This window comes from Paraburkholderia agricolaris, assembly GCF_009455635.1.
Taxonomy (GTDB): Bacteria; Pseudomonadota; Gammaproteobacteria; order Burkholderiales; family Burkholderiaceae; genus Paraburkholderia; species Paraburkholderia agricolaris.
In genome coordinates, this window is sequence record NZ_QPER01000001.1 from 1,948,906 (window position 1) to 2,064,248 (window position 115,343).

The 115,343-nt window shown below is 61.9% G+C and carries 94 protein-coding genes and 6 pseudogenes (2 of these 100 only partly in view); 61 read left to right on the forward strand and 39 right to left on the reverse strand.

All coding sequences use genetic code 11. The features are described 5' to 3' along the window. Together GH665_RS08820 and GH665_RS08825 are read left to right on the forward strand one after the other, a co-directional pair. Positions 1–27, forward strand: the end of a protein-coding gene (locus tag GH665_RS08820) for an ABC transporter permease (protein ID WP_153135533.1). The gene continues 903 nt to the left of window position 1, outside the view; only the last 27 of its 930 coding nucleotides appear in the window; the start codon falls outside the window, past its left edge; the stop codon is at positions 25–27. A 67-nt stretch (positions 28–94) separates the two neighbouring features. After that, positions 95–1,189, forward strand: a complete 1,095-nt coding sequence (locus GH665_RS08825; RefSeq protein ID WP_153135534.1) for a BMP family ABC transporter substrate-binding protein — start codon at positions 95–97, stop codon at positions 1,187–1,189. Between the two features lie 214 nt (positions 1,190–1,403). On the opposite strand, the gene GH665_RS08830 is transcribed toward GH665_RS08825, so the two are convergent. Then, positions 1,404–1,610, reverse strand: a complete 207-nt coding sequence (locus tag GH665_RS08830; RefSeq protein WP_028199281.1) for a dodecin — start codon at positions 1,608–1,610, stop codon at positions 1,404–1,406. Between the two features lie 172 nt (positions 1,611–1,782). On the opposite strand from GH665_RS08830, the gene GH665_RS08835 reads away from it, so the two are divergent. Together GH665_RS08835 and GH665_RS08840 are read left to right on the forward strand one after the other, a co-directional pair. After that, positions 1,783–2,751: an NAD(P)-dependent oxidoreductase gene (locus GH665_RS08835; protein ID WP_153135535.1), complete on the forward strand. Its 969-nt coding sequence runs from the start codon at positions 1,783–1,785 to the stop codon at positions 2,749–2,751. A 145-nt stretch (positions 2,752–2,896) separates the two neighbouring features. Then, on the forward strand, positions 2,897–4,489 hold the full coding sequence (locus GH665_RS08840) for an ABC-F family ATPase (protein ID WP_153135536.1): 1,593 nt from the start codon (positions 2,897–2,899) through the stop codon (positions 4,487–4,489). Positions 4,490–4,624: 135 nt separating this feature from the next. Here GH665_RS08840 and GH665_RS08845 read toward each other — a convergent pair whose 3' ends face one another. Next, positions 4,625–4,783 (reverse strand): hypothetical protein, encoded by a 159-nt coding sequence (locus GH665_RS08845; RefSeq protein WP_153135537.1) that lies wholly within the window; start codon positions 4,781–4,783, stop codon positions 4,625–4,627. Positions 4,784–5,244: 461 nt separating this feature from the next. On the opposite strand from GH665_RS08845, the gene GH665_RS08850 reads away from it, so the two are divergent. The 6 genes from GH665_RS08850 to GH665_RS08875 all read left to right on the forward strand — a co-directional run bounded on the left by GH665_RS08850 (position 5,245) and on the right by GH665_RS08875 (position 12,069). Continuing rightward, positions 5,245–5,760 (forward strand): hypothetical protein, encoded by a 516-nt coding sequence (locus GH665_RS08850; RefSeq protein ID WP_153135538.1) that lies wholly within the window; start codon positions 5,245–5,247, stop codon positions 5,758–5,760. 467 nt (positions 5,761–6,227) lie between these two features. After that, a complete protein-coding gene (locus GH665_RS08855) occupies positions 6,228–7,232 on the forward strand; it encodes an SEL1-like repeat protein (RefSeq protein ID WP_153135539.1) in 1,005 nt (334 codons plus the stop codon). Positions 7,233–7,329: 97 nt separating this feature from the next. Next, on the forward strand, positions 7,330–7,950 hold the full coding sequence (locus GH665_RS08860; protein WP_153135540.1) for a hypothetical protein: 621 nt from the start codon (positions 7,330–7,332) through the stop codon (positions 7,948–7,950). Positions 7,951–8,239: 289 nt separating this feature from the next. Continuing rightward, a complete protein-coding gene (locus GH665_RS08865) occupies positions 8,240–9,433 on the forward strand; it encodes a GGDEF domain-containing protein (RefSeq protein ID WP_153135541.1) in 1,194 nt (397 codons plus the stop codon). Between the two features lie 712 nt (positions 9,434–10,145). Further along, a complete protein-coding gene (locus GH665_RS08870; protein WP_153135542.1) occupies positions 10,146–11,336 on the forward strand; it encodes an NAD(P)H-dependent flavin oxidoreductase in 1,191 nt (396 codons plus the stop codon). Between the two features lie 70 nt (positions 11,337–11,406). Continuing rightward, positions 11,407–12,069: an OmpW/AlkL family protein gene (locus tag GH665_RS08875; RefSeq protein WP_153135543.1), complete on the forward strand. Its 663-nt coding sequence runs from the start codon at positions 11,407–11,409 to the stop codon at positions 12,067–12,069. A 140-nt stretch (positions 12,070–12,209) separates the two neighbouring features. Here the strand turns inward: GH665_RS08875 and GH665_RS08880 are convergent, their stop codons facing one another. Both GH665_RS08880 and GH665_RS08885 read right to left on the reverse strand, forming a co-directional pair. Further along, a complete protein-coding gene (locus GH665_RS08880; protein ID WP_030103029.1) occupies positions 12,210–12,413 on the reverse strand; it encodes a DUF1289 domain-containing protein in 204 nt (67 codons plus the stop codon). Positions 12,414–12,557: 144 nt separating this feature from the next. Continuing rightward, positions 12,558–13,886 carry a phospholipase A gene (locus tag GH665_RS08885; protein WP_153135544.1) on the reverse strand — a complete coding sequence of 443 codons (1,329 nt, stop codon included), beginning with the start codon at positions 13,884–13,886 and terminating at the stop codon, positions 12,558–12,560. Between the two features lie 608 nt (positions 13,887–14,494). Between GH665_RS08885 and GH665_RS08890 the strand changes: the two genes are divergently transcribed. The 4 genes from GH665_RS08890 (at position 14,495) to GH665_RS08905 (ending at position 18,598) form a co-directional block, all read left to right on the forward strand. Continuing rightward, positions 14,495–15,595 carry a polyamine ABC transporter substrate-binding protein gene (locus GH665_RS08890; protein WP_153135545.1) on the forward strand — a complete coding sequence of 367 codons (1,101 nt, stop codon included), beginning with the start codon at positions 14,495–14,497 and terminating at the stop codon, positions 15,593–15,595. Positions 15,596–15,687: 92 nt separating this feature from the next. Further along, positions 15,688–16,854 (forward strand): ABC transporter ATP-binding protein, encoded by a 1,167-nt coding sequence (locus tag GH665_RS08895; protein WP_167530932.1) that lies wholly within the window; start codon positions 15,688–15,690, stop codon positions 16,852–16,854. Further along, positions 16,851–17,780, forward strand: a complete 930-nt coding sequence (locus tag GH665_RS08900; protein ID WP_028199272.1) for an ABC transporter permease subunit — start codon at positions 16,851–16,853, stop codon at positions 17,778–17,780. The genes GH665_RS08895 and GH665_RS08900 overlap by 4 nt, the downstream gene beginning before the upstream one ends. Next, entirely contained in the window at positions 17,780–18,598 is an 819-nt protein-coding gene (locus GH665_RS08905) for an ABC transporter permease subunit (RefSeq protein WP_153138323.1), read from the forward strand. The genes GH665_RS08900 and GH665_RS08905 overlap by 1 nt, the downstream gene beginning before the upstream one ends. A 724-nt stretch (positions 18,599–19,322) precedes the next feature. On the opposite strand, the gene GH665_RS08910 is transcribed toward GH665_RS08905, so the two are convergent. The 3 genes from GH665_RS08910 to GH665_RS08920 form a co-directional block, all read right to left on the reverse strand. Next, positions 19,323–20,726, reverse strand: a complete 1,404-nt coding sequence (locus tag GH665_RS08910; protein ID WP_153135546.1) for a methyl-accepting chemotaxis protein — start codon at positions 20,724–20,726, stop codon at positions 19,323–19,325. Positions 20,727–21,048: 322 nt separating this feature from the next. Continuing rightward, positions 21,049–22,047: an alpha/beta fold hydrolase gene (locus tag GH665_RS08915; protein ID WP_153135547.1), complete on the reverse strand. Its 999-nt coding sequence runs from the start codon at positions 22,045–22,047 to the stop codon at positions 21,049–21,051. An 83-nt stretch (positions 22,048–22,130) separates the two neighbouring features. Then, positions 22,131–23,621 (reverse strand): flavin-containing monooxygenase, encoded by a 1,491-nt coding sequence (locus GH665_RS08920; protein ID WP_153135548.1) that lies wholly within the window; start codon positions 23,619–23,621, stop codon positions 22,131–22,133. A gap of 146 nt (positions 23,622–23,767) precedes the next feature. Here GH665_RS08920 and GH665_RS08925 point away from each other — a divergent pair, with 146 nt between their 5' ends. Then, complete coding sequence (locus GH665_RS08925; protein WP_153135549.1) at positions 23,768–24,457, forward strand: TetR family transcriptional regulator; 690 nt, start codon at positions 23,768–23,770, stop codon at positions 24,455–24,457. A gap of 98 nt (positions 24,458–24,555) precedes the next feature. On the opposite strand, the gene GH665_RS08930 is transcribed toward GH665_RS08925, so the two are convergent. The 3 genes from GH665_RS08930 to GH665_RS08940 all read right to left on the reverse strand — a co-directional run bounded on the left by GH665_RS08930 (position 24,556) and on the right by GH665_RS08940 (position 27,604). Beyond that, positions 24,556–25,734: a tetratricopeptide repeat protein gene (locus tag GH665_RS08930; RefSeq protein WP_153135550.1), complete on the reverse strand. Its 1,179-nt coding sequence runs from the start codon at positions 25,732–25,734 to the stop codon at positions 24,556–24,558. Between the two features lie 127 nt (positions 25,735–25,861). After that, entirely contained in the window at positions 25,862–26,542 is a 681-nt protein-coding gene (locus GH665_RS08935; protein ID WP_153135551.1) for a PspA/IM30 family protein, read from the reverse strand. Positions 26,543–26,989: 447 nt separating this feature from the next. Beyond that, positions 26,990–27,604, reverse strand: coding sequence for a hypothetical protein (locus GH665_RS08940; RefSeq protein WP_153135552.1), 615 nt, complete (start codon positions 27,602–27,604; stop codon positions 26,990–26,992). Positions 27,605–28,054: 450 nt separating this feature from the next. Between GH665_RS08940 and GH665_RS08945 the strand changes: the two genes are divergently transcribed. Both GH665_RS08945 and GH665_RS08950 read left to right on the forward strand, forming a co-directional pair. Beyond that, on the forward strand, positions 28,055–30,556 hold the full coding sequence (locus GH665_RS08945) for a penicillin-binding protein 1A (protein WP_153135553.1): 2,502 nt from the start codon (positions 28,055–28,057) through the stop codon (positions 30,554–30,556). 407 nt (positions 30,557–30,963) lie between these two features. Further along, the gene (locus GH665_RS08950) at positions 30,964–31,842 is read left to right on the forward strand and encodes a lipid A biosynthesis lauroyl acyltransferase (RefSeq protein WP_153138325.1); all 879 of its coding nucleotides are present in this window, start codon (positions 30,964–30,966) and stop codon (positions 31,840–31,842) included. Positions 31,843–32,104: 262 nt separating this feature from the next. On the opposite strand, the gene GH665_RS08955 is transcribed toward GH665_RS08950, so the two are convergent. From GH665_RS08955 to GH665_RS08970, 4 genes are all read right to left on the reverse strand, one after another. Next, positions 32,105–33,049, reverse strand: coding sequence for an IS110 family RNA-guided transposase (locus tag GH665_RS08955; RefSeq protein WP_174771707.1), 945 nt, complete (start codon positions 33,047–33,049; stop codon positions 32,105–32,107). Between the two features lie 811 nt (positions 33,050–33,860). Then, entirely contained in the window at positions 33,861–35,375 is a 1,515-nt protein-coding gene (locus tag GH665_RS08960) for an efflux transporter outer membrane subunit (protein ID WP_153135555.1), read from the reverse strand. 4 nt (positions 35,376–35,379) lie between these two features. Beyond that, entirely contained in the window at positions 35,380–38,502 is a 3,123-nt protein-coding gene (locus GH665_RS08965) for an efflux RND transporter permease subunit (protein ID WP_153135556.1), read from the reverse strand. Beyond that, complete coding sequence (locus GH665_RS08970; RefSeq protein WP_153135557.1) at positions 38,499–39,686, reverse strand: efflux RND transporter periplasmic adaptor subunit; 1,188 nt, start codon at positions 39,684–39,686, stop codon at positions 38,499–38,501. The genes GH665_RS08965 and GH665_RS08970 overlap by 4 nt, the downstream gene beginning before the upstream one ends. A gap of 228 nt (positions 39,687–39,914) precedes the next feature. Between GH665_RS08970 and GH665_RS08975 the strand changes: the two genes are divergently transcribed. Then, a complete protein-coding gene (locus tag GH665_RS08975; RefSeq protein WP_153135558.1) occupies positions 39,915–40,532 on the forward strand; it encodes a TetR/AcrR family transcriptional regulator in 618 nt (205 codons plus the stop codon). A gap of 80 nt (positions 40,533–40,612) precedes the next feature. Here GH665_RS08975 and GH665_RS08980 read toward each other — a convergent pair whose 3' ends face one another. After that, positions 40,613–40,825 (reverse strand): hypothetical protein, encoded by a 213-nt coding sequence (locus GH665_RS08980; RefSeq protein ID WP_153135559.1) that lies wholly within the window; start codon positions 40,823–40,825, stop codon positions 40,613–40,615. Positions 40,826–41,080: 255 nt separating this feature from the next. Between GH665_RS08980 and GH665_RS08985 the strand changes: the two genes are divergently transcribed. Further along, entirely contained in the window at positions 41,081–42,130 is a 1,050-nt protein-coding gene (locus GH665_RS08985) for a LysR family transcriptional regulator (RefSeq protein WP_153135560.1), read from the forward strand. Between the two features lie 61 nt (positions 42,131–42,191). On the opposite strand, the gene GH665_RS08990 is transcribed toward GH665_RS08985, so the two are convergent. From GH665_RS08990 to GH665_RS09025, 8 genes are all read right to left on the reverse strand, one after another. Further along, positions 42,192–42,581: a cupin domain-containing protein gene (locus GH665_RS08990; RefSeq protein ID WP_153135561.1), complete on the reverse strand. Its 390-nt coding sequence runs from the start codon at positions 42,579–42,581 to the stop codon at positions 42,192–42,194. Positions 42,582–42,750: 169 nt separating this feature from the next. Further along, positions 42,751–43,638 carry an AraC family transcriptional regulator gene (locus GH665_RS08995; RefSeq protein WP_153135562.1) on the reverse strand — a complete coding sequence of 296 codons (888 nt, stop codon included), beginning with the start codon at positions 43,636–43,638 and terminating at the stop codon, positions 42,751–42,753. 17 nt (positions 43,639–43,655) lie between these two features. After that, a complete protein-coding gene (locus tag GH665_RS09000; protein WP_153135563.1) occupies positions 43,656–43,886 on the reverse strand; it encodes a DUF2795 domain-containing protein in 231 nt (76 codons plus the stop codon). Between the two features lie 24 nt (positions 43,887–43,910). Further along, a complete protein-coding gene (locus tag GH665_RS09005) occupies positions 43,911–44,165 on the reverse strand; it encodes a hypothetical protein (protein WP_153135564.1) in 255 nt (84 codons plus the stop codon). A 306-nt stretch (positions 44,166–44,471) separates the two neighbouring features. Beyond that, positions 44,472–45,809, reverse strand: coding sequence for a C45 family autoproteolytic acyltransferase/hydrolase (locus GH665_RS09010; protein WP_153135565.1), 1,338 nt, complete (start codon positions 45,807–45,809; stop codon positions 44,472–44,474). Positions 45,810–45,952: 143 nt separating this feature from the next. Further along, complete coding sequence (locus GH665_RS09015) at positions 45,953–47,686, reverse strand: ClcB-like voltage-gated chloride channel protein (RefSeq protein WP_153135566.1); 1,734 nt, start codon at positions 47,684–47,686, stop codon at positions 45,953–45,955. Positions 47,687–47,798: 112 nt separating this feature from the next. Next, positions 47,799–48,536, reverse strand: a complete 738-nt coding sequence (locus tag GH665_RS09020) for a glutathione S-transferase (protein WP_153135567.1) — start codon at positions 48,534–48,536, stop codon at positions 47,799–47,801. 144 nt (positions 48,537–48,680) lie between these two features. Continuing rightward, positions 48,681–49,775, reverse strand: a complete 1,095-nt coding sequence (locus tag GH665_RS09025) for a YeiH family protein (protein ID WP_153135568.1) — start codon at positions 49,773–49,775, stop codon at positions 48,681–48,683. A 120-nt stretch (positions 49,776–49,895) separates the two neighbouring features. Between GH665_RS09025 and GH665_RS09030 the strand changes: the two genes are divergently transcribed. From GH665_RS09030 to GH665_RS09065, 8 genes are all read left to right on the forward strand, one after another. After that, positions 49,896–50,816 carry a LysR family transcriptional regulator gene (locus tag GH665_RS09030; protein ID WP_153135569.1) on the forward strand — a complete coding sequence of 307 codons (921 nt, stop codon included), beginning with the start codon at positions 49,896–49,898 and terminating at the stop codon, positions 50,814–50,816. A 159-nt stretch (positions 50,817–50,975) separates the two neighbouring features. Beyond that, on the forward strand, positions 50,976–51,749 hold the full coding sequence (locus GH665_RS09035) for a sugar phosphate isomerase/epimerase family protein (protein ID WP_153135570.1): 774 nt from the start codon (positions 50,976–50,978) through the stop codon (positions 51,747–51,749). 193 nt (positions 51,750–51,942) lie between these two features. After that, the gene (locus GH665_RS09040; protein ID WP_153135571.1) at positions 51,943–52,926 is read left to right on the forward strand and encodes a sugar kinase; all 984 of its coding nucleotides are present in this window, start codon (positions 51,943–51,945) and stop codon (positions 52,924–52,926) included. 73 nt (positions 52,927–52,999) lie between these two features. Next, the gene (locus tag GH665_RS09045) at positions 53,000–54,298 is read left to right on the forward strand and encodes an MFS transporter (RefSeq protein WP_153135572.1); all 1,299 of its coding nucleotides are present in this window, start codon (positions 53,000–53,002) and stop codon (positions 54,296–54,298) included. Positions 54,299–54,302: 4 nt separating this feature from the next. After that, positions 54,303–55,265: a 2-hydroxyacid dehydrogenase gene (locus GH665_RS09050; protein ID WP_153135573.1), complete on the forward strand. Its 963-nt coding sequence runs from the start codon at positions 54,303–54,305 to the stop codon at positions 55,263–55,265. Beyond that, entirely contained in the window at positions 55,265–56,398 is a 1,134-nt protein-coding gene (locus GH665_RS09055; protein WP_153135574.1) for a LacI family DNA-binding transcriptional regulator, read from the forward strand. Before GH665_RS09050 ends, GH665_RS09055 begins: the two co-directional genes overlap by 1 nt. 60 nt (positions 56,399–56,458) lie before the next feature. Continuing rightward, complete coding sequence (locus GH665_RS09060; protein WP_153135575.1) at positions 56,459–57,268, forward strand: YhfC family intramembrane metalloprotease; 810 nt, start codon at positions 56,459–56,461, stop codon at positions 57,266–57,268. Between the two features lie 103 nt (positions 57,269–57,371). Then, entirely contained in the window at positions 57,372–57,740 is a 369-nt protein-coding gene (locus GH665_RS09065; protein WP_153135576.1) for a DUF3022 domain-containing protein, read from the forward strand. Positions 57,741–57,824: 84 nt separating this feature from the next. On the opposite strand, the gene GH665_RS09070 is transcribed toward GH665_RS09065, so the two are convergent. Together GH665_RS09070 and GH665_RS09075 are read right to left on the reverse strand one after the other, a co-directional pair. Further along, positions 57,825–58,262 (reverse strand): PGDYG domain-containing protein, encoded by a 438-nt coding sequence (locus tag GH665_RS09070; protein ID WP_153135577.1) that lies wholly within the window; start codon positions 58,260–58,262, stop codon positions 57,825–57,827. Between the two features lie 214 nt (positions 58,263–58,476). Beyond that, positions 58,477–59,026, reverse strand: a pseudogene (locus GH665_RS09075) (Spy/CpxP family protein refolding chaperone). 187 nt (positions 59,027–59,213) lie between these two features. Here GH665_RS09075 and GH665_RS09080 point away from each other — a divergent pair. From GH665_RS09080 to GH665_RS09090, 3 genes are all read left to right on the forward strand, one after another. Beyond that, positions 59,214–60,098 (forward strand): LysR family transcriptional regulator, encoded by an 885-nt coding sequence (locus GH665_RS09080; RefSeq protein WP_153135578.1) that lies wholly within the window; start codon positions 59,214–59,216, stop codon positions 60,096–60,098. 91 nt (positions 60,099–60,189) lie between these two features. After that, positions 60,190–60,648: an Lrp/AsnC family transcriptional regulator gene (locus GH665_RS09085; RefSeq protein WP_046569023.1), complete on the forward strand. Its 459-nt coding sequence runs from the start codon at positions 60,190–60,192 to the stop codon at positions 60,646–60,648. Between the two features lie 224 nt (positions 60,649–60,872). Then, positions 60,873–61,970, forward strand: a complete 1,098-nt coding sequence (locus GH665_RS09090; protein ID WP_153135579.1) for a saccharopine dehydrogenase family protein — start codon at positions 60,873–60,875, stop codon at positions 61,968–61,970. Between the two features lie 214 nt (positions 61,971–62,184). Here the strand turns inward: GH665_RS09090 and GH665_RS09095 are convergent, their stop codons facing one another. Next, complete coding sequence (locus GH665_RS09095; protein WP_153135580.1) at positions 62,185–62,802, reverse strand: P-loop nucleotide/nucleoside kinase family protein; 618 nt, start codon at positions 62,800–62,802, stop codon at positions 62,185–62,187. Next, complete coding sequence (gene cydX / locus GH665_RS09100; protein ID WP_153135581.1) at positions 62,799–62,948, reverse strand: cytochrome bd-I oxidase subunit CydX; 150 nt, start codon at positions 62,946–62,948, stop codon at positions 62,799–62,801. Before cydX ends, GH665_RS09095 begins: the two co-directional genes overlap by 4 nt. A gap of 333 nt (positions 62,949–63,281) precedes the next feature. On the opposite strand from cydX, the gene GH665_RS09105 reads away from it, so the two are divergent. From GH665_RS09105 to GH665_RS09160, 11 genes and pseudogenes are all read left to right on the forward strand, one after another. Next, on the forward strand, positions 63,282–63,722 hold the full coding sequence (locus GH665_RS09105) for a hypothetical protein (protein WP_028196714.1): 441 nt from the start codon (positions 63,282–63,284) through the stop codon (positions 63,720–63,722). A 223-nt stretch (positions 63,723–63,945) separates the two neighbouring features. Beyond that, the gene (corA, locus tag GH665_RS09110) at positions 63,946–64,923 is read left to right on the forward strand and encodes a magnesium/cobalt transporter CorA (protein ID WP_153135582.1); all 978 of its coding nucleotides are present in this window, start codon (positions 63,946–63,948) and stop codon (positions 64,921–64,923) included. A 214-nt stretch (positions 64,924–65,137) separates the two neighbouring features. Continuing rightward, positions 65,138–66,100 (forward strand): sugar ABC transporter substrate-binding protein, encoded by a 963-nt coding sequence (locus GH665_RS09115; protein ID WP_153135583.1) that lies wholly within the window; start codon positions 65,138–65,140, stop codon positions 66,098–66,100. Positions 66,101–66,469: 369 nt separating this feature from the next. Next, positions 66,470–68,064: pseudogene (locus GH665_RS09120) on the forward strand (sugar ABC transporter ATP-binding protein). Further along, a complete protein-coding gene (locus GH665_RS09125; RefSeq protein ID WP_153135584.1) occupies positions 68,061–69,152 on the forward strand; it encodes an ABC transporter permease in 1,092 nt (363 codons plus the stop codon). The pseudogene GH665_RS09120 and the gene GH665_RS09125 overlap by 4 nt, the downstream one beginning before the upstream one ends. A gap of 203 nt (positions 69,153–69,355) precedes the next feature. Then, the gene (locus GH665_RS09130) at positions 69,356–70,399 is read left to right on the forward strand and encodes a LacI family DNA-binding transcriptional regulator (RefSeq protein WP_153135585.1); all 1,044 of its coding nucleotides are present in this window, start codon (positions 69,356–69,358) and stop codon (positions 70,397–70,399) included. A 432-nt stretch (positions 70,400–70,831) separates the two neighbouring features. Further along, positions 70,832–72,619 carry a methyl-accepting chemotaxis protein gene (locus GH665_RS09135; RefSeq protein WP_153135586.1) on the forward strand — a complete coding sequence of 596 codons (1,788 nt, stop codon included), beginning with the start codon at positions 70,832–70,834 and terminating at the stop codon, positions 72,617–72,619. Positions 72,620–72,947: 328 nt separating this feature from the next. Next, positions 72,948–73,709 carry a hydratase gene (locus GH665_RS09140; protein WP_153135587.1) on the forward strand — a complete coding sequence of 254 codons (762 nt, stop codon included), beginning with the start codon at positions 72,948–72,950 and terminating at the stop codon, positions 73,707–73,709. A gap of 851 nt (positions 73,710–74,560) precedes the next feature. After that, positions 74,561–76,483 carry a PrkA family serine protein kinase gene (locus tag GH665_RS09150; RefSeq protein WP_153135589.1) on the forward strand — a complete coding sequence of 641 codons (1,923 nt, stop codon included), beginning with the start codon at positions 74,561–74,563 and terminating at the stop codon, positions 76,481–76,483. Between the two features lie 155 nt (positions 76,484–76,638). After that, positions 76,639–77,910: a YeaH/YhbH family protein gene (locus GH665_RS09155; RefSeq protein ID WP_025496686.1), complete on the forward strand. Its 1,272-nt coding sequence runs from the start codon at positions 76,639–76,641 to the stop codon at positions 77,908–77,910. Then, positions 77,907–79,622 (forward strand): SpoVR family protein, encoded by a 1,716-nt coding sequence (locus GH665_RS09160; protein WP_174771708.1) that lies wholly within the window; start codon positions 77,907–77,909, stop codon positions 79,620–79,622. Before GH665_RS09155 ends, GH665_RS09160 begins: the two co-directional genes overlap by 4 nt. 639 nt (positions 79,623–80,261) lie before the next feature. Here GH665_RS09160 and GH665_RS09165 read toward each other — a convergent pair. Beyond that, entirely contained in the window at positions 80,262–81,512 is a 1,251-nt protein-coding gene (locus tag GH665_RS09165) for an IS256 family transposase (protein ID WP_153135590.1), read from the reverse strand. A gap of 425 nt (positions 81,513–81,937) precedes the next feature. Here GH665_RS09165 and GH665_RS09170 point away from each other — a divergent pair, with 425 nt between their 5' ends. Beyond that, positions 81,938–83,251, forward strand: a complete 1,314-nt coding sequence (locus tag GH665_RS09170) for an MFS family transporter (protein WP_153135591.1) — start codon at positions 81,938–81,940, stop codon at positions 83,249–83,251. Between the two features lie 126 nt (positions 83,252–83,377). On the opposite strand, the gene GH665_RS09175 is transcribed toward GH665_RS09170, so the two are convergent. After that, positions 83,378–83,599: a hypothetical protein gene (locus GH665_RS09175; RefSeq protein ID WP_025496301.1), complete on the reverse strand. Its 222-nt coding sequence runs from the start codon at positions 83,597–83,599 to the stop codon at positions 83,378–83,380. 314 nt (positions 83,600–83,913) lie between these two features. Here GH665_RS09175 and GH665_RS09180 point away from each other — a divergent pair, with 314 nt between their 5' ends. From GH665_RS09180 to GH665_RS09190, 3 genes are all read left to right on the forward strand, one after another. Beyond that, complete coding sequence (locus GH665_RS09180; protein ID WP_153135592.1) at positions 83,914–84,735, forward strand: ABC transporter substrate-binding protein; 822 nt, start codon at positions 83,914–83,916, stop codon at positions 84,733–84,735. A gap of 97 nt (positions 84,736–84,832) precedes the next feature. Next, positions 84,833–85,558, forward strand: coding sequence for an amino acid ABC transporter permease (locus GH665_RS09185; protein WP_153135593.1), 726 nt, complete (start codon positions 84,833–84,835; stop codon positions 85,556–85,558). 2 nt (positions 85,559–85,560) lie between these two features. Beyond that, entirely contained in the window at positions 85,561–86,286 is a 726-nt protein-coding gene (locus GH665_RS09190; RefSeq protein ID WP_153135594.1) for an amino acid ABC transporter permease, read from the forward strand. A gap of 28 nt (positions 86,287–86,314) precedes the next feature. On the opposite strand, the gene GH665_RS09195 is transcribed toward GH665_RS09190, so the two are convergent. After that, entirely contained in the window at positions 86,315–87,442 is a 1,128-nt protein-coding gene (locus GH665_RS09195) for a glycosyltransferase family 2 protein (RefSeq protein WP_153135595.1), read from the reverse strand. Positions 87,443–88,291: 849 nt separating this feature from the next. On the opposite strand from GH665_RS09195, the gene GH665_RS09200 reads away from it, so the two are divergent. From GH665_RS09200 to GH665_RS09225, 6 genes are all read left to right on the forward strand, one after another. Next, positions 88,292–89,323, forward strand: a complete 1,032-nt coding sequence (locus tag GH665_RS09200) for an ABC transporter substrate-binding protein (RefSeq protein WP_153135596.1) — start codon at positions 88,292–88,294, stop codon at positions 89,321–89,323. 59 nt (positions 89,324–89,382) lie between these two features. Next, on the forward strand, positions 89,383–90,429 hold the full coding sequence (locus GH665_RS09205) for an aromatic ring-hydroxylating dioxygenase subunit alpha (RefSeq protein ID WP_153135597.1): 1,047 nt from the start codon (positions 89,383–89,385) through the stop codon (positions 90,427–90,429). Positions 90,430–90,431: 2 nt separating this feature from the next. Then, positions 90,432–91,265 carry an ABC transporter ATP-binding protein gene (locus GH665_RS09210; protein ID WP_153135598.1) on the forward strand — a complete coding sequence of 278 codons (834 nt, stop codon included), beginning with the start codon at positions 90,432–90,434 and terminating at the stop codon, positions 91,263–91,265. A 107-nt stretch (positions 91,266–91,372) separates the two neighbouring features. Further along, positions 91,373–92,125 (forward strand): ABC transporter permease, encoded by a 753-nt coding sequence (locus GH665_RS09215; RefSeq protein WP_153138329.1) that lies wholly within the window; start codon positions 91,373–91,375, stop codon positions 92,123–92,125. A gap of 17 nt (positions 92,126–92,142) precedes the next feature. Beyond that, a complete protein-coding gene (locus tag GH665_RS09220; protein ID WP_153135599.1) occupies positions 92,143–93,591 on the forward strand; it encodes an isoxanthopterin deaminase in 1,449 nt (482 codons plus the stop codon). Positions 93,592–94,331: 740 nt separating this feature from the next. Beyond that, the gene (locus GH665_RS09225; RefSeq protein ID WP_153134964.1) at positions 94,332–95,582 is read left to right on the forward strand and encodes an IS256 family transposase; all 1,251 of its coding nucleotides are present in this window, start codon (positions 94,332–94,334) and stop codon (positions 95,580–95,582) included. A 258-nt stretch (positions 95,583–95,840) separates the two neighbouring features. Here the strand turns inward: GH665_RS09225 and GH665_RS09230 are convergent, their stop codons facing one another. Next, positions 95,841–96,767: a LysR family transcriptional regulator gene (locus GH665_RS09230; RefSeq protein WP_153135600.1), complete on the reverse strand. Its 927-nt coding sequence runs from the start codon at positions 96,765–96,767 to the stop codon at positions 95,841–95,843. A 383-nt stretch (positions 96,768–97,150) separates the two neighbouring features. Further along, a complete protein-coding gene (locus tag GH665_RS09235) occupies positions 97,151–98,566 on the reverse strand; it encodes a DHA2 family efflux MFS transporter permease subunit (protein ID WP_281357274.1) in 1,416 nt (471 codons plus the stop codon). A 149-nt stretch (positions 98,567–98,715) separates the two neighbouring features. Between GH665_RS09235 and GH665_RS09240 the strand changes: the two genes are divergently transcribed. Next, positions 98,716–99,576: a LysR family transcriptional regulator gene (locus GH665_RS09240; RefSeq protein ID WP_028198612.1), complete on the forward strand. Its 861-nt coding sequence runs from the start codon at positions 98,716–98,718 to the stop codon at positions 99,574–99,576. A gap of 64 nt (positions 99,577–99,640) precedes the next feature. Here GH665_RS09240 and add read toward each other — a convergent pair whose 3' ends face one another. Both add and GH665_RS39535 read right to left on the reverse strand, forming a co-directional pair. Further along, positions 99,641–100,738 carry an adenosine deaminase gene (add, locus tag GH665_RS09245; RefSeq protein ID WP_153135602.1) on the reverse strand — a complete coding sequence of 366 codons (1,098 nt, stop codon included), beginning with the start codon at positions 100,736–100,738 and terminating at the stop codon, positions 99,641–99,643. A gap of 22 nt (positions 100,739–100,760) precedes the next feature. After that, a pseudogene (locus GH665_RS39535) lies at positions 100,761–102,108 on the reverse strand (NCS2 family permease). Positions 102,109–102,190: 82 nt separating this feature from the next. On the opposite strand from GH665_RS39535, the gene GH665_RS09255 reads away from it, so the two are divergent. Then, positions 102,191–103,117 carry a LysR family transcriptional regulator gene (locus GH665_RS09255; RefSeq protein ID WP_153135603.1) on the forward strand — a complete coding sequence of 309 codons (927 nt, stop codon included), beginning with the start codon at positions 102,191–102,193 and terminating at the stop codon, positions 103,115–103,117. Positions 103,118–103,215: 98 nt separating this feature from the next. Here the strand turns inward: GH665_RS09255 and GH665_RS09260 are convergent, their stop codons facing one another. Both GH665_RS09260 and GH665_RS09265 read right to left on the reverse strand, forming a co-directional pair. After that, positions 103,216–104,253 (reverse strand): nucleoside hydrolase, encoded by a 1,038-nt coding sequence (locus GH665_RS09260; RefSeq protein ID WP_153138331.1) that lies wholly within the window; start codon positions 104,251–104,253, stop codon positions 103,216–103,218. Between the two features lie 89 nt (positions 104,254–104,342). Then, positions 104,343–105,455, reverse strand: coding sequence for a porin (locus GH665_RS09265; RefSeq protein WP_153135604.1), 1,113 nt, complete (start codon positions 105,453–105,455; stop codon positions 104,343–104,345). A 259-nt stretch (positions 105,456–105,714) separates the two neighbouring features. On the opposite strand from GH665_RS09265, the gene GH665_RS09270 reads away from it, so the two are divergent. From GH665_RS09270 to GH665_RS09290, 6 genes and pseudogenes are all read left to right on the forward strand, one after another. After that, complete coding sequence (locus GH665_RS09270; protein WP_153135605.1) at positions 105,715–106,764, forward strand: NAD(P)/FAD-dependent oxidoreductase; 1,050 nt, start codon at positions 105,715–105,717, stop codon at positions 106,762–106,764. Between the two features lie 96 nt (positions 106,765–106,860). Then, a pseudogene (locus GH665_RS39080) lies at positions 106,861–107,054 on the forward strand (DHA2 family efflux MFS transporter permease subunit); the annotation flags it as partial. A gap of 153 nt (positions 107,055–107,207) precedes the next feature. Beyond that, positions 107,208–109,166, forward strand: a complete 1,959-nt coding sequence (locus tag GH665_RS09275; RefSeq protein WP_153135606.1) for a PAS domain-containing hybrid sensor histidine kinase/response regulator — start codon at positions 107,208–107,210, stop codon at positions 109,164–109,166. A 198-nt stretch (positions 109,167–109,364) separates the two neighbouring features. Then, positions 109,365–110,528 (forward strand): acyl-CoA dehydrogenase family protein, encoded by a 1,164-nt coding sequence (locus tag GH665_RS09280; protein WP_153135607.1) that lies wholly within the window; start codon positions 109,365–109,367, stop codon positions 110,526–110,528. Positions 110,529–110,552: 24 nt separating this feature from the next. Next, positions 110,553–111,158 (forward strand): class I SAM-dependent methyltransferase, encoded by a 606-nt coding sequence (locus GH665_RS09285; RefSeq protein ID WP_153135608.1) that lies wholly within the window; start codon positions 110,553–110,555, stop codon positions 111,156–111,158. After that, positions 111,155–111,809, forward strand: a pseudogene (locus GH665_RS09290) (glycosyltransferase family 2 protein). The gene GH665_RS09285 and the pseudogene GH665_RS09290 overlap by 4 nt, the downstream one beginning before the upstream one ends. Positions 111,810–111,892: 83 nt before the next feature. Here GH665_RS09290 and GH665_RS09295 read toward each other — a convergent pair. Beyond that, entirely contained in the window at positions 111,893–113,290 is a 1,398-nt protein-coding gene (locus GH665_RS09295) for an MFS transporter (protein ID WP_030102858.1), read from the reverse strand. 246 nt (positions 113,291–113,536) lie between these two features. Here GH665_RS09295 and GH665_RS38720 point away from each other — a divergent pair, with 246 nt between their 5' ends. Further along, positions 113,537–113,689 carry a hypothetical protein gene (locus tag GH665_RS38720; protein WP_167530933.1) on the forward strand — a complete coding sequence of 51 codons (153 nt, stop codon included), beginning with the start codon at positions 113,537–113,539 and terminating at the stop codon, positions 113,687–113,689. Positions 113,690–113,727: 38 nt separating this feature from the next. On the opposite strand, the pseudogene GH665_RS39085 reads toward GH665_RS38720, so the two are convergent. Together GH665_RS39085 and GH665_RS39415 are read right to left on the reverse strand one after the other, a co-directional pair. Next, positions 113,728–113,862 (reverse strand): annotated as a pseudogene (locus tag GH665_RS39085) (aromatic compound catabolic protein); the annotation flags it as partial. Between the two features lie 73 nt (positions 113,863–113,935). After that, positions 113,936–114,064: a hypothetical protein gene (locus GH665_RS39415; RefSeq protein ID WP_281357279.1), complete on the reverse strand. Its 129-nt coding sequence runs from the start codon at positions 114,062–114,064 to the stop codon at positions 113,936–113,938. Positions 114,065–114,570: 506 nt separating this feature from the next. Between GH665_RS39415 and mprF the strand changes: the two genes are divergently transcribed. Then, positions 114,571–115,343, forward strand: partial view of a bifunctional lysylphosphatidylglycerol flippase/synthetase MprF gene (gene mprF / locus GH665_RS09305; protein WP_246216175.1) — the 5' portion only. 1,780 nt of this gene lie beyond the right edge of the window; the window shows 773 of its 2,553 coding nt (coding positions 1–773); the start codon lies at positions 114,571–114,573; its stop codon lies off the right edge, out of view.

Sequence of the window (115,343 nt, forward strand, 5' to 3'; positions counted from 1 at the left end):
GGCAAGCCGTTTTTCTCGGCGAGTTGATGCGGTTGCCGTTTCATATGACCGACCACACGTTTCAAATCGATCGACAAACACGACAGGAGAAAACATGAAGAGAAGAAATCTGCTGACCGCCTTCGCCTGGGGCGCTGCCTCGCTGGCGCTGGCCGCGCCGCTCGCGCAAACCGCGCAGGCGGCCGATGCGCCGGGCGTCGCGTTCGTCTACCTCGGCAATCCTGGCGATGCCGGCTGGACGTATGCACACGACCAGGGTTCGAAGGAAGTCGAGGCGAAATTCGGCAACAAGATCAAGATCACCCGCATCGAGAACGTGCCGGAATCGGCCGACTCGGAACGTGTGTTCCGCGATCTGGCGAACAAGGGCAACAAGATCATCATCGGCTCGAGCTTCGGCTATCAGGACTTCGAACTGAAAGTCGCGAAAGATTTTCCGGACACGGTGTTCCTGCACGCGACCGGCTACAAGAAGGCGCCGAACTTTGGCACCTATGACGTGCGCATGTATCAAGGCGCGTATTTGGCCGGCGTCGCCGCGGGCTATGTGACGAAGACCAACACGCTCGGTTTCGTGGCTTCGGTGCCGATTCCTGAAGTGGTTCGCAACATCAACGCGTACACGCTCGGCGCGCGTTCGGTGAATCCGAAGATTCATACCAAGGTCATCTGGATCAACAGCTGGTTCGATCCGGGCAAGGAAAAGCAGGCCGCTGAAACGCTGATCGGCCAGGGCGCCGACGTGTTGCTGCAAAACACCGATTCGAGCGCGACGCTCGCGACCGCGTCGGAAAAGCACGTGCATGCGTTTGGCTGGGATTCGGACATGAAGAAGTTCGGTCCGGATGCGCACCTTGGATCGGTGGTCGCGCACTGGGGCGTGTATTACAACGCGGCGATCCAGCAGGTGCTGGACGGCAAGTGGAAGAACGATCCGGTGTGGTGGGGTATTCCGCAGAAGGCCGTCAATCTTGAAGACCTGAACACGTCGGCGATTTCAGCTGATGCGCAGAAGCAGGTCGCGGCGAAGCGCGATGAACTGGCCAGCGGCAAGTGGGACGTATTCAGCGGTCCGATCAAGGATCAGTCCGGTGCGGTGAAGGTGCCGGCAGGCAAGACGCTGACCGATCCCGAACTGCAACGCCTGAACTGGTATGTGGAAGGCGTGGACGGCTCGTTGCCGAAGTAATCCGGCTTACGCGGGTATCGCCTGCGGGTCGCGTGATTGTGGGCCGGGTCGCGATCTGGCGCGTAACGCGTGACGAGTAACGATCGACAGGATCGTGATCGACCAGGCGGCGGTTTCAGCAACCGCTGCTTTAAGGCGCTGCGTCCACTGCGGACGCAGCTTTTTTTGCTTCGGATTATCTGTTGAGGGTCGTTTCAGACGCCCGGGCTAAGCGCTAGTCGATGCGCAGACCGACCTTGATAGTTACCTGCCAGTAGGCGACCTTGTCGTTTTCGATCTGGCCCCGGGTTTCCGTCACTTCGAACCAGTGCAGGTTGCGCAGCGTCTTCGACGCTTTTGCAATCGCGGTGCTGATTGCGTCGTCGATCGATTTGGTCGATGAGCCGGTCAGTTCGATTTGTTTGTAGACGTGATCTGACATGAACTTCCTCCTTTGATCTTCGTTGGTGTGAAAAAAAGTATAGGCAATGGATGACGGCCGGTGCCTTCGTATGGGCGAGTCATCCCGCACATCGCGTGCCAGATATGCCGCGGCGCGGTGAGGCCGTTATGATGTCCGCGCAACTTCATCTGAAATCTGACGAGGCTTGAAAGTGGAAATTGGTTTTTGCGGTCCCGGTCTGATGGGCGCGCCGATGATCCGGCATCTGCTGCGCGCGGGGCATACCGTGCATGTCTGGAATCGCACGCGGGCCAAGGCGGAAGCGTTATTGGCGGACGGCGCCAACGTGGTCGACACGCCGCGCGAACTGGCCTCGCGATGCGAGGTGGTGCTGCTGTGCGTTGCGGATGCGGCGGCGGTTGAGGAAACGGTATTCGGTGCAGAAGGGCTGCTGAGCGCGGATGCCGCGGCGCCGGCACGGGTGCGCTGGATCGTCGATCACTCGAGCATTCCACCGGCCGCGACGAGGGCGTTCGCGCAGCGTGCGGCGACGGTTGCCGGCGTGACCGGGGCAGGTATGGCAGCGGCGGGCGCGGGCGGCGGCAAGGCTGGGCAAGCGCTCGAGAGTGGGCGCACGGCAAGCATCGGCTGGATCGACGCGCCTGTATCAGGCGGCGTCGCGGGCGCGACGGCAGGCACGCTGGCGATCATGGCGGGTGGCGCTGCAGCGGACGTCGAGGCGGTGACGCCACTGCTCGGCGCTTATTCGGCCCGCGTCACCCACATGGGCGACGTCGGGGCGGGGCAAACCACCAAGCTCTGCAATCAGGCCATCGTCACCGCGACTGTTGCGGCGATTGCCGAGGCAGTGAGCCTTGCGCAGCGCAGCGGTATCGATGCCGCCAAACTCACGCAGGGCCTCGCCGGCGGCTGGGCCGATTCGGTGTTGCTGCAGATTTTCGTGCCGCGTATGACGCAAAGCGGCCTCGCGCCGATCGGCGCATTTCGCACGTTCCAGAAGGACGTCGACACAGTTGCCGCGACTGCGTATGAAACCGGCACGCCGATGCCGGTTTCATCGACAGTCCAGCAACTGTTGCGGCTTGGCGCGGCGATGGGGCTTGCCGAGGCCGATCTGTCGGCCTTCATCGACGTTTTGCAGACGCCGCGTGGCGGCTAGAAGGGCGGTGGGCCGTGTGAACGTGGCGTGAACGTAACGTGAACACGGCGTCAAAACACGCGAACGCGGTGCGCGTGTGGGTCGATTTCTCGATAACCTGCTAAAATATTGGGTTGTTCGCCGATATCACCTTTAAGGACGCGCCGTGCTGTCTACCGCCAATATCACCATGCAATTCGGGCCAAAGCCCCTCTTCGAGAACATCTCGGTCAAATTCGGGGAAGGGAACCGGTATGGCCTGATCGGTGCGAACGGCTGCGGAAAATCCACCTTCATGAAGATCCTGGGTAGCGATCTGGAACCGAGCTCCGGCAACGTGATGCTCGAACCGAACGTCCGCCTCGGCAAGCTGCGTCAGGATCAGTTCGCGTACGAAGACGTGCGCGTGCTCGACGTCGTGATGATGGGCCACACGGAAATGTGGGCCGCCATGACCGAGCGCGACGCGATCTACGCAAACCCGGACGCGACTGACGACGACTACATGCACGCCGCCGAACTCGAGGCGAAGTTCGCCGAGTACGACGGTTACACCGCCGAAGCGCGCGCGGGCGAGCTGCTGCTCGGCATCGGCATCGCGATCGAAGATCACAACGGCCCGATGAGCAATGTCGCGCCGGGCTGGAAACTGCGCGTTCTGCTCGCACAGGCGCTGTTCTCGAAGCCGGACGTGCTGCTGCTGGACGAACCGACCAATAACCTGGATATCAACTCGATCCGTTGGCTGGAAGACGTGCTCAACCAGTACAACTCGACGATGATCATCATCTCGCACGATCGTCACTTTTTGAACCAGGTCTGCACGCACATGGCCGACATGGACTTCGGCACGCTGAAGGTCTATCCGGGCAATTACGACGACTACATGCTGGCCAGCACGCAGGCGCGCGAGCGTCAGCAGAACGCCAACGCCAAGGCGAAGGAGCGTGTTGCCGACCTGCAGGACTTCGTGCGCCGCTTCTCGGCCAACAAGTCGAAGGCGCGTCAGGCTACCAGCCGTCTGAAGATGATCGACAAGATCAAGATCGAGGAATTCAAGCCGTCGTCGCGGCAGAACCCGTTCATCCGCTTCGAGTACGAGAAGAAGCTGCACAACATCGCGGTGGTGGCGGACAAGATCTCGAAGAAGTACGAGCGCACGATCTTCAACGATTTCAGCATTAGCGTGCAGCCGGGCGAGCGTATCGCGATCATCGGCGAGAACGGCGCGGGTAAGACCACGCTGCTGCGCTCGCTGCTCGGCAGGCTCACGCTGGATCACGGCACGGTGAAGTGGGCTGAAAACGCGAACGTCGGTTACATGCCGCAGGATACGTACGAAGAATTCCCGGACGACGTCACGCTGATGGAGTGGATCGACGGTTATCGCCAGGAAGGCGACGACGAGCAGATGGTGCGTGGCACGCTTGGCCGTCTGCTGTTCAATGCCGACGACATCCGCAAGTCGGTCAAGGTGCTCTCCGGTGGTGAGAAGGGCCGCATGATCTGGGGCAAGCTGATGCTGGGCCGCCACAATGTGATGCTGATGGACGAGCCGACCAACCACATGGACATGGAGTCGATCGAATCGCTGCAGATCGCGTTGGACAAGTACGAAGGCACGTTGATTTTCGTGTCGCACGACCGTGAGTTCGTTAGCGGTCTGGCGAACCGGATCATCGAAGTGCGCACCGACGGCACGCTGAACGACTTCGGCGGCAACTATGAGGACTTCCTGCTGAGCCAGGGCGTGCAGTAACTGTCCTGAAACACTCTTTCGTGTGACGCCATTGTCCCATTGGGACAATGGTGGCATGGCAGGCCGCGCTGGGCGCGGCATGTCGACTATCGGTCAACCGCTCATTGCGGAATATCGAAGCCTGTTTTGCGCACATCACGGATAACAAGATCGCGCATCCATTCCGAAGTCGTCGTGCATCCCTGCCATGTGATGCATCTCCGAATCCACATCGAAATTCACCCGTTTTAATTCCTTGCCGGCACCGCTAGCCAGTGTGCGTTTCTCTGTCGGCGTGGATTTTCCTGTCGTCATTCCCCCTGCTTCGGTGCGGCCATCTACTCAGACGAGCATTTGAGTAAGTCACATCTGAATCGATGAGTATCTGAGCAAATCCAACAGAGCTTATTCAGATTATTACTTCGCGGCGGCCGATTTTTTCAGTTCGAATGCAATGAGGTTATTGATTGCTGCGCCTGAGGGATCGTCGATCCATCGGACATATTCGCAATCCAGGGGATTTGTGTCTGCTGCAGAAACCTCGGTCTGTCATCTCTATTCCAGCATCGGTTCATTCTGACGGTAACGTTTGGGGAACGTTCGCGGTTTATGGTGGGGCCGCAATACAGTCGTCCAGGTACCCAAGATGTCAAAGGTTGTCGTCGACGCCTACCCACTTCCGTCGGGACGAAAGACGTCATGAACTGACTGCCTCGGCTGACCAATGGTGCTCGGACATTCTTCAATTGTTGTATTGAATACCGGGTGGTTCAAATATGGCTGCTGTTCCTGCTGTCCAGCGATTGCCAACCCTGCAACGTGCGCGAACTCTTGAGATTTACAAGCTTGTTAGCGATTGGTCGGGTAATAGCGGGGAGATTCTGTATGTTGCCCATGCGATTACGGTAAACGGCGCATTCTGTCTTGGCGACCCTCCTGAGCAAGACACAAGGAAGGGCGCGAAATTTCATCCAGACCAACGGTATTGGGACAAGAAGGTGCAGGCAAGAATCGACGCGGCGGGAGGTGTGCGCGCAATCGTTCGCATTGAGATCGATTGCACGCTGATGCCATGTGCTGGCCTCGGTGGCTGTTTCTGGACGGTTCCATCTCTTGTGCAAAAGACGACGGGTCTAAGTGTCGATCTCCGCATCTTCTCGCATCGTGACGAAAGCATGGGGAAGAATGACAATATGCCCAAGCGGTACTTTGAATGCCGGTCTAGCGACACACATGTCGATCTTGAGCCGAAATACGACAGGAACGGTGGCTGGGATTGGGCGGCGCTGTGATTACGCTGATTGATTGCTTGGGCTCGCGTATATCGGAGCAGATTGTGAAAACTCTCTTGCTCTATTGTTTCTCGCCACTTCCGCACGCGGTGGCCAGGCGGATGGGCCTGCTTGAAACTATCCGTATTAGGGGAGGCGACGAATAACTTGTGGTGCGGCACATTGAAAGCTCCATGAAATAAGTATTTTCGGATCGCTATTTATCGAATTCATTCTGCATAAGTTTTTCATCTATTTTGCAACTTCTAATACCCGCCCGATTGCCTTCATACTATCGTCATACGTAAAATCGCGCGAACCGGCGGGGACGATGAAAGGCGGGATGTTTCACGCGTAGCCGACGACGCTGTCATTGAGTGCTCAGCATGTCGCACACGAAGGCGACGACGTAGCGTGTCCGGTCTGCAATTCGACAGGCAAGATTGATTAATCCGGACAAAGGTAGGAGCTGAATTTTGCGAACTTTAATGTCGCTGCTGCTTGTGGTTGTTGCATTCACAGGTTGTACTGATCGAAGCGGTACGTCATCGCAGCAAGGCAATACGAATACATCATCGCAGGAACTGGCCCGCTTCAACCAGTCGGCGCCGTGGGATGACGTAAGCGCTGAGGAAAGGGATGAGACGCTCATCGCGCAGTTCAAGGGCAGGTCGTTCGTATGCCGTCAGGCAAAAGACCACACGCCGGAAGATACGGGCAACGCAGCGCGGGCTTTCGGCGAATTTGTCCAGTACACCACACACGGCGACCACATTCCTGATTTCTGGAGCAGCGAGGCCACACGCAAGAAACGTCTTGACCTGATACGCGCCGCGATCAAGGCGGGGAGCTGGAAGGCCGAATATGTCGACAGCATTTGGGCTTTCAGGGAAGGAGGCGACGCTGCGACACATCAGGATGCGGTGCGACGGCTTGAGAAGTTGGTGTCTCAAGGTATTCCGCTTGCGGCATACACCTACGCGACCTATCTCGAGGATGCACCGGGGGAGCAGGAACGGATGATGTCTGAAGCAATCGACCGCGGAAGCCCCGACGCAATGGCATGGGTGGGAGGCAATATTGTCGTTCGATCAAAACAGTTACGACAGACCGGCAAGGCGATGCTGGACTGCGCCGCGGCGCAGGGAAATGGAGACGCTTACGAGAGCCTTGGTTTGCTCGCAGACATGGAAGGACGAGAGGTGGATGCCTATCGCATTTGGGAAAAGGGCGTAAACCATGGATGCCAGGCGTGCATCCGGCGCATGGAGCAATTCGTGAAAATACGCGCCGATTACGATCCGTCCATGGGGACTACCGATGCGACGCCTGCATTGAAACAGATCGGATACTTTTATTCGGATAATTTTCTGTTCGAATGGACCCAACTGCCGGATTTTTATGAACCGCTCCCTGCCAACCTGGCGTTCCACGTCAGCGATGGCGATATCCTGAAGCTGCTGAAATTGCAGGCATCCGCGCGCGAATCCTGATCTGCATGCAAGGGCTCTGATGACGCGATTCGTCCGGCGTTTTCATGAGGAAATGCGTATGCAACTGTGCGTGAACGAACAACAAATGTGACCGGCAATGAACCGACGACTATTCTTGATTTCTGGCATCGCTGCCGCGTGTGTCACGCTGAGCGCGTGCGTAACGCCCAAACTTTTCAATGACAAGGAATACACCGAAAAAATAATGAGCTTCATGATTACAGCGGATGGCAAAAAACTGGTTGTGATCGGGGAGCGCTACCACTACATCTTCGACATGCCCGACGGATTGCTACCTGTACTCAAAGCGGACTATCGAAAAATCCTGAATTCGTCGTTCTACAACTTCCATGTGCACGATTCCGCAGTAGATGGACGCTACGACCTCACTCTGCCGCAAAGCGCATCAGCTGAGGACAAGCAACAGGCGATTGCTGACGGCTTCAAGGTCGATCCGTTTGGCAATATCAGGTTCGAAGGGGAGATCCAGGGAACGCGTTACAGTGCAGCCGATTTTGAACAGAAACTGACGGCTCAACCGTTTAATCAAAACTATACGGTTGGGGTGACCGAGACGTTATCCACGATTGACAAAGGTGTACGGATGCTTGCTACGCCGGTTACCGTAGCCGCTGACGGCGTGTTGATGCTCGGCGGCGTGCTCCTGATCCCGGTTGTGTTGGTATCTCTACATCGTCACGGGTTGCCTCTGTTCTAGGTTGATCGGATCGCTAGCGTCCTGCGGATTTCCCGCGGCGACTGGCCCGGGCAAAGACGGAAGGAAAAATCGCCGGTATATTTAGTATGCTGCGCTGCCAGGATCTTCGACGTTCATAGCCTGTAGCCGTAATATCCGCAAAAGTTCGGGCGGCACTTAAGGCACGTGGCAGCAATGCAGTCGGCAAGGACAGCTCGGCCTTGAAGGCAACGTGGTGGGAACCTCGGGCAGAGGAGTTCCACATAACATGACCGGTGATTCACGGGGTCGGTTTTCGGAATCTGGAAGCATGTCGTTCGCACTTAACGCTACGCAGATTGTCCAGTTGGTCGTTCCCGGCGTTGCCGTTGTTTTCGCGTTCAGTTTTCTGTGCGTCTGGATTTATGAAAGACAACGTTTTTTTCTTATTGCACTTTCGGCTTCGTTTCTGGCCTTCGCTTCAGGTTCAGCGTCACAGATTCTCCATCTGCCAGACGCATGGAGACCAAATGCACTCATCTCAGCGACTTTCTATGCCGCCAGCATCCTGTTGATGAGCGAGGGCGTTTTGCGCCGCCGGGGAAAGCCTTTTCATTGGTCAACAGGTGCGTTTATCTTCACCGCAGTTATTGTTGGTATCTATTATTTTTCCTACGTCGCACCGGATTTACTGGCTCGCATCTATGTCCTGAATTACTGCTTCGGCGCTGTGCTGGTGGCGACGGCGTTGCAGAGTCGCTCGAAAGTTCGTACCCGCCTGGATGATCGGGCATTGTTCTGGATGCTGCTCGCGTTTGGTGTCAGCTTTTTCGTCCGGACAGCACTAACGACCGGTAAGTCGCTTCCCCATGTCACCGCACAGTTTGCGCAAACCGCCTTTTGGCTTGCGTTGCAGTTATCGCTCGCGCTACTTGGGGCAGTTCTCGCGCTGCTGCTGCTGACGACAGCGATAGTAGATCTGATAGAACGCATCATTGAGGAACGTGATCGGGACTTTCTTACACAGGCGTTAAACCGGCGCGCATTCGAACGGCGCGGTGCCCGCTTTGTGGGTGACCTGAAGCGTCATCCTGTGACAATGGTCGCGTACGATCTGGACCACTTCAAATCCATCAACGATAGCTTTGGACATGCCGCAGGTGATACGGTTTTGCGCGCATTTTGCCAGATTGTGGTCACGACAATTCGCGCAAACGACATCGTCGCTCGTATTGGCGGCGAGGAATTTGTGATCCTGCTAGGCAACACAGGTCTGAGCGATGCGCATGTGATTGCTGAGCGCATTCGTCTTGCTCTGACGAACGTGCGGTTCGAGAAAATCGCTGAGTCCCTGCACGTTACGGTTAGCGCCGGAGTAGTGCAGTTTCAGGAGGGTGAATCACTTCCGGTCATGCTGGCTCGCGCGGACCGCCTTCTCTATGCAGCCAAGCGCTCCGGCCGAAATTGCACAGTTAGTGAGCGTCTAGCCGAAGAGATTGACGCTCCCGAGGACCGCATCGCGTGACAGTTTTCGGTGGCTGTGTGCGTGGAAGCCGTGACGTTGAGAAAGGCTGACCATGGAAGTTGCCGTCCGTTGAGAGTGGGGCGAGGCTGTGCCTGTGCTGAAGCCGCATCAACGGCCAGGCTACCCTCGGCAGCAACGGTAACCGATAGTCCATCGGCTGCCGAAAGGCCGGCCTGCATGTCCAAAATGCACCGCTCTACTTCCCGCCGGACACGCTCCACGCCCTGTACGGCGCAGCAGATGCTGACAATCAAGCCGGCGGCGACTGGGGCGCAAAATTCCCGTCCAACGGACGCCTGTGGTCCGCGCGTTCACGACTGCTCCAATCCGTTTCCGACGGAGCACCACAACTGAGTGTGGAGAGCCACACGATCAGCCTGATAAGACTTCTGATAAAAGAGCAAGGTCAGCGTTCCATAGCGAACTTCGCGGTGTTCCGGTTGGCATTGAACGCGCGGGACAAGCAATTGACGACGATCCTGCGATTTGGCAGACGGCGGAAGTTGCGTCCAGTTAGTGACCAACGGTGCTTCCCAACACCGCTGTTGCAGGCGTTGCAACGGAAGATCCATAGACCTCACCGTGAAGTGACCAACATCAACTAATCGGACGTAAAACCAGACAGCTAACCAGGTTCATTGATCCAGCGCAACGCACGCCGCGCCCGACGACCGATTATCAGCGTTTCGATAGTTCATCCATCGGGTCGTCAATGCTTACCTCTCACTCGTTCCCCCCGCTTGTTATCCGCGGCCGCTCGCTGCTTCCGATCGTACAAGGCGGCATGGGCGTCGGCATCTCGGCTCACCGTCTGGCAGGCAGCGTCGCCCGTGAGGGCGCACTCGGTACCATCGCAAGCATCGACCTGCGCCATCACCATCCCGACCTGGTCGAACTTTGCCGGCAGTCGCCTGATCGGGCCACGCTCGAACAGGCAAACCTCACCGCGCTGGCTCGTGAAATCCACGCCGCCAAAGCGCTCGCCGAAGGTCGCGGCATGGTTGCCGTCAATGTGATGAAGGCAGTCAATGCGCAAGCAGACTATGTGCGCGTCGCCTGCGAGAACGGCGCTGACGCGATCGTCATGGGCGCGGGCCTGCCGCTCGACTTGCCGGACATGACCCAGGCCCACGATATCGCACTGATCCCGATTCTGTCTGATAGCCGCGGCGTCGCGCTGGTGCTGAAGAAGTGGATGAAAAAAGGCCGTTTGCCCGACGCCGTCGTGATCGAACATCCGGCCCACGCGGGTGGTCATCTCGGTGTGGCCAATCTCGCCGATCTGCAAGACCCGCGCTTCGACTTCCTGCGTGTGCTCGAGGAACTCGAGACGGTGTTCACTTCGCTCGGCCTGAGTCGGCAGGACGTGCCTTTGATCGTCGCGGGTGGCATCAATAGTCACGAAGCCGTGCGCGAGCTACTGAGCGCCGGCGCCAGCGGCGTGCAGCTCGGCACGCCATTCGCCGTGACCGAGGAAGGCGACGCGCATCCGAACTTCAAGCGCGTGCTGGCCGAAGCAACACCGGACGACATTGTCGAATTTGTCAGTGTGACGGGGTTGCCCGCGCGCGCCGTGAAAACGCCGTGGCTGATGCGCTATCTGCGCCACGAAACAAAAATTCGCGACAAGCTCGGTGCGCTCAAACACGTTTGTCCAACCGCGCTTGAATGCCTAAGCGTCTGTGGCTGGCGTGACGGTGTCGAGAAGTTCGGCCACTTCTGCATCGACACGCGGCTCGCTGCGGCATTGCGCGGCGACGTGGCCAACGGTCTGTTCTTTCGCGGCCGCGAAGCCTTGCCGTTCGGCACGGCCATTCGCAGCGTCCACGACCTGATCGAACTGCTGCTGACCGGTGCGACGCGACCCGCTGTCGCAGGGCGATGGGCGTTTTCGCTGGGTTGATGCGGGTCAACGCGAAGCCTGGCGGGACCTTCGACAATCCCCGCACGCACACAAACACTCGGGGAAGCACATGAAGCACTTGCTCAGGAACAGAATCAAGGCCGCTGCCATCGCATCATGCCTGTTAGGCGCGGGCGCGTTGGCGCAGCAGGCGCACGCACAGGTTGCCGGCGGCGATCAGATGAACGGCATCCATGCCGGCGACGTACTGGTGAGGTTGCGCGCAATCAGCATCATGCCGGACGTGAAGACCAACCAGTCTCTGTCGGCACTCAATGTGGGCGTCAACAACGCCATCGTGCCGGAGCTGGATCTCACCTACATGATTCGCGACTACCTGGGCGTCGAACTGATTCTCGGCACGTCGCGTCATCAGTTGACCTCGAGTCTCGGCAATCTCGGCGGTGTGAATGTGTTGCCGCCCACGCTGTTGCTGCAGTATCACTTCAACCACGCGGGGCGTATTCGTCCGTACGTCGGTGCGGGTCTGAACTACACGTTGTTCTATAACAACGGCCTCAACGCAGGCGGTCAGTCGATCTCGATCAACAACCATAGTTTCGGCCCTGCATTGCAGGCCGGTGTAGACGTGCAGGTGACCAAATCGCTATTTGTCAACGCGGACATCAAGAAGATCTGGATGCACACCGACGCAACGCTTGGCGGGCAGTCGCTCGGCCGGCTGAATATCGATCCGTTGGTGGTGGGCCTGGGTGTCGGTATGCGGTTCTGATCACCGTTCGCGCTTGAGAAGTCGCGCTCGTCGTGTAAAGACGCCGGAGTTTCCGGCGTTTTTTATTGCAATCTCAATCCGAATCGGGAGACGAATTCGCCGACGGGCAAAGCCAATGCGGGCGGCCGCGGCGCCAAGGGCTATAGCTTGTCGTTCTTGAAACGCATTGCCGTGCCGTCCTGCTCGATGCGTACCCAAACGGCGTGCTTTTCCTCGTCGCTTAAGAATACCCAGTTGGACACTTCGGTTGCGGTGCGGCCGCAGCCTTTGCAGACTTCGTCGAAAAGCGTGGAACAGACGCCGATGCACGGGCTGTCGGGAAGATCGTGGAGATTCGAAGCCATCGGAAACCTTGGGGCGGAAAAGCGGAGTTCCGCTATGTTAACCGATGCGGCGAACACACTCCGGCGTGACCCTGGTCGTGGCACGGATACACGCACGGTTGGCGGGATCGACAGCCGTGTTCGCCGGGATTCGAATCACGCCCGTCAGCGCGAAATGCTGTACCCGATCCGCGCCATCCAGTGCTGGCGGTTGTTGTAGTCGAGCAGGTCCTCGCCGTATCCGTTGAAATACCCCACCCAGATATAGCCGCCCCACGCACTGCCCAGCAGTTTGGCCAGCGGATAGGTGAATTGCGAATCGATGCTGCCGTACCAGTGTTTGGTGCCTTTGCGCAACGTGGTCGCGAGTTGCCAGCCGTCGGCGCTGCCGTATTTGACCAGCAGATCGACGTAGCCGCGATAGTCGGCGATATCGGGGTTGTTGCTCGTGCCGAGGTAGTAATAGATTTTCGGCGAAACGGTCAGATGGTTGCCGTCGAGATTGCCGAATTCCCATGTCGGACGGATGAAGGGCATGTTGATGCTGCGCGAGTCCGAACCTGCCTTGCCGTTCGATTCGTGCGCGAAGCCTGCGGCAAAACCCATGCGCGTGAAGAACGGGCTGCGCCATCCGGTGTCCGGCACGTAGTAGAACAGCTGCGGGGAGTAGGTTGTGTCGCGAAACGGCCGCGAATCGGCGGACAGATCCCAGATCGAGGTCTGCGTGTAGGCGAAATACAGGTTGTCGCGCAGGGCCTTTGAGCGCAAATCGTCCGGCATCAGGATGCGGTATTTGAAACTCAACTGCAGCCTCGCGTTCGTATCGCCGTTGTGGCCGACGGCGAAATACATCGGTTCGTAGTAGGAGATGTGCGAGAGGATGCCGCGTCCGGCGGTGGCCAGTGAGTCGCCGGGCGGGGACATCGCGTCGCCCGTCGGCCCGTCTACGACGGCGGCCTGTTCGGCGACCTGGGCAGGTGTGGTTGCCCGGCTCTCGGCACGCTCCGCCTGGGCAACCGCGTTCTGCTGCGGCCCGCCGTTGATCGCGACAATCGCCGGCGATGCGTCGAATCCCACCGGGTCGATCCGGACTTCGCCGCGCGCGGACTGCGGCCAGGGCGCCGAAAACCTTACTTTGCAAAACTGGCCGGGCCGCAAGTTCAAGGTGTCGGGCACACCGGGTTCTCGCTTGAGCTCGAGCGGTTGCGGCGCCTGTTCCGCGCTGCTCAAGTTCACACTGAGCGTCGGCGGGACGGCGACAGTGAGGGCCTTCGCGTCGTCGGCGGAATAGAGCAGGGTGAGTTGCAGCGGTTCGTCGGCGGCGACGACGCGCGCCGGCTGCAGCATGGCGACCGTCGCATGAGCCTCACCGGAGAGTGCGGCGATTGCAATGAGGGAGGACAGGAAGGTGGCGCGTGAAATGCGCGGCATGGCGTGGCGAGCTTGAGGCGGCGTGCTGGGGCCGAGGTGACCGAATAAAGCGCGAAAACGCATGGGCTGTCGTCCTGATAGCAAGGCAGCGAGCCAAAGGGCGAGGGTTGTGCGTCAAACGACGACACGCCGACACACCGGACTGGCCGCGCAGGGCGCTAGAAAAAAGCGCGAAAGTGGCTCAAAAACGGCAGCCGAACGAATGCCGACGGCTGCCGCCAACCGGGCAGCATGACCCGTGCGGTGCCGCCGCGGGCAGCAGTACAGGGCACGATGAGATATTCGGAGAATACTTACAAAATCACTTCATCTGCAAATGGTTCGAGCAAAACCCGTCTTGTTTGCCGAACGCCAACAGCCACAACAGCGGCCGTTGACGGCAGCCCCGATGCAAACCGGGCGCGGCGCCGTCGCCACAACGGGACAGCGGCGCAATACCGAGGCTGTCACTGGTGTTTTTTTCGGGTAGACACGCGCCGATAACCCGCTAAAATTGCGCCCATTTTGTAGCGGCACGGCTTGCGCTGTACCGTTTGCGCGACATCTCAGCATTTTTTTTGGTGCGCGCAATAATTAATGGTAGTTTTCGGGTTTTTCAGGGGAGCCGCGAGCGGTGTGCCGCGGCGTGGACGAAGATGGCCGGCTCGGGCCGGTCAGGATCGGAGAACGGAATGAAAAGACGGGTAGTGGTGCAGGTGGCGGCGCTGGTCTTGTGCGCGACGCCGTGGTTGACGGCCGCTGCGAAAGATACGCAGTTGAACGTGTATAACTGGTCCGATTACATTGCCAAGGACACCATTCCGAACTTCACCAAGCAGACCGGCGTCCAGGTCAAATACGACAACTACGACAGCGACGACACGCTGCAAGCCAAGCTCCTCACAGGTAATTCGGGCTACGACATCGTCGTGCCGACCAGCAATTACGCCGGCAAGCAGATTGCCGCCGGCATCTTCGCGCCGCTCGACAAATCGAAGCTGCCGAACCTCAAATACCTCGACCCGTCGCTGATGGCCCTCGTGGCCGGCGCCGACCCGGGCAACAAGTACACGGTACCCTGGGCATACGGCACGACCGGCCTTGCCTACAACGTCACCAAGGCGCAGCAGCTGCTCGGCAAGAATGTGCCGCTCGACAGCTGGGACGTGCTCTTCAAGCCGGAAAACATTTCCAGGCTGAAGGCCTGTGGCGTGTCCGTGCTCGATGCCCCGGATCAGATGTTCGCCGCCGCGCTGCACTACATCGGCCGCGATCCGATGAGCACGAATCCGGCTGACTACCGTGCCGCGCTCGAGATGATGAAGAAGATCCGCCCGTACATCACGCAGTTCAACTCGTCGGGTTACATCAACGATCTGGTCGGCGGTGATGTGTGCTTCGCGTATGGCTGGTCGGGCGACGTCGTGATCGCCAAGCATCGTGCGATCGAGGCGAAGAAGGCCTACAAGATCGAGTACTACATTCCTAAGGGCGGCGCCCCGGTGTGGTTCGACGTGATGGCGATTCCGAAGGACGCGAAGAACAAGGAAGCCGCGCTCGAGTGGATCAACTACATCGAAACGCCGCAGGTCCATGCCGCGATCACCAACGCCGTCTACTATCCGAGCGCCAACCTCGAAGCGCGCAAGTACGTGGACAAGGACGTGGCGAACGACCCGGCTGTGTATCCGTCGCCTGAAGTCATCAAGACGCTGTTCCTGTTGAAGCCGCTGCCGCCGGAAATCCAGCGCCTGCAAACGCGGCTGTGGACTGAATTCAAGTCCGGCCGCTGACTCGCAGCGGGAGTGAACGGGTAAGTATCATCATGAAGCCCTCGGTGTCCACCGGGGGCTTTGTTCGTCAAAAGCCGGAGTAAAGCATTGTGATGAGTAGTGACCAGTCGGGCGCGCTGGCAGGGACCGCCGCGCCGTTTCCGGGCCTGAACGCCCAAGCGGGCGACGCAGCGGAGAATTTCATCCAGATCGTCGACATCGTGAAGAAGTTCGGCGAGACCGCGGCGGTGAAAGGGGTCAACCTGTCGGTGAAAAAGGGCGAGCTGTTTGCGTTGCTCGGCAGTTCCGGCTGTGGCAAATCGACCTTGTTGCGCATGCTGGCCGGGCTTGAATCGATCACGTCGGGCAAGATTCTGATCGACGGGGAAGACCTGGCGCAATTGCCGCCTTATCGCCGGCCGGTCAATATGATGTTCCAGTCGTATGCGCTGTTTCCCCACATGACGGTCGAGGCCAACGTCGCGTTCGGGCTGAAACAGGAGGGCGTGCCGAAAGCCGAACTGAAGGACCGCGTGCAGAATGCACTCGATCTCGTGCAGATGGGCCGCTTTGCGAAGCGTAAGCCGCATCAGCTCTCCGGTGGTCAGCAGCAGCGGGTGGCGCTCGCGCGCTCGCTCGTCAAGCGGCCAAAGCTGCTGTTGCTCGACGAACCGATGTCGGCACTCGACAAGCAGATCCGTCAGCGCACGCAGATCGAACTGGTGAACATCCTTGACAAGGTCGGCGTGACTTGCATGATGGTCACGCACGACCAGGAAGAGGCGATGACGATGGCCGATCGTCTTGCGGTGATGAGCGAGGGGGAGATCATCCAGCTTGGCACGCCGCACGAAGTGTACGAGTATCCGAACAGCCGTTTTTCGGCCGAGTTCATCGGCTCGACCAATCTGTTCGACGGCAATGTCGTCGAAGATGAACCCGATCACGTGTTCATCGAAACCCCCGATCTGCCGGTCCGTCTCTACGTGAGTCACGGCATTACCGGGCCGCTCGGCATGCCGGTGACGATCTCGGTACGGCCTGAGCGCATCGCGCTCACGCGCAAGCCGCCCGAAGGCACCTACAACTGGGGCAAGGGCGTGGTGACGAACGTCGCCTACATGGGCGGCTATTCGTTGTATCACGTGAAGCTCGACGCCGGCAAAACGGTGATCGCCAACGTGACGAGCCTTGCCTTGACGGAGATCGATCCGCCCACCTGGGGCGACGAAGTCTATGTGCGCTGGAGCGCGTCGGCCGGTGTGGTGCTGACGTCATGAAGCGCTCGATCAGTTCTCTCGCATCGTGGCCGGTGCGCCGTTTCAATCTGACCGGCCGCACCGCGGTGGTGGCCGGGCCGTTCATCTGGCTGCTGCTGTTTTTCCTCGTGCCGTTCCTGCTGGTCGTGAAGATCAGTTTTGCCGATTTGCAGCTTGGCATTCCACCTTATACGGAACTCACGACGTATACGGATGGCGTGATTCACGTCGCGCTGGATCTGTCGCACTATGCGTTTCTGCTGACCGACAGCCTCTATTTCGCGACCTATGTGAATTCGGTGGTAGTCGCGGCGGTGTCCACGCTGCTGTGTTTGCTGATCGGTTATCCGATGGCGTACTACATTGCGCGATCGAATCCGGCGAGCCGAAATTTGCTGATGATGGCGGTGATGCTGCCGTTCTGGACCTCGTTTCTGATTCGCGTGTATGCATGGATCGGTATCCTGAAGAATAATGGTTTGCTGAATAACTTCCTGATGTCGACCGGGCTGATCCATACGCCGATCGAGCTGTATCACACGAACACGGCGGTTTATATCGGCATGGTGTATTCGTACCTGCCGTTTCTCGTGATGCCGCTTTACGCGCATCTGGTGAAGATGGACATGACCTTGCTGGAAGCCGCCTACGATCTCGGCGCGAAGCCATGGCGCGCGTTCTGGCAGATCACCTTGCCGTTGTCGAAGAACGGCATCATTGCCGGTTGTTTGCTGGTGTTCATTCCGGCGGTCGGCGAGTATGTGATTCCGGAGTTGCTGGGCGGCGCGAACACGTTGATGATTGGCCGCGTGATGTGGAATGAGTTCTTCGACAATGCCGATTGGCCGATGGCGTCTGCCGTGACGTGCGCGATGGTGTTGTTGTTATTGGTGCCGATGGCGTTTTTCCAGTACGCGCAGGCGAAGGCGATGGAGGAAAGGCGCTGATGAAGCCGAACCGGATTTTGCAGTTCATTGCCTTGGGGATCGGGTTTCTGTTTCTCTACATACCGATCGTGAGTCTGATTGTGTATTCGTTCAACGAATCGCAACTGGTCACGGTGTGGACGCGGTTTTCCACGCGCTGGTATGCGGCGTTGTTGCAGGACGACGAGTTGATTGCGGCGGCGTGGTTGTCGTTGCGTGTGGCGTTGCTGACGGCGTTTGCGTCGGTGATTATCGGCACGTGGGCCGGGTTTGTTCTGGCCCGCATGGGGCGGTTTCGTGGTTTTACGCTCTACACCGGGATGATCAATGCGCCGCTCGTGATTCCCGAGGTGATTCAGGGGATTTCGCTGCTGCTGCTGTTCATCGAAATGGCCAAGTGGTTGGGGTGGCCTGCCGGGCGCGGCATTTTCACGATCTGGATCGGGCACGTGATGTTGTGTATTTCCTATGTGGCCATCATCGTGCAGTCGCGTGTGAAGGAGTTGAATCCTTCTCTCGAAGAAGCCGCGCTTGATCTTGGGGCGACGCCGCTTAAGGTGTTTTTCTTCATTACGTTGCCGTTGATTTCGCAGGCTCTGGTTTCTGGGTGGCTGTTGTCGTTCACTTTGTCGATTGACGATCTGGTTCTGTCGGCGTTTTTGTCGGGACCTGGGTCGACGACCCTGCCGCTGGTTGTGTTCTCTCGCGTTCGGCTTGGATTGAATCCGGAGATGAATGCGTTGGCTACGTTGTTTATTGTTGTTGTTACTGTTGGGGTGGTGTTGGCTAACTATTTTATGCAGCGGGCTGAGAGGAAGAGGGCTGTTATGGCGGTTTAGGTTTTTTTTGCCTGTTCGGCGGTTTGCTTGTTGATCTGGTCTTTTGGCCTTTCCTTGCTGTGTTAGTGGTCTATTAGCGTTGCCCCTGTGCGGGGCGGCACCTACTTTTCTTTGCCTGCCGCAAAGAAAAGTAGGCAAAAGAAAGCGGCTCACCCCGCTAGCTCATAAGCGGGTCCCCCGCGCAGCCACGGTAGTGGTGCATCTGGAATCTGTCTCCTCGCACATTCGGCCCTGGTGACAAGGGCGTCATACCTCCGGCGGCGCTGCGCGCACCGATACCCCGTTCACAAAAACGTTGGTCGCGTTTCGTGGTCCAGCCGAAATTGACGCGGGGGCGACCTCAAAACCCAAGATATTGGCGCATTCGGCGCCTCGCCGAGGCGAAGCCGATGGCCCCCGCTGCGCGAAGCAACCCCGCTGGTTTCCCTGGCAGACCCGTCCGCGACGCACGTAGTGCGGAGTGGGAGCTGATGAGCGCCTTGTCGCTAACGCGGAGTGCGCGGGAACACGGATTCCAGATGCACCACTACCGCATCTGTGCGGGGGACCCGCTTAAGAATTAGCGGTTTGAGCCGCTTTCTCTTGCCTACTTCTCTTTGCGGCCGGCAAAGAGAAGTAGGTGCCGCCCCGCACAGGGGCAACGCTAATAGACCACTAACAAAACAAGGAAAGGCCAAAGCGCGAAATCAACAACAACAAACCCGCCGAACAGGCAAAAAAACCATCAAACCTTATACCCAACCCGAACCCCACCCCAATGCCGCCCGGCAACAAACACAGGCGCCGACGCATCCTTCATCAGAACAAACTGCCCACCACCCATATCGCGCCGATACGTCTGCAGCAAAAACTTCTTAACATGCGACGCAGCCGCAATCCCGGTACGATCATCGAACATCCGTCGATTCCGGCAATTCGCCATATTCCAGACCACGTCCTCGCGCTGCGGCAAGGAAAACTTCAGATTATGCGTAGGCAAATACCCGCGCACGTCCACAGCGGCGCAAAACGCAACACGTGGATCAAGCCCGAGTAAAGGCTCCTGAATAGCAGGCAAAACCCGATCGGTAAAAGCAGTAAACCGCGTAACAAACTGAGCCGGATTGCTCCCGGCAACAGGCACATACTGCCGATCGAACAGATCCTCAATCGACACTTCACCGCGAGCGACAGCCGTCTCAAACACCTTGCCCACCGCGGCCGCGGCTCGCTGCACGGCTTCGATAAACGGCGTATCCGTCGTCTCCACCCCGGTGGCCGCAGTCAGTTCGATCAACGTCTCGGATACGCCGAGCAAATTCCCCAGCCGGTCCTTCGCCTGGACGAAGTTCTCGCTCGAATCCTCGACCCCGCTCGCCATCTCCAGCACCTGAGCCTCAAGCCCGTTGCATTGCGTCTCGATCTCGCCAGTCAGCGCGGCGATTTGCCCAGCTTCGTCGTTGAGCTGCGTAATCGCATCGCCCGTCGCATGCACGACGTCGCCTATCTTGCGGGTGCCTTCACGAACCCGGTGCGCACGGGCCGTATTCACCGAGCCTTCGCTGATCAACTGCTCGGTCTGCTGAGTGAGCTGTGCCAGCGTCGTTTCGATCTGGCCGGTCGCCTGCGCGGTCTTCGCCGACAGGTTCTTCACCTCGGCTGCCACCACCGCGAAACTCTTGCCGGAGTCGCCGGCGCGCGCAGCTTCGATCGCGGCGTTGAGCGCCAGCAAATGCGTCTGGCGGGCGATCAGCGAGATCTCCTCAGAGACGCGGCTCACGTGTGCCAACGCACTGCGCAGCGCGCCAATCTGGCTCTCGATGACCGTCACGCCTTCCACCAGCCCGTGAATGTCGGCGAGCGATGCCTCCAGCGTCTGCTGCGATTCCTGCACACCCGTTGCGGCGCCGGCCGACACGCTGCGCATGGCGCGCGCGGCGGTGGCAATGCGATGATTGCCCGCGAGCGTTTGCGCGGCGGATTCGCGCAGGGCGCGGCATACCTGCGCCTGATGCTGCACGCGGGCGGCCACTTCTTCGACGTGGCCCGATACGTCGCAGATCTCGATTCCCAGTTTGCCCGCTTGCGCGGCAATATCGCCGACGACCGTTTGTGAACGGCCGGCCCGGCGAAAGCTGAAACGCGTCATGCTGGTCTCCTTGATGGCGCGGTTGGGTAGGGTCGGTTAGCGCGGTCGCCGGTTGCGGATGCCGCGTCTTCTCCGTGTGTTTACGGCGCGCTTTCTGTCGACTTGATGCGGGGTATCCCGCAGTCGTTATGATGTGCACTCGCCGTACCAACCCGCCGCCACTCATTTCTCACCAGCCAACCATGATCGACTCTTTCGCACGCGTTTCCGGCTGGCAGCAGTTCTATCACCTGTGGGAACTGATCGTGATGCTCTGCAAATTCCTTTGGGGACTGCTGCGCCTGCTCGGGGGCGGTTGAGCGCGCAGCATGCAAGCGAAGGGTCAGACCGGCGCGCGGCGGATGCCCCCAGTGACCGGAGCCGTGCCGGCGCTCGTGTCGAGAAACGCGCGCAGATCGGTCATTACGCGCTCGGGCGCCTCTTCCATCGGAATGTGACCGAGCCCTGGATACATCACCGATTTCGCACCGGGAATGCGGCTCGCAAACTCGGCCGCGTGCGCAGGAGGGATCCAGCGATCCTTCGCTCCCCACAGCACTAGTGACGGCACCTTCAGCGTCTTCAGCACGTCAGTGTCGACGTCCTTGAAATCGAGCGTCGGCACCATCTTGCCGATCGCCGCGCGCGTGCCTTCGCCGTGGAAGAATTCGACGTAACGCCGCAGCGTCACCGCATCGATCTTGCGCGGATCGCCGTACACGTTGCGCACCGCGCTCTTGATAATGGCTTCGGGCAACCACCACGGCGAACTGACCCGCACCAGCGCGCTATTGAAGAGGCCGATGTAGATCGGCAGTTTCATCGGAAATCCGGCCGAGTCGATCAGGACGAGCCGCTCGACGGCCTCGCGGTGGCGCACCGCGTAATCCCACGAAATCAGGCCGCCGAGCGAGTTGCCGATCAGCGTCGCGCGCGAGATGCCGAGTGCCTGCATGAACGTGTCGATGAAACGCCGGTACGTGGGCAGGTTCATCGTTTCGATCTCGCCGGTGTTCGAGCGCAGCGGTCCGGTCACGCCGAACGGCGGCAAATCGAGGCGGATCACGCGATGCTCGCGCTTGAGTTCGTCAGCGACACGATTCCACGTATGCAACGAAGAGGCGAAGCCATGGACCATCACGATCGTATCGCCGCTGCCTTCGTCGACGTAGTGCACGTCGGCGCCCATGATCTTGACGAACTTCGAGCCGCTTTGCGTATAGCGCCGCTGCAGTTCGGCGCGCGGCACACTGGTGATGCCGAGGCGTGCGGCGAGCGAGCGGGGCGGCAGTGGCGCGGTTGATGCTGGTGTTCCGGGCGTTGCGGATTCGATGCTTGCCATGATTGTTGTCTCCCTTTAGTTTGAAGCAGATCGTCCCAGCGTCATCGGTCTCGCGAGCAGCCTCTCAGCCCCCGCACGCCGCTTTAAGGCGCGAAGCGATAATCGTGCGGCCGCACACGCCGCGTGCGTTTGCGAAAACTGAATGTGAAGCCCGGCCACAACGCCGTGACCTTGCCGCTCTTCGTCTGATACCAGCTATGGCAGCCGCTAACCCACACGGAGCGCTGCATCTGCTCTTGCAGACGTTCATTGAATTCGCGCTGCACGTCCGCCCGCAGGTTCATGGTGCGAGCCTTGCGTCGGCGCAGCACGCGCAGGCAATCGGCGATGTACTGCACCTGCGACTCGATCATGTAGATCATCGAGTTGTGACCAAGCCCGGTGTTCGGGCCGACAATCATGAAGAAGTTCGGGAAGTTGGCGACACTGGTGCCTAGATATGCCTCCGGTCCGTCGCGCAGCCACGTCGCGCCAAGATCCGCGCCGTCGAGACCGCTCACCTCGAATGGCGCGCCCACGTCGTTGACCTGGAAACCGGTGCCGCAGATGATCGCGTCGGCCGGGTGGTGCGTTCCGTCGTCGGTCACGATGCCGTCGGCGACGATTTCGCGGATGCCGGTCGTCACCACGTCGACGTTCGGCTGGCCGAGCGCCGGATAGTAGTCACTCGACAACAGCACGCGCTTGCAGCCGAGCCGGTAGTTCGGCGTTACCTTGGCGCGCAGCGCGGGGTCTTTGACGCGCCGCTCCAGATAGCTCATGCCGAACTTCATCGGCAACTTCATCAGTTTCGGATTGACGACGAACGCCACCGCGCGCGATTCGAGTTGCCAGTAGATCGCGTTGCGCACGAAGCGCTGCGTGAACGGCAGATGGCGGAACAACCAACGCGCGCGCGGACCGACCGGTTTGTCCGGCTTGGGCATGATCCACGGCGCGGTGCGCTGGAACAGTTCGAGCCGGGCGACGCGTGGCTGGATCTGCGGCACGAACTGGATCGCGCTGGCGCCGGTGCCGATCACCGCAACGCGCTTGCCTTCGAGCGGATAGTGGTGGTCCCAGCGCGCCGAATGAAACAGTTTGCCTTCGAAACGTTCGAGCCCCGCGATTTGCGGCATGGCCGGCCGCGATAATGGGCCGCTCGCGGCGATCACTACATCGGTTTCGATGTTTTCGCGTGTGCCGTGCGAGTCGATCTCGACTTGCCAGGTTTGCCGCGCTTCGTCGAAACGGGCCGAGACCACGCCCGCATTGCAACGCACATAGCGGTCGACGCCATATTTGCGCACGCAATGCTTGAGGTAGGCGAAGATTTCCGCCTGGCCGCCGAACGCGCGCGACCATGCCGGATTCGGCTCGAACGAAAACGAATACAGATGTGACGGCACATCGCAAGCTGCACCGGGGTAGGTGTTGTCGCGCCAGGTGCCGCCAATATCGCCGGCTGCCTCGTAAATCGTGAACGACGTGATGCCCATCTGCAGAAGGCGGATCGCCATGCCGATGCCCGCAAATCCGCTGCCGACTATGGCAATGCGTGGCGCGGCGGGTTGGGCAGATGAAGCAGGCGTCACGGCGGGTCTCCAGGGTAGACAGAATCAGGGGTGTCTACATATGTCTACACCCGCATAACGCGCAGGGTAGACAACTGTACACTTCGCGTCAAGATCGTTTAGAGTACGACTATTAAACGCGTGAAGCACGCTTTGACTGAAAGCTCATGAACTCCGTACCCGAAACGGCGCCCGCCGCCGACCATGGTTCTGCTGCCGGGCAGGATCTTGCGCCCGGCAAGCGCAAGCTGATCGAAGCCGCGCTGCGTCTGACCGCGGGCGGACGCAGCTTTGCAAGCTTGGGTCTGCGCGAACTGGCGCGCGAGGCGGGGCTGAATCCCAATACGTTTTATCGCCACTTCGACACGCTCGACGACCTGGCACGCGAGGCGGTCGAATCCGTGAGCCGCCGCTTGCGGCCGATGCTGCGGCGCGAGCGCTGGCTGGCTGCGCACGACGAGCCGCAAAGCGTGCCGCGTCGTGCGTGTGCGGCGTTCTTTGCGTTTGCACTGGAGAATCGGGAGGCGTTTCTGAGCGCGCTGGTCGAGTATCACGGCACCTCGCCGGCGCTGCGGGAAGCGGTGCGGGCGAATCTCCATGAGGTGTCGGCGGAAATGGCGGACGACGTCGTGCAACTGGAGCTGATGCCGACGCTCGCGCGCGTCACCGTCGACGAAGTCTGTACGCAGATCGTGTTGCAACTGTTCCATCTGTCAGCGGAGTACATCGACGGCAACGGTGCGCGCCGGGAAGCGCTGGTCGCGTATGCGGAGCGTTTCATCGTCCGGCTGTTCGCGGGTTCGGTGCTGCTGGCGCAGCATGAGCCGGTGAGGGCGTCTGCGTCAGTGCGGGCGTGACGCGCCTGAGGAAAGAATCAACATAAAAAAACAGGCTCCGTGCAGGAGCCTGTTTTCATGGCAGCTTGAGGGCTGCATTTCGAGCAGTGTTCAGTTGCTCAGGTATCGCTCCAGCTGCCGGAATCGTCGTTACTGCCCAGGTCGACGCCACCGCCGCTGTTGTCGTTCCAGTCGTTCGAGCCCTGCCCGAAGTCGAGGCCGCCGCCATTGCCACCGGCGCCACCGCGGCGGCGCGTTTCGTCGTCGACGATCACGTCACGTTCCACGACGCGATCACGCCCGGAATTCAGCGCCTCACCAAGCAGTACGCCGGTCAGCAAACCACCCATGCCGCCGCCGAAACCGCCGCCGCCTTGTTGCACGATGACCTGCGGCTGCTGCTGATACGGTCCTTGCTGCGGATAGGGCTGCGGCGGGTTGCCGAAACGCTCGGCTTCCTGTGCATACGGCGACTGTTGTGTGCTGGCGGCCGGTGCGGCATAGGGATCGGGCCGCCCGTCGGCGCGGGCGCGCATGCTGCCGATGCGCTGCTCCAGTTCGTCGAGCTGATACGGCGGCACCGGATTCTTGCCGTTCGACAGCGTTTCGACGAGACCGCGCAACTGTTCTTCGGTCGATTCGACTTCTTTCTCCAGTGCCTCGTGACCTTGCACGGTGGAAAGCTTCACGTCGAGCTTCAACGAGCGCACGGCGTTGAGCATCTCGGTCGCACGCTTGAGCTGCACGCGACGATCGTCGTCGGCACGCGAATCGTCTTGCGAGCGGGCGCGGCGCAAGGTCCAGCGCAGCACCAGTGTGATCACGCCGATCAGCAGAATGATGCCGACCCACATGCCGATGCCGGGGCCATGCCGTTGCGGCGCTTGCGGCACCATCGCCGACTGCTGCACGGCCGGCGAATTCTGCTGCACGAACGGGTTGGCTGCGCGGTTCGTGGTGTTGCCACCGGCCTGTTCAGCGTTTTTGCGAATCCGCGCTTCGGTTTGCGCGAAGCGGGTCGGATCGGTGAAGCGGATTTGTGGGTCGAGTGTCTTGGCCTGTTGCACCTGGGCGAGGGCGTCGGCATAGCGGCCTTCGCGATCGAGCACCTGGCTGTACAGGTAGTGCGCGCGGGCATTGTTCGGATGCGCCTGCAACACTTCGCTCAAACCGGCATCGGCTTGCTGCCAGTTGCCTTGCGACATGGCGGATTCGATCTGCTGGACCGTCGGCACAGCAAACGCCGCAGCCGATACGAACAGCAGCGACGCGAACACGCTTGTGAGAAATTTTTTCATTTGCGGACCGGGTGTGATGCACCCGTCTCCTTCAGTCGATACCGGTGGCCGGCATACCGGCGGCCGGCGTATCCGGCGGCCGGTGTACCGGCTGCGTGACAGCAGCCGGTATTTACTGCTGATGCAATTACTGCGCCGGCGTGTTGATCTGCTTCTTCAACGCTTCGAGACGATCTTCAACGGACGGACCGCGGTTCAGATCCGCGAGCTTGTCGTCGAGCGCCTTGCCGCTCTTCACGTCAGCCGAATTCAGGCGCGCGTCGGAACGGGCATTCGACAACGCAACCTTGTCTTCCAGCTTCTGGAAATCTTCAGACAGATTCTTGCCGCCAATGCCACCCAGCGCGGTGGCCGCAACATCTTTGGCCTGAGCGATCTGCTGCTTGGCTTGCAGAATGTTCGAGCGCGCGTTCAGGTCGTTACGACGGCCACGCATGTCGTCGATCTGGCTCTTCAGCTGCGCAACCGACGGCTCCAGCGTAGTCAGTTCCTTCGCCAGCGCATCGCGCTCGGCTTCGGCCGTGGCCTGCGCGCCGAGGGCTTCGCGCGCGAGCGTTTCGTCGCCGGATTGCAGCGCGCGCTTCGCGCCGTCTTCGTACTTCTTCGCCTTGTCCGCGGCAACATCGCGCTTGCTTTGTTGCGTGGCGACTTGCGCCTGAATCTCGATCAGCGAGTTCTCGGCTTTAGCGATGCTCTCGTCGAGTTCGCGCACGATCTGGCGTGAATCACGCGACGGATCCTGCACGGAATCGGCTGCGTCGTTCAGGAGACCTTTAAGCGTGCGCGAAATGCTGTCAAAAAGCGACATGAAAACCTCCAAAGAATGAAATCGGCGCTGAATAATTCCCACGCGCTTTAACTGCTTTCCAATACTACTTTACGCCGCTACGCGAGAAGCTGCGCAACGTTCGGACCGGATTTCGGGGCGCACTCGCCGATTACAATAGCGGCGCGATAAATTTACGTTTTGAAACGGATTTACACATTGCGTCAGCGGTTAAAACGCGCGGCGGATCATTCAGCCGCTCGCGGATATTACACCACGCATTCTCTTAAAACCCCCTTAAAGGGCGCGATGAGACCGGCGCTTCCCTTTTTGTGCGGCGGGCATCCGTGCGGCGGGCACCGTGCCGTGAGTGTCCGTGCGGCGAGTGTCGCGGATGTGAACCCGCGTGGCATGGGCGGCTTGCCTGCGCTCGAGCGGTAACGTGTCGATGCGCGGTGGATCAGGTCATTCGATCGCGAACTTTTCCCTTTATGCGAAGCGGCCGCCTTCCGTGCTGGGATCGCCCTGGGGATCGTCTTCGTCGCGCACGGGCCTGACACGCGGGCGTTTGAGCGCGTTGCGCACCTGCGCCTGCACGTTGTCCGGTTTCTGCGCCGAGTCCGCAACGGACGCCGCTTTGGCCGCGGTGACGCGCGCCACCGCTTCGGCGGCCGCGGCGGCTTCGACTTCCTCGGCGGTGGCGGTGAGCGCGGCCAGTACACCGGCCGGCAGTAACGGCCCGGGGCTTCCACCCGCGGGCGTACCTAATAATTCATTCGCCTGCGCTGCCGCCGCGCCGTCCGCCGGTACGGCAGGTTCGTTGTCACCACGGGTTTGCAGGGCAGGCGGGAGCGCCGCCCGTGCGTTGCGCGTGCTGTGCGCGACGCGCTGCAGCGCCGCGTCGAGCGCGTCTGGCGCGCGCGGTGCGCGCAGCCGGTCGACGATGCCGGCCGCTTTCACCTGCTCGCTGGTCGCGCCAAAGCTCAACACCGCGCGCCGCATCAGTTCGCTGACGCTAATGCCCAGATCTTCGGCGATGGCGGCGATCGCGCGTTTCTGGGCGGTGGTGACGAATACGACGATGCGTTCGCTGGGCTTGTTCATGGTCGGCTCGCATACTTGTTGGCATTGGCGATTCAAGGCGTGTATCTGGCGTACGCCGTCGCGCGCGCCGTTGACGACCCGCGCGCCGAGTCCATCATATGACGAGTTGCGCCGATGCGGAACGGGCGCAACATGAAAATCCCGTGACATCAACGAGTTGTAGCGTTTCCGGCGGGCTTGTCCACAGGCCTTTCAACAATTTCTGTTGATAACCCTGGTGGGCCGGGCCGGGCGCCTGTCCGCTCGCTCCGGACACCCGCTGTTGCGCCGCGCGAAGGGAATTCTTACAAAAAAACTGTCTTGGACGGCGCCTGATTTCTTTAAAATGCGCTGTTACGTTGCGCCGGACAAGTCCCAGGCGTGCCGTGCGGCCGCCCGGGGGCGTAGGGCCGCGCGGTGTTTTGCGCCTCATGCAGAAAGGCGTTGAGTTGCGCGCCTAACATTCCAGTCATGCCAATCATCAAACGACCGCATTCTTCAAACTCTCCGGCTGGTGAAGACCGGGACGCCTACCACCGCACTCCAGGACGCAACGCTGCTTCGCGCGACGCTGAGGCCGGTCGCCGGTCGCTCGGCGCAACCATCGTCATCTGGCTCTTCAGTCTGCTGGCGACGCTCGCCGTGGTGGGCGCGCTGATCGTCGGTTACGCGCTCGTGGTGATGGGGCCGCAACTGCCGTCGCTCGACGCACTGACCGACTATCGCCCGAAAGTGCCGCTGCGGGTGTACACCGCGGACCACGTGCTGATCGGCGAGTTCGGCGAGGAGCGCCGCAGCATCGTGCGCTTCCAGGATATTCCGGACCAGATGAAAAAGGCCGTGCTCGCGATCGAAGACTATCGCTTCTACGAGCACGGTGGCGTCGACTTCGTCGGCATCCTGCGCGCGGGTGTTTCCGACCTGATGCATGGCGGCGCCTCCCAGGGGGCGAGCACGATCACGATGCAGGTGGCGCGCAACTTCTTCCTCTCGAGCGAGAAGACCTACACCCGCAAGATTTACGAAATGATGCTCGCGTACAAGATCGAGCGCGCGATGACCAAGGACCAGATCCTTGAGGTCTACATGAACCAGATTTATCTGGGCGAGCGCTCGTACGGTTTTGCCGCGGCCGCGCGCGTGTATTTCGGCAAGGATCTGAAAGACATCACGCTGGCTGAAGCCGCGATGCTGGCGGGCCTGCCGAAGGCGCCGTCCGCGTATAACCCGGTGGTCAACCCGAAGCGCGCGAAGATCCGTCAGGAATACATTCTGAAGCGCATGCTCGAGCTGAAATACATCACTCAGGATCAGTACGACCAGGCCGTCAAGGAAGAGATTCATACCCGGAATCCGGGCAACGAATACAGCGTGCATGCTGAGTACATCGCCGAAATGGTTCGCCAGATGATGTACGCGCAGTACAAGGACGAAACCTATACGCGCGGCCTGAACGTCACCACCACGATCGACTCCGCCGACCAGGACGCCGCCTATCGCGCGGTGCGCAAGGGCGTGATGGATTACGAGCGGCGTCACGGCTACCGTGGGCCGGAAGGCTTCGTGCAATTGCCCGCACCGGGCGACGACCGCGACCAGACGATCGACGACGCGCTCACCGATCACCCCGACAACGGCGAAATCATCGCCGCCGTGGTGACGGACGCGAATTCGAAGCAGGTGAAGGCGCAACTGGTCGACGGCACCGAAGTGACGATCAGCGGCGACGGCCTGCGCTTTGCAGCCGGCGGGCTCTCCGCACGCGCGACAGCCGCTACGAAGATCAAGCCGGGCTCGATCGTGCGCCTTGTCGCTGACGACAAGGGCAACTGGCAAATCACTCAGCTTCCGCAAGTGGAAGGCGCACTGGTTTCGCTCACGCCGCAGGACGGCGCGATTCGCGCGCTGGTGGGCGGCTTCGACTTCAATAAGAACAAGTTCAACCACGTCACGCAGGCGTGGCGTCAGCCGGGTTCGAGCTTCAAGCCGTTCATCTATTCGGCGGCGCTCGACAAGGGGCTCGGACCGGCCACGATCATCAACGACGCGCCGTTGTACTTCCCGCCCAGCACGCCGGGTGGCGACGCGTGGGAGCCGAAGGACGACGACCAGCCGGACGGTCCGATGCCGTTGCGCCTCGCGCTGCAGAAATCGAAGAACCTGGTGTCGATCCGCATCCTGTCGTTCATCGGCACCAAGTACGCGCAAGATTTTGTCACGCAGCGTTTTGGTTTCGACGCCGATAAGACTCCGCCGTATCTGCCGATGGCGCTCGGCGCGGGCCTCGTCACGCCGCTGCAATCGGCGGGCGCATACTCGGTGTTCGCGAACGGTGGCTACCGTATCAATCCGTATCTGATCAGCGAGGTAACGGATGCACGTGGCGAGCCGCTCTCGAAAGCGCAACCGCTAACCGCCGGCCGCGATGCGCCGCGCACGCTTGAACCGCGTAACGCGTACATCATGAACAGCCTGCTGCATTCGGTGGCCACGGCCGGCACGGGTTCGGGCACCAACGTGCTGCATCGTTCGGACTTGCAGGGCAAGACCGGTACGACCAACGACGCGAAGGACGGTTGGTTCGCCGGTTATCAGCAGTCGCTGGTGGCGGTGGCGTGGATGGGTTACGACCAGCCGAAGAGCCTCGGCAGCCGCGAGTTTGGTGCACAACTCGCGTTGCCGATCTGGGTCGAGTACATGCAGCGCGCGCTGCGCGGCGTGCCGCAAGGCGAACCGGCGCAACCGGACGGCGTGACCTCGGTCGACGGCGAACTGTTCTATACGGACATGACGCCGGGTAACGGGTTCGTGGCCAGCATCGGCCTCGATTCGGCGAATCCGACCGCTGGCGCGAGCGACGCGGTGGGCGGCGTGGGCCCGGCGGGCATGACACCACCGGCGGTGCCGGTGCCGAGCGTCTCGTCGAATGAAAAGAAACAGATCATGGATCTGTTCGAGACGAACAAGCCTTGAGATCCCCTGGAGCTTCTTTTCGGGGGCTCGGCTGAGCGTGTAGCGGGTCTGTGCGGCTTACCCGGAGCCGCACAGGCTAATTTTTGAAAGGGCGGGGCATCGCGGCCTGGCGCGGATCAGTGGCGCTATACGGGTGAACCCCTTCCGCAGATTTTGTTCCCGCCCCTGTCCAGTGTGTTTTAATCACGCTTGCGGTGTTTTCAGACTGGTCCTATACGGATGCTTGATTCCTAAGCGGTTTTAGCCTCCTGCACTGCTATGTCTCGCCGCGAGCGAGGCGTCCATCTTCGAAAGTCGTGCCGCGCGAGCCCCGTTTTACGCGCGCACATGCCACTTCGCCCGTGGGCGACCGTCAGGTTGCTGCGGCTGGGGTGATTGTCATCCAGCATCTACCGGGCAGTTGCCTCTTGAAAAGTCGAATACTCATCTGTCTGATGACAGGTCTGCTGCGCGCGTTTGCTCTGCTGCCGTACGGCATTGTTGCGCGTATCGGAACGGGCATTGGTGCGTTGCTGTACCGGATTCCGAGCGCGCGCCGGCGCGTCGTGCATACCAATCTGAGGCTGTGTTTCCCCGACATGAGCGACGAAGCGCGCGAACGCCTCGCGCGCGCGCATTTCTGCCATGTCATCCGCAGTTATGTCGAGCGCGGCCCGCAGTGGTTCGGCAATGCGCGATCGCTGGCGCGTCTTGTCGAAGTGGAGAGCGCGATTGATCTCACTGACATGCAAGGCAAGCCGACGATTTTTGTCGGTTTCCATTTTGTCGGGATCGAGGCGGGCTGCATGATGTATTCAACGCGGCATCCGGTTGCGTCGCTGTATACCCCGATGTCGAATCTTTTGCTCGACGCGATGGCCAAGCGGCAGCGTGGGCGTTTTGGTACGGAGATGATTCCGCGCAGCGATAGTGTACGGCGTGCCTTGCGCGTGCTGCGGGAGGGTAAGCCCATTATGCTGGCTGCCGATATGGATTTTGGGCTGCGGGATTCGGTGTTTGTGCCGTTTTTTGGTGTGCCGGCTTGTACGCTCACTTCCGTTTCGCGGATGGCGCGGGCCGGGAATGCGCGGGTGGTGCCGTTTGTTACTGAAGTCTTGCCCGGCTATCGCGGGTACAAGCTGACCATTTTTGATGCGCTAAGTGACTTTCCGTCGGATGATGTTTCTGTTGATGCCCGGCGGATTACTGAGTTTCTTGAGACGCAGGTGCGTCGGATTCCTGATCAGTATTATTGGGTGCATAAGCGGTTTAAGAATCGGCCTGTTGGGGAGGCAGGGGTTTATTAGCGCTGGTTTGTTGGTGTGTTGTTTTAGGGTGTTGGCCTTTCCTTGGTTTGTTCGTGGTCTATTAGCGTTGCCCCTGTGCGGGGCGGCACCTACTTTTCTTTGCCTGCCGCAAAGAAAAGCAACCGTATTGGAAGTCAAGCGACGGCTAGCTGGCGGATGACTGATGCCCGGCACGGTAGTCAGCGATGCACAGGCGAGCGCATGCAGCACGATTGATGATCGCGCCCGGACTGCCCGCCATCAGGGCAACGCGTGACGAAGCTCAGTTAGTCGGCGAACTCCAGGGCGTGGCGTTACGGACCATCGCATTGAGCGTGACGACGAGCTTGCGGATACAGGCCGTGATAGCAACCTTGAACGGTTTGCCGGCCTTGCGTAGCCGGTCATAGAAAGCCCGGATGGTCGGGTTAAAACGCAGCGCCGGCACGCAGGCCATATAGAGCGCTCGCCGCACGACGGCGCGCCCACCCTGAATGCGGCGTTTGCCGATGTGCCTGCCGCTGTCGCTATTGAAGGGAGCGACGCCGGTGAGCGCAGCGATCTCCCGGCGGTTCAGCGAGCCAAGTTGCGGCATAAAGGCGATCAGCGTCGCGGCGGCGCCGGGACCGATGCCTGGCACGGAGCGCAGCAGGTCTTCCTTCTGACGCCACGCGGGCGAGGAGCGCAGGAATGAATCGATGTCGTTGTCAGCGAGCTTGATCTGCTGCTTGAGCCATTTGATGTGCTCGTTCAGACTGTCCCGTGCAGCGGCATGGGCGCGCTCAAGCCGTGCTTTCTCGGCCACGAGCATATCGATGAGCTGGGCACGGCGCAGCAGCAGGGCCTGCAACTGCTCGGTCTGCACATCGGTGAGCGGGCGCACGACGGGCTTGAGGACCGCGGCGAAATGGGCGATGGCGAAGGCGTCGATGCGGTCGGTTTTGGCACGCGAGCCGGTTGCGCGGGCGAAGTCGCGTACCTGCCGGGGATTGACCGCGACGGCGGGCAAGCCGGCCTCGCAGAGGGCCCTGAGCACAGCGAGTTCAAGCTTGCCGGTGGCCTCCATGACGATCAGTGTGGGGCTCAACGCGATCAGACGTTGCACCAGCTGTTCGATGGCGACCGGCTCATTGTCGACACGGAAATGTTCGGTGGTGTCGTGAATGGCAATATCGAGCGCGCTGCCGCTGACGTCGATGCCGATATAAACGGAAGAAGATTGATTCATCACGGTACCCATACTTGCAGGAAAATACGAGCTCAAGGCTCAGTCAACTGTTCGGGTTAGAAGGATGAAAAAGGATAGTCGCTCAAGCTTCTCTGCGGGCTCGAAACCCGGTAGGCAGACGAACTGACTGTCCCTGTGACGACAACTGATCGGGTCGGCGTCACAGAAGGGAATATACAAGTAGGCAAAAGAAAGCGGCTTTACACCGCTAGCTCATAAGCGGGTCCCCCGCGCAGCCACGGTAGTGGTGCATCTGGAATCTGTGCTTCCCGCACACTCCGCCTTAGTGACAAGGCCGTCATACCTCCGGCGGCGCTACGCGCGCCGACGCGGTACTTCAAAACCATTCGCCCCCTCTCCGGGGATCCCGCAATGTCTGCGCCTGATTTCGTTGCGCACTCAAGCACTTATCCCGGATGTCCAGGCGTTATCAACAAGCCTTTCAACAAAATCTGTGGATAAGGCCTTGCCTCACAAAAAACCCCTCCGTGTGAGACGGGTGGCCGATCAGCCCTGCATCTGGTCGCGCCGTGGGTGACAAACCGATTTGCATCAAGCACTTAAGCGGGTAGCCCCATAGTTATCAACAGCCCTGTCAACATAAACTGGGGATAACGTTGCAGCATGTTGAGGCCTCCCAACGGCCTCTGCCGTAAGCAAATGGCTCATTTCGCAGCCCCTGGTTCATTCCGCACCGCAATCAGAAAACCCCGCGCGCTCAAGGTGTTAGCCCGCTTGTCAGAAAGTTTTCAACAGCCTCATCAACATAAACTGGGGATAAGTCCGCTGGCGTCAGTACGGAATCCCAGGTTTAATTGGAAACACCCACGTTCGTTGCAGGAACCGCCGGGACAGATGCCGCGGCAGAGGGAGTTGATTCGACCGGCGGATTGCCCATCGCCTGGAACAAGGCCGCAGTGTCCGTGAGCCGCGCACTGGTGTAGCGGATCTCATCAAGCTGTGCGTTGCGGAACTGCTGTTCGCTCGAACGCGTCGAGGCGACCGGCAACGCTCCCAACCGGTAACGTCCCGATGTTTCGTCGAAAATTCCTTGCGCGGAGCGCGCAGCAATGTTCGCCGCATCTAGAGCCTGCGTGTCGTGCTGTAGCGCTGCAAGCGTATCGGCCACGTTCTGGAAGGCGGTCAGCACGGTCTGCTTATATTGCGAGACCGTGGCGTCGTACGTGTCAACTGCCGCGCGGCGCTGGGCGAATAGGGCGCCGCCGTGAAACAGCGGCTGCGACAATGACGCGCCAATGCTCCAGATCGCCCCCGCGCCGGATAAGGCCACCGGCCAGCTAAAGCCGCCTTGTCCCATCGATGCACTCAGCGAAAGACTTGGGAACATCTGCGCCGTCGCAACGCCGACGTCGGCCGCAGCAGCCTTCAGGGCGGCGTCCGCTGCCTGAATGTCAGGCCGGCTGCGCAGCAGTTCGGAGGGCACCACGACCGGTACCTGTTCGGGCACGTGCAGTTGCGCAAGGGCGAGGTCGTCCGGCGCCGCGTCCGGCGTGCGGCCTAGCAACACCGCCAGAGCATGGCGCGTCGTCAGCCATTGCTGCTTCAAACCCGGCAAGCTTGCCGACAGGCTCGCCGCGCTTTGTTGCGCGCTCAACTGATCGGCGTGCGAGACCGCGCCCAATGCGTAGCGCCGTTGCGTATCGCGCGCCTGGTCGTTGGCTAGCGTCACGAGCCGCTCGGTCGTGTCGATCTGCGCACGCAACGCCGCACTCGTGATCGCCGCCGTCACAATGTTGGCGGCCAGCGCGCGGCGCGCGGCATCGAACTGATAGGCCTGCACATTTACGCGAGCCGCGAGCGCGGCATCGGCAAGACGCGCCGCGCCGAACAGGTCGAACGTGTAGTGCGCCTGCAGTTGACCGACGAAGATGTTGTACAGGAACGTGTTCGGACCGGCTTCGGGGATCGCCAGCGCGCGGTTACGGGTGGCCTGGCCGCCCGCGTCGATGGTCGGCAGCATCGAACTGCCGATCTGTGCGCGCAGTTGCTCACGCGCGGCGGCGAGGCTCTTGTCGGTCGCGGCAAGCGTCGGGCTGTTACGCAAGCCTTCGTCGACCAGTGCGTTTAGCCCCTCCGATTGATAAAGCTTCCACCATTCGGGCACAGGCTTCGCGCCGACCACGAATTGCTGGGTGATGCCCTGTGCGGGCACGGTTTGCGTCGGCTGTGCTTCGGCGCCGTAGTGGGCCGGCTGCGGCATTGCGGGCGGCTCGCCGTTCGGGCCGAATGAGCAGGCGGCGAGGGCTAGCGTGGCGCCGCTGAGAAGCGTGAGGCGCAAGTGTCGAGGAAGTGCGAAGGTAGCCATGATCTCAGTTCCCCGTATGCGTCGTGCCAGACGGCGCCGGCGGCTCGCGCTCGTCGCTGCGCACTCTGAACGACATGGCGTACAGGGCCGGCAGATAGAACAGCGTAAGGATGGTCGCGCTCGTAATGCCGCCCATCAGCGCGGTGGCCATCGGGCCGAAGAAGTTGGAGCGCAACAGCGGAATCAGCGCGAGCACGGCGGCTGCCGCGGTGAGCGTAATCGGCCGGAAACGCCGTACGGTCGCGCCGACGATCGCGTCGAAGCGCTTGTGTCCCGCCGCAATATCCTGCTCGATCTGATCGACCAGAATCACCGAGTTGCGCATGATGATGCCGAACATCGCGATCACCCCGAGCATCGCGACGAAGCCGAATGGCTGACCGAACAGCAGCAGCGTAGCGACCACGCCGATCAGACCGAGCGGTGCGGTCAGCACGACCATCAGCACGCGCGCGAAACTTTGCAGCTGGATCATCAGGAGCGTCAGCACGGCGATGATCATGATCGGCATCTGTGCGTTGATCGATGTTTGCCCCTTGCCGCTTTCCTCGACCGAGCCGCCGATTTCGATCCGGTAGCCGACCGGCAGCGTGGCGCGAATCGGGCCCAGTGCCTTATCGACCGCGTGGGTGACGTCGATCCCTTGCGCGCCCGGAGCGACGTCGGACTGCACCGTGATGGTGGGTTGCCGGTCGCGTTCCCAGATCACCCCGTATTCGAGGTCGTTGCGCAGATGACCGAGCGTGCCGAGCGGCACCGGGCCGTTGGGCGTCGGCATTGCCAGCGTGACGAGCTCCGACGGGTCGACGCGTTCCGCTTTCGGCGCGCGCAGATCGACGCTGATCAGCTTGTCGCGCTCGCGATACTGCGTAACGGTGTAGCCGGACAGCGTCATGGCGAGGAAGCTCGAGATGTCTTCCGAGCTCACGCCGAGTTCACGGGCCTTCTTCTGATCGACTTCGAAGCGCACTGAGCGCTCGGCAGGCTCGTCCCAGTCGAACTGGACGTTGCGGGTGCCGCCGTCGGCGCGCAGGGTTGCGGCAACACGCTCGGCGATCGAGCGTACCGTGGCGATATCGTCGCCGCTCACGCGGAATTGCACGGGATAGCCAACCGGAGGCCCATTCTCGAGGCGCGACAGGCGGGTGCGGATTGCCGGAAAATTGTTGCGCAATTCCGGTTCGAGCCATTGCGCGAGCTTCTCGCGATCCTTCACGGATTTCGCCGTGATCACGAATTGCGCGAAATTCGGCTGCGGCAACTGCTGATCGAGCGGCAGATAGAAACGCGGCGCGCCGGTGCCGACGAAGTCCACCGTATGATCGATTTCCGGACGACCCACCAGCGTTTTCTCCAGACGCTCTGCCTGGCGCAACGTTGCTTCGAAAGACGCGCCTTCGGGCAAGCGCACGTCCACCAGCAACTCGGGACGGTCCGAGCTCGGGAAGAACTGCTGCGGCACTAGCGTGAAGCCTGCCATTGCCAGAACGAACAGCACGACGGTAATGGCGAGGACGACGAAGCGCCGCTCGATGCACCAGCCGATCCAGCCACGCAGCCGCGTATAGAAACGCGTGTCGTAGATGTCGTGCTCGTGGTCCTCCGCTTCGTGTGCCTGGCGCTTGCGTTCCGGCAGCATGTGATAGCCGAGCAGCGGAATCAGCACCACGGCCGCGAGCCACGATGCGATCAGTGCGATCGCCGACACCTCGAAAATCGAACGGGTGTATTCACCGGTGCTCGACTTTGCTAACGCGATCGGCAGGAAACCGGACACGGTCACGAGCGTCCCGGTCAGCATCGGAAAGGCGGTGCTGGTGTACGCAAAAGCGGCGGCGCGCGTGCGGGTCCAGCCTTGCTCGAGCTTCACCGACATCATCTCGACCGCGATGATCGCGTCGTCCACCAATAGCCCCAGGGCAAGCACCAGGGTGCCCAGCGACACCTTGTGCAGCCCGATGTCGAACAGATACATGCATAGCGCCGTGACGGCGAGCACGACCGGTATCGAGATCACGACCACCATGCCGGTGCGCACGCCCAACGACAGCAGGCTGACCACCAGCACGATCGCAATCGCCTCGGCGACGGCTTCGAGAAAATCGTCGACGGAATGGGCGACCGCGTTCGGCATGCTCGACACTTCGACCAGATGCAAGCCGGCAGGCAGGTAGCCGCGCAGATTGCCCATCTGCTGGTCGAGCGCTTTGCCCAGACGGATCACGTCGCCGCCCGGCTGCATCGTCACACCGATGCCGAGCACCGCTTTGCCGCCGGAGCGCATTTGCGTGGCGACCGGATCGTCGTAACCGCGTTTGATGGTCGCGATGTCGCCGAGACGGAACGAGCGGTTGTTGATGCGGATCAGCGTGTCGGCGAGCGCATTGACGTCCTTGAACTGGCCGGTGGGGCGCACGAACACGCGGTCGTCGGTGGTGGTCAGCGTGCCCGCCGGCGAGATGCTGTTTTGCGAATTGATTGCCTGCCCCAGTTGCTGCGGCGAGATGCCGAGGCGCGTGAGTTGCGTATTGGTGATCTCGATGTAGATGTGCTGATCCGGATCGCCGAAATAGTCGACCTTGCCGACGCCCGGCACGCGCAGCAGCACCGTGCGTAACTGGTCGGCGTAATCGTGCAGTTGCGCGGCGGAAAAACCGTCGCCTTCGAGGGTATAGATGTTGGTGTAGACGTCGCCGAATTCGTCGTTGAAAAACGGACCCTGAATACCGGGCGGCAAGGTCGCCGCGATATCGCCGACTTTCTTGCGCACCTGATACCAGGTTTCGGGCACGTCCTTGACCGGCGCCGAGTCTTTCATCGAGAAAAACATCAGCGATTCGCCGGGGCGCGAGTAACTGCGCACGAAATCGATGGCAGGCGTTTCCTGCAGTTTGCGGCCGATGCGGTCGGTGACCTGTTCCTGGACCTGGCGCGCGGTCGCGCCGGGCCAGAAGGTGCGGATCACCATAACGCGGAACGTGAAGGGCGGGTCTTCGGATTGGGCGAGACGGGTATAGGCGAGAACGCCGAACGCGGTCGCGAGCGCGATCAGGAAGACAACTAGCGCCTGATGGCGCAGCGCCCATGCGGACAGGTTGAAGCGTCCTTCTTCATGCGGGGTGCTCATGAAGCGAAGTCCTCGGGATGCAATGGCGGGATCACGTGGACTTTTTCGCCGGCGGTCACGGTATGCACGCCTTGCAGGACGACGCGTTCGCCTTCCTTGAGGCCCTGGCCGATCACGATGGTGCGTTCGTTATAGCGGGTGACCGTCACGCGGCGCAGTTCCAGCGTACCGACGCCCGGCGTACCGTCACCCGATGCGTTAGCCGCGGGACGCACGACCCACACGGCCGGCTGCGTGCCGTCGTGGAACAGGGCGGTGGCAGCCACGGTAAAGGAAGTGTTCTGGGTTGCGGCTGCCTCCGAAGACGAAGGTGCGGCGAGCGCGATGTCGGCGGTCATGCCGAGGCGCACGTCCGGGCCGGGATTCTCGAGCGTGAGCTTGGCGCGGTAGGTACGGCTTTGCGGATCGGCGGCGGGCGACAGTTCGCGCACGCGCGCGGTAAAGCTGCGTCCCGGCAGCGCGGCCAGCGTGATCTTCGCGGTTTGCCCGATCGAGAGCGCGGCTAGCGCGCTTTCCGGCACGTCGCAGACCACATCGATGTCGCCGCTCCATGCGAGGTTGTAGACGGCCTGACCCGCGGACACATTCTGGCCGGTGTCGGCCTGTTCTGCGGTGATCACGCCGGCGTGATCGGCAATGAGCGTGGTGTACTGCAACTGATCTTTCGACAACGCCGCCTGTTGCGCGGCCTGGTCGCGCTGTGCGGCGGCAGACGCGTAGGCGTTGGTGGTCTGTTCAAGCTGCGCGGGCGCGATCAGGTTTTCTTTCGCCTGAGCCTGGTCGCGATCGAGTTGCTGCTTTGCATACACAAGGCTGTGTTGAGCGGCTTCCAGTTGGGCTTGCGCGCTGGCGGCATTCTTCTGGGCATCCGCCGGATCGAGCCGGGCGAGGATCTGCCCGTTCTTCACTACGTCGCCCAAACGAACGCGCCGCTCGATGATTTTGCCGCCGACGCGAAACGACAGCGGGGTGGAGTAGCGCGCCTGCACTTCGCCAGGCAGCGATGCGGCAGCCATCGCGCTGCCGTCCGTATGTACCGCGACGGCGACCACGGGGCGGGGCACGGGCGCGGCTGCTTCTTTCTTCGAGCACGCGGCGAGCGTGACGATACCGGCGAGCGCGAGCGCGAATGCCGCGCGGCGCAAACGCGCGGGACGGGCAGGCCGATGGAACTGCTGGCGCATCGCAGGCGATGCGGGAAGACCGGGACGCTTCACAATTACCCCAACTGGAGACAGCGAACGAACACGGCAAGCCGCAGCGGCCCGCCAGCGAAGACGCGCGGCCCGGAGCATGTGAATCATGCAACTGGCATACGCATCTGACTTCGAATGGATGAGTGCATTCTAATACACACCTGTATTTGAATGTTGAGGTGAATTGGAATTCTTTTCGGTGCTAGACTTGCGACCATGAAACGGCAACGACTTACACGCGAGCAGAGCAAAGACCAGACGCGCCAGCGTCTGCTCGACGCTGGGCAGGCGATTTTTATGAAGAAAGGCTTTGTCGCGGCGAGTGTCGAAGACATCGCCGGGGCGGCGGGTTATACACGCGGCGCGTTCTATTCGAACTTCCGCAGCAAGAACGAGTTGTTCCTCGAACTACTGCGGCGCGACCACGAGACCATGCAGGCGGGTTTGCATGCCATCTTTGAGGACGCGGCCTCGCGCGAGGAGATGGAAGCGCGCGTGCTGCGCTACTACAGCAGCCTGCATCGCGAGAACAAGTGCTTCCTGATGTGGGTGGAGGCGAAGCTGCTCGCCGTGCGCGACGGCCGCTTCCGGATACGTTTTAACGCGTTCATGCACGAGAAACTCGAGCAGTTGAGCGCGTACATCCGCGAATTCTCGGCGCGAGTCGGCACGCCGCTACCGCTGCCGGCGGAGACGCTGGCGATGGGCTTGATGGGGTTGTGCGACGGCGTGCAGTTCTTCTACACGGTCGACCCGCAGAATGTGTCGGCGGAGATGGCCGAAACGGTGCTGGCGGGATTTTTCGCGCGCGTGGTGTTCGGGCGCGACGCTTGATCGGCGTTAGATCGGCGCCTGATCGATACCCCGATCAGTCTGACGAATGACGGACCGGGAGTGCGAGGAGTGCCGGCGAATCAGCTCGCCGGCAATTGCGCGCAGGCGTCCGCAACCGGTGTGGCGCAGACGAACGAATACTGCCCGCTGTAGCGCAGGACTTCTTCACCAACGTGCAGGACGACCTTGATCTGCGGGCACCGCTCGTAGGCGATAAACGCCGAACAGGCCGCTGCTGACCAGCAAACCAGTGAAAACGCGATTTTTTCGAGAAGCTGAAAACGATGTGGCATAGCGATAAATTCCTTTCGGGCGCTATGTTACCAGTATCTAAGGGTTTATACCTACCTTATCTTCACAATAAGCCTCGCAATAGTGTCGCGAGCGCATCAGAAACCTGACCGAATTGTCATGTTCGGGTCAGGGTTGGGACATGGTCCGATCGATACAATCGAATCGTTGGGCAAATCCGCGCGCGCCTTGTCGTGCGGGTCGACACAGGCGGCAGTATTGCGCCGGCCCGGCTCTACCGAGGCAGGAGTCGTCTCATGAATCAATTGCAGTCGATGCGCGTATTCGTCAAGGTCGCGGACCTTGGCAGTTTCGTCGGCGCGGCTGGCGCGCTGGATCTTTCCACCGCCGTCGTCACGCGCCACGTCGCGGATCTGGAAGCGCGTCTCGGCACGCGGCTGCTCAATCGCACGACGCGCCGTCTCTCGCTGACCGAGTCCGGCAGGACCTATCTGGAGCGGGTGCGCCACATTCTCGACGACCTGGAAGGCGTCGAGCAGATGGTGGTGGCGCGCAATCACGAACCGGTCGGAACCTTGCGCATTGTCGCGCCGGTGGTGTTCGGGCTGCATAGCCTCGCGCCGGTGGTGCAGTCGTACGCCCAGCGTTATCCGGACGTGGTGCCCGACGTGACGCTGGCGGATCGCAACGTCGATCTGGTGGAAGAGGGCTTCGATGTCGGGATCATGGTGGCGCGGCAGATGCGCAGCGCGAGCATCGTCACGCGGCGTCTGACCACGGGTTACATGACGGTCTGCGCGACGCCCGCTTATCTCGAGCAGCACGGCACACCGGTGCGCCCGGAGGATCTGTTGACGCACCCTTGTCTGAGCCGGCCTGCCGAGCAGGGCGGTGACGAGAAGGTATTTACCGGACCGCAGGGCGAAGTGCGGGTCAGGCCCACCAACGCGATTGCTGCGAACAACACCGAGATGCTGCGGCAGTTCGCGCTGCTGGGTATGGGCGTGGCGATTTTGCCGAGCTATCTGATTGGCCGGGATCTGGCATCCGGGCGTCTGGTGCCGTTGCTTGGCGATTACCGGCTGCCGCAAATCGAAATCACGATCGCGTACCCCAGCCGCCTTCATTTGCCGGCGAAAGTGCGCACCTTTATCGACCACCTGGTCGCGCATTTCCAGCAGACCGACGAGCACACACGCGATTCGCGCGCCGCGCTGCCGCGGCGTGTCGTGACCAGTTCGCCGGTCTATGCCGATGATCTGCCGGTGTCGGCCCTGCCGGGCGATACGGCCCGGCCGAAGCGCCAGACTTCGCGCGGGGGAATCGCGGCGGCGTCGCCGCTTTGATGCGCGAGCGGTACGCGGGCGCCTGAAGCACGCCTACCCCCGGTGGGAGGCGCCCGCCTGCCTAGATCCACACGTCGTTCGCCGCCGTGCGTTCGTTGCTTTCTTCACCGGTGTTCTTCACGCCGCGCGGCTCGATCAGCAGCAGCTTGACCTCGCGTTCGGCGTACGGTTTGTGCTCGGTGCCTTTGGGCACCACGAACATTTCTCCTGCCGAGAGCAGCACGGATCCATCGCGCATGTCGATGCGCAACTGCCCATCGACCACGATAAACGTTTCGTCCGTGTCGGCATGCTCGTGCCAGATAAAGTCGCCTTCGATGCGCACCAGCTTGAACTGGTAGTCGTTCATTTCCGCGACGACACGCGGTTGCCATTGGTCGTCGATGAGCCGCAGCTTTTCAGCAAAATTGATGGCGCGGTGAGGCGATTGAATCGTTGAATGACTGGACATCGAAGTGTTCCTCCTGAACGGTAGGTGTCAGACAGGAGCGTAGGGCGGGCGGCGCTATCGGGTCTTGTACGTTTGTGCGCGCGGCTGCGGCGCGGAGGGAGCGGCACCGAACTGCCGCCCAACGCCCAACACCCAAACCCCAGCGCCTCGATGTTGCTCGAACGCCGTCTTAACGCGTTCCGCGCGCCGAAGGTCCCAGCATCCTGAGCCAATGTGCCGGCGCAACGCCCCATGCGCGCTTGAAGTGCCGGGTCATATGGCTCTGGTCGGTAAAGCCGGCCGCCGCCGCTGCAGCGGCAAGCGGCACGCCCTGAACCGCCAGACGGCGCACGAGATCGAGGCGGCGCATGCTCAGATAACGGTGCGGACTCGTGCCGAACAGGGCGCGAAAATCTCGCGACAAACTCCAGCGGTCACGGCCAGCAGCGGCCGCCAGTTCGTCGAGCGTCACTGCGCTGTCGAGCGAGCCGAGCATATACTCGCGCGCCCGCTCCGCCGCGCGGTAATCCACCGGCCGGCGCGTGGGCGCCGCACCGGCCACGGCGTCGAGCGCGATCGCCAGATCGTAGAGCGCATCGTCCTGTTCGAGCGAATCGATAGCGCAATCCATGGTGCGCAACAGGCTCTCGGTCGCAGCAAACAGACGCGGGTCGTGCGACAAGCCGCCTTTGACGAAGGGCAGAGGCTTGCCGCCGAGCGCCTGCTGGAACAGCGCCGGGTCGACGTAGATCATCCGGTAATGAAAACCGTCGCCCGTGCCGGCCTGGCCGTCGTGCGGCTCATCGGGATGCAGCACCATCGTGCCGCCCGGCAGACTGTTGCAAGTGCTGCCGCGGTAGTGAAAGCTCTGCACGCCCGCGAGCGTGCGGCCTATCGCATAGGTATCGTGCCGGTGCATCGCATAGCCGGCGTGATGGAAGAAGGCTTCGATTCGCTCGATGCCGCTCGTGTCGCCCGAATGCGGCGAGCGATAGATCCAGTCGGCGGAGGGTTTCGGATCGGACGAAAGGGAGCCGGCCGAACCTGATGAGTCTGGCGAACCTGGCGAAACTGGCATTGCGACCTGCCTTCCGCTCATGCTCCCAGACCCGGTCCGTAGTTGCCGCTGATCAGGCGCGTGACCGACGTCACGTCGGCGTAATCCTGCTCCGGCAGGCCGTCGAGCATCGACAGCACCTCGTTGCTCGCACCGGCTTCGCGCGCGGCGTCGACTAGCGCGTCCTTGTAAGTCGGGAAATTGACTTCGCGCAGAACGTCGGCGATCTGCAGATCAATCGATTCGTCCGGAATAGCCGATGCGGTCATGCAGATGCTCCCAAGGGGCTGTTGTCAGGTTTGCAAATGTTCGTTCTGGCCCGAGAAGCTTCGCTCGAGATGCCGCGACTTGGGCAGCGCGATGAATTGCCATTGTTGCGGACGATTTTCGTCGGTGACGGCAACATCCGGCGCCGGCGGCGCGACGGGTGCGGCGTCGGCGCGTTCGGCAAGGCTACTGGCGGCCGTGCTGTCGGGCGCGGTGTGAACCGGCGCGGCGAAGCACGAGGCTGACAGCGTCACCATGGTCAACAGTGTCGAGGTTTTCATCGCCCGACCTCCTAAGCTCATGCGGCGCTGACAGTGAAGCACGCGCTGTGCCGTCCCCGCGTCGAAAGGAGGGCCCAACCTGCACGCGGCTCTGCGTCATGCGAGCGGCATGCATCTACCATCTTAGATGGCAAACGGCTGCGGCGCGCGCGCAAAAGAGACAAAACCTAATTGTAGATTTCACATGATGGCAGGAAAAAGGCAACGCAGTCGCGAACGGTCGTACCGCGCCTATGTTGCGCCGCAATAAACGGCAAGCAGACGACCGGCAGGCGGCAAGCAGACGGTAAGCAACAAGCGTCCCGTCTAGCGCAGCACCTCGAAGCGGGTCCACGGCCACGAGGGCCGGTCGCGCATGTAACCGTTGAGCCAGTTCCACTGCGGATGGCGCTTCATGAACGCCTGGGCGTCGAACGGCCGCCCGCACGGATGTCCCCAGCGCGCGGTGAAGGCCATTGCACGCGCCATGTCGCTGTCGACCACTTTGCCGTCGTTAGCGCCCCACGGATTGAACGGCCCGTGATCGGTGCCGCCAAAGCGCGCGTCGTCCAGTTCCAGATGCCCGCAGATGGTGCGCGAGCAGGGGTTGTCGTTGCGATCGAGATAGACGTCGTGATGATCGGCGATCATCTCTTTCGCGAGTTCGGCGTCGATCTTGCCGTGATGCATTTCTTCGAGCTGCATGAAGCGCAGGCGGCGCGCGCCGTTTTTGCGCACATCCGTATAGTCTTCGCCTTCGCCGATGCATTCCTGGTTGCGGATCTTCAGATCGGTTGCGGTGTTGTAGCCGCTATAGAAGCCGTTTTTCGTACTCTCGAAACCGGAATAGTGCAGCCCCAGTTCGTAGCGCGCGATCTCGCCGGTCTTGGTGTCGCCGAGCAGCCAACTGTTCGCATAGCCGCCGTTATTGGCGACCGCGAACATCTCGCACCATTCGCCGATGTCGTTGGCATATTGCGACGCGCGCCGCGAGCGGTAGAACTCCGGCGCGCCGGCCGCGTTGTAGCCGACGAAGTTGGAGATGGTGGTTTCAGTGACCATCAGGCCGGCCTGGGTGACCCAGAAATCGGTGAGGCTGGAGATGCAGCCCGGCAAGCCCTGCATCAGGATGCGGTTGCCGCGATCCGGCACGATGTCGAACACCACATTGAATGCGTCGCCCGCGGCGTAGCGGTCCCACGAGTTATGCGCCATGACGATGCGGCCGTCGCGGGTGGCATTGCCGGTGGCGATGAACGCGCTGCAGTGGTGGCCGCGGCGTCCGCGCCACGGCTTCACGCCGAGCTGCGGCTGCCGGGCCGCCGCATGGCTCGGCCACCAGCTTTGCAGCAGATCCATGTAGCCGTTCCAGGCCAGCACTTCGGCGAACGGCAGCTTGGCGCCGTCGGCGATGCCCTGGATTTCGTCGGCGAATTCGGTGTCGAGTTTGTTGGCGAACTGGGATACGGCGGCGTCGACGAAGGTATCGAAGTCTTCGCCGGTGTCCCATTTCGCCAGGTAGCGGGCGGTGCGGATCGCGTTCTGGATTTCAGTGGCGAGCAACTGGCCGTGCTGCTCGCCGCGATCGTACGGCTCGCCTTCTATATGCAGAAAAATCCAGCCGGACTGATCACGGCGTACGGCGTCGAGGGACGGTTCGCTCATCTTCGCTCCGATCGAAGGGCGGGCGTTCAGGCGCCCGTCATGGCGTAACGCGCACTGCGTGCAAAGCGCGGCAGCGGTTTCCCCATTGTAGAGAATCTGCCGTGCTTTGCACGGACGCGCAGCCGCGGCGTGCCGCGTGCAGCCTAGCGCGTCGGATTCATACGGAAGTACGCATCGAGCAGCGAAGTCTTGTACACCACCCCCGCCAGCTTCGGATCCGCGGCGCTTTCAACCACCGGCAAGCGTTCCCCCTGGAACGCCATGAAGTGCTGCAGCGCGACGCCGAGCGGCATATCCGGCGTCAGCACGTCGAAATGCGGCTGCAGATAATCCGCGGCCGTTTTCGCGGCGGTGTCGCTTTTATCGAGCAGATCGGAGGTGATGTCCTTGAGCGCGACCACGCCGAGAAACGCGCCGGATTCATTGGCGACATACAGATACTTCACCGGATATTCGAGGAACACGCGAGTCATGTCGTGCACGCTCGCGTTCGGCGGCACGACGGTTTCGGCGGGGCGGATCAGCTCGCGCATCTGCGTCGCGCGCAGACGGGTGCGCTCCAGTTCCTCCTGATTGCGGCGCAGCGTGATTTCGTACATCGAGGTTTTGCCGATCGCGCGCGACACGAAGTACGCAACCACGCACGACAGCATCAGCGGCAGCACCACCTGATAGCTGAGCGTCATTTCGAAGATCATCAGGATCGCCATCAGCGGCGCCTGCGTGGCGCCGGCCAGAAACGCGCCCATGCCGACCATGGCGTAAGCGAATGGCGCCGAAGTACTGTGCGGCCACAACGCGTGCATGCCGAGGCCGAACAGCGAGCCGACCACCGCGCCGACGAACAGCGTCGGTGTGAAGACCCCGCCGATCGCGCCTGAGCCCACGGTCGCCGAGGTCGCGACGATCTTGAACACCAGCACGAGGACGAGCGCGGACCATGTCCACGGCGAGTGCAGAATGGAATTGACGACGCTGTAGCCGTTGCCCCATACCTCAGGCGTCCACACGGACAGAATGCCGACGACCAGCCCGCCCAACGCCAGCCGGATGGGCAGCGGCAGGGGCAGTTTGCGGAAGTTGGCTTTCGAGAAGTCCATCAGCCGCAGAAACTGCGGCGCGGCCGCACCGCACAGCAGCCCGAGCCCGACGAACAGCAGCACTTCGGCGCCCGCCACCGGCGGAAACACCGGCATCTCGTAGGGCGGCTTGTAGCTGGTGAACTCGCGCATCGTGATGTTGGCGACCACCGCCGAGACCACCACCGGGCCGAAGCTTTCCATCACGATCGAGCCGAGCACGATTTCCGTGACGAAAAACGCACCGGCAATCGGCGCGCTGTACGCGGCGGTAATCCCGGCCGCCGCGCCGCAGGCGACGAGCAGGCGCAGGCGTGGCGGATCGAGATGCACCCAGCGGCCGATCAGCGAGGCGGCCAGCGCCGCCAGTTGCACCATCGGCCCTTCGCGGCCGATCGAGCCGCCGCTCGAAATCGTGAACAGCGACGACACGCTGCGCCAGAAGCTCAACTTGACCGGCACCACGCCGTCACCGATCGCGACGGCTTCCATGTAGTCGATGTGATTGGACTTGTCGACGTGGCGTCGCGCGATCAGGAGAAAAAAGCCGGCGATCAGGCCGCCTGCGGCGGGCAGCCATACGCGCACGGTCCACGGCAGGCCGCGCGCCATCTCGACGAAACTGCCGGACTTGCCGACCACCGCCAGTTGCAGCAGCGCGATGCCCTCGCGAAAGGCAATCGTCGCGAACGCGCCCGCCACGCCGACCACCACCGACCAGACCAGCATCGTATGGGCGTCGGACAGACGGAACAGGGTCTGGGCGCGGGTGCGCAGCTTCAGCAGGAATGAAAGCACGTCGGCAGGAAAGGGTGTGATGGGTGGATGGAATGCGCGTACGGTAACAGCATTGCGCCCGCAGGCGGAAGCGGGCGCAATGTGCAGGGTTCGCGACGGCGCGTGGCGTGGCTCAAGCCGCCGCCTTATCGAGTTCCGGGTAGTGCCGGAAGATGCAGGCTTCGTTATGCGCGATGCGCCGCTCGGACTGCAGATAAGCGGCGATGTTCGGCCGCTCGATCACGGCGTCGTGCAACGCCGCAAGGCGCGGATAGTGTTCGCCGAAACGCTTGAGCGCGCGCGGAAACGCGTACAGCAGGCCGTCGATCAACTGGAACATCGACAGGTCCACGTAAGTGAGCGCGTCCCCCACCATGAACGTGTCGCCGGCCGGGTTCTGTTTCAGCACGCGCTCGAAGTACGACATGAACTTCGGAATCCGCTGGTCGATGAACTCGTGCGCGCGCACTTTGGCGGCGTCTTTCTGGTCTTCGTAATACAAGGCGCTGGCGAGCGGATGATGCGTGTCGTGTGCTTCGGTCACCATATCGGCGATCGTCAGTTGCAGCCCATTGGCCACGTAGCGCAAGCTCTCAATCGATGGCGCGAGTTTGAGCTTCGGGCCAAGGTAGAACAGGATGTTGGCGGTCTGCGCGATCACCAGATCGCCGTCTTTCAGAAATGGCGGCGCGAACGGCGGATAGGGCTCGTCCTTACTCTTCATGATCGCCATCATCGCGTTTGTGCCGAGGCCGTCCGACGGTTCGCCGCGCGCCACTTCCACATAGTCCGCGCCGGCTTCTTCCAGTGCCAGCCGCACGAATTCTCCGCGGCCCTGCAGGCCGTCCCAATAGTAAAGTTCCAGGCTCATCGATCAGTCCTCATTCCGGTTGCATGAACGGGTTGCATAAGCTGACAGCGCCAGCAACCAGTATGCCGCGCATGCGTGCCGGATGGTTCGCCTGAACGCACAAAACCCCGCACGCGGCGGGGTTGGCAAGGAGGCGAGGGCGGTTTAGCCGAGCAGGTGCTGGACGGTCCATGTAATACCCAATCCGCCGGCAATCAACCACACGTACAGGATGAAGCCGGTGGTCAAAGCGCGCGGGCCTGCCTGACGGATCTGCGCGATGCGGGTTTCGATACCGAGCGCGGTCATGGCCATGGTGAGCGCGAAGGTGTCGAGCATGTTCAGTGTGCTGGTTGCGCTCTCGGGCAGGACGTGCAGCGAGTTGATCACGACGAAGGCCAGGAAGCCGAGCGCGAACCAGGGAATCGCCATCTTGCGCGGCGCGTGTTGCTTGCCGTCTTTGGCCGCTCCGGTGGCAGCCGCGTTGCGTGCCGGGCGGTTCACCCACATGCCGATCACCAGCAGCACCGGCACCAGCAGCATCACCCGGGTCATCTTGACGATGGTCGCGATATGGGTTGCCTCCGGGCTCACATTGCTGGCCGCGCCGACCACCTGCGCCACTTCATGAATCGTGCCGCCGAAGAACAGGCCCGCGCCAACCGTGTCGAGATGCAGCCAGCCCGCCTTGAACAGCACCGGGTACAGGAACATCGAGAGGGTGCCGAACAGCACCACGCTGCCCACGGCCATCGCGCTCTTGTGCGGCTTGGATTGCAGCGTCGACTCGAATGCGAGCACGGCAGCCGCACCGCAGATCGCGCTGCCCGCAGCCGTGAGCAGTGCCGTGTCGCGGTCGAGTTTCATGATCTTCATGCCGGCCCACGTACCGATCGCTAGCGTGCTGACGACGACCAGCACCGATTCAGCGAGGCCGGGCAGGCCGACCTGAGCGATTTCCTGCAGGCTGACTCGCAAGCCGAAAAATGCCACGGCGATGCGCAGGAGTTTGCGCGCCGAGAAGTTGACCCCGGCCGCCCAGCTTTCGGGCATGCCGTCGCGCAGTGCGTTGCCGTAAATAGCGCCCGCCACAATGCCGACGATCAGCGGGCTCAAACCCAGCCCGGCGATGGCCGGGATCGCCGCGATGCGGGTGACGGCGGCGGCAAACAGGGCCACGAAGAGAATGCCGTTGAGCTGGCCGCGGGTGGAGGACGATCCGGCGGGTGTCGCAGTAGCGGTGAGATGAGCGGTGGACATGGCGTAATGCCTTCCTATGACTGTTCTGATTCGATAGCTGCAATCCTAAATTAGATATATCGATATGAAAAATCGTGATTTAGAATGTAAAGTATCAGTTGTGCGGATACTTTGACCACCATGACCCCGGACCAACTTATAACGTTTGCCGCCGTTGCGGAACATCGCAATATCAGCCGGGCGGCCGTGGCGCTGCATTTATCGCAGCCGGCCGTGTCCGGACAACTGCGACAACTACAGGACGAATTCGGCGAGCCGCTTTACTTGCGCGACGGGCGCGGCGTGCGTCTCACGGCCGCCGGCGAGCAGCTCGCCAGCTATGCGACCCGCCTACGCGATACGTGGCGCCAGGCGCATGCGTATCGCGATGCGCTGCGCGGCCTCGAGCAGGGCACCTTGCGGATCGGCGCCAGCACCACGCCGGCGAGCTACCTGCTGCCTTATCTGATCGCGGACTTTCATCGCCGCTATCCCGACGTGACGCTGCATACCGCCGACGGCAACACCACCGAAATCGTCAGCGCGCTCGGCGAGGTGGATATCGCGATGATCGAGGGGCCGGTCGGCGAGGATTTGCCGCCGGACACCGCGGTGCATGCGTGGCGCGAAGACGAGATCGTCGCGATCATGCCGCGCACGCATCCGCTGGCGCAGGCGATCGGTTCTCGTATGGCCGACGGCGCGGGCATCAACGACGGGCGGGCGGAGCTGGCGGCATTCGGCCCCCATCCGCTGGTGTTGCGCGAAGCCGGGTCGGGCGTGCGGCAGATCGTCGAGCGCGCCTTTGCCAGAGCGGGTGTGCCGATGCGCGTGGCGCTGGAGATTGCCGGGGTCGAGGGCGTCAAGGAAGCCGTGCGCGCGGGGATGGGCATCGGTTTCGTCTCGGCGATGTCGATGCGGCATGAGGACGGCGCGTTGTGCCGGTTCTCGCTGGGTCCCGAGCCACTGGCGCGGCGCCTGTCGATCCTGGTGCCTCATGCGAGCGCCCCGTCACGCGTGGTTGAGCAGTTCCTCGCGCTTTGCCTCGCGGATGGCGCCTGATCTACCCAGCCTGGGGATTTCCACTATGGTGCATGACGGCGCGTCCGGCGCACTATTCGGGCATCGCAAGCGCCTCGGCGCTTTTTTTCGAAACGTGTTTGGAACCGGTTCCAAGTGCCGATCGAAGGCTGATATGACATAGATTTGAGTAAATTCGACATGACTGATGCAGTTGACGTGGTGATTGTCGCAAGCGCTTTCGGCATGGACGCGGTCCGCACGGACGGTCATCTGAAGTGGGCCGCGGCGAGCAAACAGGCAGGCGCGGCGGCCTTCGAAGTGCGCCGCGAGTTGTTCGCGAACGAAGCCGATGCTGCTCCGCAAGCATTGAGCGCGCTGGGCAAAGCGATTACCGAACTCGGTTTGTGGTCGGTGTATTCGACCCCCGCAGCGCTGTACACGTCAGATGGACAGATCGACACCGGCGCGCTGCTTCTCGCGCTCGACGAAGCAACGGCGTTCGGCGCGCGCTTCGTGAAGCTGCAACTCGGTGGCTTCGCTTCCCAGGCTCATGGCGCGGAGATTGCCGGGTATCTGCGCGGCGCGAATGTGCGGCTCGTCGTCGAGAACGGTCAGTTGGCCGAGGGCGGCTCGCTCGCACAGTTCATTGGCCTGTTCGACGCGCTCGCGCGTGAAGGCCACGCCGGGAGCTTCGGCATGACCTTCGACATCGGTAACTGGGCATGGCGTGATGTCGCGCCGCTCGATGCCGCGGGCCCGCTGGCCGCCCACGTCGAATACATCCATTGCAAGACGGCGGTGGGTGAGGGCGCACGGCGCTTTCCCGCCGCGCCGGCCGCCGGCGACACGCAGTTCGCCGCGGTGCTCGACAAGCTGCCGCGCCACGTGCCGCGCGGCATTGAATTTCCGTTCGATGCGAACCGTATCGACGCTGACGCTGCGCACTACGTCGCGTGGCTGGCTGCCGCGTAAGCGGTGCGCAGGACCTGAGAGAAGCGTGGTAGCGAAAACACGGCAGCAAACGGGAAGCAACCGGGAAGCAAACGGGAAGCAAACGGGAAGCAAACGGGAAGCAAACGGGAAGCAAACGGGAAACAAACGGGAAGCAAACGGGAAGCAAGCGGGAAGCAAGCGGGAAGCAAGCGGGAACACGCAGGAGCGAAGCATGAGCAACACAAGCGCAGCACTCGACGTCATCACCTACGGTGAAGCGATGGCCATGTTCGTGGCCGCCGAAACCGGCGCACTTGCCGGTGTCGGGCAATTCACCAAGCGCGTCGCGGGCGCCGATCTGAATGTGGCGATCGGCCTGTCGCGACTGGGTTTCAAGGTGGGCTGGATGAGCCGGGTCGGCAACGATTCGTTCGGCCAGTACGTGCGCGACACGCTGACGAAAGAAGGCATCGACCAGCGCTGCGTCACTACCGACGAGCGCTACCCGACCGGTTTCCAGTTGAAATCGAAGAACGACGACGGCAGCGATCCGGCGGTCGAGTATTTCCGCAAAGGGTCGGCGGCGAGCCACCTGTCATTGGCCGACTACGCGGCCGATTACGTGCTGTCGGCGCGTCACCTTCACCTGACGGGCGTAGCGCCGGCCATTTCGGCGAGTTCGTGCGAACTTGCTTTCCACCTGGCGCGAGAAATGCGTGCCGCAGGCAAGACGATCTCGTTCGACCCGAATCTGCGTCCGACGCTGTGGCCCTCGCGCGCCGCGATGGTCGAAGGGCTGAATGCGCTTGCCGCGCTGGCCGACTGGGTATTGCCCGGCATCGGCGAAGGCGAGATTCTGACCGGCTATACGCAGCCCGACGATATCGCCAGGTTTTATCTCGATCAGGGCGCACGTGGCGTGATCATCAAGCTCGGCGCCGAAGGCGCGTACTTTCGCACCGCCGACGATGCCGCCGTGATCGCCGGCCAGCCGGTCGCGAAGGTCGTGGACACGGTGGGCGCGGGCGATGGTTTCGCGGTCGGCGTGGTCAGCGCGCTGCTCGAAGGCAAGGCGCTGCCGCAAGCGGTCGCGCGCGGCAACCGGATCGGCGCGCTGGCGATCCAGGTGATCGGCGATTCGGAGGGCCTGCCGAGCCGCGCCGAACTGGACGCGCTCGAACTGGCCGACGCGCCGCGCGTCGTCACCGCGGCGTGAGCGCGGGGAAGCGTGCCGCATTTGGCGCATCCCGCGCTATTCAGTATTAGCTGGCTCGACAAAGGAGACTTCCATGACCTCATCATCGCTTGCGATTCGCCGTTGGTGGACGATCATGCCGATCGTATTCATCACGTACAGCCTGGCTTACCTCGACCGCGCGAACTTCGGTTTCGCGTCGGCCGCCGGCATCAACCAGGATCTCGGCATTAGCAAAGGACTCTCGTCGCTGATCGGCGCGTTGTTCTTTCTCGGTTATTTCTTCTTTCAGATTCCCGGCGCGATTTACGCGGAACGTCGCAGCGTCAAAAAGCTCGTGTTCTGGAGTCTGGTCCTGTGGGGCGGATGCGCGGCATTGACCGGCATGGTCAGCAATATCCCCTCGCTGATGGTGATCCGTTTCGTGCTCGGCGTGGTCGAAGCCGCGGTGATGCCGGCAATGCTGATTTTCATCAGCAACTGGTTCACGAAGAGCGAGCGCTCGCGGGCCAATACCTTCCTGATTCTCGGCAATCCGGTGACGGTGCTGTGGATGTCGGTGGTATCGGGCTATCTGGTGCACTCGTTCGGCTGGCGCCATATGTTCATCGCCGAAGGCGCACCCGCGATTATCTGGGCGGTGTGCTGGTGGTTCATCGTGCAGGACAAGCCGCAGCAGGTCTCGTGGCTCACGCAGCAGCAAAAGGACGACCTCGCCGAAACCTTGCGCGCCGAACAGGCCGCGATCAAACCGGTGCGCAACTACAGCGAAGCGTTCCGCACGCCCGCGGTCATCAAGCTGTGTGCACAGTATTTTTGCTGGAGCATCGGCGTGTACGGTTTCGTGCTGTGGCTGCCGTCGATCCTGAAGAACGGTTCGACGCTCGGCATGGTCGAAACCGGCTGGCTCTCAGCGCTGCCGTATCTGGCGGCCACGATCGCGATGCTTGCGGCTTCGTGGGCATCGGATAAACTCAACCGCCGCAAAGTGTTCGTGTGGCCGTTCCTGCTGGTCGGCGCGATTGCGTTCGCCGCGTCGTATGCGCTCGGCTCCACGCACTTCTGGATTTCGTATGCGCTGCTGGTGATCGCCGGCGGTGCGATGTATGCGCCGTACGGGCCGTTCTTCGCGATCGTGCCGGAGTTGCTGCCGAAGAACGTTGCGGGCGGCGCGATGGCGCTGATCAACAGCATGGGTGCGCTCGGTTCGTTCGTCGGCTCATACGTGGTCGGCTATCTGAATGGCGCGACCGGTTCGCCCGCGGCATCGTATGCGTTCATGAGCGTGGCCTTGATTGCCGCGGTGATTCTGACGTTGATCGTCAAGCCGCAGCCGCAGACACAGCCGCTGAATCAGGCCGGCAAGCTCGCTACACCGTTGCAAGGAAAATAGGCAGATGAAGAAGATCGTCGCATGGAAGTCGTTGCCCGAGGATGTGCTCGCGTATCTGCAGCAGCATGCGCAGGTCGTGCAGGTCGACCCTGCGCGGCACGACACGTTTGTCGCCGCGTTGAAGGACGCCGACGGCGGCATCGGTTCGAGCGTGAAAATCACGCCGGCGATGCTCGAAGGCGCGAGCCGGCTAAAGGCGTTGTCGACCATCTCGGTGGGCTATGACCAGTTCGATGTGGCCGACCTCACGCGCCGCGGCATCGTGCTTGCGCATACGCCGGACGTGTTGACCGAATCGACCGCGGATACGGTGTTCTCGCTGATCCTCGCGTCGGCGCGGCGCGTGGTCGAACTGGCGGATTGGGTGAAGGCGGGGCAGTGGAAGCACAGCATCGGCCCCGCCCATTTTGGCGTCGATGTGCAAGGCAAGACACTCGGTATCGTCGGGCTGGGACGGATCGGCGGCGCGGTCGCGCGGCGTGCGGCGCTCGGCTTCAACATGAAGGTGCTGTACACGAACCGCAGCGCGAATGCGCAGGCGGAACAGGCTTACGGCGCGCGCCGTGTCGAGTTGGCGGAGTTGCTTGCCACCTCCGATTTCGTTTGCCTGCAGGTGCCGCTCACGCCCGAGACGAAACACATGATCGGCGCAGCCGAACTGAAGTCGATGAAAAAGAGTGCGATCCTGATCAACGCTTCGCGCGGCGCCACGGTCGATGAACAGGCGCTGATCGAAGCCCTGCAAAACGGCACGATTCACGGCGCGGGTCTTGACGTGTTCGAGACCGAGCCGTTGCCGGCCGATTCGCCGCTGCTGAAAATGGCAAACGTGGTCGCGCTGCCGCATATCGGTTCGGCGACGCACGAGACCCGTCATGCGATGGCGCGCAATGCGGCGGAAAACCTCGTCGCGGCGCTCGCGGGTACGCTCGCGACCAACATCGTCAACCGCGACGTGTTGAAGTAATGAGTACGACGCCCCTTGCCGCCACGCGCCGCGCGACGATTACCGACGTCGCGCGTGAAGCCGGCACTGGCAAGACCAGCATCTCGCGCTACCTGAATGGCGAGATGAGCGTGCTGTCGCCGGAATTGCGCGCGCGCATCGAGGCGGCCATCGAACGTCTCGACTATCAGCCGAACCAGATGGCGCGCGGCCTCAAGCGTGGCCGTAATCGTCTGATCGGCATGCTGCTCGCCGACCTGACGAACCCGTACAGCATCGAAGTGTTGCAAGGCGTGGAAGCCGCTTGCCAGGCGCTCGGGCTGATGCCGCTGATCTGCCATGCCGCCAACGAAGTCGAAATGGAGCGGCGCTATCTGCAACTGCTGACCACGTATCGTGTGGAAGGCGTGATTGTCAACGCGCTCGGCGTGCGCGAGGAAACCCTGCGGCCGGTGGGTGGCGGGGGAATTCCGGCGGTGCTGGTCGACCGTTCGGTGGAGGGGCTCGTCGCCGATATGGTCGGGCTGGACAACCGGGCGGCGGCGGAGCTCGGTACGCGGCACCTGCTCGAGCATGGTTTCGACGATATCTGGTTTGTCGTGCAGCCCTTCGAGCAAGTCAGTTCGCGGCAACTGCGCGAGGCGGCCTTTCGCGAGGTGATGCGCGGTGTGGCTGGCAAGGACGAAGGCGGCAAGGGCGGCGCGCGTGGGCATACGCTGGTGCTGAATCTTGCGGACCCGGAAGCCGTCGAGCATGCCCTCGCCGAACTGGACCGCGCAATCGATGCGGCTGGCAGATCTGATGGGGCCGTGGCCAACGCCATCGATAACGCCATAGATAACGTCTCAAGCAGCAGCGTCGGCAAACCCGCCCGCATCGCCTTGTTCGCGGCCAACGCGCCGGTCGCGCTGTGCCTCGCCCTTCATCTGAAAGCGCGCTATGGCGCGGATTGGCAGGCGCGCGTCGCGTTGCTGTCGATCGACGATCCCGAATGGGCCGAATTGACCGGCGTGACCACGATCCGCCAGCCGACCTACGAGATCGGCTACCGCGCCGTCGAGTTCCTCCATGAGCGCATCGAAGGGGTTCAAACCACCGCGCGCGATTGCCTCTTGCCAGGCGAATTGATCGTCCGTGCGTCAACTTCGCGCTGATCTGCGATCATTCGGGCTGCGGCGCGCAGCGGGTGCGGGCCGGTCATCGCAAGGAAACTCATGGTTGTTGCACCGCTTACCCTCTCGAGCCTCACCGTTGCGACCCTGTTCGTCGCCGCCTTACCGTTCCTGATCTATCGCCGTTTGCGTCGGCCGCTCGCGCTGAAACCCCGTGACGCGATCACCGGCATCGCCATCTTCGCGCTGTTCGCGATGGTGATCGAGCGCGCGCTGAACGACTACGTGCTCCATCGGAACGAAGCGAGCGCCACCTTTCTGTCCAATCCGCTGGCCTTCGTGGTGTATGGCGCGCTGGTGGCGGGCGTCTGCGAAGAAGTGGGGCGTTTCATCGGGATGCGTCTATTGCTCAAGCGCGCCGCAGCGAGGTCCGCGTCTGCCGCAAACACGGGTGACGGCACCGCGCTGACCTATGGCCTCGGCCACGGTGGCGCGGAAGCCTGGCTGGTCGGCGTGCTGGTGCAGATTCAGTGGATCCTGTTCGCTATCTTCGAAAATCGCGGCGAACTGGACGGCTATCTGAGCAATCTGCCGACCGACTCGGTGATGCGCATCCACCTGATCCTCGCCAGCCTGACGCCGCAGACGGCGGGCATTTTCGCGCTCGAACGGGTGGCTGCGCTGGTGTTCCAGATCGGTTTGTCGGTGCTGATGTGGCGCGGCCTGCGGGCGGGCTGGCGTGGCATCCTGCCGCTCGCGATTCTGCTGCATGCGTTGGTCGACGTGCCGGCTGCGTTGTTCCAGGCGCAACTCGTGCCGCTCGCCGCCGTGGACGGGGTGTACGCGCTAGGGGCGCTGATTGTCGTGGGCCTGCTGTTCAGAGTGTTCCGCCGCCCGGCGGCTGCCGCGTGAAGCAGTTGGCGTGAGCCGGCTGTTACACAGTCGCTTCGTGATTCTTTAACTTCCGGCGTACCCTTGCGGTACGCCGTTCAGGCTCATCCTTTCGGCACATCTCATGGAAGAAGCTTACCAATACGACTGCGCGAATCCCGAGTTCGAGGAGTTGGCGCGTGTCATCAGCGATCTGTTTCCGGAGCAGACACAGTTTATCCAGCGTGCGAGCGAAGACGGCACGCCGACCCTGGCGATTCACTGGGTTGCCATGCGTTTCGGCGCGACTGCGCGCCGCATCGAGATGACCGTGGTGATTGCACCGACAGCGCTGGCGCGTTATCGCGCGTTGCCGGCACGACTGCGTGGCCGGAGTTTCGCGGTGTTGCGGGCGTATGTCGAAGCGAGCCTCGGCTCGCTCGAAGAACAGTATGCGAACGGCGAAGCAGTGGCGCGCGATGTGACGGTGGATCTCGGCGACGAGTTTGCCTGAAATGGTCGACTCAAGTCGCCCGGATCATGCGCCGGCGGGCGGCCCCGAGTGCGCCTCGCTTGCCGCGCTCAGCTTGCCGCAAACTCAATCGGCGAGCCGATAGACCTTCGCGAAGCGTGCGGCCTGCACTACACCGTAATCACCCGGTGCGTATTGCATGATCCAGTCGCCGGCGGCGCCTTGCAGCACATCGCTTCCGCTTGCCGAGCGGGCTAGCGAAAACGCTTCGTTCATTTGTTTGGCAAGCACGACGGCAGGGCGGTTGCGGTATGCGCCCGGTTCGCCATGAGCGAGGGCGGCGTTTTCCGGCAGGTATTTGGCGTCGAAGCGGTCGCGCGAGACGACCCAGCGGTCGCCGGTCGAGCCGGTGATCAGCGCGTCGCCGGGAGCGTAGCGGTTCGGGCCTTCCAGGCTCATCAGTTCGCCTTCGGCAGCGGCGAACTCGACGTTCACGGTTTCGTTCTTGACGACGCGCTGGGCGTCGGCATCGTTATTCAGATCGAGATTTTTGAGTTCGGTCATCAAGCGAGTGGGTGTAGAGAGATTGACAGCCGCGCCGGGACTTTGCGTCTCGACGCCACTTACTCGCAATCATGCCAGATGCATCTGAAGATCGGCTTCTTTTGCCGTTGAGAGTAGCCGGGCTTATTCTCGAAGGCGAAAGAACTGAGCGCACGGCGCGCAAACACGCGCCGTGCGCAATCAAGCTGGCCTGCGGTGAAGCTGCTCAGTGGCGTTACTCAGTGACGTTACTCAGTGACGTCACCCAGTGAAGCGCTGAGGGCTTCACAATCGCATCACTCAGCCGCCGCCGGCGCCTTCCTGGCACCCTTGCCATGATGACGGGCGCCGCTTTCAGGGCCGCCCTGGTGGAACGTCGCGTCGGCCAGCTTCTTCTGTTCCGGCGAGAAGCTGGTGTACAGCGGATCGAACGCGTCGACCAGTTTCTTCATGCCGTCCGCATGTGCCTGGGCGATCTCCGCATATTGCTTCATGTCGTCGAGCGCCGACAGGTTCGTGGCAGCCTTGCGCTGCTGGAACAATTGCCCCATCGTCTGGCCATTGTTGCGCATGACGTCGGCGAAAGCGTTCCACTGGGTTTCCTGCTCAGGCGTGATCTTCAGCTTGGTGTGCAGGAAAGTGATGCGGTCTTCGACATTGCGCTCGTGGCCGGCTTTTGCGGCGGGTGCCGAGGCGCTGGCCGGCGCCGAAGCCGGCGCGGAAGTTTGTGCGAATGCGCCGCTCATGGCGACTGCGGTGGCCAGCATTACGAGTGCTTTTTTCATCGAAACTCCTGATGTCTGTTCGAATTGGGACTAGGCGAGCATGGCGAGCGGCCTAACGTGCATCGGCATGGCGACGCAAGGCGACCGGCTGCCCACTTCGCCGTCGCCGCTATTAGTATCACGATATCCCTACACTGCGGTTGCAGTGCGACAAACGCTTACAACCGAAACGAACAGGAAATAGCGGGTGGACAAATTCGTCAGCATGGAAATCTTCGTCGCGGTGGTCGAAGCGGGCAGTCTCACGGCGGCGGCCGAACGATTTGACATTTCGTCGGCGATGGTGGGCAAGCACATCCGCTCGCTTGAAACGCGGCTTGCGACGCGGTTGCTGACGCGCACCACGCGCCGCCAGAGTCTGACTGAGATTGGCCGGCACTATTACGAGCAGTGCCGGCGCATTCTGGCCGACGTCAAGGAGGCGGAGTCTGCCGCCGAGGCAATGGCAGCCGCGCCGCGCGGGGTGCTGAAAGTGACGGTGCCGCTGACCTACGGCGTCGAAGTCTTTGCCCCGGCGATGACCGACTACCTGAGCGCCTGGCCGGACGTGAGCCTCGAACTGGATCTGTCGAATCGCGTGATCGATCTGGTGGAGGAGGGCTTCGACGCGTCGGTGCGAATCGGTCATTTGCCGGATTCCAGTTTCGTCGCGCGGCCGTTGAAGCCTTACCGGATGCGCGCCTGCGCTTCACCGGCCTATCTGGCGCGAGCCGGCATACCGCGCACGCCGGCCGACCTGACGCAGCACGAATGCCTGGGTTTTCTGCATTGGGGCCGCGAGGGCCTGTGGCGGCTAGGCGGCGAGAGCGCGGACGAAAACCAGTTGCGGGCCGGACGGTTCCGGGCCAACAACGGCCAGGCGCTCAAGGTGGCCGCCTTGCGCGGCTTCGGGCTGGTGTTGCAGCCGGAGGCGCTGCTCGCCAGAGAGATTGCCAGCGGCGAACTGGTGTCGGTGCTGGAAGACTATTTGCCCGAGGGTGCGCCCGTTCATCTGGTCTATCCGCGTGATCGCCGTGCCACGCCGAAGCTCACCAGCTTCATCGACTTCTTGATCGAGCGATTCGGCGCGTGATCCTTCCGGGTTCTTCCGCCGGCCGCCCGATGCCCGATACCCACAATACGCGCGATAATCCGCTCCACGCCAGACCAACTTCTAGCCCCCGATGAGACCTCCGCGCCTCGACCAACTCGACGAACTCGACCGCAACCTCGTGGCGGCGCTGCAAGCCAACGCCCGTGAAAGCGTCGCCAATCTCGCGCGCCAACTGGATGTGGCGCGCACCACCGTGATCGCCCGCATCGCGCGGCTCGAACGCAGCAACGTAATCGGCGGCTATAGCGTGCGGCTCGGCCAGGATGTGCTCGACTCGAGCATCCAGGCCTACGTCGGCATCATCATCGCGCCGAAATACGGACCTGCCGTGCAGAAGCGTCTCGGCAAGATGCCCGAGGTGCAATTGCTCTGCGCGGTGAGCGGCGAGTTCGATTATGTCGCGTGGCTGCGCGCCGATTCGCCCGACCGCCTCAACGATCTGCTCGACGAGATCGGTGGCCTGGAAGGCGTGGAGCGGACCACCACGTCGATCATTCTGGCGCGCAAGATCGACCGCGGCATGGTGTGATCTGCTGCCTGATTTTTACGCCGTTTTGACACGTTTTCGACATATCGACTAATTGTCTCGTCATAACGTCGAAAATCATGGTCATAGCGCAGCATTTTGCGCGTATGAACTGTTTTTGCTTCTCCCTAAACTGTGTCTCAAGGGTTCAGCCCGCCGGGCGCCGCGCCTTAAGCGCAGCGCACTTCCCAAGCTGGAGACAGCAGACAGAGAATAAGGAGAAGCGCATGAAAGTAGCCATTGTTGGCGCAGGTTTGATCGGTCACACCATCGCCCATATGTTGCGCGAAACTGGCGACTACGACGTTGTCGCGTTCGACCGCGATCAACATGCGCTCGATAAGCTCGCCGCCCAGGGTATTCCGACCCGCCGCGTCGATTCCGCCGACGCGGCCGCCCTGCGTGCCGCCATTCAAGGCTTCGATACGCTCATCAACGCGCTGCCGTATTACCTGGCGGTGAGCGTGGCTTCGGCCGCCAAGGGCGCGGGCGTCCATTACTTCGATCTGACCGAAGACGTGCGCGCCACTCACGCAATCCGTGAAATCGCCGACTCCGCCGATCACGCCTTCATGCCGCAGTGCGGTCTGGCGCCGGGTTTCATCGGCATCGCCGCGCACGAACTGGCGAACCGTTTCACCGAAATCCGCGACGTCAAGATGCGCGTCGGCGCGTTGCCGGAGTTCCCGACCAATGCGCTGAAGTACAACCTGACGTGGAGCGTCGACGGCCTGATCAACGAGTACTGCCAGCCCTGCGAAGCGATCCGCGACAGCCGCACGCAGTGGGTGCAGCCGCTCGAAGGCCTCGAACACTTCTCGCTCGACGGTACCGAGTATGAAGCCTTCAATACGTCCGGCGGCCTGGGCACGCTATGCGAAACGCTGGCGGGCCGGGTCGAGTCGCTCGACTACAAGTCGGTGCGCTATCCGGGCCACCGCAACCTGATGCAGTTCCTGCTGGAAGACCTGCGTCTGGCGAGCGACCGCGATACGCTCAAGACCATCATGCGCCGTTCGGTGCCTGCGACCGCGCAAGACGTCGTGCTGGTGTTCATCACCGTGAGCGGCATGCGCGATGGTCAACTCGTGCAGGAAGTCTTCACCCGCAAGATTTTCGCGAAGACGGTGTGCGGTGTGCCGATGAGCGCGATCCAGATCACCACGGCCGGCGCGATGTGCGCGGTGCTCGATCTGTTCCGTGAGAAGAAGCTGCCGCAAAGCGGCTTCGTGCGTCAGGAACAGGTGTCGCTGCGAGACTTCCTTGCGAACCGCTTTGGCCAGTTGTACGAAGGGCAGTCGCTGGATGCGATGGCAACGGTGTAAGCGGCAATCACCGCACTGAGGTTTCAGATAAGGCTCAAAACCGGGGGCCGTGCGACGCCGCGGCAGTGACTGCCGCGAGCAACGCAAGTAGCACAACCAACGCAAGCAACGAAAAAAGCCTCATAGAAGGCCGCGTTATGAACGACAACGCCCCGCATTGCGGGGCGTTGTGCCGTTTGAAACGCCGGTATTAACCGGGCTGCTGCACCGGTCACTACACAGGTAACGGCGGCATCCCCGACGACGCATGCGGCTCGCCCACCAGTTGTGCGAGCAACGCTTCGTAATCCGCGCGGGTGGGCGCGGTGTTGTCGAACATCAACAGGTCGTCGCAAATCTTGCCGCCCGGCACGAAGCGGCGCTGCCGATACTCGTCCCAATGCGCGAGTTTGTAGGCATCGTTCGGATTGCCGCGATCGACGATACGCTGATGCGCAGTCTCTTCCGATGTGGTGATCCACACCACCCGCAGTGTGACGTCCGCGCCGATGCCGAGCCAGGCGCGATCGAACAGGCGCCGCTCGCGCACTTCGCGCGACAGCGGCCCGACCACCAGCGCGCTGACACCGATCTCGAGATTGTCGCGGGCGGTGTCGAGCAGGCCGCGATACTCGGGGTCGCGCAGGTGCTGGAGGAAAAGCGGGCTGTCGCGGTCGTTCGGGTCGCCCGTCAGCATGCCCATGGCGGCCGCGCTGTAGCCGCCGAACAACGTATCTTTGTCGAGCAGGCAGAAGGGCGACGAACTTGCCTGCATGAGTGGGCCGATCAGTTTCTTCGCCAGGGTGGTTTTGCCGGTGCCTGCGTGACCGCAGAAGAAAACCAGATGCGTCACGAAGGCCTGTCCTCGGGCGCGGCGGGCGGGGTGCCGGCGACTTGCGGATCACGCGCGAATTTACCGCTGGCCTCGAGCCACATCACATTGATGATGCCGAAGCCCAACGCCACGCCAATGCCGAGAATCCAGGTGAAATACCACATTGCAGTCTCCTTGATCGCAGGTCCGGCGCGGCGGACGGTGAAGCGTTACGCATAGCCGGTACAGAGAAGCAAACTTGAGGGCAAACAAAGGTAACACGCGGCGGATCCGAGGGTAAATCCGCAGCGCGCGGCGCCCACAGCGCCGCACTTTGCAGCGATCATGAAGAAGAACGCGGTCGGGTGCAAGAGGGTGCATGGCGTTTTGGCGCTTCGGCGCTTCAGCCAGGATCTGTGGCCAGGCGCTGCGGCCAGCAAGGCGCAATGCGCCTATAACAGGAACAGCATCACCCGCAACACGGCCAATAACACGATCAGCGACACGGGAGACCCAGCATGCCGATGCGCCAGCACTTCCACTGCAAAGCCGCGCTGCTCGCGCTGGCTGTCGCGTCGCTCGCCGGTTGCGCGTCGACTCCGGCCGAACCCGTGGCGTTCAAGGAGGTGCCGCAAACGCGCATCGTCCAGCCCGGTTACACGCAGCCCGGAACCGGGCTGGTCGCCGTGGACGTGCGGCGCGAACGTTCCCGCGACGTGATTGTCCGGTTCCGCGATGCGCTGGTGTATATCGACGGCGAGCAGGTCACCGATCTGATGAACGGCGAACATGTGGTCTTCTATCTGAGCCCGGGCGTGCATCGCATCGGCGTCTCCACCCAATTCGATCCGGTCGTGGAGATGCGCTTTACGGTCACCGCCGATACGCGCTATACGAACCACGCGTCGGTAAGCTTCGGCGACGATCATCGCATCGTTTTGCGCAGGGTTGCCCGGTAGCGCAGAGCAGGGCCTGGCGGCGCCGGCCTGCACGCGGCCACGCGGAGCTGCGCCCGCCGCCGCTGCGCGCCAGGTTTAACGCCAGGTTTAACAATTGGCTACATGATGTTCACGCAGAGCCCTTAACATGGCGGCTGTCGTGTATTCGTTTACGCGGATTGGCCGCCGCGCCTGGGTACGGCGCCAGGCCGGCCGGTCTGCTCCGTTTTCAAGGTAATCCAACATGCTGATCAATTGCGCCGCCTATCAGGACGGCAGGAAGCTGGGCGACATCGATATCGAGAACATCAGCGACTACGTGGCACGGCCCGAGTGCTTCGTCTGGGTCGCACTGAAAGACCCGGAGCCGCACGAACTGGCCGTGATGCAACACGAGTTCGGCCTGCACGAACTCGCGATCGAGGACGTGCAAAACGGCCATCAACGTCCGAAAATCGAGGAGTACGATGAGTCGCTGTTCGCCGTCATGCATACCGTGGAAATGGATGAGGCGGGCGAACTGCTGATCGGCGAGGTCGACGTGTTCGTGGGGCATAACTATGTGCTGTCGGTGCGCCGCGGCACGCGCGCCGGGTTCCAGAACGTTCGCGCCCGTTGCGAGCGCGAGCCGCAACTGCTCAAGGAGGGTTCGGCGTTCGTGTTGTACGCGCTGGCCGACGACATCGTCGATCGTTATTTTCCGATCGTCGAGGCAATGAACACGGAGATCGAAGCACTCGAAGACCGCATCTTCGAACGTAACAATTCGGCGGCCTCGCGGGCGATCATCGAGGATCTGTACTCGTTGAAACGCCGTCTCGTGATCTTGCAGCACCATATTGCCCCCTTGCAGGAAGGGATCGGCAAGCTGACGGGCGGCCGCATTCCGAGCGTCTGCGAAGGCATGCAAGCCTATTTCCGCGACGTCTACGATCATCTCCAGCGGATCGTCAAAACCATCGACGGCCGGCGCGAAATGGTCGTGACCGCGGTGCAGGTCAATCTGGGGATGATCTCGCTTGCCGAGAGCGAAGTGACCAAGCGGCTCGGCTCGTTCGCTGCGCTGTTCGCGGTGCCGACCATGATCGCCGGCATCTACGGGATGAACTTCGAGAGCATCCCCGGGCTGCATAGCAAGTTCGGCTATCCGATCTGCCTCGTCGTGATGCTGGCTGTGGATCTGGTCCTGTACTGGCGTTTTCGCAAGGCCGACTGGCTTTGACAGGCCGTCAGTCCATCGTCCCGCGAGCCTCCCCGCGGGGTTCGCGCTTGCACCGTGCACAATAAAAGTCCAGCATGGGCGGCACGCCGGTGCATCGCAACACCACGAATCGTTGACAGTCCGAAGCGGGCACGCTGAGAATAGGCCTCGCAAACGTTTGCGTGAGACTAAAAATACGGCTCGATCGCGAGCCTGAAAAATCCTGGAGATAGGCATGAGCCATCGCATTCGCCGCCGCATATTGGCGGCCGCTGTTCTCGTCACCGCCACCGCCGCTTTACCGTTTTCCTCTGCTAACGCGCAAAGCGCGCCCGCCCATAAACCGAGAGTCGCGCTGGTGATGAAGTCTCTCGCGAACGAGTTTTTCCTGACCATGGAAAACGGCGCGAAGGACTATCAGAAGCACAACGCCGCCCAGTTCGATCTGATCACCAACGGCATCAAGGACGAGACCGATACCGCGAACCAGATCAGGATCGTCGAACAGATGATCGTCTCGAAAGTCGACGCGATCGTGCTGGCCCCGGCCGACTCGAAGGCGCTGGTGCCGGTGGTCAAGAAGGCCATCGACGCGGGCATCATCGTCGTGAATATCGATAACCGGCTCGACCCGGACGTGCTCAAGTCGAAGGATCTGAACGTGCCGTTTGTCGGCCCGGATAACCGCAAGGGTGCGCAGAAGGTCGGCGATTACCTGGCCAAAAAGCTGAAGGCGGGCGACGAAGTCGGCATTATCGAAGGAGTGTCGACCACCACCAATGCGCAACAACGCACCGCCGGCTTCAAGGACGCCATGCAAACCGTGGGCGCCAAGGTCGTGTCGGTGCAGTCGGGCGAATGGGAGATCGACAAGGGCAACGCGGTAGCGTCGGCTATGCTCAATGAGTATCCAAATCTGAAGGCGCTCCTTGCCGGCAACGACAATATGGCGATCGGCGCGGTCTCGGCCGTCCGCGCGGCGGGCCGGCAGGGCAAGGTGCTGGTGGTCGGCTACGACAACATCAACGCGATCAGGCCGATGCTCAAGGACGGCCGTGTCCTCGCCACCGCCGACCAGTACGCCGCCAAGCAGGCCGTGTTCGGGATCGACACGGCGCTCAAGGCGATCAGCGAGCACAAGAAGCAGTCGCAGTTGTCCGGTGTGGTGGAAACGCCATGTGATCTGGTGACCCGATAAGCATCGGGCAACCCGTACCGGAAAGTACCGCCGGGAAAGTATCGTTAAGTATCCGGAACGACCGGATCAGGCATCGCGAGCAACACTGCAGCAAACCCGGGGACGCGGGTTAGCGCGTGCCACAGCATGTTGAATGCATGGCAAAAAACGTGCGAATCCGCGCCAATTCAATAAACGCTCAAGAAACCTGCCGGGCCGCCGTTAATTCAGAGGTAAGCGTCATGACGGTGGCTGCGCGGCGGGAGGGGCGTGGCCGATAGCGCCTGCGCATTCCGCGCATTGGGCCGGCATGACGCGTGGCTGTCGTTGGCGGCCTCATGCGAGCGAATCGCGTGAAACCGCGCCGGGAGCCCCGGAACCAGGATTGCGATGGACTCAACCGATCACGATGCGTTGCCTGCCGTGCTGTCTGTGAGCGGCATCGGCAAGACCTATGCCGAACCGGTGCTCGCCGACGTCTCGCTGTCGCTGCGCGCCGGCGAGGTATTGGCGCTCACGGGCGAGAACGGCGCGGGCAAGAGTACGCTATCCAAAATAATCGGTGGCCTTGTCGAGCCGAGCGCGGGCACGATGCGCCTCGGCGGGGCGCCGTACGCGCCGGCAAGCCGCAGCGAGGCCGAAGCGCTCGGCGTGCGCATGGTGATGCAGGAGTTGAATCTGCTGCCGACGCTGTCGGTGGCCGAAAACCTGTTTCTGAACCGTTTGCCGCAGGCGGGCGCGTTCCGCTTCGGCTGGATCGACCGCCGCAAGCTGCGCGAGGATGCGCGCCTCGCGATGGCGCAGGTCGGGCTCGATGCGATCGATCCGGACACGCTGGTCGGCGAACTCGGCATCGGGCATCAGCAGATGGTGGAAATCGCGCGCAATCTGATCGACGACTGCCGCGTACTGATCCTCGACGAGCCGACCGCGATGTTGACCGCGCGCGAAGTCGACCTGCTGTTCGAGCAGATCGAGCGGCTGAAGGCTCGCGGTGTCGCGCTGGTCTATATCTCGCACCGGCTCGAAGAGCTGGCGCGGATAGCTGGCGAGGTTGCAGTGCTGCGCGACGGCAAGCTGGTGCATGTCGACGCCATGGCGAATCTGACGAGCGATCAGATCGTCACGTGGATGGTGGGTCGGGAACTGGGCGAGCACATCGATCTGGGTGTGCGCAACATCGGCGCGCCGCTACTGAAAGTGGACCGGCTCACGCGCGGCAAGGTGGTGCGCGAGGTGTCGTTCGAGGTCCGCGCCGGCGAGATTTTCGGCGTCAGCGGGCTGATCGGCGCGGGCCGCACGGAGCTGATGCGGCTGATCTACGGGGCCGATCAGAAGGACGGGGGACGGTGTCGCTAGCCGGCGCGCCGGGTGTGGCGCCCACGCCGGTGCAGATTGCGTCGCCTTCGGACGCGGTGCGGGCCGGCATCGCGCTGATTACCGAAGACCGCAAAGGCGAAGGCCTGTTGCTGCCGCAACCGATCGCGGCCAACGTTTCGCTCGGCAATATCGGCCGGGTGGCGCGGCACGGCATTGTCGATGCGAAGCGCGAGAATGCGCTCGCGCAACGGCAGATCGATGCGATGCGGATTCGCAGTTCGGGACCGGCGCAGATTGTCGGCGAACTGTCGGGCGGCAACCAGCAGAAGGTCGTGATCGGCCGCTGGCTGGCGCGCGATTGCCGTGTGCTGCTGTTTGATGAACCGACGCGCGGCATCGACGTCGGTGCGAAGTTCGATATTTATGGCTTGATGGGCGCGCTGGCGCGTGAAGGCCGCGCGCTGGTCGTGGTGTCGAGCGACCTGCGCGAGCTGATGCTGATCTGCGACCGGATCGGCGTGATGTCCGCGGGAAGCATGACGGGGGTGTTCGAGCGCGACAACTGGTCGCAGGACGCGTTGCTGGCCGCGGCTTTTGCCGGCTACCGCAGCCGCGAAGCGCTGCTGCACACTGTCGACACCCATGAAGCAGGGAGTCTGTCATGACCGATCGACCGGCAAGTGAGGCCGCTGGCGGCACATCCGGCGCACCCGGCGCGGCGCAGGCAGGGGCAACGCTTACGCCGTCCGCCGACCCGTCCGCGTCACCGGTGCCGCCGGTGCTACCGGTGTCATCGGCAAGCGGCAAGCCGGCCGGCACGCGGCTTGGTTTTTCGAACTACCTGGGCCTCGCCGGTGCGTTGCTGGCGATGATCGTGCTGTTCTCGCTGCTGAGTTCGCACTTTCTGACCTACGACACGTTCAGCACGATCGCCAATCAGATCCCCGATCTGGTGGTGATGTCGGTGGGGATGACCTTCGTGCTGATCATCGCCGGGATCGATCTGTCAGTGGGGTCGGTGCTGGCGCTGGGCGGCTCGGTGGTGAGTGTGGCGGCGTTGAAGTGGGGCTGGGGGCCGTTGCCGGCGGCACTGCTCGGGGTTGCCGCGGCGGCGTTGACCGGCACCGTCACCGGCGCGGTCACTGTGGGCTGGCGGATTCCGTCGTTCATCGTGTCGCTCGGCGTGCTCGAAGCGGCGCGCGGCATGGCGTATCAGATGACCAGTTCGCGCACCGCGTATATCGGCGACGCGTTCGATTTTCTATCGAATCCGATCGCGCTCGGTATTTCGCCGGCCTTTCTGATCGCGGTGGCGGTCATGGTGATTGCGCAACTGGTGCTCACGCGCACGGTGTTCGGCCGCTATCTGATCGGCATCGGCACCAACGAGGAAGCGGTGCGGCTCGCGGGCGTCGATCCGCGGCCTTACAAGATTATTGTGTTCGCGTTGATGGGCGCGCTGGCCGGGCTGGCGGCGCTGTTCCAGATTTCGCGTCTGGAAGCGGCCGATCCGAACGCTGGCGTCGGCATGGAGTTGCAGGTGATCGCGGCGGTGGTGATCGGCGGCACCAGCCTGATGGGCGGCCGCGGTTCGGTGATCAGCACGTTTTTCGGCGTGTTGATCATTTCGGTGCTGGCGGCCGGCCTTGCGCAGATCGGCGCGAACGAGCCGACCAAGCGGATGATCACCGGCGCGGTGATCGTGGTGGCGGTGGTGCTGGATACCTATCGCAGCCGCCGCAAGCGGGCATGAGGGCGGCGTGAAATTGGCGGAAAGCCACGTGAAGGCGGCGTGTGAAGCAGTCAAAGCAGTCGAAGCGGGAAGTGTGGGCAGTGCGGTAGAGCGTTGCGGAAAAGCGTAAGTATTCATGGGTTTGGTCTGTCTTCGATGAAGACGTCCGGTGGGTCGCCAGATGGCGTGGCCGGCGGGAACAACAGGCAGGAGAGCAACAGGTTATGGCGACGATCAAGGATGTAGCGGCCGTGGCAGGCGTGTCGTTCACTACGGTATCGCACGTGGTGAACAACTCACGGCCGGTGTCGGCCGATGTACGCGCGAAGGTCGAACACGCGATCCGTCAGCTTCACTATGTGCCGTCGGCGGTGGCCCGCTCGCTCAAGGCGCGGGCGACGGCGACGATCGGTCTGGTGGTGCCGAACAGCACGAACCCGTATTTCGCGGAGATGGCGCGCGGTATCGAGGACGGTTGCGCGCGCAACGGCTATTGCCTGTTCTTTTGCAATTCCGACGACGATCCGGCCAAGCAGCGAAACTATCTGCGCGTGCTGCAGGAAAAGCGTATCGACGGCCTGATCGTTGCCTCCGCGGGCGACGACGCGGTGCTGGCGCAGACGCTCGCCGACGCCCGCGAGCCGCTGGTGGTGGTAGACCGCAATATCGAAGGCGTGAACGCGGATCTGGTGCAGATCGACCACGAGAAGGGCGGCTACCTGGCGACGCGTCACCTGCTCGAACTGGGGCATGTGCGAATCGGCTGCATTACCGGGCCCGTGAAGACGGCGGTAAGCGCCATGCGTTTGCACGGCTTTATCCGCGCCATGACGGAGCGCGGCATCGAGATTCCGGCGGGCGCGATCGTCGAAGGCGATTTTTCGGGGATGGGCGGCCATCGCGCGGCGGGGCAACTGTTCGATACCGTGAGGCCGTCGGCGATTTTTGCCGGCAACGACATGATGGGCATCGGCGCGCTGCGCGCCGCGGCGGAGCGCAACATCAGCGTGCCGCGCGATTGCTCGATCATCGGTTTCGACGATATCGAACTGGGGCGATTCACCTATCCGTCACTTTCAACAGTGGGGCAGTCGGTTCGTGCGCTCGGCGATATGGCCGCGCAGACGCTGATTGAACGCATCGCCGGGACGGCGTCGGGCAGTCTTCCGCGTGCGCCGGGCCGCCGGCGTGTCGTGTCGCCGCGCCTGATCGTGCGTGAATCGACCGCGACGTGGGCCGGCGTGGCGAGGCGCGATCTGGCGGCCTGATATCTGACACCGTGTGAGGATTGCGTTGCCGGCCGCGAGCCGACAGGCTTCGCGGCCGGTTTTTTGTGCCGCTCGAGTTCCGTCTGAGTTCTGTTTGAACTCCGCTTGATCTGTGGCCGACTCGTGTCCAGGTTCCACTCGAACCCGCCGCGCCTGGGCGCAGCCGGCTTCCAGGCCAACTGAGCCTGCTTCCCCGAATGTCAAAAAACGCCGTGTGACCTTAGCCTGGGCACGGCCTGTCAGTATTTTGTAATTTCTTCCATTTGCTTACAACGTCTTTCTTCATACCATATAAAACCTTCAAGTACGCAGATCGAATGCCGTAAACCCAAATATTAGAGCGCGGCTACAGAACAGCGCCATGCAGGCAGACGCGACACGCTACCCCGCGCTGCGCACGCAGCTTCTCATTTGCTAAGTACAGGAACAAGCATGTTGAACAAAGGCATCACGATCAAGGCGCGGATTGGCCTCACGATGGCTTTTCTCGCCGCGCTGCTGGTCGCCATTGGCGTTTTCGGTCTGTTTGGGATGAGTCGTTCGAACGACGCTTATCAGGACACTTTCACTAACGCCATGCCGAGCGCTGTCGATATCGGCAACGCCGAGCTGTATGCAGCACGTGAGCGGCTGGCGCTCGACCGGGCGGCGTTCATGATGGGCACGCCAGAGGTGGCGCCGACGATCGAGCGGGCGCGTACGATGCGCGCGACGTCCGACACGTGGTGGAAAAAATACATGGACCTGCCGCGCGACGCTGAGGAGGACCGTCTCGCTCAGGACGTCGTTGCGAGGCGCGAGGCGCTGCATCAGCAACTGGACGCGTTTGTGACGATCATCACGGCGAATGACCAAAGCAAGGTGGTTGAGAGCGCCAGGCACATCCAGGAGGTGTACAACGAGCTCGCCAACGCCGATGACGCGCTGCGCAAGTTCCAGTTCACGTCCGCGAAGCAAGGTTACGACTCCGCGCAAAGCAATTTCGAGGTGTTCCGGGTGGTGAGTGCCGTCGCGCTGCTGATCGGCGTGATCGCCGCCGCGCTGTCCTACCTGACACTGAGCCGCGCAATTGCCCGCCCGCTCGACGCGGCCCTCGGTCATTTCGACGCCATCTCCGCCGGCGATCTGCGCCGCCCGGTCGTGGTCACCTCGCGTGACGAAATGGGGCAGTTGCTCGAAGGCATCGCCAAAATGCAGCGCAATCTCACCGAAACGGTGCGCACGGTACGTAGCGGTAGTGAATCGATTGCGACCGCCACGCGTCAGATCGCGGCCGGCAATATCGACCTGTCCTCACGCACGGAAGAGCAGGCCTCGGCGCTGCAGGAAACCGCGTCGAGCATGGAAGAGCTTACCGGCACCGTCAAGCAGAATGCCGACAACGCCCGCCAGGCGAGCTCGCTGGCGGCCAACGCGTCCGAGATCGCGAATAAGGGCAGCGCGGTGGTCGGCCAGGTGGTCGGCACGATGGGCGACATCAACCAGAGTTCGGCGAAGATTGCCGACATCATTTCGATCATCGAAGGGATTGCGTTCCAGACCAACATCCTGGCCCTGAATGCGGCCGTGGAAGCGGCGCGGGCCGGCGAAGAAGGGCGCGGATTCGCCGTGGTGGCGGGCGAGGTGCGCAGCCTCGCGCAGCGTTCCTCGGCGGCGGCCAAGGAAATCAAGGAGCTGATCGATACCTCGGTGGAGCGCGTGCAATCCGGCTCGGCGCTGGTCGACGAAGCGGGCCGCACTATGACCGAGATCATCAGTGCGGTGCAGCGCGTGACCGACATCATGGGCGAGATCGCCGCGGCCTCGGAAGAGCAAAGCAGCGGCATCGATCAGGTGGCGCGCGCGGTCACCCAGATGGATGAGGTAACGCAGCAGAATGCCGCGCTGGTCGAAGAGGCGGCTGCGGCGGCTTCTTCGCTCGAAGATCAGGCAGGCAAGCTGCGTGCCGCGGTCGCGGTGTTCCAGCTCGAAGAAAGCGGTTACAAGGCGCCCGTGAGCGCGGCGCCGAAGCGTGAGGCTGCGCCGGTTCGCGCGACGGCGCCACGCAAGGTGTCACAAGCCGCGTTACAACCGGTGTCGCACTCGTCGTCACAAGCGGCTGCGCAGTCCACTACGGCCGCACGAGCTCCTGCCGCACCCGCGGCAGCCGCTGCACCCATGAGGACGCCCGCCAGGGCGGTGGCGAGCGCCGGCAGCGATCAGGATTGGGAAACGTTCTGATCGGCCGCTGTGTCGCAACATTCGTTCCTGATGAAGCAGTAGACAGAACCATGCTCGAGCGGATCAAGCGCGCCGCATGACGATAAAGACCGCGATTGCGCATGCAACCGCGGTCTTTTTTCATGGTTTGTGGACTAAGCAGCGTTCACAATCGTTGTCCGCACCCTGGCAAGCGTCGCGATCCGGTACATTGACGGGCGCGACGACGGCTCGCATCGGCAACAGTGCCGTTTCAGCCCGTTAGCGCGCGGACCGTGAGCCCGCTATTCCGCTGCCGCAACCCAGCGCAGCGGCCCACCGCTCAACGCGCCAGCCATAAAGGACCGACATGACGCAATACGACCTCGCGCACCGCCTCGTCGAAGCACGCCGACAGCATCGCCCGATCGATGCGCCGCCACCCGACAGCCTGCCGCCTGACGCGGCCACCGCCTACGCGATCCAGCAGACTGTCATCACGGGCCTCGGCGATTCGACGGGCGCGTGGAAGATCGGCGCCAGAGCGCCGGGCGGGGCCGCCGCGGGCGCGCCGATCCCGGCTTCGCTGGTGCTGCCGTCGCCCGCGCGGGTGGCCCATGGCGGCTTTTTCCGGGTGTTGGTGGAACTGGAAATTGCCTTTCGCTTCGCCGAGGCCATCGAGCCGCGTGGCCGGGCTTATGCGCGCGACGAGGTGCTCTCGAAGGTCGGTGTCGTGCTGCCGACCATCGAGATTGTGGACAGCCGCTTTTCCGAGTGGCCCAATGTCGCGCCGCTTGCACAACTGGCGGACGCACAGAACAACGGCGCGTTGATTACCGGTCATCCGGTTGCCTATGCGGGCCTCGCGCGCGGCTTCGACTTCGTGTCGCCGGAACTGGAGTTGAGTGTCGACGGCGACTCGCTGGTGCCGGACGCCACCGGCAATCCGGCTGGCGATCCGCGCGAACTGCTGGTGTGGTTCGTCAACCATTGCGCCGCTATGGGCATTACGATCGAGCCCGAATGGACGATCACCACCGGTTCGTACGTCGGTGCGCACAATGTGGGCAAACCGGGCACTGTGCGCGGCCACATCGACGGTCTCGGCGAAGTGGAGATTGAACTGACCTGAGCGTGGCACGGTGTATTTGTAACCGGCGGCTTGTGACACCCGCTTGGGACGTCGCTTATGACACCACTTGTGACACCCATTACAAAGACGAAGCATCAAACAAACGGCTGCCCGCGGGCGGCCGTTTTACATTTGCGGCATCCGCACCGAACGTTTTGCCGTATACACCTATGAAGCAAGCCACCGTGTGGCCGTGATCCAGTTATACACGCGGCCAACCATGCCGCCAACACGGTTAATACGAGGGCCAGGTATAAGCGGCAAGCGCACGGGGACTGTCGCACGCCATGCGCGATGGCGTTGAACAAAACCTCCAGTGCGTTGACGAACCGTTACACGATGCACCGATGAACAGCGCTGCTGGTCAGCATCGCGAATGAACATGTAACACTGTGCTCGTCGCTGTAGACCGAATCGCAATGCGATGCGTTATGAAAAAAAGTACCGGGCACTGGAAATGGCATGACGTCCGCGTTAGAGACGACAAAGTGTGCGCATGCAGACAGGCTGTCCGGTGCAGCAGTGAGATCGTTTGATGAACAGGACGATTCGTGTCATGGAGCACCGCGAGCGGTGTTGAACAGCACGGCGAGCAGAGGGTATTGGAGAGGCGGTAACGTGGTCCGGCAGTCGTTGTGCGTGAGTGCGGGATGAGTGCAAGATGAGCGGAAGATTGTAGGTGACCGAATCTGTGTTTCCAAGTGAGGATTGCAGGAGGGGCAACACGGCACGATTTTCATCACGTAGTCCGTGAAAAAAAATTTAAAAGGGTTTAGGATGAATTCGAGCGATGTCGTTTCCGAATAGCGCGCCGCGCACGACATCGGTCTAGACTTTGGCGAGGAGGTAGCATGGATATCTACAGCAGTTTCGCGACCCGCTTCGAGAAAACGCGAGAAGATGAACTCTCGCTCGAGGAGTATCTCGCGCTCTGCAAAGACAATCCCGCCGCGTACGCTACAGCTGGCGAACGCATGTTGACGGCAATCGGTGAGCCAGAACAGATCGACACTCGCAACGATCCGCGCATGTCGCGTATCTTCGCGAACAAGGTCATCAAGGTATACCCCGCATTCCGTGAGTTCTACGGAATGGAAGAGGTGATCGAGCAGGTGGTCGCCTACTTCCGGCACTCGGCCCAGGGGCTCGAAGAAAAGAAGCAGATTCTGTATCTGTTGGGACCGGTCGGCGGCGGTAAATCGTCGATCGCGGAGCGTTTGAAGCAACTCATGGAACGGGTGCCGTTCTATTCGATCAAGGGGTCGCCCGTCAACGAGTCGCCACTTGGTCTGTTTGACTACGACGAGGACGGTCCGATCCTCGAAGAGCAGTACGGGATTCCACGCCGCTACCTGAAAAACATTCTTAGTCCGTGGGCGGTCAAGCGCCTCCACGAATACAACGGTGACATCCGCAAGTTTCGCGTGGTGCGCCGCTACCCGTCGATCCTTCGCCAGATCGGTATCGCCAAGACCGAACCGGGTGACGAAAACAATCAGGATATTTCGTCGCTGGTCGGTAAGGTCGACATCCGCAAGCTCGAGCAGTATGCCCAGGACGATGCGGACGCATACAGTTACTCCGGTGGCTTATGCCTCGCGAATCAGGGCTTGCTCGAGTTCGTCGAAATGTTCAAGGCGCCGATCAAGGTCTTGCACCCGTTGCTCACCGCGACTCAGGAAGGCAACTTCAAGGGCACCGAAGGTTTCGGCGCGATCCCGTTCGACGGCGTGATTCTCGCCCACTCGAACGAGTCCGAATGGAAGGCCTTCCGCAACAATCGCAACAACGAAGCACTGCTCGACCGGATCTTCGTCGTGAAGGTGCCGTACTGCCTGCGCTACGGCGAAGAGATCAAGATCTACGAGAAGCTGCTGCGTAATTCGTCGCTGTCCAATGCGGTATGCGCGCCGGGTACGTTGAAGATGATGGCGCAGATGTCGGTGCTCACTCGTTTGCAGGAGCCGGAAAACTCCAGCCTGTTCTCGAAGATGCAGGTGTACGACGGCGAAAATCTCAAGGACACCGATCCGAAGGCCAAGTCGTATCAGGAGTATCGCGATTTCGCGGGCGTGGATGAAGGGATGACCGGCGTGTCCACCCGCTTCGCGTTCAAGATCCTGTCGCGTGTGTTCAACTTCGATTCGACTGAAGTCGCCGCGAACCCGGTACACCTGATGTATGTGCTCGAACAGCAGATCGAGCGCGAGCAGTTCCCGCCGGAAACCGAACAGAAGTACCTGTCGTTCATCAAGGACGTGCTCGCCTCGCGCTATGCCGAGTTCATCGGCAAGGAGATTCAGACCGCGTATCTGGAGTCGTATTCCGAGTATGGCCAGAATATTTTCGATCGCTATGTGACGTATGCGGACTTCTGGATTCAGGACCAGGAATTCCGCGACCACGATACCGGCGAGAGTTTCGACCGCGCGGCGCTGAACGCCGAACTGGAGAAGATCGAGAAACCTGCGGGCATCAGCAACCCGAAGGACTTCCGCAACGAGATCGTCAACTTCGTGCTGCGTGCGCGTGCTGCGAATGCGGGGAAGAATCCCGCATGGATCAGCTACGAGAAGCTGCGCGTCGTGATCGAAAAGAAGATGTTCTCGAATACGGAGGAACTGTTGCCGGTGATCTCGTTCAACGCCAAGGGCTCGGCGGAAGAGCAACGCAAGCACGAAGACTTCGTCAACCGGATGGTGACGAAGGGCTATACGCCAAAGCAGGTGCGCTTGCTGTGTGACTGGTATCTGCGCGTGCGCAAGTCGTCATGATACGCATTGCGTGCCGCCCGCGCGGTCCGGCCGCGCGGGCACCTTGCGAAGCGCAAGTTGCATGGACATAGCGTTGCGTTTGCGGACATGCCTATGCAGTTTGCGTCTCGCGCACTCGAAATTAGTGCAGTTGCATGGGACACGGGAGACCGGGCGTGCTTCATCAAATCATCGACCGCAGGTTAGCTGGTAAGAACAAGAGTATTGCGAATCGCGAGCGTTTTTTGCGTCGCGTCAAGAACTACATTCGTCGCGCCGTTTCGGAAGCGGTACGCGATCGCAGCATCAAGGATATCCAGAACACCCAGAGCATCACGATTCCGCGCAAGGACATTGCCGAACCGTCGTTCCGGCACGGCCCCGGCGGCAAACGGGAAATGGTGCATCCGGGCAACTCGGACTACATCCGCGGCGACAAGATCCAGCGCCCGCAAGGGGGCGGCGGCGGAGGCGGCGGCAACCAGGCGAGCAACGAAGGCGAGGGTCAGGACGACTTCGTGTTCGAACTCAGCCGCGAAGAATTCATGCAGTACTTCTTCGACGACCTCGAACTCCCGCGTCTCGTCAAAACCCATCTGATGGCCGTGCCTACGTGGAAGAGCATCCGCGCCGGCTGGGCGGCCGAAGGCACCCCGAACAATATCGACGTGGTCCGCTCGCTCAGAAGCGCGCTCGGCCGCCGTATCGCGCTCGGGGCGCCGCTCGTCAATCAGTTGCACGAGATGGAACGGCAACTGGAAGAGATCAAGGCCGATCCGGCCGACCGTCGCGAGGAAATCAAACTGCTCGAGGAGGAAATCCACCATTTGCGCGGGCGCATCTGGCGCATTCCGTTTATCGACCCGTTCGATCTGCGTTACGTGAACCGGGTGAAGCAGCCCACGCCGTCCAGCCAGGCGGTCATGTTCTGTCTGATGGATGTGTCCGGTTCGATGGACGAGCAGCGCAAGGATCTCGCCAAGCGCTTTTTCATCCTGCTGTACCTGTTCCTCAAGCGTAACTACGAAAAGATCGAGGTGGTGTTTATCCGTCACCATACGCGCGCCGAGGAAGTCGACGAAGACACGTTCTTTCATTCGACGGAAAGCGGCGGCACGGTGGTGTCGAGCGCGCTGGAGCTGATGCGTAAGGTGATGGAGGAGCGCTACTCGCCGACTGAATGGAACATTTATGGCGCTCAGGCGTCTGACGGCGACAATTGGACCGACGATTCGCCCAAGTGCCGCAAGATACTTTCGGATGACATCCTGGAGAAGGTGCGCTATTTTGCGTATATCCAGGTTACGCCGGAAGAGCAGAACCTGTGGCTCGAGTATGCGCAGCTGGCGCTGAGTCAGCCGCACATGGCAATGAAGAAGGTCGAGACCGCAGCGGATATCTATCCGGTGTTCCGGGAACTGTTTGAAAAGCAGGTGGCGTCTTCATGACAAAACACCTGCACAACGAAGCGCGCGGCTACCAGCCGGAGCGCGGGAAAGGCGTGCCGCAGCAGGGTCAAGCCGGGCATGCCGAGGCGAAGGCGGACGATACGGGAGCCGCCGCAGCCGGAGCAGTCGACACCGCTGCAGCACGGGGACACACCGGAACGCCCACTGTGGGGCAAAGGGAAGTCCGTATGAACGTAGCAGATAGGCGGCCTTTGCCGTGCCCGTCCGACTGGACCTTCGAATTGATCGAAGAGTACGACACTCATATTGCCCGTGTTGCAGAGCAATATGAACTCGACGTGTATCCGATCCAGCTCGAACTCATCAGCGCCGAACAGATGATGGACGCTTACGCGTCCGTCGGCATGCCGGTGAACTACCGTCACTGGTCGTTCGGCAAACACTTTCTTTCCACCGAGAAGAGCTACCGCCGCGGGCAGATGGGGTTGGCGTACGAAATCGTCATCAATTCAAACCCTTGCATCGCGTATCTGATGGAAGAGAACACGATGACGATGCAGGCGCTCGTCATCGCGCACGCGGCCTATGGGCACAACTCGTTCTTCAAGGGCAACTATCTGTTCCGGCTCTGGACGGATGCGCACGCGATCATCGATTACCTTGTCTACGCGAAGAATTACATCGCGGAGTGCGAGGAGCGCTTCGGGCTCGACCGGGTGGAGGAACTGCTCGACTCGTGCCATGCGTTGATGAATTACGGTGTGGACCGTTACAAACGTCCGCAGAAGCTGTCGCTGGAAAAGGAGTTTGCGGCGCGCCGCGAACGCGAGGCTTATCTGCAATCGCAGGTGAATGAGCTGTGGCGCACCTTGCCGAGCCGGCATACACCGTTGCCTGAGGAGATCGAGGAGCGTTACCCGCCGGAGCCGCAAGAAAACCTGTTGTATTTCGCGGAGAAGAATGCGCCGTTGCTCGAGCCGTGGGAGCGGGAGGTGATCCGCATTGTGCGCAAGGTCGGGCAGTATTTCTATCCGCAGCGGCAAACCCAGGTCATGAACGAAGGCTGGGCCACGTTCTGGCACTACACCTTGCTCAACACGATGTATGCGCAGGGCAAGCTGGAAGACGGTTTCATGATGGAGTTTCTCCATTCGCACAGCAATGTGGTCTACCAGCCGCCGGTCACGAAGCCTTACTACAGCGGCATCAACCCTTACGCGCTGGGTTTTTCGATGATGAGCGATATCCGCCGGATCTGCGAATCGCCGACGGAGGAAGATCGCAAGTGGTTCCCTGAGCTGGCGGGCAGCCCGTGGCTGCAGGCGATGCACTACGCGATGCGCAATTTCAAGGACGAGAGTTTCGTCGCGCAGTATCTGTCGCCGCATCTGATCCGGGAGATGCGTCTATTTTCCGTGCTCGATGACGATATGCGCGATGCGCTGGAAGTGTCCGCGATTCATGATGACAGCGGGTATCAGTATGTGCGGCAGGCGTTGTCGCGGCAGTACGACATGCATCATCGGGAGCCGAACATTCAGGTTTGGGCGGTGAATACGCGTGGGGACCGGAGTCTGACGTTGCGGCATTTCATGAGCGACAACCGGCATCTGTCTAATGATAGTGATGAGGTGCTTAAGCACATGGCGCGGTTGTGGCAGTTTGATGTTTATCTGGAAAGCGTTGATGAGAATGGCACTGTTAGGAAGCGGTATGAGTGTAAGTATGTGCCTCCGGCTGTGAGGGTTTGAGTTTGGGGTTTTTTGCCTGCCCGGGTGGGGGCCTTCGCGGCGCTTTTTCGTTGTTGAGTTGGTGCTTTGGCGCTTTGGCGCTTTGGCCTTTCCTTGATTTGTCAGTGGTCTATTAGCGTAGCCCCTGTGCGGGGCGGCACTTACTTCTCTTTGCCGCCGCAAAGAGAAGTAGGCAAGAGAAAGCGGCTCAAACCGCTAATTCTTAAGCGGGTCCCCCGCACAGTAGCGGCAGTGGTGCATCTGGAATCTGTCTCCTCGCACATTCGGCCTCAGTGACAAAGGTGTCATACCTCCCGCGTCGCTGCGCGCGCCGATACCCAGTTCATAAAACCACTCTCCAACTTTTTTGCTCCCGCTGCGCGAGCAGAGCCCTTGGTTTCCCTGACATACCCGTCCGCGACGCACGCAGTGCGGAGTGGGAACTGATGAGCCCTTTGTCAACGGCGCGGAGTGTGCGAGTGCACGGATTCCAGATGCACCACTACCGCGGCTGTGCGGGGGACCTGCTTATGAGCTGGCGGGGTGAGCCGCTTTCTTTGCTTATCTTTCTTTGCGGCGGCAAAGAAAGTAAGTGCCGCCCCGCACAGGGGCAACGCTAATGGGGGTGTCAGAATTTCCGTGTTTAAGGCGTTTGGAGAATTACACGGGTGATCTGATGAAGCGATCCTGATAGAGGATAGCGAATTGGTTCATGGCCGTCTTCCAGTCGTGAGCGGCATGTCCCCAGTTCGCCGTGATATTTCGCAAGGCCAGCCAGATGAGCTTGGTGGCGGCCTCGTCACTCGGGAAGTGGCCGCGGGTCTTGATGATCTTGCGCAACTGGGCATTGATGCTCTCAATGGCATTTGTGGTGTAAATAATCTTGCGTATCGCGGGGGGAAACGCAAAGAACGGGATCACGCGGTCCCAGGCACTGCGCCAGGCCATGCCAATCATCGGGAGTTTCTGGCCCCATGGCCCATCGGCAAACGCGTCGAGTTCAGCTTCGGCCGCTTCCGCGCTGGGTGCCGTGTAGATCGGACGGATCGCTGCGGCCAGTGCCCGACGATCTTTCCAGCTCGAATAATCCAGGCTATTACGGATCAGATGGACGATGCAGGTCTGCAGCGTGGTGGCCGGGAACACGGCGGCCAGTGCTTCGGGCATGCCCTTGAGACCATCCGTGACGGCGATCAGGATGTCGTTGACGCCGCGCGTCTTCAGATCATTGAAGACCTTCATCCAGAACTTGGCGCCTTCGGTGCCTTCGATCCAGAGTCCGAGAATGTCGCGTGTGCCGTCCGGCAGCACGCCCAGTGCCAGATAGACCGCCTTGTTGCGTACCACGGCGTCTTCGCGGATCTTGACGCGCAAGGCATCGAAGAACACGACCGGATACATGGGCTCGAGCGGCCGGGTTTGCCAGGCGCTCACTTCGGCCATCACCTCGTCGGTCACCGAGCTGATGAAATCAGGCGAGACCTCGGTGCCGTACTGCTCTTGCAGGAAACCCTGAATCTCCCGGACCGTCATGCCACGCGCGTACATGGCCACGATCCTGTCGTCGAAGCCGGTGAAGCGGCGTTCATGCTTGGGGATCAATATCGGCTCGAAGCTGCCATCACGGTCGCGGGGCACCTCGATGCGGATTGGACCGTCTTCGGTCAGAACCGTCTTGGCACCACGGCCATTGCGCTGGTTCGTGGCGTGGGCCGGCCTGGCGGCGCCCGACGGATAGCCGAGATGGTGGTTCATCTCGCCACCCAGCGCACGCTCGATCAGGGCCTTCTTGAGCGCCATCGTGGCGGCATTGATGGCTTCGGCCGTCATCGGGCCGTTGCCGAACTGTTCAAGCAGCTCGGCAGGAATTGCCGGCAGGTCTACCGGCTTGGCTTTCGGTTTGCGAGGCATAGTCACTCCTTGGCGACATGTTATGCCTCAAACACGAAATTACTGACAGGCCCCAGCTAATAGACCACTAACACAGCAAGGAAAGGCCAAAAGACCAACAAAAGACCAAAAGACCAAACCCCGAACCCAGCAAGAAAAGGCCAGCGAGCCGGATCAACAACGAAAAGCGCCGCGAAGGCCCTGCACCTGCCGGGTGGGCAAAAACCCTGCCTTGATCCCTAACAAACCCCCATCTCCTCCTTGCAATTCTGTAAAATTCGCGCACGCGCGCTATGGGCACCCGCGGGGCACCCGGACGAACCCGGACGAACCCGGACGCACCCGGAGTCATCCAAGGCACTCCGGACGCGCCCACCGCGATGCGCGTGCTATGAAGGCGGCGCCACGACCGCTACCTCCGTTTAAAGACAAGGAAAGACAACAGCATGACCGACCTAACCGACCAAACCGTGGCCACGGTTTACGACGCACACGACACCCGCCGCCGCATCTTCGCGATCGTTGGCGCTTCATCGGGCAACCTAGTCGAATGGTTCGACTTTTACGTGTATTCGTTCTGCGCGCTCTATTTCGCGCCGGCCTTCTTCCCGAGCGGCAATACCACCACGCAATTGCTTAACACGGCGGGCGTCTTCGCCGCGGGCTTCCTGATGCGCCCGATCGGCGGCTGGTTCTTCGGCCGGCTTGCCGACAAGCACGGCCGCAAGACCGCGATGATGGTATCGGTGTTCATGATGTGCGGCGGCTCGCTGGTGATCGCGGTGCTCCCCACATATGCGCAGATCGGCGCGCTGGCGCCGGCGCTGCTGCTGGTCGCACGCCTGTTCCAGGGCCTGTCGGTGGGCGGCGAATACGGCACCAGCGCTACCTATATGAGTGAAGTCGCGCTCAAGGGCCGCCGCGGCTTCTTCGCATCGTTCCAGTACGTCACGCTGATCGGCGGTCAGTTGTGCGCGCTGCTCGTGCTGGTGATCCTCCAGCAAACCCTCTCCACCGAAGAACTGAAAGCGTGGGGCTGGCGCGTGCCGTTCGTGATCGGTGCGCTGGCGGCACTCGTCGCGCTGTATCTGCGTAAATCGCTTGAAGAAACGACCACGGCTGAAACGCGTCAACGCAAGGAAGCCGGCACGCTGCGCGGCTTGTGGCAGCACAAGGGCGCGTTTCTGACCGTGCTCGGCTTCACGGCAGGCGGCTCGCTGATTTTCTACACGTTCACCACGTATATGCAGAAGTACCTGGTCAACACGGCCGGTATGCACGCCAAGACGGCAAGCAACGTGATGACCGCAGCGCTGTTCGTCTACATGATCATGCAGCCGGCGTTCGGCGCTTTGTCGGATCGTATCGGCCGTCGTCGTTCGATGATTTTCTTCGGCTTTTTCGCGACCATCGGCACCGTGCCGCTGCTGCACGCGTTGAAAGACGTAACGAGCCCGTACGCGGCCTTCGGCCTCGTGGTCGTGGCGCTGGCGATCGTTAGCTTCTATACGTCGATCAGCGGCCTGATCAAGGCCGAAATGTTTCCGCCGGAAGTGCGCGCGCTTGGCGTGGGGCTGTCGTATGCGGTGGCCAATGCGATCTTCGGCGGCTCGGCGGAATACGTCGCGCTGTGGCTGAAGTCCGTGGGCAGTGAGTCGACGTTCTACTGGTATGTCACCGCGCTGTGCGCGATCGCCGGCATCGTGTCGTTGCGCATGCGCGATCCTTCGAAAGAAGGGTATTTGCGTCACGAGCCTTGAGCGAGGACGACACGCGCAAACAGTGCGCGTGAGCGCTCTTTGAAAACGGCGGCCAGGGCAACCCGGCCGCCGTTTTTTTATCCCATCGGCAGGCACGGCAAGCGGCGCCCAGGCCCATGCCGATGCTCAAGCCACCACGATCTCCGTTCCCAGCGCATGCAGCAGATCGCGCAGCGTCTCGGCTTGCGCCATCTTTGCATCGCTGCGCAAGTGAATCTGCACGGCTCTCCCCGCAATTCCATCGACGGGGTGCGCAAGCCATAACTCCACGGCCAACCCCAATCCTTCCGGCTGATTGACGACGACCGGCTCGATCACACGCGGCTTGAAACAGGCACTGTCGGACATGGCAAATCACCTCGAGGCTGATGACGGTTCGAGACCCATCCTAATCAGCCGCACGCGTGAGACCAAGCGACAAATACGCGTTTGCTAATGAGCGGATGCTTAGCAGAAAACACGCTTATTACAGGAGCATTTCTTGGTTCGGTGCGCGCGGCGGCGCTGCTAAGGTGACACCCATGCGTGGCCGTCGGTTGCACTTCGCGCTGGCGCGATATTCCCAGCGGATTCGCAGCGGACTTGCGACGGATAGCGCCGATCCGCATCTGTTTTCAGAAACATCGCATCTGCATCGCACACAAACAAAGAGATCCATAAAAATGAAATCGAAATTACTCGCTGCCTGGCTAGTGACCATGACGGGGCTGACGATGACGGTGTCGGGCCTTGCCCACGCCGATCGTCTCGACGACATCAAAAAGGCAGGCGTGCTGCGCGTCGCGACCTTCGACAGCAATCCGCCGTTCGGCTACGTCGACGCAAGCAGTAACCACATCGTCGGCCTCGATGTCGACTACGCGAAGGCGCTTGCCGACAAACTCGGTGTGAAGCTCGAACTGCAACCGACCAATCCGGCTAACCGCATTCCGTTCCTCACGTCGAAGAAAGTGGACCTGGTACTCGCCAACTTCACGATCACCGACGAGCGCGCCAAACAGGTCGATTTCAGCATTCCGTATTTCTCGTCAGGCCAGCAGTTTCTGGCGAAGAAGGGCGTGCTGAAGTCGCCGGATCAGATCAACAGCCTGCGGGTGGGCGCCGACAAGGGCACCACCAACGAAATCACACTGCGCGAGAAATTCCCGCAAGCCACGATCGTCGCGTACGACGACACGCCGTTCGCATTCGCGGCTTTGCGCGCGGGCAATGTACAGGCGATCACGCAGGACGGTCCGAAACTGGTCGGTCTGCTCGCCAACGTACCGGACAAGCAGAACTACGAGATTCCGGCGTTCACGATTTCGAACGACTACATGGGCGTGGGCATTCCGAAGGGCGAGACGCGTCTGGTCGGTTTCGTGAACGACACGCTGAAGGGACTGGAAGCGGACGGCTCGGCCGCGAAGATCTACAACCGCTGGTTCGGTCCGCAAACGAAGACACCGCTCGCGCGTATCTTCAAGATCGGCGACAAGACCTGAGTTTCATGCCGCTGTAGTACTCAGGAATGAACGGGCACGCTCGCAGCGTGCCCGTCGGCGTTTTCGCAAGAGCGGATTTAAAGAAGCAGGTTTAACGATGCAAGCGTGGCTCGCTCCAAAGTATCTGACGTGGCTGTGGCAAGGCTTCGGCGTCACTGTCGGTCTCGCGTTGACGGTGGCGCTCGCGGCCACCGTGGCCGGCCTCGTGCTGGCAATCGCGCGTCATGCCCGCTACGGCTGGCTGCGTCGTGCAACGGCCGCGTATGTGCTGGTGTTTCGCAATACACCGTTGCTGGTGCAACTGTTCTTCTGGTACTTCGGTGCGGCCACGCTGATGCCAGACGCACTGATGCAATGGCTAAACACACCGCATGGCGTGCAGATCGGCGCGTATGCGCTGCGCTGGCCGTCGTTCGAATTTGTCGCCGGGTGGGTCGGACTCACGTGCTATACGGCGGCTTTCATCGCCGAGGAATTCCAGGCGGGTTTGCGCGGCGTGCCGGCAGGTCAGCATGCCGCGGCCGCGGCTCTGGGTCTCACGCCGTTGCAGGCGTTCCGCTACGTCGTATTGCCGCAAGCCGTACGCATTTCGCTGCCGCCGTTGTTCGGCCAATACATGAATCTCGTGAAAAATTCATCGCTGACCATGGCAATCGGTCTTGCCGAATTGTCGTATGCGTCGCGTCAGGTCGAGACGGAAACCTTTAAAACCTTCGAGGCATTCGGTGTGGCCACCGTGTTGTATATCGCCGCCGTCGCGGTGATCGAAGCTGTTTCGCACACGGTTGCACATGCGCGCGAGCGCTCATTCGCGAGGCGCTGAGCATGACATGGTCGTTGTTCGCCAATAATTTGCCGTATTTGCTGGTCGGCGCATTTCCGCAGGGGCCGCTCGGCGGCGCGGCGCTTACGCTGGTGCTGGCATTGTGTTCCGCGCTGGCTTCGGCGGTGCTCGGGGTCGCAGGCGGTATTGCGCTGGCGATGGCGGGGCGCATCGCCCGTGTGCCCTTGCTGCTCGTGATCGGTTTCTTTCGCGCGATTCCGGTGCTGATGCTGATTTTCTGGACTTATTTCCTGCTGCCGATGGTTTTTCATGTCGACGTGCCCGGGCTTGCGACGGTCGTTTGCGCGCTCTCGCTGATCGGCGGTGCGTACCTTGCGCACTCGGTGCACGCAGGCATTCGCGCGGTCGGCGACGGCCAGTGGCAAGCCGGCCTGTCGCTCGGCCTCACACGGATGCAAGCACTGCGCTACGTGTTGCTGCCTCAGGCGATGCGCATCATGGCGCCTTCGTTCGTCAATCAATGGGTCTCGCTGGTGAAGGACACCTCGCTCGCGTATATCGTCGGCGTCGGCGAGTTGTCGTTCGTCGCGACGCAGGTCAGCAACCGGCTGATGGTGTATCCCGCACAGATCTTCCTGTTCGTCGGCTTCATCTATCTGGTGCTGTGCACGGCGCTTGACCGCATCGCCACGTATGCGTTGACGCGGCACAAGCGCATCGTACAGCCGCTCACGCCGGCCACCGCACAGGCATTGTCTGGCGACTGACGGCCGCGCCTGGCTACAGCGGCATCAGTCAGATCAGTTCGGATCGATCGGTCACGATGTCGGTAACGAGTTCGGTCACAGCGGCCCCCGGCTCGGCAACGACAGCCGACGCCGCCGCGGCTACCCCCGACGCTGCTGCGGCCACGCCTGATGCCGCTGCAGCTACGCCCGTCACCGCAGCGTGCTGCCGCAGGTTCACAGCCGCGCGTGAGAGCATCAGCAGGTGGTAACAGAACCGCATACTCAAACCGTAGTTGTAGGCAAACAGATGCGTGAACAGGATCTTCAGGCCGAGCGCCGCCTGTTGATTCTTCGCGTGAACCGAGACGACAATCGGCGCGAGCCGGCGCAATGCCAGCTTGCGTGACGGTTCCAGTTGCGGCGGCAGCCTCAGCGCCTTGACGAACGCATACGCACTGACGGGCGCGGAGCTTGTCGTGCCGCGCGTGCTATGCGAGATCGAGGTCGCCGTCTTCCGGTAGACCGACACGTATTCGTGCAGATAGAACACCTCGCGCGCGGCGAGACAGAGTTCGGTGCCGAACACGAAATCGCAGCACGTGCCGTACTGATCCGTGTAGCCGATCCGCTTGACCAGGTCCGCGTTGGCCATCCAGCCGTTGTTCGGGAACATCTGGATCAACCCGGTTCTGCCGGGCAACGGCTGCAGGCCTTCGGCGTCTCTCGTGCGATGAAACGCGATGTTCAGGCGCGTGCTTGCATCGAGGTCGACTATGCCATTGTGATCGGCCTCGTACTGATTGGCGAACGCCACTTCCAGTTGTGGATGAAGTGCCCATAGCGACACGAGTTTTTCGATGCCGTCGGTGGTGAGCAGATCGTCGTCGTGAATCAGCAGAATCTTGTCGCCGCGAGCACGCTCGAACAGGCTTGCGACATTGCGCGCCTGACCGAGCGGCGGCTGATTCATCACATAGCGGATGCGCGGTTCGTTCGGATAGCGTTGCGCGATCAACTGCTGGGTGCGGTCGTCCTTTGAATCGTCGCCGATAACGATCTCCAGATCGCCATAGGTCTGCGCGAGGCACGAATCGATACACTCCGCGATCAACTCAGGCCGATTGCAGGTCGGCAGGCAAATGGAAACTCTGGGAGCGGACTGGGCTGCGGGGGAGGGGGTGGAGAAGGTGAACACAGGTGTCTCCTTTCTTATCCGTTAAGGGGCGGCAGCCGGTTCGCTTTGCGCACACTTTGCTGCATGCAGCAAAATAGGTGATTACAGGAAAAAAATAATCAGTAATAAATCGGAAAAAATGTCCACGCTGTGAAAGCGGTTCGAAGGGGAAAATTTATGCGTCTTTTGCGGGCAAAACGCAGCAAAGCCGCTTGGGCTGGCGTCTGGCGCCAGCACTTGATCGAGACCCGCCCTGGCCGGTTTTTTTGTACGGGCAGTTAACCGGCGATTGATTGCACCCTTGATCGGCGTCTTCGCGCGGCTGCAGTTTGCCCTCGCGTCGCTCAGCGCGTGGGGCGCGCCAAAGGGGCACCGGATGCACCCACGCGGTGCCGCGCCGCTTCGCGCGAGTGCAAAGTTAGCACCGCAACGGCAGAGGCGCGACATACCCAAACGTTCGATGGGCGCGCGTCGTCGGGGCGTTTCTTAACAACTGGCACAACATTCGCTTAATGGAAAACCAGAGTAGAAGCGGCTAGCGAGCCGGCACGCGAGTGCCGGTCACCGTGGGGCATTGCTCTTGGGGCGCATCGTGCGCCCACGTCGAAGCAATTCGGCGTTTGAACGGAACCGTCCGGTTCCGCCAACAAGGAGCGTGCGATGCAGTTGCCCCAAATTTTCACCCAACTGTCAGGCGTCAGTGCGAGTCGTGCGGCCACGCGCGGTGAGCCGCATTCGTTCGCTCATATGCATACCTGTGCGCGTCTGTCTGATCTCGTGCGCCGGCGCCGCATGGGCCGCGTCGCCCGTTCCTTATCGTCCGGCTTTCCCACTCTCACAACTATCCCCACGTTCACACGGAGTTCAGCTATGCGCGTTCCGCGTATTCTCTCAGCTTATGCACGAATTGCCTCGTGCGCCCGCTCATTTGTGGCACGCACCGTCAGCGCCGCCGCGGTCGCCGGTGCCGCACTTGCCGCGCCGCTGGTCCACGCCGAAGACCATGTGACCTTGCTGACCAACTGGTATGCGCAAGCCGAGCACGGTGGTTTCTATCAGGCGATCGCGACCGGCATCTACAAGAAGTATGGTCTGGATGTCACGATCAAAATGGGTGGGCCGCAAGTCAACAGCATGCAGTTGCTCGCCGGCGGTCAGGCGGACTTCCTGCTCGGCTACGACTTCCAGGTGCTCTCGAGCGTCGAAGCCGGCATTCCTGTCACCACGGTTGCCGCGGCGTTCCAGTACGACCCGCAAGGCATGATGACCCATGCCGACGTGACCAGTCTTGGCGGACTGAAGAACAAGACGATTCTCGTCGCCGGTTCGGGCCGCACGACCTGGTGGCCGTGGCTGAAGGCGAAGTACGGCTACACCGAGGCGCAAGCGCGTCCGTACACCTTCAATCTGCAACCGTTCTTTGCCGATCCGAACGTGGCGATGCAGGCGTATCCGTCGTCGGAAACCTATCAGGCCGAACAGGCCCACGCGAACGCACACTTCTTCCTGTTCGCCGACGATGGCTATCCGCCCTACAACACGACCATCGTCACGATGCGCGATACGTTGAAGAACAAGCCGGATGTGGTGGCGCGTTTCGTGAAGGCTTCAATGGAAGGGTGGAAGAGCTATCTGAACGATCCGGCGCCCGCCAATGCACTGATCAAGAAAGACAACCCGCAGATGAGCGATGGCCAACTCGCCTATGGCGTGGCGCAACTGAAGAAACTCAAGCTCGTGACCGGCGGCGACGCAGCGACGCAAGGCATCGGCACGATGACCGACGCGCGTTGGAAGAAGACCTTCGAATACATGGTCGACGCGAAGCTGCTCAAGCCCTCGACCGACTATCACTCGGCCTACACGCTGCAATACATCCAGAACGCGAAGGTCATGCCCTGAGGTTTCCCAGGTACATGCGCCGCTTTTACGCCTGAACGCTCGAAGAAGGAGTTTCCCCCATGCTGGTCACCCGTCAAAAAGTCTTGCGCCGCTTCTGGTACGCAATCATGCCGATGGCGCAACTCGATGCCGGTCCGCAGCCGTTCACCCTGCTGGGTGAGCCCATCGTGTTATGGAAGGGCGCAGGCGGCAAGCCGCACGCCTTGCGCGATCGCTGCTGTCATCGCACCGCGAAACTGTCGAAGGGTTTCGTCGACAGCGACGGCAATATCGCTTGCGGATATCACGGCTGGACCTACGATTGCACCGGCCAATGCGTGAAGATTCCGCAGACCAACGGCGGCGCGATTCCATCGCGCGCGATCGTGCCGTCGTACCACTGCGAAGAACGTTACGGCTACGCGTGGGTCGCGCTCGAAGATCCGCTGCAGCCGATTCCCGAGTTTCCTGAAGAGGGCGCACCCGGCTACCGCCGCATTCTGCAATTCTACGAGCGCTGGGAAACGAGCCCGCTGCGCATGATGGAGAACTCGTTCGACAACTCGCATTTCAGTTTCGTGCATAAAGGCAACTTTGGTCTGTTCGACAACCCGAAGCCGTCGAAGTACGAATTCCGGCCGAACGAGTGGGGCTTCGAAGCGGAGACGCATGTACCGGTGCGCAATCCGCCGGCGAGCTATCGCATCACGGGCACGAACGAGGAAGTCACCGAGCGTCATCTGATCAACCGCTGGTATATGCCGTTTGCGCGCCGCTTTGGCTGCGTGTATCCGGCGAGCGGCATCCATCACATCATCTATAACTGCGCGACGCCGATCGACGACCGCACGCTGATGCTCTCGCAATGGCTCTATCGCAACGATACTGAGGACGCGTGCTCGACGCAGGAACTGATCGACTGGGACCGGCCGATTACCGACGAAGACCGCGACATTCTCGAAGCGACCGACTACGACGCCTGTATCGACGTACACCGCCAGCAGGAATGCCACATGGAATCGGACCAGCCCGGGTTGCTGATGCGCCGCATGTTGCTGAAGCTGTTGAACGATAACGGTGAATCGGAAGTCTTTCGCGAAGTATTCCCCATCAACGTGGAGGAATGATCATGGCCTCGACCGAACCCTATTCCCCGAAACCGCCTGTGCCGCTGCTCTCGGTGCAGCGTGTCGACAAGCGCTATCCGAACGGCACGGTCGCGCTCGAAGACGTGCGCCTCGCGATCGAACCCGGCGAGTTCATTTCCTTACTTGGGCCGTCCGGCTGCGGCAAGAGCACCTTGCTGAAAATGTTCGCCGGCATTGAAACGCCGACGCATGGTCATCTGCGCTGGTGGGGGCAAGCGTTCGAGACGGTCGGCTCGCCGGGGCGGCGCATGTCGATGGTGTTTCAGGAAGCGACCTTGATGCCATGGGCGACCGTTGCCGACAACGTGCGTCTGCCGCTCGATCTCGCACACGTGCCACGCCGCGAAGCCGATGCGCGTGTTGCCGAAGCGCTCGATGGCGTGGGGCTCGCGAAGTTCGGCAAGGTGCTGCCGCGCGAGCTGTCGGGCGGCATGCAGATGCGCGCGTCGCTCGCGCGTGCGCTCGTCACCGAGCCGGACCTTCTGTTGCTTGACGAGCCGTTCGGCGCACTCGACGAATTCACCCGCAACCGCCTCGACGGCGATTTGCGCGCGCTGTGGCAGCGGCGCGGCATGACGGTGGTGTTCGTCACGCACAGCATTTACGAAGCCGTGTATCTGTCGAGCCGCGTGGTGGTGATGCAGGCGCGACCGGGCCGCATCATCGCCGAGGTGCCGATTGACGGTCCGCTCGAACGCGACGATGCGTTCCGCGTCAGCGAGCCGTTCATGCAGCACTGCAAAACGCTCTCCGAGTTGATTACCGATGCGCATCGCGCGTCGTTCGCGAACGAAGAAACAGGAGTGCAATCATGACGGGCGAAGTGCTTGCGGGTCATTCGGCCAACCATAACGCGGCGCGCAACCCAGTGGCCGCGAAAGCCGCGCGGCGCCCGTGGCTGCATCGTCCCGGCGTGGCGAAGATGATCGCGCCGTGGGTCGTTGGCATGGTGGTGCTGGCGTTGTGGCAGGGCTGGTGTGTGCTGATGAAGGTGCCGGCGTATCTGGTGCCGTCGCCGTCGGCGATCGTGACCGAGCTGGTGCAGGACGCACCGCTATTGTTCGGCAGTTTGCTGGCGACGCTGAAAATCACGCTGCTGGCGTTTGCACTTGCCACCGTGCTTGGCGTGGTTATCGCGTTGCTGTTCGTGCAGAGTCCGCTGATCGAAGCGAGCCTGTTTCCGTATGCGATTCTGTTGCAGGTAACCCCCGTGGTGGCGATCGCGCCGCTGATCATCATCTGGGTCAAGGACATGAATGTCGCGTTGGTGTTGTGCGCGACGTTGGTGGCCCTGTTCCCGATCATCTCGAACACGGCGCTCGGCTTACGCAGTGTGAACCCGGGATTGATCAACCTCTTCAGGATCAATCGCGCAACCCGTTGGCAGACGCTGGTGCGCCTGCGCATTCCGAGTGCGTTGCCGTATTTCTTCGGCGGCCTGCGGATTTCGAGCGGGCTGTCTTTGATCGGTGCGGTGGTCGCGGAGTTTGTCGCCGGGACGGGCGGCAGCGGGGCGGGGCTGGCCTATCAGATTCTGCAGGCAGGTTTTCAGTTGAATATTCCCCGGCTCTTTGCGGCGCTGCTGCTGATCACCGTGACGGGCGTCGTGCTGTTTGCCATCACGGCGTGGGTGTCGCGCATCGGTTTGCGCGGCTGGCACGATAGCCAACTTTGATTTTTGCGCTCAGGCTTATGACGACATACGACACTCAACCCTCCACGCTGATCCGCAACGCGGCCGCGATCATGACAGGCGGCCGTGGTACCGCGGACGATCCATCGCGCGTGCCGGGTCCCGACATTCGCATCGTTGGCGATACGATCGACGAGATCGGTGCGCTCGCGCCGCGACCTGGCGAGACGATCGTGGACGCTACTGACTGCGTGATTTATCCGGCGTGGGTCAATACTCACCATCATCTGTTCCAGTCGCTGCTCAAGGGAGACACGGCCGGACTCGACGCCACGCTTACGCCGTGGCTTGCCGCGACGCCTTATCGGTTTCGTGCGCTATTCGACGAGCGGCGCTTCCGGCTCGCGGCGCGCATTGGGTTGATCGAACTCGCGCGCTCCGGCTGTGCGACCGTGGCCGATCACAACTACGTGTACTACCCGGGCATGCCGTTCGACAGTTCGGCGATTCTGTTCGAGGAGGCGGAGAAACTCGGGTTGCGTTTCGTGTTGCTGCGCGGCGGCGCGACGCAAACACGGCAACTCGAGGCCGACTTGCCGACGGCGTTGCGACCTGAAACGCTGGACGCTTACGTCGCCGATATCGAGCGGCTTGCCGCCAGATACCACGACGCTTCACCGCGAGCGATGCGGCGCGTCGTGATGGCGCCGACCACGGTGTTGTATTCGATTTCCCCTCGGGAGATGCGTGAGACGGCGGCGGTTGCGCGTCGCCTCGGATTGCGCTTGCACAGTCACCTGTCGGAGACGGTCGGCTATCAGGACAGTGCGTATTCGATGTACCGGCAATCGCCGGTGGCTTTTTGCGGCGAGCACGACTGGCTTGGCAGCGATGTGTGGTACGCGCATCTGGTCAAGGTCGACGCGGACGAAATCGCGTTGCTTGCGCAGACGGGCACGGGTATCGCGCATTGTCCGCAGAGCAATGGGCGGCTGGGCAGCGGTATTTGCCCGGTGCGGGAGATGGCTGACGCGGGGGTGCCGGTATCGATTGGCGTCGACGGTGCGGCCTCGAACGAAGCGGCCGATATGATTTCCGAGGTGCACATGACGTGGCTGGCGCAGCGGGCACGGCTGGGGATGCTGGCGCAGCCGGCGTATCGGGGCGGCAGTTTCGAAGGCGGAGCGGGCGCGGCGAGCATTGCCGAGGTGATTCATTGGGGGACGGCGGGCGGCACCCGGGTGATGGGGCTTGATGAGGTTGGGAAAGTTGCTGTGGGGTATGCCGCGGATATTGCGGTTTATCGGCTCGATGATCCGAGGTATTTTGGGTTGCATGATCCGGCGATTGGGCCGGTTGCTTCTGGGGGGAGGCCTTCGGTGGCGGCGCTTTTTTCTGCTGGGAAGCGGGTGGTTGTTGATGATCTGATTGAAGGGGTTGATATTAAGGAGTTAGGGGGGGAGGCCCGGAGGGCTGTTCGGGAGTTGTTGGCGGAGGTTGTTGTTTGAGATTTTGGGTTGGTTTTTTGCCTGCGCGGCGCTTGTTGTATCTGTTTTGCCTTTGGCGGTGGGATTTCCTTGGGCTGGAATCTTTGGCCTTTCCTGGCTGGGGTCGTGGTCCGTCTGATGTTGGTCTTTTGGCCTTTCCTTGACTTGTTAGTGGTCTATTAGCGTTGCCCCTGTGCGGGGCGGCACCTACTTCTCTTTGCCGCCGCAAAGAGAAGTAGGCAAGAGAAAGCGGCTCAAACCGCTAATTCTTAAGCGGGTCCCCCGCACAGTAGCGGTAGTGGTGCATCTGGAATCTGTGTTCTCGCACATTCAGCCTCAGTGACAAAGGCGTCATACCTCCGGCGGCGCTGCGCGCGCCGATACCCAGTTCATAACACCGCTCCCTGCGTTCGCGCACACCGAGGATGTCGCACGGGCCGCCTGTGCCTGGTGGGCCTCCATCGCCGGCATCATTTAATTCGAAGTACGAAAATTCAGTAGCGTAAGCCGTTGCGGCTTGCTCGCTGCGCGAAGCAAAGCCGCTGGTTTCCCAGGCAGACCCGCCCGCGACGCACGCAGTGCGGAGTGGGAGCTGATGAGTCCTTTGTCAACGGCGCGGAGTGTGCGGGGGCACGGATTCCAGATGCACCACTACCGTGGCTGCGCGGGGGACCCGCTTAAGAATTAGCGGTTTGAGCCGCTTTCTCTGGGCCTGTCAGTAATTTCGTGTTTGAGGCATAACATGTCGCCAAGGAGTGACTATGCCTCGCAAACCGAAAGCCAAGCCGGTAGACCTGCCGGCAATTCCTGCCGAGCTGCTTGAACAGTTCGGCAACGGCCCGATGACGGCCGAAGCCATCAATGCCGCCACGATGGCGCTCAAGAAGGCCCTGATCGAGCGTGCGCTGGGTGGCGAGATGAACCACCATCTCGGCTATCCGTCGGGCGCCGCCAGGCCGGCCCACGCCACGAACCAGCGCAATGGCCGTGGTGCCAAGACGGTTCTGACCGAAGACGGTCCAATCCGCATCGAGGTGCCCCGCGACCGTGATGGCAGCTTCGAGCCGATATTGATCCCCAAGCATGAACGCCGCTTCACCGGCTTCGACGACAGGATCGTGGCCATGTACGCGCGTGGCATGACGGTCCGGGAGATTCAGGGTTTCCTGCAAGAGCAGTACGGCACCGAGGTCTCGCCTGATTTCATCAGCTCGGTGACCGACGAGGTGATGGCCGAAGTGAGCGCCTGGCAAACCCGGCCGCTCGAGCCCATGTATCCGGTCGTGTTCTTCGATGCCTTGCGCGTCAAGATCCGCGAAGACGCCGTGGTACGCAACAAGGCGGTCTATCTGGCACTGGGCGTGCTGCCGGACGGCACACGCGACATTCTCGGACTCTGGATCGAAGGCACCGAAGGCGCCAAGTTCTGGATGAAGGTCTTCAATGATCTGAAGACGCGCGGCGTCAACGACATCCTGATCGCCGTCACGGATGGTCTCAAGGGCATGCCCGAAGCACTGGCCGCCGTGTTCCCGGCCACCACGCTGCAGACCTGCATCGTCCATCTGATCCGTAATAGCCTGGATTATTCGAGCTGGAAAGATCGTCGGGCACTGGCCGCAGCGATCCGTCCGATCTACACGGCACCCAGCGCGGAAGCGGCCGAAGCTGAACTCGACGCGTTTGCCGATGGGCCATGGGGCCAGAAACTCCCGATGATTGGCATGGCCTGGCGCAGTGCCTGGGACCGCGTGATCCCGTTCTTTGCGTTTCCCCCCGCGATACGCAAGATTATTTACACCACAAATGCCATTGAGAGCATCAATGCCCAGTTGCGCAAGATCATCAAGACCCGCGGCCACTTCCCGAGTGCCGAGGCCGCCACCAAGCTCATCTGGCTGGCCTTGCGAAATATCACGGCGAACTGGGGACATGCCGCTCACGACTGGAAGACGGCCATGAACCAATTCGCTATCCTCTATCAGGATCGCTTCATCAGATCACCCGTGTAATTCTCCAAACGCCTTAAACACGGAAATTCTGACACCCCCCTTTCTCTTGCCTACTTCTCTTTGCGGCGGCAAAGAGAAGTAGGTGCCGCCCCGCACAGGGGCAACGCTAATAGACCACTAACAAATCAAGGAAAGGCCAAAAGACCAGCAACAGAACAGAGACACCACAGCAAGGAAAGGCCAAAAATTCCAGCCCAAGAAAATCCCACCGCCAAAGGCAAACCAGCTAAACCAAGCGCCGCGCAGGCAAAAAAAACCTTAAACAGCAACCTCCCGCCCACCCCCCATCACCGACATAACAAAATCAAAAAAAGCCCTAACCTTAGCCGGCGGCTGATGCCGCGAAGGATAAAGCGCATACAGCGGATGAACCTCATCCCTCCAGTCAGGAAACAGCTCAACCAGCTTGCCATTGGCAAGCAACGACTCAACACCAAGCGCAAGCACCTGCGCGACCCCCTGGCCCGCAGCGCACACACTATGCAAAGTGCCAACGTCATTCACCATCAAGCGCCCCTGCGGGGTAATCGCAATCTTCTTGCGCCCGCGATGAAATTCCCAACTGAACGGGTAACCCGTCAACGGATTGCGAAACTTGATACACACATGCTTGCCGTTTTCGAGCTCGGCCGGACTCGCCGGATGACCATGCCTCTTCAGATACGACGGCGCGGCCACCGTCATAATCCGCGTGTCGATCAGCTTGCGTGAAATCAGCGTTGAAACCGGCGGCTCGCCAAAACGGATCGCAAGGTCGAACCCATCAGCGACCATATCGCCTAACTGGTCGCGCGTGATCAACTCGAGTTGCAGATCGGGATGCCTGTCGATAAAGCCGCCGAGCCTCGGCCCCAGCACGAGACGCGAAAACAATGGATCCATGCTCACCCGCAAACGTCCGCGAACCGCAGTCGCACCCTGCGCCGCCGTAGCAGCCGCTTCCTCGAGCCCACCGAGTAGCGGAACGATCTGTTCGTAAAATCGCCGGCCTTCGTCAGTCAGCATGACCGAGCGAGTAGTGCGGTCGAATAGCCGGATGCCAAGGCGTGTTTCAAGCCGTGCAACCGAACGGCTGACCCCGGATTGCGACATATCGAGTGCTTCGCCAGCCGCCGCAAAACTGCCGCAGTCGACGATCGCCGTCAGCACGCCCATGCCGTTCAGCATGCGCTCGTCAAATGGCATGTGATATTCCCTTGTTATGCATTAATGCCCGACATGCTAACGCGAAATATCGTTCGAATTCATACGCGGGTATCGGGAAACCCAGGCTTTCCCAACGCATCAATGACGCTGCATCATGAGTGGAATAACCGTCACGCTATCGCGTCAGGCAAGCGGGCAGCGCCGATCTGAATGCGTTGGCCCGATGCGCCATGGAATGCGGTTCTCATCATGCTTTATGCATATTTGTATTGAGCAACGGAGAACGCGATCAGGCCGTAAGTTTTTATTATCGATTTTGCCGATCTATCGAATATTGCCGCCATCGCCATACAGGCGGCGCCCGTTTGAATGAACCCGGCGACGGTTTTTCCAGCATCCGCTTGCCGGATCGGGGACGTTGCTCAGCGTCCCGCGCCCTGAGTCGCTTGCCCACGCACCTCGCGCGTGACGGGCGCTTCGTCGAGGTGGCGGAATATCCATGCCGACACCAGCGTGATGACGCCCACGCACACGAAGCTCAGGCGGAACCCGAGCGCGGCCGATCCCCATTGCGCCGAGAACAGATTCACGAGGCCGCCGCCGATCGAGACGCCCAGCCCGATCGCCAGCATCTGCACCATCGAAAAAAGGCTGTTGCCGCTGCCGGCGTCTTCACGCGAGAGACCCTTGAGCGTGACGCTGTTCATCGCCGCGAATTGCATGGAGTTGGCGCCGCCGAACACCGCCAGAATCACGATCCCGACGATCAGCGGCGTACCGCGCGTGATCAATGCGAGCGCAACGATCGACGAACCCACGATCACCGTGTTGACGAGCAGAAAGGTGTCATAGCCATAGCGGCGCACGAGCGGTGCAATCCAGCGTTTGGTGAGGGTGCCGGCCAGTGCGGCGGGCAGCATCATCAGACCCGAATGCAGCGGTGTGTAGCCGAGTTGCAATTGCAGCAGCAAGGGCACGAGGAAGGGCACGGCGCTCGAGCCGATGCGGCACACCAGATTGCCGATCAGACCGACGCCGAAATTCGGTTCGCGAAAGAGCGCGAGTTTGAAGAGTGGATTGTTGCGGCGCCTCGCATGCGGAATGTAGGCGAGCGCGCTCACCACGGCGAGCGCGAAGAGGCCGGCCGACCATGCCAGGCGGTGCGACGGCACCGGCGCGTCGACGGCCAGCGAAAACGCGATCATGCACAGCGACAGCAGCCCACAACCGACAAAGTCGAACGGCGGCGCCTGAGTTTCGCCATGCGCCGGCAGAAATCGCTGTACTGCATAGAGGCCCAATGCACCGATCGGCACGTTGATCAGGAAGATCCAGTGCCAGGTAATAGCCTGAACGAACCAGCCGCCGAGCGTCGGACCCGCGATCGGCCCCAACTGGCCGGCAATCGAAATGAACGCGAGCGCCGATACGTATTGCTCGCTCGAGACGCTGCGCAGCACGGCGAGCCGCCCGATCGGCAACAGCATCGAACCGCCCAGTCCTTGCAGGACCCGCGCGAGCACCAGTTGGCCGAGCGTATGCGCGCTCGCGCAGCAGATCGATCCGAGCACGAAGATGAGAATCGCCGCGAAGTACACGCGCCGCGTGCCGAAGCGATCGGCGAGCCAGCCCGACGCGGGCGTGAGCATCGCCATTGTCAGCGTGTAGGCGACCACGATCGGTTGCATCGCGAGCGGCGCGACGTGCAGACTCCTGGCAATCGACGGCAGCGCGGTGTTGACGATCGTTGTGTCGAGCGACTGCATGAAAAAGCCGGCGGCGACGATCCAGAGTAGCGCGGTCTGGGCGGAATCCTTGTTCATATCCAAATGAGCGATAGGGCGCTGGCGGGGACAGATCGGCGGCCCGTGCTCGAAACAATCGTTGGGGGGATTGCGTCATGATATTGACATCCCTGTCAATCGGGAACCCCACTGGGGACGTTGACTGTTATCGACTTTGCCGATAACCAGGCTCACAATGATCTATGCTCAATCCCATCTGGCTCAAGACCTTCACCACCGTCGCCGCCTGCCATAGCTTCACCGAGGCGGGGCGGCAACTGGATCTCACGCAATCGAGCGTCAGCGAACATATCCGCCGGCTCGAAGAGAGCGTGGGGCGGCGCCTGTTCGTGCGCGACACCCATTCGCTCGCCATGACCCCGGACGGCGAGGCCATGCTCGCGCACGCCAGCGTGATCCTGCAGGCGCTCGCGCGGGCCGAGTCGCAGTTTCGCGCGCCGCGTTTAAAAGGGCGTGTGCGGCTCGGCTCTTCGGACGACGTCGCGCTCGGGCCGCTGCCCACGGTGCTGGCGGCATTTCGCGACGCGCATCCCGATGTCGAACTGGAAATCACCATCGGCATGACCGGCAAGCTGTATGAGTTGCTGGACGCCGGTTCGATCGATCTGCTGGTCGGTAAGCGGCGGCTGGGCGATCGCCGTGGCGTGCCGCTGTTCACGGGGCGGCTGGAGTGGCTGGCGCGCACCGGTACGCTGGTCGATCTGAGCCAGCCGTTGCCGCTGATTCTGGTCGCGGAGCCGAGCGTGACGCGCGCCGTGGTGCTCGATGCGCTCGCCGAAGCCGGTTTTAGCTGGCAGGTGGTGTGCACAAGCAGCAGTCATTCGGGCTGTATTGCGGCCGCGCGCGGCGGTCTCGGGATAACGGTGCGTCCGCAGTACCTGGCCGCCCGGGGCCTGACGCCGCCGCTCAACGCGGCCAGTCTGCCGACGCTGCCCTCGGTGGAATTTATCGCGCTGGCCGCCAGACGGCTGAGCCGTCCGGCAGGCACGTTGCTGCAATTGCTGTACGACAGCGACTTACGTGGGTCGTGGATTGGTGAATGAAGCCGGGCGGGCAGTGCCTGAGTGGATGACGTGACCCGCGGCGCCATTCTGTCGGCGTTCCAGCCTAAGCGGGCAGGGTCGCGGCCAACGCGTCGAACTCCGCGCTCCAGGCCGCGCGCCATGCGTGGCGTGTTGCTTCGTCGATCCACGCGCCGTCAATGCCGTTCAGCATGAACTGCCGCAACTCGGCGATGCTGAAGCCGAAGTGGCTATGCATCAATTGCCATGCTTCGCCGGGGGTTACCTTGTGCAGTGTCGGGTCGTCGGTATTCGGGTGAATTTTCAGGCCCAGACCCGGCATGCGCCGTATCGGATGCTGTTCCGCCCAGACCTCCGGCGCGAGCGTGCGCAAGTAGTAGGAGTTTGTCGGCACCACGGTGAACACAATGCCGCGCTCCGCGTAGCGCGCCGCCAACTGCGGGTTGTCGACGATCGTATAGCCGTGATCGATCCGATCGCATTGCAACAGATCGACGGCTGTCTCGACATTGCGCCACGGCATGCCGAATTCGCCCGCATGCGCGGTGGTCCTGAAACCTGCGTTACGCGCATTGCGGTACGCCTTCCAGAACAATTCGGGAGGCCGGTCGTTCTCGCGGTAGTCGATGCCAAGGCCCGCCACTTCGTCCGCGCGATGCGCGCACATCCAGTCGACCAGCGCGACCGCTTCGTCGGGATCGGCTTCGCGGTCGATGCTGGGGATCAGCCGTGCGCTGATGCCGAAGTCGCGAGCGGCGTCGCGAATCGCGGTGACAATGGCCGCTTGCGCATCCGCATAGGGAATCTTCGAAACGCGTACCGTGCCGGTAGGATTCCAGAAGAATTCGCTATGACGCACCTGGTGCGAAGCGGCGTCGGCGAGATATTCATAGGCGATGCGATGCAGGTCGTCCGCCTGCGTGAGCAGATGCTCGTCGAGCGCGCGCAGCACGCGCAGCACGCCGACCGGTTTTTCGCCGCGCGTATAGAACGCGTCGATCTCTTCGCGAGCGATCGGCGCGTGGCTCTTTTCGGCGAGCGCGATGAACGTTTCGTGGCGAACCGCGCCCAGCAGATGGCAATGCAGCTCGACCTTCGGCAGAGCGGTGAAGAAGGCGCGATGGGCGTCGGTAAGCGTAATGCCGAGGCGCGATGCGGGCACGTTGCCCAATGTCTCTTTCATGTCGGTATGGTTTTCGGTAGTTTCAATGCGGCTTGACCACGGTATAGAAGTAATAGCCGAGCGGCACGGCCAGCACATAGAGACCCCACGGCACTTCGCGGAAACGGCCGGCGAGCAGCTTGACGAGCACGTAACAGAGCAGGCCGCCCGCGATGCCGGTGCCGAAACTGTTCGACATCAGCGTGAGCAGCACCATGGAAAGAACGGGTAGCGAGTCGCTGAAGTCGTCGAAATGCGTATGGCGGATCGTGCTGAACATCGACAACCCGATCAGGATCAGCGCCGGCGCGGTCGCTTCCTTCGGAATGGCCAGCGCGACCGGCACGAACAGCAGCATCAGCGCGAACATCGCGGCTGCGGCAAGCGAGGAGAGGCCGGTACGCCCACCCGCTTCAACGCCTGCGGCGGATTCCACCAGCGCGGTCAGCGCCGGAATACCGAACACCGGACCGAGCGTCGCGGCAATCGAATCGACGAGGAACGGCCGGTTGATGTTCGGCAGATTCGCGTTTTCGTCGAGCAGATCCGCTTTGGCGCCGACCGCGAGCGTGGTGCCGAGCGTCGAAAAAAAACTCCGCCGCGAAGAACACGAACAGATACGGAATCGCGGCCACGCTCAACGCGCTCGCAATATCGAGTTTGAAGGCGATCGGCGCGATGCTATGCGGCCATGACAGGAACGACGCGGGCATATGCGTGACGCCGAGCGGCACACCGGCGGCGGCCGCAATCAGAATCGCCCACAGGATCGCGCCAGGCACGCGGCGGCCTTGCAGCACGACAGCCGCGCCGAGGCCGATCAACGCCACCAGCGTGCCGGGCCGCGAGAAATCGCCGAGCGCGAGCGCGTTGGTCTTCGCGTTGGCGATCACCATCCCGGCGTTGCGAAAGCCGAGCACGGCGATGAACAAACCGATCGATGCGCCGAGCCCTAGCTTGATCTGCGCCGGAATCAGGCGCACCACGAGGCTGCGCGCACCCACCAGGGTCAGGATCAGGAACAGCACGCCGGACACGAATGCAATGCCGAGACCCGTTTGCCACGCGACGTGTTCGCCTGCGAGCGTAATGCCGAGAATCACCGAGCCGCCGATGCCGGGTCCCACCAGAAACGGCAGATTCGCGTACAGCGCCATCAACACCGTACTCAGCACGAACACGAGAATCGTCGCGGTGGTCGCCGCGCCGCGATCCATGCCACCGGCCGACAACAGCGACGGAATCACCACCAGCAAATAAGCGGCCGCGAGAAACGACGTGATGCCGGCGATCGTTTCGATACGCACGCTGGTGTTACGCCCGGCAAGCGCGAAACGCCGTTCGAGCCAGCCGCCGCGCGCGGCCTGTGCCGGATTGTTGCTGTTCGGCATTGAAGATTCGTTATTGATCAATTGATTCATCCTGTAACCACGCATTTATACTGCTGCGCATTGCGTCGATGCATTGCTCTCCATGACCGACCGTTCGTCCCTGCTGCCCGCGCTCACGCTGCGGCAAATCCAGTACTTCGTCACCCTTGCGCATGCACGCAGCTTCACGCAGGCCGCGCAGTCGCTCGCCCTGACGCAGCCGGCCTTGACGGCGGCGATCCGGCAGATCGAGTTCCTGCTCGGCGGTCCACTGTTCGCACGCTCCGCGCACCGGCTGACGCTCACGCATGCGGGTGCCAGCGTGCTGCCGCTCGCCGAGCGGCTGCTCAATCAGGCGCGCGGCACCTTCGACGACATGGCGAGCACCTTCGCCGAACGCGTGCAGACCGTGCGCATCGGGCTGATTCCGTCGGCTGCGGCGCGCCTGTTGCCTGCGCTCGCCTCGTTGCGCGTCCGGCAACCGTCGCTGCGCTTCACGCTGAACGACATGCCGAACACCGCCCTGATCGATGCGGTGCGCGAGGGCGCGGCCGATTTCGGCGTGGGCGTGCACGAACCCGATGCAGCCGTGCCGGACAAGGACGGCGAAGCTGCGTTGCGCTACCAGGATCTGTTCGAGGATCAGATCGTGGTCGTGGTGCGGCGTGACGATCCGCTCGCGCAGAAGAAAAGCCTTGTGTGGGCGAGACTGGTGGGCCGCGATCTGGCCGTGTTCGTGCGCGGCAGCGTCAGCGACGCGCTGCGGCGCACCGGCGGGGCCGAGGGCTTGCAACTGACAGTCGCGTACCGCGTCGAGTACACCGAGCCCTTGTACGAACTCGTTCGCAACCGTCTGGCGATTGCCGTGCTGCCCAGTCTCTACACCATGCACTTGCACGACGCGGAACTGGTCGCGTTGCGCGTCGACAAGCCGCGCGTCACCCGTTCTATCGCGTTGATTTCGCTTGCCGGCGACGATCGTGGCCCGCACGTACGCGCTTGCCGCGAATGGATCGCCGCACATATCTGACTCAGGTTGCGCGCGTTGCATGACCGATTGCATGACCGATTGCATCACCGATTGCCTCACCGACGTCGAGCTTTTCACGGCTTCACGGCTTGAACCGCTCACGGCAGCGTGGCAAGCCGTGCGCGCAAGGCGGCATAAAAACCGTCCGCGTCCACTTCGGTGATCCAGGTCGCGTTCGGCTTGCGGCCGCTGTGTCCGCTCCAGTCCACCACCGTTTCACCGAGCGTCCATTCGCCGACGGTCTCGATCATGACGTTGACCTCGCGGCCCTTGAAGAGAGACGGCTCGATCAGGTAGCCGGTCGCGCAAGGGTCGTACATCGGTGCTTCTTCAATGCCCTTGCGTCCCTTCTGATACGCGACTTCCGCGGCCATGATGTCGGCGGCCATCGTGCCGCAGCGATTGCCGAGCGCGCGGATCGGTGCGATCCGTGCCGGCGTGATCGGCGCTTTTACCGCGACGTCGCGCGGCAGCACGACGATCGGCACGCCGCTCGCGAACACGACCTGCGCGGCCTGCGGGTCGACGTAGATATTGAATTCGGCCGCGGGCGTGACGTTGCCGCGTTCTAAAAAAGCACCCCCCATCAGCACGATTTCGCGGATGCCGGCGCGGATCTCCGGGGCTTCGATCAGCGCGGTGGCCAGATTGGTCAATGGCCCGATCGCGCACAGCGTCACGCTATGGGGCGGCGCCACGCGCAAGGTGTCGATCAGAAACGCGACTGCGTGCTGCGGCGCGAGGGGCGCGAGCGGTTCATGCAGCGGCACGCCGTCGAGGCCGGTCTTGCCGTGCACGTTGGCCGCCGTGATCAGTTCGCGTGTGAGCGGCCGCGGGCAGCCCGCGTAGACCGGCAGCGATTGCGTGTACCCGGCCCAGTCGCGCACGATGCGGGCGTTGCGTTCGGTGAGATCGAGCGGCACGTTGCCCGCGACCGTCGTGATTGCGCGCACGTCGAGCCGGTCGCTCGCCCCGAGGGCGAACATGATCGCGATCGCGTCGTCCTGACCGGGATCGCAATCGATGATCACACTGCGGCGCACGCCGCCTGGCGCAGCGGCAGCGCCCGAAGAGGACGTGCCGCTTGCGGTGTTGGCCGAGCCCGCGGTAGCTGGAGAGGCCGCGCCGGCAAACATCGGCCATGCCGATGCACCCGCAGCCAGCCCCACGGCCGTGCGCAAGAACGCACGCCGCTCCTGAGTCGAGTCGAAGGATTTCATCATGGTCAGAACACGTGGCGCATGCCGACCGTCGCGATCATCTGACGGATGCCGGTGGATTGAGCGTAAGCAAAAATCTGCGCGTGCTGCGCGTCGCCCGCGGCCTGCTGCGCGATCACCGTCAACGCGACGTCGGTGCGTTTCGACAGGAAATAGTCGGCCTGCAGATTGACCTGATGCCATTTGGGGCTCGTGTTGATCACGTCGTATTTGCCGTCGGTGAACGCGTACGCTGCACCGAGAATGAACGCGGGGCTCACGTGGTAGTTCACGTTCAGGTTGTAGTTCTGCAGATGCAGATGCGAACCGTCGAGATAATCGTAGCGGACATCGGTGAAAAGCGCTGCAAATTGCGCGGGGCCGACCGTATAGAAACCGCCCGTGCCGAAGATGCGTTGCTTGCTCGCGTACGCGGCCGGATGCAGCGCGCTCTTCGCGAAGATCAGCAGCGACGACGCGTAGTCGTTCGAAATCGCGCCGTCCGGATTGGTCGCGCTAAACGGGTTGTTGTATTGCGCGTAGACCACGCTCCACTTCAGCGGTCCGTTTTCGTAACCGGCGCCGAAGCTGTACGCGTTGTTGTTGGCGAAACCGGTGGCATTGCTGAAGCCGTATTCGGCCGTGGCCTTCAGCCCGCGATAGTCGGGTGTCACGTACTTCACCGCGTTTTGTACGCGAATGTCGTTATAGCCGTTGTCGTTGTCGCCGATGTTTACGCCGTTGCTCGCGATGATCACCGGGCCGACGTAATCGTGCACCGTGTCGTACTGACGGCCGAAGGTCAACGTACCGTAGGTTTTGCTGGAGAGCCCGACGAACGCCTGCCGGCCAAATTCGCGGCCGTTTTGCGACGCGGTGCCGGACATTACGTTGAAGCCGTTCTCCAACTGGAAGATCGCGGTCGTGCCGCCGCCCAGGTCCTCAATGCCCTTCAGACCCCAGCGTGGATTCTGGTTGGTGCCCGAGAGTGCCTGCCACGCATTCTTGCCGCCCTGATTGGTCGCATAACCGACGCCCGCCGAAATCAGGCCATACAGCGTCACGCTGCTTTGCGCATGGGCAACGCTGGAGAGCGCGCCGGCGATCGCGAGAGGGGCGAACTTGAGTAGTTTCATCATGGTCCAGTAGCGGGAAAGGAGGGCGCCGAAGAAGGGGCGCATTCGAACTGGGCTCGACTATACGAATTCGTTGGTTATAAAAATAATGTTGTTTTTTTATAGTTCCATAAATTTAATCTATTCAATGAGATCTGCGCCGCTCGCTGGAACAACCGGCACGAGCGTCCTTATAGCCTGTAATGGCATCGTTGCCGGGCCTCGGGCGATTCTGTATGGTGGCTCATCGACCTACATCATCGACCTACCCAGCGAGCACCTCATGACGACCGCCGCAGACCCCCTTCCGCAACCGATTCGCTCCGATGTTCTGATCGTGGGTGCAGGCCCTGTGGGCCTTTTTGCCGCTTTCGAAGCGGGTGTGATCGGCCTGTCATGCCAGATTGTCGACGCGCTCGACAAGGTCGGCGGACAATGCACGGAGCTCTATCCGGACAAGCCGATCTACGATATTCCCGCGATTCCGTCGTGTACGGCGCGTGAACTGGTCGAGCGTTTGCTGGTGCAATGCAAGCCCTTCGATGTCCCGATTCATCTGGAGCAACGGGTCGAGTCGGTCGAGCAGCGCGACGACGGGCGCTGGACCGTGCATACCGATCGCGGCCTCGTATTCGACGTGGCGGCCATTCTGCTTGCCGCCGGTAATGGCGCGTTCGTCCCGCAAAAACTGGCGCTTGCCGAAGCCGTGCCGCTGGAGTCGCGTCACGTCCACTACAGCGTGCAACGTCTTGCCGATTTTGCCGGCAAGACCGTGGTGGTGGCGGGCGGCGGCGATTCCGCGCTCGACTGGGCGCTGGCCTTGCGCGAGGTCGCGCGGCGCGTGACGCTGGTGCATCGCCGCAACGGTTTCAGCGCGGCCAATGCGAGCGCCGACGCGATGCGGCGGGCGGTCGAGGCCGGGGAGATGGATTTTGTCGTCGGCGCGATTGCGGGACTCAACGTCGAGAACGATGCGTTGCAATCGATCGCGCTGCGCCATATCGAAGGCGAGACGCAGCTCGACGCCGAGCAACTTGTCGTGCTGTACGGTCTGGTCGCCGATCTTGGACCGATCGCGCAGTGGAATCTGTCGATTCACGGCGGCCGCGTCGATGTGGATACATCCAACTATGAAAGCTCGCGGCCCGGCATTTTCGCGGTCGGCGACATCGCCAACTATCCGAACAAACAGAAGCTGATCCTGTCCGGTTTCCACGAGGCATCGCTAGCGCTGCGCAAGGCCTATGCGTACGCCTATCCGGAGAAGAAGCGGGTGCATGTCCATTCCAGCTACGACGCGAAGCTGGCGGAGAAGGTGGGGGCAGCGGCCTGAACCATTCTGTGGGTGGCGCAGGAGGGGCTGGCGCTGCGCTTGGTCCGACTGAGCCTGCCAGAGAGTTTCAGCGTCACGCAAAGCGTGGGGTTGGCCATTAAGTCGATCATTCTTTCCGGCCTCGCCACTGACAAGATTCGGCCGCCGCGGGCCAGTCTAATTTTGTGCGGGTATTTGCGGGGGCAGTGGGAACGTCGCTTGCTACAACAGGTTGGAATGACCGCACGATCCTGCATCATGCGTGGCTCGCCGAGCAAATCAGTGTGAACAGGTCGAGCGTCGCAGCGGCGGCGGGCGCCGGGGGGCATTGACGTCCCGCGGCCATGCGCGGCGTCAAATATGGCTGTTTTCAGTGATCGAGGCGATAACGTGCCGGGTAACAGGCGAAACATGAAACTGAGCCGGTGTATGCTGTTTGAACATACCAAAAGACTCTTTTCACCATGAACGAAACTGAAGCCCGCTCCGCACGCGATAACAACGAGGCTGCCCATGTTTCGTCGGTGCCCGTGGCGAAGCCGCCCGTCGAGGTCGATTACTGGTCGCTGGTGCAGTCGATCGAGGACTACGCAATCTTTCTGCTGGACCCGACCGGGCATATCGTCAGTTGGAACGTCGGCGCGCAGAAGCTGAATGGTTACGCGGCGCACGAAATCATCGGCCAGCACTTCTCGCAGTTTTACACCGCCGAAGCCGTGGCGCGCGGCTGGCCGGATTACGAGTTGCAGCAGGCAGCGCTGATCGGCCGCTTCGAGGACGAGGGCTGGCGGGTTCGCAAAGACGGCACGATGTTCTGGTCGAACGTGGTCATCACGGCGGTACGCAACGAGGCGGGTGTGCTGACGGGTTTTGCCAAGATCACCCGCGACCTCACTGCACAGCGCGAGTATCTGGAGGCGTTGCGGCAGAGCGAGGAGCGCTTTCGTCTGCTGGTCGACAACGTGAGAGACTACGCGATTTTCATGCTCGATCCGGATGGTTACGTGGTGAGCTGGAACACAGGCGCCGCGCGTATCAAGGGCTATACACGCGAAGAAATCGTCGGCCGGCATTTTTCGACGTTCTACCTGCGCGAAGAAGTGGCAGCCGGCAAACCCGCGCGCGAACTGGCGATCGCGAGGCAGGTCGGCCGTGTCGAGGACGAAGGCTGGCGCGTGCGCAAGGACGGTACGACCTTCTGGGCCAACGTCAACATTACCGCCGTGTATGACGAATCGAACCGGTTGCGCGGTTTCGCCAAGGTGACACGCGATCTGACCGAACGCCGCGAGCGTGAGGAGCTGGAACGTTCGGGCGAGCGTATGCGCAAGTTTCTGGCCACGCTCGCGCACGAGTTGCGCAATCCGCTTGCGCCAGTGCGTAACGCGATCGGTGTGATGCAACTCGAGGCGGGTATGAGTCCCACGCTGGCGCGCTCACGTGATCTGATCGATCGTCAGGTCACGCATCTCACGCGCCTTGTCGACGATCTTCTCGACGTCGGCCGCATCATGTCGGACAAAGTCGAATTGCGTCTTGCACGTGTCGATCTGGTCGAAGTAGTGGCGCGCGCGATCGAAGCCGCGCGGCCGTTTACCGATTCGCGCTCGCAGAGCGTGGCGACGCAGATGCCGGCCGAGCCGCTTGTCGTGAGCGGCGACACCACGCGGCTTGTGCAAGTGCTGCAAAACCTGTTGCATAACGCGTCGAAATTTTCACCGTCCGGCAGCCGTATCGAGATATTGGGGCGAATCGAGCCTCACATGGCGGTGCTGGAAGTGCGCGACCGCGGCCGCGGCATTCCTGTAGGTTCGCTCGATACGATCTTCGAGTTGTTCGTGCAGGAAAAGAGTGGGGAAAGCCTTGGCGAAGGTGGCCTCGGTATCGGCCTCACGTTGTGCAAATCGTTGATCGAAATGCATGGCGGCAGCATTATCGCGAGCAGTGCGGGCGAGGGATGCGGCAGTTCGTTCACACTCAGTTTGCCGCTTGCCGCGGCACCGGCCGAAACCCAGGTTGATCAGGCCGGTGTTGCGAGCACGGCGGTGGCGCCGTTACGAATTCTGCTAGTGGACGACAACCGCGACTCCGCCGACAGTCTTGCCATGCTGTTCGAACTCAAAGGCCACGAAGTCCGCATTGCCTACGACGGCGCGCAGGCACTCGATGTCGCGCCGCGCCTCGTACCCCACCTTGCCCTGATCGACCTCGCGATGCCAAAAATGGATGGTTTCGCGACGCTGGCGGCCTTGCGCGAGATGCCCGCGCTGGCCGGCACGGTGTTCGCCGCGATGACCGGCTTCGGGCACGCAAGCGATCGCGAGCGTACCCAGGCGGCCGGTTTTGACGCTCATCTCGTCAAGCCCGTGGACCTCGCGCTGTTCGAGGCGTTGCTGGAACAGGCGGAAGCGCGGCGCGGGTAGTGCGCTGCGGGCTGAAGTCAACGGCCGTGCTTCCTTCATACAAGCATGCTATGCGCCATCCTGAGCGCTATCACCCCTGAAATAGCTCGGCGTGTCCCGGCTGTTCGATCCCTGCGGCACGCCGCTTGCTGTTTGTCTGCACGCGCCGCTGCTATCCAAAGTCCGCGCGCATAGATCGAACTGCTTCAGGGAGGCACGATGCTCGACACGCGCGATCGAGCGGCCAGCGCGAGTGCGCTGTCGCCGGAACGAATCAGCAGAACCCACACTCGCGATCCTCATTCGGGATTCACCTCGCAATCGACGGTGCGCTCTGCCGGGTCGCTGGAAGATTTTCTGCATCACACGTGTTTCGATACGGCAGACCCCGCCGCGCTGGGCGATGTTTTTCACGCGCTGATCGAACGGGGCTATGACCGTTTGCCCTGCGTGCCGTTGCCGGGGCGCGGGCACACGCTCGCACGCTGGCGCGCCTTGGCCACGGTTGCCGCGTACGATCTCAGTCTCGTCAAACTGTTCGAAGGCCATACCGACGCGCTGGCGATTCTCGCCGAGTTGCACGGGCCCACGCCGTCCGTTGGCAGCCGCTGGGGAGTATGGGCGGCGGAGCCGCCTGACGCGCGCGTGCAGGCCAGCAAAGGTGCAAGTGGCGCTGACGATGCCGCGCAACTGACGCTGAACGGCACGAAAGCCTGGTGTTCGGGCGCGGGCGCGGTCAGTCACGCGCTCGTCACCGCATGGCTCGATGGCGAACCTGTGCTTGCAGCTGTCGCGATGGATCAGGCGTCGATTTCAATCGACACCTCGAAGTGGCAAGCCGTCGGTATGCAAGCCACCGCCAGTGCCGACGTTACCTTCAATCGGACCGCGGCCACGCTCGTGGGCGGCGCGCATGCTTACGTGCGCCGGCCGGGCTTCTGGCATGGCGGCGCCGGTATTGCCGCGTGCTGGTACGGCGCGGCATCGCAGATCGCGCGGACGCTGCGCGACGCATCCATGCAACGCGCCGACGAACATCGGCTTGCCCACCTCGGCGCGGTCGACGTGGCCCTGGCGGGTGCCGCCGCCGTGCTGCGGGAAACCGCCGCTCATATCGACACGAACCCCCAGGCCGACGCTCAACCAGAAGCCATGCGCGTCCGTCTCGTCGTCGAGGAAGCGGCCACCGAGGTGATGGCCCACGCGACACGTACGCTCGGTGCCGCTCCGTTATGCCGCGATGCCAGCTTTGCCCGGGCGCTGGCCGACCTGCCGGTGTTCCTGCGGCAAAGCCATGCCGAACGCGATCTTGCCGCGCTCGGCGAACTGATCGTCAAAGCCGGGCCCGGCTCTGTTGCCGGAGGTGCGCCGTGGACGCTCTGACGCGATACGCGGAGGGCCGCTGACATGTCCTCCACAGCGATGTATTTCGACGAACTCTACCAAAGCAGCGACGACCCCTGGCACCTGCGCGAAGGCTGGTACGAGCACCGCAAGCGCTCGCTTACGCTTGCCCTGTTACCGCGTCCGCGTTATCGCAACGCGTTCGAGCCGGGCTGCGCGAACGGCGAATTGACGGCCGCGCTGGCAAGCCGATGCGACGCGCTGCTCGCAGCCGATCTGCACGAAACGGCCGTACGTCTTGCACGCGAACGGGTGGCCGGCTTGCCGCAGGTCTGTGTGGAACAGCGCAGGGTGCCGCAGCAATGGCCGACCGAGGCGGGACCGTTCGAGCTGATCGTGATCAGCGAACTTGCTTACTACCTCGATGCAGCCGATCTCGAAACATTGGCCGCGCGAATTGCCGCGTCGCTCACACCGGACGGCACGTTGCTCGCATGCCATTGGCGCCGGCCGTTTGCCGAAGCGCTCGCCTCCGCCGATGCCGCGCACGCGTTGTTCGATGCGCGCTGCGGCCTGTCGCGTCTCGCGCATCACGACGAAGCCGATCTGCTGATCGACGTCTGGTCGTACGACGCGCGTTCAGTGGCGCAACGCGAGGGGCTCCTATGATCGGCGTGATCGTTCCGGCGCATAACGAAGAGGCCTTGCTGGCGCCGTGTCTTGCCGCGTTGATCGAAGCATCGCGCCATGCCGGTCTGGCCGGCGAGCCGGTGCGGATCGTTATCGTGCTCGATGCCTGCAACGATTTTTTCCGGCGCGGTGGCACGTGCTTACGGTGTCGAGACATTGACGCTGAAGGTGCGCAACGTTGGCATTGCGCGCGCGACGGGTGCCGATTTTCTGCTGGCGGACGGCGCCCGCTGGCTCGCTTTCACCGATGCCGATAGCCGCGTGTCGCCGGGCTGGCTGGTCGCGCAGTTGTCGCTGGACACGGACGCAGTGTGCGGCTCGATTGCCGTCGACGACTGGGCCACGCATCCCCACAGCGTGCGCGAATATTTCCGCAAAACCTATGTGGACGCCGATGGCCACCGCCACGTGCACGGTGCGAATCTCGGCGTCTCGGCCGAAGCGTATCGACGGGCCGGCGGCTTCCCGCCGCTCACGTGCAGCGAAGACGTTGCGCTGGTCGACCGCCTGATCGCGACTGGCGCCCGCATCGCGTGGAGCGCCGCACCGCGCGTGATCACGAGCGCGCGCACGGCGACGCGTGCTCGCGGCGGCTTCGGCGATACGCTCGCTGCATTGGCGAGCGGCTAGCGCGCTGGGTGGTCCGGTTCAGGCTCGAGGAACGAAGTGGGCGCCGCCATTTGAGCCGCAAGACGGACTGAGGCGGAGGGACTTTATCCTCGGCCGCCCCGCGAGATTTCTTCACCGGCGCCATGCGGCATGCGCAGCGTCACGGGAATCGACGCGAACGAGCACAGGCCCACCACCAGGAACGCGGGCCAGAAATCCGACCACGTGATGCTCGGATGGCCATGCAGTACGCGCGAAATCTGCAGCACGATACCGCCTATCGTCACGCCCAGGCCGAGCGACATCTGCTGCACTACGCTGCCGAGACTCGTGGCGCGCCCCACATCGCGGCTGGCGATTTCCGCGTAAGTCAGCGAGTTGAGACTCGTGAACTGCAGCGCCGGGAAGAAGCCGCCGAGCAAGACGACGAACCAGATGATCCAGGTCGGCGTGCCGGGAAAAAACAGTCCGCACGCCGCGATCGATATGCCTGAGAGCGCCGCGTTTACCACCAGCACCGAACGGAAGCCGAAGCGGTGCAGCACGCTTGACGCGACCGTACGCATGAACATGCCGCCGAATGCGGACGCGCAGGTGATCAGGCCGGACTCGAACGCGCTCATGCCGTGTCCTTCCTGCAGCATGAGCGGCAGCAGAAACGGCAACGCGCCGAGGCCGATACGAAACAACGATCCGCCGAGCACGCTCGCCTGGAACGTCGGCACTTTGAAAAAACGCAGATCTAGCAGCGGAAATTCGACGCGCTGCGCGTACACGACGTAGCCGAGAAGCAGAACGGCGCCGCTCGCGCACATGCCGAACGCGTTCTGATTCGAAATGAGCTCGCCGCCCACCAGCGACAGCCCGAGCAGAAGCAGCACCGCGCCGGCCGCCGACAGAAAGAAGCCGATCCAGTCGAGCGGGCCGGGATCCGGTTCGCGTGTATTGGCGATATAGCGGTTGGTCAGATAGATGCCGAGAATGCCGATCGGCACATTGATGAAGAAGATCAGACGCCAGTGCAGATAGGTGGTGATGAAGCCGCCGAGCAGCGGCCCGGCGGCCGGTCCGAGCAACGCGGGGACGCTCAGATAGTTCATCGCGCGGATGAAGTCGGACTTGTGCACCACGCGGAAGATGATGATCCGCCCGACCGGCACCATCATCGCGCCGCCGACGCCTTGCACGAAGCGGGCGAGGGTGAAGGTGGGCAGTGAGTTCGACGCGGCGCACAACAGCGAGCCGCCCACGAAAATGCCGATCGCGGTACGGAAAACCGTGCGCGCGCCGAAGCGGTCAGCGAGCCAGCCGCATACCGGGATAAACACGCCGAGACCCAGCACGTAGCTCGTTACCGCGATTTTCAGCGTGACCGGATCGCGCCCGAAATCGCGCGCCATGGCGGGTAAGGCGGTGACGATCACATTCGCATCGACGCTTTCCATGAACATCGCACATGCGACGATAAGGGGCGCAATCAGAGCTTTCTCGACGACGGTCATGGGGAGCAGGCGATCTGCGGCGGATGGCCGCAGGCAAAGGCGTCATTATTGCACCTGTACGGTGCGGATGGTTAATTGCGCGACGCCTGTGCGCCAACTGATGCCGCCCTTTTTCGAGATTGCGCGGGCCGCGGATGTCGGCCTCGCACAACATGCCGACAATGTTATTGATATTTGTTGCGGTGCGGCACGAGAAGACTATAATCGGGTTATTCCCTAGGTATAAACCCTATACAGGAGCCCGTCATGAACACTGCATCCAACACCGCTACCGTCCGCACCGCAACTGCCGCCAACACCACGTGGCTGGGCAAGCTCCGCGCCCTGGCTCTGCATGCGCTCAACCTGCATCTGCAAAACTGCGCGGTACTTGCCGAAGCGCATCGCCGCCCGCAGTAAGCGTCGCACCAACGGCCGGTATTTATCGTTACCGGCCCCGGAATCTCGAACACCAGACCGGTCGTCGTCGCGTGCGCGTAGAGCGTGCCGTCAGGGCCGACCTGGCGAGCTTCCGCCGTCGCCAGTTGCCGTCCGCAATAAATCACTTTGCCCTCGGCATGCACGCGCGGCATCACGGCTTTCATTCAGGCAGCTTCCTGCCGCCTGCTCCGGGCTCGCAACGTCGGGAGCCCGGTCCTGCGAGCATTAATCGCTGATGCGCGACGAAACCGGACGTTCTTTGGTCGCTCGCGCGGACAGTGCGCTGATCAGCAGCGCCATCGACACCAGTCCGACCAGATAGATACCCGCCATCACCCAATCCTGTTCTGCCATCATCGTTCTCCCTCAATTGCCGCCGTTCATGCTACGAAATCCCGGCATTGCGCCGTGCTATTGCTCTCGATTACGGCACGCGAAGCGAAAATCTTGATGGATAAAATCAGCCTTTAAATCAGTGCGCGATCGGTTGATTACGGCTGGGCGCCAAATCTTCGCCTCGTTATCTTCAATAAACGTTTAAAATCCCACCCCCTGTCGAGCCTCGCGGTCCGTATCGGCACGGCAACCCAGTCGGCAACTTCGACCGTTTGACGGGCGCGGGTTGCGCCGTCATGCCACGAAGCGTGTTCGGCTTCATTTACCGATCCAGGTTAAAACCCGACGAATTGAATGACATTGGCTAACAGTGTCAACCTTTTTAACGCTTTGCCGTTATCCATTTGTAATCGCCAGAGTAAGGCGACGCCGTGGCAGACGACCCGTCGCCGCGACAGCTCCAGGCAAGGCCCGCATTGACCATGTTCCACCGATATAACAACAGGTTCGACCGGCTAGGCGCGATGTTCGACCGAGTGTCCCGCGTGCTTGGCAAGCGGAGCATCCTCTCGCCCGTGCTCGCACTCGTCATTTGCGGGCTGCTGCTGGTCGTGCTGCAACATCTCTCGCAAGCAGTCGACTATCGCTCGGTCGTGCGCCAGCTCCGTCACCTGACGGCGGGCGAATGGGCCGCGGCGCTGGGCGCGACCGCGCTCAGCTACGTCGCGCTGGTCGGACGCGACGCGGTCGGCTTGCGCTACCTCGGCGCCGTGGTGCCGCGCGCGGCGCTGTGGATCGGCGCGACCGCGGGCTCCGCGCTTGGCAATGTCACCGGCTTTGGCGCATTGACGGGCGGCGCCGTGCGTGCGCGCGTCTATGGGGTGTCGAACGTCACTCCCGCGCAAATCGGCCGCATGACCGTGTTCACGAGCGTCTCGCTGGCGCTCGCGCTGGTGCTGATGACGGCGCTCGGCATGGTGTGCCTCGCCAACCCGCTCGCGGCGATGCTGCATCTTCCGCCGCTTACGCTGCGTTGGAGCGGCGCCGCGGTGCTTGCCGTGCTCGGACTCGCGACGGCCGCCTGCCGCCGCGAAACGCGCCCGGTCCGCACGCGCTGGCAGTGGCTGTCGTTCGATATCCCGGCGCGCCGCGATCTGCTCGCCCAAGTGGCCCTCGGCGTACTCGACGTGGTGGCCGCGGGCCTCGCGCTGTGGGCGCTGCTACCGCATGCGGATGTCAGCTTCGTGACCTTCATCACCGTCTATGCCGCCGCGATGCTGCTCGGCCTGATCGGCCA

Excerpts from the sequence above, each read along its gene's own strand:
- GH665_RS08825 (WP_153135534.1), top strand. The coding sequence starts at position 95 with ATGAAGAGAAGAAATCTGCTGACCGCCTTCGCCTGGGGCGCTGCCTCG.
- GH665_RS08830 (WP_028199281.1), bottom strand. The coding sequence starts at position 1,610 with ATGTCAGATCACGTCTACAAACAAATCGAACTGACCGGCTCATCGACC.
- GH665_RS08845 (WP_153135537.1), bottom strand. The coding sequence starts at position 4,783 with ATGACGACAGGAAAATCCACGCCGACAGAGAAACGCACACTGGCTAGC.
- GH665_RS08850 (WP_153135538.1), top strand. The coding sequence starts at position 5,245 with ATGGCTGCTGTTCCTGCTGTCCAGCGATTGCCAACCCTGCAACGTGCG.
- GH665_RS08855 (WP_153135539.1), top strand. The coding sequence starts at position 6,228 with ATGTCGCTGCTGCTTGTGGTTGTTGCATTCACAGGTTGTACTGATCGA.
- GH665_RS08860 (WP_153135540.1), top strand. The coding sequence starts at position 7,330 with ATGAACCGACGACTATTCTTGATTTCTGGCATCGCTGCCGCGTGTGTC.
- GH665_RS08865 (WP_153135541.1), top strand. The coding sequence starts at position 8,240 with ATGTCGTTCGCACTTAACGCTACGCAGATTGTCCAGTTGGTCGTTCCC.
- GH665_RS08870 (WP_153135542.1), top strand. The coding sequence starts at position 10,146 with ATGCTTACCTCTCACTCGTTCCCCCCGCTTGTTATCCGCGGCCGCTCG.
- GH665_RS08875 (WP_153135543.1), top strand. The coding sequence starts at position 11,407 with ATGAAGCACTTGCTCAGGAACAGAATCAAGGCCGCTGCCATCGCATCA.
- GH665_RS08880 (WP_030103029.1), bottom strand. The coding sequence starts at position 12,413 with ATGGCTTCGAATCTCCACGATCTTCCCGACAGCCCGTGCATCGGCGTC.
- GH665_RS08885 (WP_153135544.1), bottom strand. The coding sequence starts at position 13,886 with ATGCGTTTTCGCGCTTTATTCGGTCACCTCGGCCCCAGCACGCCGCCT.
- GH665_RS08890 (WP_153135545.1), top strand. The coding sequence starts at position 14,495 with ATGAAAAGACGGGTAGTGGTGCAGGTGGCGGCGCTGGTCTTGTGCGCG.
- GH665_RS08895 (WP_167530932.1), top strand. The coding sequence starts at position 15,688 with ATGAGTAGTGACCAGTCGGGCGCGCTGGCAGGGACCGCCGCGCCGTTT.
- GH665_RS08900 (WP_028199272.1), top strand. The coding sequence starts at position 16,851 with ATGAAGCGCTCGATCAGTTCTCTCGCATCGTGGCCGGTGCGCCGTTTC.
- GH665_RS08905 (WP_153138323.1), top strand. The coding sequence starts at position 17,780 with ATGAAGCCGAACCGGATTTTGCAGTTCATTGCCTTGGGGATCGGGTTT.
- GH665_RS08910 (WP_153135546.1), bottom strand. The coding sequence starts at position 20,726 with ATGACGCGTTTCAGCTTTCGCCGGGCCGGCCGTTCACAAACGGTCGTC.
- GH665_RS08915 (WP_153135547.1), bottom strand. The coding sequence starts at position 22,047 with ATGGCAAGCATCGAATCCGCAACGCCCGGAACACCAGCATCAACCGCG.
- GH665_RS08925 (WP_153135549.1), top strand. The coding sequence starts at position 23,768 with ATGAACTCCGTACCCGAAACGGCGCCCGCCGCCGACCATGGTTCTGCT.
- GH665_RS08930 (WP_153135550.1), bottom strand. The coding sequence starts at position 25,734 with ATGAAAAAATTTCTCACAAGCGTGTTCGCGTCGCTGCTGTTCGTATCG.
- GH665_RS08935 (WP_153135551.1), bottom strand. The coding sequence starts at position 26,542 with ATGTCGCTTTTTGACAGCATTTCGCGCACGCTTAAAGGTCTCCTGAAC.
- GH665_RS08940 (WP_153135552.1), bottom strand. The coding sequence starts at position 27,604 with ATGAACAAGCCCAGCGAACGCATCGTCGTATTCGTCACCACCGCCCAG.
- GH665_RS08945 (WP_153135553.1), top strand. The coding sequence starts at position 28,055 with ATGCCAATCATCAAACGACCGCATTCTTCAAACTCTCCGGCTGGTGAA.
- GH665_RS08955 (WP_174771707.1), bottom strand. The coding sequence starts at position 33,049 with ATGAATCAATCTTCTTCCGTTTATATCGGCATCGACGTCAGCGGCAGC.
- GH665_RS08960 (WP_153135555.1), bottom strand. The coding sequence starts at position 35,375 with ATGGCTACCTTCGCACTTCCTCGACACTTGCGCCTCACGCTTCTCAGC.
- GH665_RS08965 (WP_153135556.1), bottom strand. The coding sequence starts at position 38,502 with ATGAGCACCCCGCATGAAGAAGGACGCTTCAACCTGTCCGCATGGGCG.
- GH665_RS08970 (WP_153135557.1), bottom strand. The coding sequence starts at position 39,686 with ATGCGCCAGCAGTTCCATCGGCCTGCCCGTCCCGCGCGTTTGCGCCGC.
- GH665_RS08975 (WP_153135558.1), top strand. The coding sequence starts at position 39,915 with ATGAAACGGCAACGACTTACACGCGAGCAGAGCAAAGACCAGACGCGC.
- GH665_RS08980 (WP_153135559.1), bottom strand. The coding sequence starts at position 40,825 with ATGCCACATCGTTTTCAGCTTCTCGAAAAAATCGCGTTTTCACTGGTT.
- GH665_RS08985 (WP_153135560.1), top strand. The coding sequence starts at position 41,081 with ATGAATCAATTGCAGTCGATGCGCGTATTCGTCAAGGTCGCGGACCTT.
- GH665_RS08990 (WP_153135561.1), bottom strand. The coding sequence starts at position 42,581 with ATGTCCAGTCATTCAACGATTCAATCGCCTCACCGCGCCATCAATTTT.
- GH665_RS08995 (WP_153135562.1), bottom strand. The coding sequence starts at position 43,638 with ATGCCAGTTTCGCCAGGTTCGCCAGACTCATCAGGTTCGGCCGGCTCC.
- GH665_RS09000 (WP_153135563.1), bottom strand. The coding sequence starts at position 43,886 with ATGACCGCATCGGCTATTCCGGACGAATCGATTGATCTGCAGATCGCC.
- GH665_RS09005 (WP_153135564.1), bottom strand. The coding sequence starts at position 44,165 with ATGAAAACCTCGACACTGTTGACCATGGTGACGCTGTCAGCCTCGTGC.
- GH665_RS09010 (WP_153135565.1), bottom strand. The coding sequence starts at position 45,809 with ATGAGCGAACCGTCCCTCGACGCCGTACGCCGTGATCAGTCCGGCTGG.
- GH665_RS09020 (WP_153135567.1), bottom strand. The coding sequence starts at position 48,536 with ATGAGCCTGGAACTTTACTATTGGGACGGCCTGCAGGGCCGCGGAGAA.
- GH665_RS09025 (WP_153135568.1), bottom strand. The coding sequence starts at position 49,775 with ATGTCCACCGCTCATCTCACCGCTACTGCGACACCCGCCGGATCGTCC.
- GH665_RS09030 (WP_153135569.1), top strand. The coding sequence starts at position 49,896 with ATGACCCCGGACCAACTTATAACGTTTGCCGCCGTTGCGGAACATCGC.
- GH665_RS09035 (WP_153135570.1), top strand. The coding sequence starts at position 50,976 with ATGACTGATGCAGTTGACGTGGTGATTGTCGCAAGCGCTTTCGGCATG.
- GH665_RS09040 (WP_153135571.1), top strand. The coding sequence starts at position 51,943 with ATGAGCAACACAAGCGCAGCACTCGACGTCATCACCTACGGTGAAGCG.
- GH665_RS09045 (WP_153135572.1), top strand. The coding sequence starts at position 53,000 with ATGACCTCATCATCGCTTGCGATTCGCCGTTGGTGGACGATCATGCCG.
- GH665_RS09050 (WP_153135573.1), top strand. The coding sequence starts at position 54,303 with ATGAAGAAGATCGTCGCATGGAAGTCGTTGCCCGAGGATGTGCTCGCG.
- GH665_RS09055 (WP_153135574.1), top strand. The coding sequence starts at position 55,265 with ATGAGTACGACGCCCCTTGCCGCCACGCGCCGCGCGACGATTACCGAC.
- GH665_RS09060 (WP_153135575.1), top strand. The coding sequence starts at position 56,459 with ATGGTTGTTGCACCGCTTACCCTCTCGAGCCTCACCGTTGCGACCCTG.
- GH665_RS09065 (WP_153135576.1), top strand. The coding sequence starts at position 57,372 with ATGGAAGAAGCTTACCAATACGACTGCGCGAATCCCGAGTTCGAGGAG.
- GH665_RS09070 (WP_153135577.1), bottom strand. The coding sequence starts at position 58,262 with ATGACCGAACTCAAAAATCTCGATCTGAATAACGATGCCGACGCCCAG.
- GH665_RS09085 (WP_046569023.1), top strand. The coding sequence starts at position 60,190 with ATGAGACCTCCGCGCCTCGACCAACTCGACGAACTCGACCGCAACCTC.
- GH665_RS09090 (WP_153135579.1), top strand. The coding sequence starts at position 60,873 with ATGAAAGTAGCCATTGTTGGCGCAGGTTTGATCGGTCACACCATCGCC.
- cydX (WP_153135581.1), bottom strand. The coding sequence starts at position 62,948 with ATGTGGTATTTCACCTGGATTCTCGGCATTGGCGTGGCGTTGGGCTTC.
- GH665_RS09105 (WP_028196714.1), top strand. The coding sequence starts at position 63,282 with ATGCCGATGCGCCAGCACTTCCACTGCAAAGCCGCGCTGCTCGCGCTG.
- corA (WP_153135582.1), top strand. The coding sequence starts at position 63,946 with ATGCTGATCAATTGCGCCGCCTATCAGGACGGCAGGAAGCTGGGCGAC.
- GH665_RS09115 (WP_153135583.1), top strand. The coding sequence starts at position 65,138 with ATGAGCCATCGCATTCGCCGCCGCATATTGGCGGCCGCTGTTCTCGTC.
- GH665_RS09125 (WP_153135584.1), top strand. The coding sequence starts at position 68,061 with ATGACCGATCGACCGGCAAGTGAGGCCGCTGGCGGCACATCCGGCGCA.
- GH665_RS09130 (WP_153135585.1), top strand. The coding sequence starts at position 69,356 with ATGGCGACGATCAAGGATGTAGCGGCCGTGGCAGGCGTGTCGTTCACT.
- GH665_RS09135 (WP_153135586.1), top strand. The coding sequence starts at position 70,832 with ATGTTGAACAAAGGCATCACGATCAAGGCGCGGATTGGCCTCACGATG.
- GH665_RS09140 (WP_153135587.1), top strand. The coding sequence starts at position 72,948 with ATGACGCAATACGACCTCGCGCACCGCCTCGTCGAAGCACGCCGACAG.
- GH665_RS09150 (WP_153135589.1), top strand. The coding sequence starts at position 74,561 with ATGGATATCTACAGCAGTTTCGCGACCCGCTTCGAGAAAACGCGAGAA.
- GH665_RS09160 (WP_174771708.1), top strand. The coding sequence starts at position 77,907 with ATGACAAAACACCTGCACAACGAAGCGCGCGGCTACCAGCCGGAGCGC.
- GH665_RS09165 (WP_153135590.1), bottom strand. The coding sequence starts at position 81,512 with ATGCCTCGCAAACCGAAAGCCAAGCCGGTAGACCTGCCGGCAATTCCT.
- GH665_RS09170 (WP_153135591.1), top strand. The coding sequence starts at position 81,938 with ATGACCGACCTAACCGACCAAACCGTGGCCACGGTTTACGACGCACAC.
- GH665_RS09175 (WP_025496301.1), bottom strand. The coding sequence starts at position 83,599 with ATGTCCGACAGTGCCTGTTTCAAGCCGCGTGTGATCGAGCCGGTCGTC.
- GH665_RS09180 (WP_153135592.1), top strand. The coding sequence starts at position 83,914 with ATGAAATCGAAATTACTCGCTGCCTGGCTAGTGACCATGACGGGGCTG.
- GH665_RS09185 (WP_153135593.1), top strand. The coding sequence starts at position 84,833 with ATGCAAGCGTGGCTCGCTCCAAAGTATCTGACGTGGCTGTGGCAAGGC.
- GH665_RS09190 (WP_153135594.1), top strand. The coding sequence starts at position 85,561 with ATGACATGGTCGTTGTTCGCCAATAATTTGCCGTATTTGCTGGTCGGC.
- GH665_RS09200 (WP_153135596.1), top strand. The coding sequence starts at position 88,292 with ATGCGCGTTCCGCGTATTCTCTCAGCTTATGCACGAATTGCCTCGTGC.
- GH665_RS09205 (WP_153135597.1), top strand. The coding sequence starts at position 89,383 with ATGCTGGTCACCCGTCAAAAAGTCTTGCGCCGCTTCTGGTACGCAATC.
- GH665_RS09210 (WP_153135598.1), top strand. The coding sequence starts at position 90,432 with ATGGCCTCGACCGAACCCTATTCCCCGAAACCGCCTGTGCCGCTGCTC.
- GH665_RS09215 (WP_153138329.1), top strand. The coding sequence starts at position 91,373 with ATGATCGCGCCGTGGGTCGTTGGCATGGTGGTGCTGGCGTTGTGGCAG.
- GH665_RS09220 (WP_153135599.1), top strand. The coding sequence starts at position 92,143 with ATGACGACATACGACACTCAACCCTCCACGCTGATCCGCAACGCGGCC.
- GH665_RS09225 (WP_153134964.1), top strand. The coding sequence starts at position 94,332 with ATGCCTCGCAAACCGAAAGCCAAGCCGGTAGACCTGCCGGCAATTCCT.
- GH665_RS09230 (WP_153135600.1), bottom strand. The coding sequence starts at position 96,767 with ATGCCATTTGACGAGCGCATGCTGAACGGCATGGGCGTGCTGACGGCG.
- GH665_RS09240 (WP_028198612.1), top strand. The coding sequence starts at position 98,716 with ATGCTCAATCCCATCTGGCTCAAGACCTTCACCACCGTCGCCGCCTGC.
- add (WP_153135602.1), bottom strand. The coding sequence starts at position 100,738 with ATGAAAGAGACATTGGGCAACGTGCCCGCATCGCGCCTCGGCATTACG.
- GH665_RS09255 (WP_153135603.1), top strand. The coding sequence starts at position 102,191 with ATGACCGACCGTTCGTCCCTGCTGCCCGCGCTCACGCTGCGGCAAATC.
- GH665_RS09260 (WP_153138331.1), bottom strand. The coding sequence starts at position 104,253 with ATGTTTGCCGGCGCGGCCTCTCCAGCTACCGCGGGCTCGGCCAACACC.
- GH665_RS09265 (WP_153135604.1), bottom strand. The coding sequence starts at position 105,455 with ATGATGAAACTACTCAAGTTCGCCCCTCTCGCGATCGCCGGCGCGCTC.
- GH665_RS09270 (WP_153135605.1), top strand. The coding sequence starts at position 105,715 with ATGACGACCGCCGCAGACCCCCTTCCGCAACCGATTCGCTCCGATGTT.
- GH665_RS09275 (WP_153135606.1), top strand. The coding sequence starts at position 107,208 with ATGAACGAAACTGAAGCCCGCTCCGCACGCGATAACAACGAGGCTGCC.
- GH665_RS09280 (WP_153135607.1), top strand. The coding sequence starts at position 109,365 with ATGCTCGACACGCGCGATCGAGCGGCCAGCGCGAGTGCGCTGTCGCCG.
- GH665_RS09285 (WP_153135608.1), top strand. The coding sequence starts at position 110,553 with ATGTCCTCCACAGCGATGTATTTCGACGAACTCTACCAAAGCAGCGAC.
- GH665_RS09295 (WP_030102858.1), bottom strand. The coding sequence starts at position 113,290 with ATGACCGTCGTCGAGAAAGCTCTGATTGCGCCCCTTATCGTCGCATGT.
- GH665_RS38720 (WP_167530933.1), top strand. The coding sequence starts at position 113,537 with ATGAACACTGCATCCAACACCGCTACCGTCCGCACCGCAACTGCCGCC.
- GH665_RS39415 (WP_281357279.1), bottom strand. The coding sequence starts at position 114,064 with ATGGCAGAACAGGATTGGGTGATGGCGGGTATCTATCTGGTCGGACTG.